Origin of the sequence: Arthrobacter sp. N1 (genome assembly GCF_048288285.1) — a bacterium.
In the GTDB taxonomy this organism is placed as follows: domain Bacteria; phylum Actinomycetota; class Actinomycetes; order Actinomycetales; family Micrococcaceae; genus Arthrobacter_D.
Map to the genome: position 1 here is coordinate 2,386,145 of NZ_CP102608.1, position 114,714 is coordinate 2,500,858.

The window sequence follows — 114,714 nt, forward strand, 5'->3', positions numbered from 1 at the left end:
CCAGCGCCGCTGCCACCGCACTGCCTAGGAGGCGATGCCCGCGAAGGCCGGCGACCACACGGCGATGAGGGGAATCCGCGAATGCATCAAGGAGCTGCGCTACTACCGCGAGATGGGCCTGACTGCCGCGTAGCCCTCCCCGATCAGAAGCCCGCCCCGGTGTCGCCGCGGCGGGCTTCGTCGTGTCCGGCAGGTATCAGGTGCCAAGCTTTCCGATGTGCTCGGGGCAGTAGGCTCCGACACCCGCACCGTGGATCGAGACGAGTTCGGGGAGCGTGTTCTCGAAACCGGCGCCCTGGAGGATGAGGTCACTGACGTCGCTCGAGCTGCCGCCGTTATCGTAGATCTGGCAGAAGGACTTCCCGATGACGATCACGCCGGCGGAGTCCTTCAGCCCGAGGGTCGGTTCTGATCCGACGAGCTGGTCGATGAACACCGCGTCGATTTCTGGACTCGAGGCGCCGAAGAGCTCATCACTCGACGGTGTCGTGGACACCGCTTCCGGCGTGGGCGAGGGCATCGGTGTGCGCGTCGGCGTCCTCGTGGGGGTCGGTCTTGAGTGGATGTCGACCCCGACCGTGATCGTCCTGATCGGCCCTTCTACCGCTGTCGTGATTGCTGTTGTCGTCATTCCTGCTCCTAACGGTTACGCACGAGCGGAAGGCGACCACAGTTGACCGGGCCGGGCGGACAAAGCATTGAACAGCGAAGGCGTACGTTTCTATCAAGTCACAACCCCGTCCGGCCCGGTCGCCCACGGTAAGCGGCAGGAGAGGGAACACCGACAGATCTCCCCGTAGACTGAACCAGCATCTGCTGGCCGTCAGCTGGCGTCCAAGTCAGGAATCTCATCCCCTGCTATGGCTTCATTCTCCTCAGTGCTGGGCGGCGGAGGCCGCCGCCCGCGCACCTACGGAACCCCTTCGTCCGTGCTTCCCCGCTGTCAGCTTGTTCCTTTGAGCGGGGGAATCAGCCAGTGATGAGTGGGGGTGCGGTCTTGCAGGGATTAGCTTTCGCCTTCTTCGGGTCGCTATTCCTGTTCTTCGGATTGGGAACTGCCGTCTTTCGATCTCCCATCTCCAAGGGCCACCAGGCGTGGATGGAGCTGTTCGCTGGCAGGCGAGGTCGCGAAGCGGCCGAAGCAATGGGCGAAGGGACATGGCTGGCGTGCGGAGTGATGCTTGGGCTTCTCGGTCTTGGGCTCCTGTTCGGCGGTCTGAACCTTCTCCTGCGCCATTGAAATAGCGTCCACACGCGCCACCGTTCTACCTCGTCTCTCGCCACAGGGTTCCTGCCGTGGTCAACTTAGGCTCCGCTGCTCCGACCTGTTTGGATGCCTCCTCGCAGGTTGGCGCAGTGATGTGGGACCGTCCATGCCTGCTCAGGCCCGGTGAGCGTCTTGGGGACAGTAGTAGCGGCCGACGTCGACGGTGATCGTCCTATCCAGCCAGCCCTCGGGCAGGGGCCTTCCCTCGTCCTGGAGTTTGGTCATCGCGCGACAGATGCAGCACTGTGCCAGGCTGGAGTTCTCATCAGGTCATGCCTCTTGTTTCAGCTAGGTGGGGAGGGCTCTCACCCAGTAGAACTATCACTGAGGGCCCCGGTCGTCTGTGTGTTTATCCCCCATCCACGCAGCCCCGGGGCCTTCCTCTATTCGTCCTCGAACGAACCGGTGGGCGGCGATTTGGGCTCGCCAGCGAGCTTGTCGAGCTCGCCCTTCTTGTAGATCCTGATGACGTCCTGCCAGCCCTCGGGCATCCGCGGCCGGTGCAGTGGGCAGAAAGTCAGTCCCGCATCCGCGATATACGCCCAATCCTTCGGCGTCCCGTCCCCGGTGAGCGTCAGCGGGGCGGTCCTGCTACATTCCGCGCATTCGGCCACTTGGTCATTGTCGGGGCGGGTCGCAGGCATCTGCTCAGTCTGTCAGCACCCGCCAACCCACGCTGGGGAGAGTGTCAGCGTCGTGTTCTACGCTCTGTAGTGGAGTCCTGTCCGGGGTGTCCGTCGTACTCGACCTACCGTGCACCCTGGGCAGGACTTCCTGCTCCCCTCGAGCACTGCCCTCAGGTACTGCCTGACTGGGTGCCGGTGTGCAGCGCAGCAGCGGGTCAGATGATGTTGGCGTTGGGCCAGTCGTAGAGCCGGGCGAGGCGGACGATGGACGTCGGGGTACCGTCCTCGGTGAACTCGAACCCTGAGTGTTCGTGGCTGCCGCCGGCGTGCGCGATCGCGGCGAGTACGAGGGCCAGCACATCACGGTCCAGTCCCGGGATGACGTCGCCGAGGTCGACCAGCGCTCCCCCGTCGCCAAGAGATGCAACCAGCAGCATGAACCGGCGTTCGCCGCCGGAAAGTCCTTCGAGGTTGTCCTCGATCGCTTCGAAGTCGACGTAGGGCCAGCGGCTGCCCCTACCGATCCACGGCTGTCCCGACCTGACAAAGCGGCCTTCGTGGGCGCGGATCAGCAGCTCGGTTGCTGCCTCGATCGTGTAGGTGCCTTTCGCCCATGACCTCAGCCCGCAGTGATGCTCGTTCGTGAGCGCTTGTACCTCGGGGTTGCTGGTCACGGGCTTCTCTTTCCTACTAGGCGGCTCATGCGGCTTATTGCTGGTCGTCAATGTGGAAGTACGTAGGGTCAGGGTAAGACGGCCCACTGACGCCACGCTCACCGCCCGGAGGTTGACGGGCTGTTGCCGCCGGGCCGCGTCGCGTTGCTCGCGCGTTGCATGGTACCCACGCTAGTGGGCATGGCACCGCGAGTGAGCCGTCTCCTAGCCGCAATCAGGTAGCAGGACGCTCACTGGAAGTGCGGCCCTTTTTGTCTAGCAGTGGGCAGGGGACGCTCAGGGACGGTAGCGACACTGCGCAACGCTGGTGCCCTACCGGCCCGCCTCAAGCGGAGCCCTCAACGCGACTGAGACTTATGCCTTCGGTGTTCTTAGTCGCTGCGGGATCCTACTTGGGGCAGCCATCCAGGCAGTGCGGCATCGAGGCGCCGTCGACGATCGAACCTCAGGCGCCCTTTCCGCGCCCACGTTCTCTGACGTCCGAGCCATACCGCGAGCAGGCGCTCCTCCGGCCGGCCTATCGGGTCGTACATCGGCAGCCGTCCATAGGTGTCCTGGAACAGGCACAGCTCCGTGAGGCGTCGGGTCCAGTGCTCATCAGGTCGACCACGTCGTCGGCCTTCCCATGAGCCGAGCTGGTCGAGGGCGTCGAGTTTGTCCCGGGTAAGGTTGCCCGCATCGTTCTGCCGGCGCTGGGCCTCGATCCACCGGTACAGGACGCGGGCGTGATTGCCGTGGTTCTGCGAAGGCAGGATCCCATGCTCGGTGATGTGCGCGGCGACGTCGTTGTAGTGCTTCCACCACAACCCTTCCCGGGTCGGCCGATTGAACTTCTCCCGGCGGTCGGCGGGCTGGTCATGGATCCGTAGGCACTGGTCGAACCAGCTGGGACTGTGCCGGACCTGCTTATCGACTGTGCGGCGCACCCGCGCCGGCGCAACTCTGCACCAGGACGCAATCTCGTCGGACGGTACACCGCTGAAGTACATGAGAAGCCATTCCCGCCGGCTCTCACAGGGACCCGAGGGGTAGTCGTCCTCAGACATCAGCAGGTCATCTAACCTCATGGAACCTACTCAACCACCGGCACACCGGCGATGCTCTGCCTATCCACAGGCACTACGACACTTGGCCGTCCAACAGGAAGCCCGAGCAGGGCGGATTGGTCGCCCTCCATTGTCAAAAGAGGGTCGGCGCTTCGGGGTCGATGCCGGTGAGCAGAGGACGGATGATCGTCTCGTTCCATCCGTGCGTGAGGAGGGCTGTGCGCAGCTCGACGGACTGGGCGCGGAACTGGGCGCGACCGACGCCGCGCCACCGGAAGGTCGAGGCGTTCGCGTGTCGGCCCTTCTGGGATCGGTCGAGCATGTTCAGCGCCTGGGTACCGGGTAGCAGGTGGGTGTCCGTCCCGGTACTGGCGTGGACGCACAGGGGTACATCGCAGACGTGCATGAGCGCGGTGCCGGGGTGCAGGGTATCTCCGGTGAGGTGTTCGTAGGCGTAGCGTTGCGGCCGCAGGGCGCGTTGCTCGCCGTCTCTGGTGACCCAGAACCGCCCGTAGCCGTCGGCGACGGCTCCGGTCCAGATCCAGCAGTATATGGCCGCGGGCCTTTGATGAATTTCTCCCAGAACCGATCAGCCTCTCCCCTGCGCGTTCTCATCCCCAACTACCTTCACCAAGACGGCATCGGACGCGCGCCGGCCGCCGGACGATTGGCCGGCGACCCTCCATCCGCACCACACCTGTGACGATGAGGGCTGCTGCAGCAGCGATCATGAGCTGTCCCCACGATGGCGCGCCGGCTGCTGTGGCAACGAATCACGTTGAGAAGAACCAGAGGCCGACAACCAACGCACCCGCAACCTGGTTGCGGACCCGCGGAGAGATGGGCAGCAACAGCAGGGGAAGTCGGATGAGCGCGGACGAACCGGTAGCTGTACCGGATGCTCAAGGTGAGCAACCAGCGGATGATTCTGATCATCATGTTCTCCTGGTCGCCGGCGGGTCTTGTCGTGCTGATGTCGTTGCTTCCGGGATCACAGCGACGACCTCTCCCCCAGCTGCCTTCACTCTTGGTCTGCGGCCCTTGGCTGGAGTTGCGTCATCGCGTCTCAGTGTCCGGTAGATGGTGGTTCTGCTGACACCGAGGATCTGACCAATCTGTTCAACCGTCATGTCCTGCTGCTCATACATGCGTTTAGCGGCGGTGGCCTGCTGAGAACTGAGTCGAGGTGGGCGTCCACCGGTGCGGCCTCGAGCGCGCGCTGCCGCAAGACCGGCATTGGTGCGCTCTCTAATGAGGTCTCGTTCGAACTCGGCGAGGGCGGCGAAGACGTGGAAGACCAAGCGTCCGCCAGGTGAGGTGGTGTCGATCGTTTCCTGAAGGGACTTGAATCCGATGCCCTTGTCCTGCAGCGCGGTGAGCTGGTCGATGAGGTGACGGATGGAGCGGCCGAGCCGGTCGAGCCGCCATACGACGAGGGTGTCCCCCGGTCTGAGCTGATCCAGCAGCTTGGTGAGCTCCGGCCTCTGGTCTAGGGATCCCGAAATGGTGTCGACGAACACCCGATAGCAGCCGGCAGCGTTCAGCGCGTCAACCTGCAGCGAGGCGTCTTGGTCAGTTGTCGACACTCGCGCATAACCCAGAAGGTGTCCCATACCTTCCAATGTAGCGAAACTCACCGCACACGCATCGAATCGATACAGAGATACTGGCACTAAGTATTGCTACACGAACAGGGGCTCAAGAGCTGCTTCGAGGGCTCAGCTCGGGAATGTAGCAAATACCTTCGTTTTAGGCAGCCGAACCTTCCTGCTTCACGACGTCGCCTGGTTCATGACTTCCGGCGGGTGCTGGTGCCCGGGACAGCTTTGGCGGCGATCGCTGCGAGGTCACGGGCCGGCCCGGGAGGCGGTGAGGTGCCGGTCTGCCAGATGGCCGTCAGTGTGCGGCGTAGGGGCAGCCCGCGGATAGGAACGGCGACGAGCCGGTGCAGTGCGAGGTCGTCGCGGACGGCCAGTGCGCTGAGTACTCCGGGGGCCGTGCCGGCTGCGATGGCGGAGCGGACGGCCGCCGTCGTAGAGAGTTCCACCATCGGTTCTACCAGGGGCGGGGCCCCTGCGGTGGTGAGCAGGTGCTCGAGGGCGTCCCGGGTGCCGCTGCCCTGTTCCCTGGTGACCAGCGCGGTTGCTGCCAGTTCGGCTGCTGTGACGGGTGTCCGGCGCCGGGCCCAGGGATGCTCCGGTGCGACGACCAGGACCATGTCATCCTCCTGCACCGCCGCTGCACTCAAGTCCGGGGGAAGGTGCGGGCTTTCGATGAAGCCGATGGCTGCCTGTCCGGATCGGACCCGAGCTACGGTGGCTTCACTGTTGTTCACCGCCAGCTCCACGACGGTGGGGACGAGTTCGAGGCTCTCCTGCTGGCGGCGCAGCGCGACCAGCCAGAGCGGCAGCAGGTGTTCGGCGATGGTCTGGCTGGCCGCGACCTTCAACTGCCGAGCGGTGTCGGATCGGAGCGAGGCGATCCCGGCATCGAGCCGTTCCCCGGCTGCGAGGACCTCTGCGGCCCACTCTGCGACCAGTTCACCTGATTCTGTCAGGGTGGACCCCCGCGGGGTCCGGGTCAGCAGGACGAACCCGATCTGGGACTCCAGGGAACGCATCCGGGAGGAGACAGCCTGCTGGGACAGACCCAAGTGTTTCCCGGCGGCGGAGAGGGAACCCAGATCATGGACCGCGGCGAGCATTTCCAGGGCGGAGAGCTCCGGTATCCGAGGGCTGAGCATAAGGGAATCTCCTTCAGACACGGTGCATCAGATACAAGTCCAGCTTGTATCCTGGCAAGTGTATGCCCCCTACTGCGGCAGGTCCGGGACCGGGAGCATGGAAGGTATGGGAACACTGCTGTCGACCGCTGACAAAGACCACACCACACCACCGGCACAGACCCCGGATAGCGGTACCGGGGGCCGGCGCGTCCTGCGCCGTCTGGAGAAGCCCTCGGAGCTGTTCGCGAACCTGACCCCGAACTGGTTCGCCTCCATCATGGGTACCGGGATCGTCGCGACCGCCGCCGCGACGCTGCCCTTGCAGTTCCCCGGGCTGCGCACCGGCGCCACCATCGTCTGGGCCCTGGCGTCCCTGCTGTTGATCCTGCTGAGCGCCGCCACCGGGGTGCACTGGATCCGGTACCGGGAAACCGCTCAAAGCCACCACAGCCATCCGGTGATGGCACACTTCTACGGCGCACCTCCCATGGCCCTTCTCACCGTCGGCGCCGGAACCCTGCTGCTGGGAAAAGACATCCTCGGCGAACAGCTGGCACTGAGCATCGATGCGGTGCTCTGGACTACCGGGACCCTGCTGGGGCTGGCCAGCGCCGTCGCCGTCCCGTATCTGCAGTTCACCCGGCACCAAGTCACACCGGACAGTGCGTTCGGCGGCTGGCTGATGCCTGTCGTCCCGCCTATGGTTTCGGCCTCCACCGGGGCGCTACTGCTGCCCTACGTCCCGGCCGGGCAGGCACGCCTGACCCTGCTGATGGGCTGCTACGCGATGTTCGGACTGAGCCTGCTGGCCTCCATCATCATCACCACCCTGATCTGGAACCGCCTCGCCGGGCACAAGATCGGGGCCGCGGCGGCCGTTCCCACCTTGTGGATCGTGCTGGGCCCGCTGGGCCAGTCCATCACCGCCGCGAACCTCCTGGGCGGAAACGCCCACCTCGCCGTGTCCGGGACCCTGGCCCGGGCGATGGAAGCCTTCGGGGTCCTGTACGGGGTACCGGTCCTGGGTTTCGCGCTCATGTGGGCCGGCCTCGCAACCGCCATCACCATCCGCACCGCACGCCAGGGCCTGCCGTTCTCCCTGACCTGGTGGTCCTTCACCTTCCCCATCGGAACCTGCGTCACGGGACTGACAGGCCTCGGCGCCCACACCCACCTCGCCGTGTTCGACGCGATGGCCGTTGCCGGCTACACCCTGCTGGTCGCCGCGTGGATCATCGTCGCCGCCCGGACCTTCCACGGCAGCATCCTCGAAGGCACCCTCTTCCAGAAACCCGCAACGACCGCACCGTAGGCGGGCCGCAGCGGACCAGCAGCCCCTCACGGAAACAAGCAACCGTTCACAGCACCCGAAGGCGGCCTCATGAAACCCCGGACAACACCCAGCTCACAGCAACACTCACCCACCAACACAAAAGGGCCAAATCGCCCGCCCAATTGCAGCCGCCGCTGATCGCCGTCGGCGTACCACTCTTCCTCGCAGCCGGCGCGCTCACCTACGGACTCGCCATAAACGGCAGCGGTCAACACCAATTCCGGCAGCAACGAAGGGACCCAACCATGATCGAAGAAGTCATCAGCTATGCCCGCCTGAGCAGGAACCACGTCCAGACCGCGGTGACCTCTCCGAAACGTCCCGGCGTCGGCGGAGACCACTCACCGATATGGACGAACTGCGGAGCCTACGACCGGCCCGTACAGAAAACCCGGGGCAGTGCACTCCCCTGAACACGGTGCCGTCTGGATCAGCTACCAACCCGGGCTTCCAGCCGATGACGTCGCCAAACTCGCCGTCTTGCAATCAACCAGAGCCACGTGTTGGTCAGTCCCTTCCGGCCAGGGATCCCCCATCGAAGCAACCGCCTAGGGAGAACGACTAAGCGTCACAGACCCAGCAGATCCGCGGCTGTTCGCATTCATCAAAGCCTTTCAGCAAGGTCCGCAGACACCCGAACCCGGCGAGACCTGCAGCGGCGGAGTCAACGCATGAATCAGGAGAAATACTGCCGCTCGGCCGATCAGTCATCCAACGCCCGCCATCCCATGAACTGCCGATCACCCGTTGATGGCTCCCCGGACGGGACGACAAACCGCCGATCTAGACTGCGATTTAACCGCCATCTCCAACTAGAAGTCACAACTATTCTCGCTGTCGGAGACTGTGGCGTTGGGGTGTACCCCAACGCCACACCTCGCACATCTGGTGAGCTCGTTTCGAACCCAGTCAGACGTCGTGACTGTCGGTAAGGTCGAAACATCACCAGAACTTAGGGGGACAGCTTGTACCCAAGCATCGAAAGCAGCGTCAGTGACATCTTGAGAGCACCGTGGGCGATCACCGATGGACGCGTCGTGCCAACGACGGAAGACATTGTGATGAAGAACGGCGGCAGGCGCGTTGATGCGACCTACTTGTACGCCGATCTCGCGGGATCATCGAAGATGGCAAACACGTTGCACGACGAAGCGGCAGCCAAAATCATCCGCGCCTATATAAACACGGCCTCGCGTATTCTTCGCAACTTTGGCGGTGAGATCAGGAGTTTCGACGGTGACCGAGTTATGGCAATTTTTATGAGCGCTGATAAGGAGACCAAGGCCGTTCGTGCTGCTCTTGCAATCAACTGGGCAGTGTTCGAGGTATTACGCCCAATGATCAAGGAGAATTGGAGCGACGGTGGAAATTTCGCAAACATAACTCACGGCATCGGTATCGATACAGGTCAAGCCCTGATAGTTCGCGGTGGTGTACGCGACCATAACGATCTAATCTCTGTAGGTAGAGCCCCGAACCGTGCTGCCAAGCTTAGTGAAATCCGTGACGCCTATCAATTGACCGTTACTTCAGAGGTCTATGAGGCCATGGACAACGAAGTCGCCTTCACAGAAGACGGAAGAAGATTGTGGACGCCGGCTTACAACCGGACCGACAGCGGCATAAGCGAACGAGTCTTCCGATCACACGCCTCCTGGGGCATCTAAGTGTTCGATCGTGAGACTGATGAGGAAATCGCACAGGCAGAGCATGAAAAGGCCATCGAGACGGCTTGGCGCATCCACGGTGCACTCGGCGACTGGACCGGGAAAGTAGATGCTAAGGCTACCTTCGCTTTCACCCTAGAGTCAGCCGGTGTTGCGACAGCCATTGCTTTAGCCGACGAGAACCGCGTGTTTGACACCCTCGAAGGCCCGGTGCAGGAAATCCTTTACTTTGGTGGTCTTATAGCGTTGAGTATTGCTGCAGCCTTCTCAGTATGGGTAGTCATCCCGAGACTGCGTTATTTCAAGGTCAAGAAAGAATCGCCGAACAACTTTATTTATTTTGGCCACCTAAAATATTGGGACTACGAGATGCTACCAGGAGCAATCAAGGAAAAGGACCTCCTGCCCGTCCTTACGCACCAGATGGTGAAAATGAGCCAAATTTGTTGGCAGAAACATGTCGCCGTGATGATCTCGATGATTTTGGCAGTGCTAGGCGGCGCTGCGCTCGTGGCCTGCACCTTCATGGTGCAGTTCAACTGGACGCCCTGACCAAGTCCTAGGACGGACTCAAATGCATGTTCTTAGTGATTCTTGTAATAAAAAGGGCCTTCGGAGACATTCCGGATGTCGCAGTTGATCGGTAGAATCAAAGGTATTCTACCGAAGGAGCGAGCATGACTTTACGCAGCGATCTCGATGTCGACATTGCTAAAACAATCAAAACTTCATTGAGTACGACAGAGCGCAACGATGGAACCATCACGACCGTGCCCGATCCAGGAACGATGGGCTATTCCGACGGTATCTATCTTCCTTCCACTTACCTATATGCAGACATGGCAGACTCGTCAGGCTTAGTAGCAGTTGCACCTGCAACGACGGTGGCACAAGCGATGAAAAGCTACCTCAGTGTCTGCACCCGCATCATTCGTGCACACGATGGCCACATCAGAAGCTTCGATGGCGATCGCGTGATGGGTATCTACGCTGGGCCCAATCGAGCAGACCGAGCCGTTAAGTCAGCCATGCAAATCAAATGGGCCATAGCTAATCTTGTGCAGCCCTCATTGGAAAAACAATTTAAATCGATCAGGGAAACTAGCTGGAAAATGGGGCATGCTTGCGGTATCGCTAGCGGTAAGGCTTTACTCGTTCGCGCTGGTTTCCGAGGTAACGATGATCTGGTGTCTATCGGGACTCCTCCAAACCTTGCAGCCAAGCTCAGCGACAAAAGAGAGGATCGATTCAAAACCTTCATCGGGGGTGGAACTTATAAAATATTGTCAGACAGCGGAAGATTGTCATCCGGTAAGAATATGTGGACCGGCCCCTATGACTTCAACATGGGTGGGAAGACCTACGAATACTACAAGTCCTCGTACCACTGGTCCGTTTAGTGGGACCCGTCTCACGAACTGAAAATGTCGCAAAGAAATCGTTCAACGCGCTCAGGACTACTTGCTGGTCGTCCATGTGTGGGTCGGTGGAGCCCGAAGGGTGGAACTTAAAGCCGTCCACAGGTGGGTGAGCGACCAGGTCTTGTATGGAGCTTTAGTTCCGAGGCGAAGCGGTTAAGTCCGGCTTCCGGACAGGTGCCCTGCGGTATCCGAAGCCGGTGAACCCGCGTGGTTTGTAGATTGATAAGCCCAGGGCGAGAGCCAGGGCGAGTAGTGCCGCGGCTGAGGCGGCAACCGCCAGCATCGTCTCGCAGGTACCACCCGCAGTCGTTGCGCGCATCCTCGGCGTGAGCCTTGCTACGGCCGCTAGCTGGCAACGCCTCACTGCCAGTAACACCGCCTACCGGTGAGTGCCACCCTGTTCCGGGTAGTTCCCGACCACCGCAGTGAAAGAAGCCCTCGAGGTAGCTCCTCGCCGGGACTCCCTTACTTTTGCTCAGCTGGGCGTGGATTATCGGCGTGCAGCATGGGGTTGTGGGTGGTCGCCCAGTTGCCGAGGAGCTGCAGCCCCTCGTATGAGGCTGAGGCGGGTTCGGCGGAGAACACGAGCATCTGCAGACCATGGTCGGATGCGAGGTCCAGCCCAAGGTAGCTCAGGTCGAGGTTTCCCACGATGGGGTGATGGATGCTCTTGGTGCCGGTGCGGTGCTCGCGGACGTCGTGTGCGCCCCACAGCTTCCGGAAGAGGTCGCTGCGGGTGGAGAGTTCCCCGATGAGGTCGCTGAGCTGGCGGTCGTACGGTGAGCGGCCGGCTTCGACGCGAAGCAGGGCGACGATCTGACGGGTGTTGGATTCCCAGTCCTGGAAGAACGTCTGCGCCCTCGGGTCGAGGAACACGAAACGTGCGGCGTTCACCGGCTGTGACGGGTCGAGGAACATCTCGGAGAACAGGGCACGGCCCAGCGTGTTGGTGGCGACGGCGTCGAGGCGTCCGTTCTGCACGAACACCGGGACCGTGGTCATGGCATCGATCGTCTGCTGCAGGGTCGGGGTGATCTGCGTCTTTCGGGTGGGGCGCCGTCGCTGCAGGTGGGCTCCGGCGTTCGCTGCGCGGATGAGGTCATAGAGGTGGGAGTGCTCGGCCTCATCGAGCTGCAGGGCGCGGCTGATCCCGTCGATTACTGCTTCGGACACTCCCTTGGCGTTACCTCGTTCGAGGCGCTTGTAGTACTCGGAGCTCATACCGGCCAGAAGGGCTACTTCCTCTCGTCGCAGGCCGGGAACCCGGCGCCGCCCACCGAAGTCGGGCAGGCCCGCCTGCTGCAGATCGAGCTTGGCTCGACGCGAGATGAGGAACGCGCTGAGGTCGTCCTGATTGTTCATGGAATCGACGGTACGCCCCTCCAAACCGGGTAGGGGGTCCCTGCCGGGGCACCTCTAGGTAGGGACTCGCTAGCTTCCGCACCGGGTTATTGACTTGAGACATCAACCGGCGCAGAAGGGTCGGCAGGACTTGAGAAAGGCATCATCATGACCAACGTATGGTTCATCACCGGAGCTGCCCGCGGCATGGGCATCGAGCTTGCCAAGGCCGCCCTCGACGCCGGGCACAGTGTCGTCGGTACCGCCCGGAACGCCGAGAAAGTCACCGCAGCCCTCGGAGAGCACGAGAACCTGCTGGCTCTGTCCCTGGACATCACCGATCCGGCAGCATCAGTTGCCGCCGTGGAAGTTGCCGTCGGGCGTTTCGGGAGCATTGACGTGCTCGTCAATAACGCCGGGAACTTCTACGCCGGCTACTTCGAGGAAATCAGCGACGAACAGTTCCGGGCGCAGATGGAAACGAACTTCTTTGGACCCCTGAACGTCACCCGCGCGATCCTCCCGGTCATGCGCACCCAGCGCAGCGGCCACATCATCACGATCAGCTCGGCCGCCGGCATCATCGGCCAGGAGTTCTGCGCCGCGTACGCCGCCTCGAAGTTCGCCCTCGAGGGCTGGATGGAGTCCCTGCGCTATGACGTGGAGCCGTACGGTATTCACACCACCATCGTGGAGCCGGGGTTCTTCCGCACCGAACTCCTAGTCGAGGGCGCGTCATCGATCTGGCCCGAATTGTCCATCGAGGACTATGCCGAGCGGACCAGCCAGACCATCAAGGCGTGGAAGGGCATGAACGGCCAGCAGGGTGGGGATCCGGCCAAGCTCGGCGCCGCCCTGGTCACGATCGCAGCCCTGGACACCCCGCCCCTGCGCTTCGTCGCCGGCGCGGACGTCGTCGCCGGCGTCGAGCAAAAGGCTCGGCTGCTCCTGGACCAGGTCGACGCCCATCGCGACCTGTCCTCCTCCATGGCCCTCGACAACGCCTAGGACTCCATGAAAAAGCCCTTGCCCCTTATCGCCCTGGTCTCCATCGCCGCAATCGCCTTTACAGCGTGTTCAGCACCCGCAACCGAGGAAACGCCGGCGTCAGACCCATCTATAGCAGCCCCCTCGATCGACGCCCCGTCGACTGGTCCGTCTGCGACCGTTGAAGCTTCCGCGACCAATGGGGCAGCGGAGGGGACGGCGATCATCATCACCGCAGGTGACGTGGTCATGACCGGCACCCTCAACGACACGCAGGTCGCTCAGGACTTCGCCGCGACCCTCCCGGTGACACTGCCCTGGTTCCGTAATGCCGGCATCGAGTACATCACCGAGCTACCCGCACCCCTGACGGAGACCGGCCCGTTCTACACGGACGTGCAGCCAGGCGACATCGTCTACTACAACCCCCTCGACAGCATCACCATCATCTACGAGGAGACCAGTTCCGTACCGACCCTGACGGAGATGGGCGAGATCACCTCTGACCTCAGCGTCTTCGAGGACCTTCCCGAGGACGTGGACATGCTCGTCGAGCTCGGTTGACCCATCGCTTCATCCGCTGCAGACCAACGTCATCACCGCCAGGCTGCAGCGCCTCCCCTCCAAACGTTTCTTCAGCTCATCGAAAGAGGACATCCATCGTGGAACTCAACCTCACTGGGTGGGCTCCGACATTCGCTGCGCGGATGAGGTCGTAGAGGTGGGAGTGCTCGGCCTCATCGAGCTGCAGGGCGTGGCTGATCCCGTCGATGCTTCCGAAACGCCCGACGGCAGCTTCCACGGTGGTTGTTGACGCTGCCGAATCGGTGATGTCCAGGGACAGGGCCAGGAGATTCTCGTATTCACCGAGAGCCTCCGTGACCTTATCGACGTTGCGGGCGAGCCAAGTGCCAGGTTGGCCGCTGGGACCGCGGCGCGGACTCCACTCCAGCACCTGTTCCTGCTGCTGCTGCTGCTGCTGCTGCTGCTGAACATGCCACCACTCCCCCCGCTCTGGAGACCGCCGATGCTGGGGAATTCCGCACAATCGAATCGCGCACCATACCGATCCATTACGCCAAACTGATGGACGACCGGATCGAGGAGTTCGTCATGCGCGAAGAGCTGATCATGCTCACCGCAGCCGAGCTCGACCTCGAGAACTACCGTCCCACCGATTTCCCGGAACCTCGGCGCGTGTACGCCTGGATCCGCTACCCCTCCAAAGCCATCCGGGTTCAAGCACACGCGATCGCGTACACGCGCACAGCGGTCAAGATTCGCTTCCTCGAACCACTCATCAAAATTCACCGCGAAGGGTGGGTGTGGCTGAGTGCCGTCACACCAGCACCTGACGGAGAGGACGAGCGTCCGCCATAGGAGTGTGCGTCTCCTCGAGAATCTTGATTGTCTGGGAAGCCCTCACCCGGGGTACAAACATAGAGAGATCTCGGAGGTCTACCTGCGTTCCCCCATTCAGATAGCACTCCGGGATCTCCTCTTTAGCCGGCGGTCGTGCTCCTACAGACGGGGCAAACCAGCTGCTGGTTGGCGCTGCAGCGTGACTCTGGGCGGAGCGTCGCGCAGCCGGATTGCTCGCCCGGAGAGTTTGATGGTCGGGAGCCGATCCCGCAGCTACCCTGATAGCCACATCACTTACTGGGGGACCCCTTGAACGCTCGCTTCGCCGCCATCCCGCTTGCCCTGATCCTCCTCGCCGGGTGTGCCGCACCCGAGGCCGAGTCGCAGCCGGCGGAGAGCACGAGTTCCACACCGACACCGACTCCGACACCGTCGGCCACGGTTGAAGAAACCGAGCCGGCCTTCCAGGTGTCCGTGGAGTCGACCTGCACACAACTGCTCGGTGAGAACGAGGACGGTCCGTTCTACGAGACGCTCGACTTCGTCGTTGAGTTCGAGGACATCTCGCCCGCCACCATCACGAAGGCTCGCGGCCACAAGGACGAGATCGACGGCCTCGCCCTGCATGCGCAGGACAACATGGTCCCCTACCTCGAGGGCTTCGCCAGCCCGATGACCGAGATGATCGAGATCACCGAAGACGGCGGCACGAACTACCAATTCGACGCCACCGACTTCAAGGCAGCAGGCACGGAGCTGATCAACATCTGCACCCCCTACTTCCCGGCCGCCAGTGGCGTTGCTGAGGAATCACAGGCTCTCCCCCAGCCCGTGCCGATCAGCGGCGTGTACGAGGAAGACCTAGCTGCACTTGGCTTCTTCCCCGATGACATCTCGGACTACGCCCCGTTCATGAAGTCGAAAATGTGCGAGGGAGACACAGCTGACCAGACGGGCTCCTTCCGCAGGAACGTGCGCCAGCTTCATGACGGCGACCCGGCATTGGGGAGCGGGGCTGAGATCCTCCGACTTACCGTCGCGTACTTCTGTCCTGAAAGGGCAGGCGTCCTGAATGAGGCCATCGAGGAAGCGATAACCAATTTCGGCTGACCAACCACGCTAATAGCCCTGAGCGGTGAGCGACACTGTCTCGCCCGCACACATGGCGCCCATGCGCAGATTGAAGTCCCTCGACGTCGACACCAGTGACGTCCGTTTCGTCCCCTGGCCGGCCAAGCTGGGTCGACTCCTCAGAGTGAGCCACTACCGCTACCTTGCCGGGCTGCTGCTCGCCGTCGCTGCGTCGCTCGCCATGGCGGGCCTCGGCGTTCCCGTGAGTCCGAGCACCCTCCTACTGCTCGGCATCGGTATCGGGATGGCGATGCGGGCGACCGCACGGATGAAGGGCCGCGGCGGCGCCCGCCGGCACTAGACCTGCTTCCGCTCCGGCCGGAAGTCGGGGTGGCCCGCGCGCGGTTCGGCGAGGATCTCCAGGATCGTCCGCATGTAGTCGGCCTCGCCGGCCGGTTCGTAGTCCCAATCGATGCGCTGGACGTGCGCGACGAGCTCGCGCCTCGTACGACATGACGCGCGCTGCTGGTCGACCATCCACTCTTCCGGATACGCACCGGCGGTGACGGCGGCCTCCTCGTCGTCCAGGCGCGCCAGGATGAAGGCTGCGATCTCGTCCATGCCGCTGAGCCTAGTCGGGACAATCGGCTGCATCGGGGAGCACTCCACGATCGGCACCGAGCTCCTGACCGACGACAAGATGTAGTGGTTTCCCTGCCACCCTGCGCGCCTCCTTCTGGCCCGGCCCGATGCCGTCGGCCTCAGGGGCCGGGTCATCCTTGTCGATGAGTAGCACGATGGGCTGCACCAATGACCCGGTCGACTCGGAGCCGGCAGGTATAGGGGAGGAGTCGGTCATGGGCGTTCCTTCGATGAGGCTGCACGAAAGCACCATGTGTACGGCAGGGCGTACTGCCCTCGCCAACTACGAGAACTGGGCGTAGGTTCCCGGGGCTACCGAGGACTGCTTCAGGAAGCGGGCCGCGCGGGCTTCGTCCCAGTCCTCGCCGCTGATGATCTTGTACGCACGGTTCGCCCATTCGACGCCGGACACAGCGAGGAACTGGTCGTCGTAGCCGACGAAGAGCCGGCGCCGGTGCATGGCCCAGCGCAGCGCGGTGACGACGGTACGGAAGAGGGCCTCGGCGTCGGGGCCTTCGAGAGCCGCGTCGGGGATGAGGTTCGCGCGCATCCAGTTCAGGGTGGTGCTCCAGCCTCCGCCGGCCACCGCAAGGAGCTCGGCCGTGCGCGCGTCAAGGCGCTGCTCGAGCGCGGCCAGTCCGAGGTCCGAACGGATGTCCTCGGTCTGGGCATGCACGAGGTCGGTGGAGTCCACGTAGGAGCCGAAGGGGCTGCCGTCGGGGTGCTGCGCCTGACCGTTGACCACGGTGATCTTACGCCACGGGTCGTCAGGATCGAGGGTCCGGACGATGTCCGAGACCAGTCCGGAGGACCAGGCGGCGAACCAGTGGGGGTCGCGTCCGGCGAGGCTCAGGACGGCCTGCTCCGTCTCGACGCGGGCGTCGACGGCGATCAAGGGGTCGCTCAGGGCGACGGCAAAGCGGGCAACCCAAACCTTTTCAGGCTGTCTCATGTGCTTGTCCTTGCTCGAATGTCGGTTCCACTGGATAGCTTGCGCATTGATACAGCCACCTATGAACCCTCAGGCAGCGTGTGCCCGAGAAGACGCGGAAGTTCGGTGGGATCGATGCCCGACTGCGTCTCGCGCAGCGCCGGCAAGAGGACGTAGTGAGCAGCGTGGCATGGCCGGAGGCCGCGATGGTGGAGGCGAAAGTTGCCGCCCGCTGACTGAAGGTCGTGGGGTTGGTTTCGATGCCGCCGGTACGCGCGAAGTGGTAGATGACGTGTCCCATGCAATCAAACATGCGTAGATCAGGGCCCTACCCCTGTGCGACCCGAGGCCGGGGATTAGGGCGATCCACCCGTCGGAGATCCTGTGGGGCCCAGCCCGGAATCGCCCACCGCGGGTATCCAAACCGTGCCCGGACTACGGTATGAATTCGATGGTGTCTTCGACACGGGGCGTAGCCCTGGCATCTCAGTGGTGCTTGTGCGGTTTGGGGGACCCATTCTGCGACGCTTCCTGTCAACCTTCCTGTGTGCGGCTCTTCGTCCCGGGCGATCGAAATCCTCGAAGGTTTTCTCCCCCGCGGTGCGTGGGAGGCGCTCTGCACTTCGTGCGGCGCGCGTGCGGGGAGACATCGGTCCTTGTCAGACGGACATTGCGCCTGCAGCGGGCTTTCACAGACGGCTGGGTGTTCGAGGGAAGCAGACTGGGATGCATACGGGGATGCGCTGCGCGCGGCAGTGGGTGGGACGAGTGGTACATCGTCGGCTGAATCATGGTGGCACTCGTGAAGGGCAGCGCTGCGCGCGGCGGGAAGAGCCTCACGGGTAAGCAGGATGCTCACCGGATCGTCGTCGGACCGTGCATCATGACGGGTCCCTTCGCTGACTGCTCCGCGCAGCGGGATCGATCCTCGGCCGGACAGACCAGGGTGAGCGAAGCGTCCTGCGGCGCAGCCGCTGATACACATGATGCGCATCACACGGGGAAGCATTCCGGGATGCAGGAAGACGACGGCGCAGCCGGAGACCGGGAAGCACCTCGAGCACCACCACGCTCGACGAGTTGACCCCCATGACGCATCACGAGATCACTCCGCCGCCCGCAGGGCATCACCGGACAAGAGTCAATACACCGACGGATGAACCACGGTCCCGCGGCGCAGCCGCTGATTGTTGTGACGACAGCGCTCCGCGCGTCGAAGAGGGAAACGAGACGGCGGCGAAGCCGCCAGACGGGGGAGAGGTAGGAACCACGGCAGACGTGGATGCGGTGGCCGGAAGAGAGCGAAGCGAACGAGAGGACACGCAGCCGCGGCGGGAGAAGAGCAGCGGGCGCGCAGCGCCCTGGGAAACATAATGGTCACCAAAGAGGAAGGCCAAGCGCGCAGCGCGGCGGCCGCAGGCCGCCACGCGTGAGCAACGGATGAGGAGAAGCCCGCAGGGCGCGCAGCGCCCAAGAGGCAGGACAGCAGGAAGATTTTCACAACGGGAGACGAAGACACATCGAGAACCATGACGGTCCCCACATCGGGATCCATCAAGGACGAGGGCCGCCAGGCCCGAGTCTTCTTAATATGCCCCTCCACCGGCCGCTACACTCGCACACCCCACAACCGATCCCACTCAGCTCGACCTCAACGCCGACCGCGGCTATCGCCGGACCATCACACAGCCGACCCGACGAGCGGGCCGGAACGGACAGCGGGGATTGGTGCTCGGCGGAGTGCGGCGACCGCCGGCCGATGACGCCAACGTCAGGACGGTGGTCCCGAGGGATAGCCCGGTCCCTGAAGATCCTTGCGCTCCTGCCGCGCTGCACGAGCCAGGGGAATCAGAACGGCGCACGTCAGCAGGGCGACCAGGAGAACGGTGAGCCAGAATCCCAGCAGCGGTCGAAGCGCCGTCGCGGCGAGGACCGAGCCGACGAAGAGCAGCAGGCTCGTGCGCGCGAAGCGCTTCATCTTCGGCGGGAGGTTCCGGTACTCCTCGGGGTTACTCATGCGGGACGTCATGGCCGCGTCAGTCCAAAGACCCCGAAAGAGAGAAGCATTCCGCCAAGCAGGAGGAACAGGACGACCATGCGCTTCACCTTCGCCTCATCCGTCGGATCTGCAGAGGATGCCTTCCTCGCGATCACGATTGCGACAATCAGGAGGCCCACGCCCCCGGAGGCCTGAACCGCGGAGACGACGTCGAAGCCGTCCATCAACTGTTGCTGTCCGGGTCGTCGCCGGCAGCGGGCTTGTCGTTCTTCGGGCCGTCGCCGCGCTTGATGTCTGCGGCGGCACGGGCGTAGGCGGCAGCGATGAACTCCTCCAGCTTCACGCGCTCGATGCGCCATTGGCCTCGGCCCCCGACTTGGATTGCGGGTAGTTCACCGGAGCGGATGAGGCCGCGGATCACGGGCTCGCCGGTGTTGAGCTCGTCGGCGACCTGGCGCAGGGTGAGGAACCGCAGGGGCTTGCTGCTCGCCGGTAGCTCAGTCGTATCGAGCTCGGGTGATTCGGTCATGGGCCCATCTTGCCCGATGCGTGCAGAGTCGACCGCGCACTGGGAGACATGGCCATCGTGTGTGCGGCAGTATCAGGCTCCCTGCTCGGGCTCGGGCAGCGAGGTCGCGCCCGTCCGTGAACTCGACCCCGACGACGTAGTCGGCCGTTGGCTTCCGCATGCTCGGCGAGAGCTACTGCCCGCTTGATGATTTCCGGCGGAGATTGCACGGAGACGACCTGCCGAAACTGGTTGAGGCGCTGTCTTGTAGTAGACACTTGAGCCTCCCCTTGTCAGTGGTGCCTCCGCGACATCCAAATCGCTCGAGGTGCACGCCGCCGAGGTCTCCGGAAAACATCAACGACCATATCTTCACCGTCACCACCCGACAGGAACCAGGCGAAACCGCACCAGCGCCACGAAGCACCCGGCTACGCACCTACGAAGAGGACGAATGATGAGCCAGGCATTCATGGTCACCAAGGAACACCGACGGTTCATAGAGTTCGCGAACGCCGTCCGAGAAGAGAAAACCGTCGGGATCTGTTACGGCAACGCAGGTGTGGGGAAAACCCAATCCGCCCGCCGCTACGCCAACTGGGACGCACTCGAGCCCTACATCACCGCGTGGGGGCCACGGAGCGACCAGGACGCTCCCCACTACGCCCTCGCAACCGATCCCGCACCGTTCTCTACACCCCGAGGTACTACCCCGGCCTGAAGAGCTCATCCGCGAGATCAACCACTGGAAAGACAAGCTGGACATCTGCATCGACGAGCACCAACGAATTATCGGCGCAGTGACCGGCTCGCACGGCCGCACAACCCCATCCGGGGAACTACTCGTCATCGACGAAGCCGAACGACTCACCCCCATGGCCCTGGAACTACTCCGCGACCAACACGACCGCACACACCTGGCCATCATCCTCATCGGCATGCCCGGAATCGACAAACGCTTCAGGCACTACCCCCAGCTCTACAGCCGGCTCGGCTTCTCCCACCACTACCGTGCACTCGGCCGCGACGAACTCCTCTTCGTCTTCGACAGACACTGGAAACGACCCGGCCGCACCCTCGACCCAGAAGACTTCACCGACGCCCAAGCGATCGCCGCCGTCGAACGCATCACCCGAGGCAACTTCCGACTACTCGAGCGACTCTTCCCCCGAGTAACCCGTGTACTGAAGATCAACCAACTCGAAACCATCACAGACGATGTCATCGAAGCAGCCGCCAGCATCCTCGTCATCGGAAACTAGCGACACCGAGCGATCACAAAACCCTGCCACGAAGCGCCAAGATCCACTCGATTTCAGGGCCGATGCGCTGTTGCGTTGGGGTGTACCTCATAGCAACAGTCTGGTCGGGGGTCTGGGGACCTGCGACTGTCCTTGGCGTCTGGAAGACTTCACCTATGGCACTCAAGAACCCGGTATACCTCGATCTGGAAACCCTGCTCGCTCAGGCTGAGTACAACGGTGTCCAGGTGCCAGTCCAAACCGACATTGTGGAAAAAACGGTGAAGCAGCGTTCCGGGAACGCAAAGTTGGGCTACGGAGCCCTTGGTGCCGGCGGGTCATCGGGATCAGAAGTCGAGTTTCAGACCAGCTACGCAATGACGCCCACCCAGAAGGCGACCGTTAGCAAGATCATTGACGGGCTGGTTCGTGCCGAGGTGGTGTCTACGGCTGCCGAGACGAAGGCCTTGGTCAAGGATGAGCTCTTCGAGCTTGAAGGAACTGCACGCATCACCGCCGCAAGCCTCGCGGGGAAGCTGTTCAACCTCCTGTTTCAGTACCTCAAGGAAAGCGACAGGGACATCATCGGTGTCGATTTCGCCGAGATCGCACCGGACATCAAACAGCTGATGCAGAAGGTCTACCTGGGCAATGAGTTGGTCCCCATTCCGCTTCTGGTCGAGTTGGAGAACGCCGGCCTCGAGCAAAAGGTCTTCATCAACCTGCGGCCGAGCTTCTTTATCGAGAGCGCATCCCTAGACCGCATCGAGGGTGATATGCGCGTGCTCGGAACCATCCGTAATCTCGTCGCCGGCGGCAACGAGGGATACCTCAGCTCCGAGGAGTGGCTTCTCCATGGTTGGGAATACCTGGTGAAGCGGATGATGATGGCGAACCTGAACAAGCAGGTCGAAAGCCTTACTTCGGCCCTGAAGCTCGACCTTCCGGCCGATGATGTTCACGCCTGGATCAAAGGCCCAGCCATCGTCATCGACGCCATCGCGATCTATTAGCTATAAATCGTTACGTACTTGGCGCGATGAGTTGAGGCTCGTTATTACGTACTGATCCGACCTCTCTCCCGACGACCCGCGGGATGAGGTTGCGTTCGGGGATGGTGTCGATGAACCGTTGCACCTGATCCCGCTCGGTCATCGTCTGGTCCAGCCGCTGATCCTGCTGGTCACCCGGGATGATGACCGGCGTCCGGTCGTGGAAGTGCCCGAGCGCGTCGTGGGCGGCCCGGGTGAGGATCGTGGCGGTGACCAGCCACTTGTCGTCTGCGCCCTCGTCCTTGGGGAGGTCAGGCCAGAACTCGTACAGGCCGGCGAAGCCCAGCAACTGCTCGTCGTCCTCGCCGTGGAGGTAGTGCCGGGTCTTCGTCCCGTCTTCGTTCTTCTGCCACTCGTAGTACCCGTTCGCGAGGATCAGTGCTCGCCGGTTGTCGGCCGCAGGGCGAAACGACGGCTTCTCGGTGACCGTCCCGCTGCGGGCACTGATCATGCGTGGGAACTGCACCAACTCGCGCTGCTGCCCCCAGTGCCATGAGGCAAAGCTACCGGTTGTGCTGGGGTTGGGTTGATGGCAATTTGACACAGTGGATTTGTCCCAGTGAGAGTTACTAGCACCTCCTTATAGGCGTGCCGCTTCATAGACGAGGGCTACCCTTCGGCTCGGAAAACGATATATTGCGTAGATACGTAGCCTGCCACATGGTTCAAGTAGCTACCTCGGGAGTTAGGAGCCTTCGATGGGCAGAGTAAAAGCACATGCGCAGTTCATCGAGGATCGTGGCTTCGACTACCTTGACGGGTCGCTCTGCCTAAATCACATCAAGGATAAGCGGCTGATGATCGAACTTGAAGAAGAGGATGATGTTGATGCTTGTCGCATTTGTGGTGACACATCTACCTCGAGAACGTCGCTCGACTCGGTCCTCTCGGTCGTGATGGAAGCGGTTAATAGCCTATTCATTCCTACCTATGACGACCCATATGAGTTCGATCAGCGCACGACGGATCGATGGGGCATTCTTGAATTCGTCTGCGACGAAGCATTTGACTCAACTTCTGATGATTTACTGCAGCTATTTGTAGAGTGCGTCCAGCAGGAGGACTGGGCCGACAATCCAGGCTCGCTTGAGGACACAGTGCTGGGTTGGGACCAGTTCGTGGACGATGTGAAATCCGCATCGCGGTTCGTCTTCGTAGCAGAGACTCGGCTATCTAGTTCGTATGGAAGTCCAGGGCAGCGCTCGGCTGGGTTTCTCAACTCACTCCTTCCGTACATCGAGAACGAGTCCCTCCGGTTGCTCACTGTGTTATCCAGTGGGTTTGCTTGCTACCGTGGTCGTTTAGTCAGCCGACAGAATGATCCGATGTCTCTGTCTAAAGATCTCGGTCCTGCGCCTCCCTCGATCGCGAGATCCAACCGAATGAGCCCCACGGGCATCCCCATGTTTTACGCCTCCGGTTCACCCGCAACTGCTTGTAGAGAGTTGGCTGCTCACGGCCCGGAGCGCTACGCCCGTATCGGCAAGTTTGTTAGCCTGCGGGAATTAAAAGTTCTCGATCTCACTCGCCTACCAAAGCTGCCGAGTCCTTTCGACCGAGAAAGACGACATCATCACGGAATTCTGGCCTTCTTCACACGCTTCGCTGAAACCATCGCAGCTCCACTAGAACCAGGATCGGTTGAGGAGCTTGAGTACGTTCCAACTCAGGTGGTAACCGAGTTCTTCCGGTGGGTTCCAAAAAATAAGATCGACGGAATCAAGCTGAAGAGCGCTCAAGACGGTAAACCTACCTACGTCTTCTTCTTCACTGCGAGCGATTTCACTGACGGGGCAGACATCAACGACACATTCAACGACGGATGGCGGATTGGCGCCAACCCCGCTTTCAAGCTCGAGTCGTCCGACGTGCACACCTTCGAGATCAAGCGATCGATTACAGCGCAGCAGCTACCGGACAAGCGAGAGAGGCGCCAAATGTAATGATGATGCCGTTAGCGACCGGAACGATGAGAAGCCCCCAGAATCTCAATGTTCAAGCTGCTCCACTTTCTCTTCTGGACACGCAGAAGGTGCCATAGAACATTTCCGTTGATCCACACTGTGGCATGGAACTCCTGTGATCGGTCCGCGGCCGCAGGGCCTCGATGATAATGGCATCCTCGACCATATACGCGCCCTTCGCTCCGATGAAGTCGTGGGCGCGATTAGCAAGGTACTGGAAGCTGATCGGTCCCGGAGCGCTTTCAGTCTTCTGCAACGAAGGCAAGGAGCAGGTCGATTCGCTCTCGGGGTCGTTCCGGATGTTCATCGAGCAGATTTTCAGCCATGCCTGCTCCACTGTATTGGCCGTCGTCCTTCAACTAGGCCGTGCCTGCCCACAGCGCAGGTCCAAGGGTGTCGCCCGACTAAGGAAGCCCATTGCTGGGTGCATCCGTAGCGAGGCGATACCTGCGGGGGTGCCGATGACGAGAAGACCCGATTGAGTGTCTTCTCGGATGCGGTGCTGGTGCGCAGCGCAAATGGTAATCACTAATTGGTTCAGCGGTACCTCCACATCCCGAACTATTAGGAACCCTTGACGACGCGAGAGTACACGCTGGAAGGCCGCACTGTCGGGCGTCAGCTGCCTGGCTGACACTTCGTCCACCGGCCCAATTTCGGCCTCCGCATCGGCGTTGATGAGCTTCCGCGCTGTCTCACAGAGCAGTCCGGCCGCGGCCTCGTTATACGCTATTGCAAGCGTGAGCAGTGTTGGTGCGCCTGGGCCGTTCCGAAGGTCATACTCGAAGTCCTCGGACCACTCCGCTAATTCATCCACGAGCCCTCCAAATGATGCCAGTATGGCTGCGTTCACCACCCGCGTGAAGGTCTAGGCTTCACCATAAGATTAAGCGTCAAATGTCCGAATGCGACCACCCGAGGAATTCGGCTTAGTTCCAAGCGATATTCAGGAAGACTGACGTAAGGGCAGTCCTGTGGGAGACTCCGCCTCGCCTCTCCGCTTTCGAGCAAGTGAAAGCTGCAAAGGCTGTAAACAACGTGCACATTCGATGGTTTCGTGACAACGAACGCCGATGCTGGCATCCCTCTCACTGACTTCGTCGGGAGTCAGTGACTCGACCCAGCGTCGTCCAGGATGGGCTGGCACAGCTAGCGAGGCGCAACCCTTTCTCGCAACAGCACATAGGTTTATCACATGAACCTGACTCATGCTCCCTTGGCCGTCTTCGGCGATTGGCACGGGCACCTTGGCTGGGGTCTCGGTGCCATCGACGCCGCTGAGCGCGCGGGAGTGAGGACTCTGCTGCACGTGGGCGACTTTGGTCTCGACTTCCCCGGTCCCCAGCGTGGTCGCTACGAGAGCAAGCTCGGCCAGCGGCTGGCAGGCCGCAACATGCGCGTTATTGTCTCCCCCGGTAACCATGACAACTGGAGCACGATCGAAAAACTGCCTGTCGACGAAGACGGTACCGCGAAGTTTACGGAGCAGATCCTGGTACTTCCCCGCGGTGGGCGCACCACTGTCGATGGTCTAGTCATCGGCGGGCTAGGCGGTGCCTACAGCGTCGACCAACACCGGCGCAAAGCAGGAAAAGACTGGTGGCCCACCGAGGAGCCCACATGGCAGGAAGCCGAGCGTCTGGTCGCTGGTGGGGCCGTCGATGTCCTGCTCACCCACGACGTTCCGGCCTCCGTTCCAATGAGAAGTGAGTTGGACCTACTGCCGCACATTGCGGAGCGAGCCGGAGAAACAAGGCGGTTGCTGGACTCGGTCATCGACCGCCTCCAGCCACCTATGGTGCTTTGCGGGCATTGGCATCAACGCCGACAACATCGGCTGGAACGAGCGGATGGCACCAAAACGCAAGTGCATGTACTTGGCAAAGAGCTGAACCGGGAGGGAAATGCCGTGCTCTTGAAATTGACCAACACTGGATCCTTGGCGGTCGAACCATTAGTCGTCGCAGGTCGGTGAGTAGTCGCGATTTGTAGCTCATACAGAAGAGACCGGCAATGAGCGCTGACTTGAGACTCAATCAGGTTAAACGAAAAGGGGCCTCTACCCCGCGATCTATGGCGACCATACCGGGCTAGTCATTCGCACCGTCGCAGAGTGGTCCTAGCGGACCTGCACACAGAACGCTGTGGCTGTGTGAACTTCGAAGAGCACTCCTGATAGCAGCGAGATCGGTGGACCGCTTCTTGCAAACCGGATGGAGCGAAAAGCGCCCCTCCCCCGTTGTCGACGCAGCAACTTGTGGCTTCTAATTCCAGCCTGAGGAGGTAACTAATCTCAAGTCGCGGATGTCCTTGCGCAGGTGAACGGGGGTCGCAGAGTCCGGAAGAGTCACTTCTAGGAGCTCCTCATGCCCTGATTCCTCATCGAGGTACCTCAAGTCGTCATCCACACTCCTTTGACTCGGTGAGGCACGCGAATCTTCGTAGATTACGCACCGGTACACGATCGCCCAAGCCGATGACGACGTGCGGTCCCACACCTCGCCTGTATCGAAACGGGATGCGAACGTGAGGCCCTCGTGCGCCGCCTTCTCGAACGCGACGCGGGCAGCGTCTCGGCGGCGAACTGGATGAGCAGCTCCTCCATGTCCTGCTGCGGGTACTGCTCCTGGCTCTCGGCGGAATAGCGCACGGGTCTCCTCGGGGTCGTTTCCCCTCATGTGTGCGGAGGACCCGCCGGCGCTCTTCGGGCAAAGAGAAAGCCCGCCGGAGCGGGCTTCCTTCGCACGGTCCTCAGCGGTGGAGCGCAGGCTCCTTTGCTGCTTTGCGTGCGGCAAGGATCGCCAGCGGACTCAGGATGATGAGCGGCAGCATGAACACTGCAGTGACGAACGCGAACTGCACCCCGGTGTATCCGATCGCGCCCGAGATCGCGGTCAGAGCAACAGAGATGACAGCCGTGGCCAGGAGAGATGTGAGGAGCTTCACGCCGCGTTTCCGGTTGAGAACGATCGCCAAGATGCTGAGCACGAACATCAGGACAGCGATCACCATGAGCGCCCCTCCGATGACGCCGGCCCCGTCGTACGGAGCCCCGCCTCCGTACTTAATGCCACTCTGGGCGTATGCGAGCAAGCTGATTGCGACCGGGGCGAGCAGGAGGCTGCTGAGGATGCCGAGAATGCCCGCTGTGATCCCGAGCCCGAAGAATGTCGGGCGGGGCGGTGGAGCAGCCGCGTAGCCGAAGTTCGGGTGGAACTGGTGCTGGTGTTGGGACAAGGTCGCTCCGATCAGGCGGGATGGTGCCCCTCATCCTGCCAGCACTCGGCTCACAGACCGAGGGTTGCTCCGACCAGAGCAGCGATCCTGATCAATCCCGCGGTGCAGACTGATTCGCCGTCCGGCGTGCTGCCAGAGCGGCCAGCAGGGACAGGATGATCAGCGGCAGCATAATCACGGTGGTGAGGACCGAGAAATGGGTGCCGGCATAACCGAGGGCGCCGGCAATGACGGCGACGACGACGGAAGCGACAGCAACTACGAGGAGGGTCGCAAGGAGCTTCACGCCGCGCATCCGGTTCTTCACGATTGCAAGGATGCCGAGCACGAACATCACGACGGCGAAGGCGGACAGAACCGCGCCCAAAATCCCTGAGATGACAAAGAGGCGCCCTCCCCCGTACTCAACCCAACTCTGGGCGTACACCAGCAACCCGATCCCGAGGAGAGCCAGCCAGAGGCTGCTGAGAATCGCGAGAATTCCAGTGGTGATGCCCAGTCCGAACACGGAGCCGTAGCGCGGCTGGACGTAGGCAGGATTCGGGATGAACTGGGGCTGTGACATGAGGCTCCTGTCGGAGTGCGGACTGATTCGGTTCTCATCCTGCCAGCACGTCGGTCAGGCGCTGAGGATTGCCTCGAGCACGTCGGTGGTTTCCTCACGCTGGGCATCGCAGCCGGAAGCCGGCCAGCCGATCGCGGCGAACACCTGGGCGACGTCGTGGCTGGCATCCCATTCGGGTCGGTCCTTCGCGTCCAGGCGCAGGACGGTGAAGTTCAGAGTTCTGCCCTGCTCCATCCGTCGCTCAGCGAGTCTGACCAGACCTGCTGCTGTCTTACGGCGCGAGGAGAAGAACTGACCCGCGGCGTCGCCGATCTTGACCTCCCACATTGTCTCAGTCTCGACAGGGGCCGTGTGCTAGAGGGCTTCTGTGCTCATACCCTCATGTGTGCGGCACGTCACGTTCGTATCGACGCCTGACCCTGGGTGAAAAAAGAAAGGGCTGGTCTCCGGCGGCACTTGAGAGTACCGTTGGAGCCAGCCCTTCCAGCGAGGCGAGCAGTGCCAACTAGGTTGTCACTTCCGCCAACTAGCTTGGCAAATGGGCGACTAAAAGTCCCAGTCGGCGTCCTCGGTGTTGACCGCTTTCCCGATGACGTAGCTGCTCCCCGACCCGCTGAAGAAGTCGTGGTTCTCGTCCGCGTTGGGCGACAGTGCCGACAGGATCGCCGGGTTCACGTCGGTGACGGACGACGGGAACATCGCCTCGTAGCCGAGGTTCATCAAGGCCTTGTTGGCGTTGTAGTGCAGGAACTTCTTGACGTCCTCGGCCAGGCCCACGCCGTCGTACAGGTCGTGGGTGTACTGGACCTCGTTCTCGTACAGCTCGAAGAGCAGCTCGAACGCGTAGTCCTTGATCTCCTGGCGGCGCTCGGCCGTCGCGCCCTCGAGCCCGCGCTGGAACTTGTAGCCGATGTAGTAGCCGTGCACGGCCTCGTCACGGATGATCAGGCGCACCAGGTCGGCCGTGTTCGTGAGCTTCGCGCGCGAGGACCAGTACATGGGCAGGTAGAAGCCGGAGTAGAACAGGAAACTCTCGAGCAGCGTGGAGGCGACCTTGCGCTTGAGGGGGTCGTCGCCGGCGTAGTAGCGGCCGACGATCTCGGCCTTCTTCTGCAGGAACTCGTTCTCCGTCGACCAGCGGAAGGCCTCGTCGATCTCCTTGGTCGAGCAGAGCGTCGAGAAGATGGACGAGTAGCTCTTGGCGTGCACCGACTCCATGAACGCGATGTTCGTGAGAACGGCCTCCTCGTGCGGCGTGATGGCGTCAGGGAGAAGGCTCACGGCACCCACGGTGGCCTGCACCGTGTCCAGCAGGGTGAGCCCCGTGAAGACGCGCATGGTGAGCGTCTGCTCCTCCGGCGTCAGGGTGGCCCAGGACTGGATGTCGTTGGACAGCGGGACCTTCTCGGGCAGCCAGAAGTTGTTCACCAGGCGGTTCCAGACCTCGACGTCCTTGTCATCCTGGATGCGGTTCCAGTTGATGGCCTGAACGGAGCTGGCGAGGAGTGTGGGGGATACAGGATTCCTTCGATCTGATGGGTTGGTTCTGATCACTATGCGGCCCGAGCTCCGACGGCCGACACCGACCTGTCCGCGTCCTACATGCGCCCGAGCATTTCCGCCTTCTTCGCCTCGAACTCGGCGTCCGTGACGAAACCTGCGTCCCGCAGCCGGCCGAGCTTCTCCAGCTGGGCGAAGACGTCGTCAGGGGCCGGTGCCTGCTGAGGCGCCAGTGCTGCCTGCGGCCGGTGCAGCGCGCGTTGGGCCGCCTCCACGGCGTCCCGTATGGCGATAAAGGCGGCGTCCTCGCCCATGCCGAAGGTGACCGAGTTCTCGTCCTTCACAGCGCTCATCGTCTGGTGGCCGAAAGCGCTGACCTTCTCGTTGCCGCCTGCGATCGAGAACTGGATGAAGCCGGACATGACGATCCCGGAGGGCTTGATCTGGACGCTTGAGATCGCGGTGATCGGCACACGCTTCACGCCCTTGCCGATCGTCAAGCGACCCAGGCCGATGTGCTGGATGGTGACGAAGTGCCCATCGAATGCGACGTACCCGGCACCCAGGGCGCGCGCGAGGAGGGCATCAGCTGGGATCTTGTACTTGGTCCGGAATTTCTCGTCGCTTACTGGGGCTGCGCCGTCGGCAGCTACCGGGCCGGGCCCCTGTCCCGGCGGAGCCTGCTGAACCGCCGCGGCCGCTGGGCGCTGCGCCTGGATGCCAGAAGCCCTGTCGTTCTCGATCATGTGCTGCAGCTGCGCGAAGGCCGACTCGTCCTGCGGCCCGAAGATGATGTCCTGGCGGTCGCCAAACTTGTCCGTCGGGCGCCGGAACCGGATGCTGCCTTGCGTCAGGGTGCCGGCGGGCTTGAAGTCGACTCCTGTCAGGTCCTGGACGGGGATGACCACCATGGGCGTCAGAGTCATCATCACGGACAGAATGCCCTCGCCGTATGCGGCCCACCCCTGCTGGCCGATCCATACCGGGATGTGGCCCGGTATCGCGTACTTCTGGCGGATCCGTTGAGCCTTCGCCCCGTTCCTGTCCCCCATGCCGCACCCTTCCCCAGTGCCGATTCCCTCACCAGAGCATAGGGCGGTCCGGGGACGCTCGACGGCTAGGCTTTCCGGAGTCGACAGGAAGGGCACCATGCCGCACGGACGCACCGACGATGCTTGGCAATCGATGATGGAGGCTGCGCGCAGCCTCATGGTCCACACAGCCCGCCGTCAGGAGCTGATCACCTACTCTGAGCTCAACCGCCAGGTGGCCGAGGACGCCGGCACGGTGCCCTTCGACTTCTCGCAGGATGCCGAACGGAATGCCCTCGGCACGCTGCTGGCCGACGTGGTGAAGGACGATCTGCTGCACAGCCGCTTCATGCTGTCCTCGGTGGCAGCCCTCGCCGAGCTCGAGCGCGGCCCGGGCAGCGGCTTCTACGCCCTGGCCGAGCACCTTGGACATCTGGAGGCCGGCGCCTCGAAGGAGCGGCGCTACGAGTTTTGGGCGGAGCAGCTGAAGCTGACCCACGACCACTACAAGCGCCGGATCTAGAACATGGGAAAGCCTCGGCAGACCTGGTCCGCCGGGGCTCACCTGCTGCTTCAGGCCGTCACAGCTGGCAGGAAACGCAGCCCTCCACCTCGGTTCCCTCCAGCGCCATCCGGGCAGGCGGATGTAGTAGATGGTCTTGATGCGCTTGCGCCAAGCGTAGATCTGCGCCTTGTTGGTCTCGCGCGTCGTCGCGGTGTCCTTGAAGAACAGCGTCAGGGACAGGCCCTGGTCCACGTGCTGCGTGGCCGCGGCATACGGGTCGATGACCTTCTCATAGCCGATCTCGTAGGCGTCCTGATAGCACTCCTGGTTGTCGTCCGTGAGGAAGGGCGCCGGGTAGTGCACGCGCCCGAGCTTGCCCTCCTTGCGGATCTCGATCTTCGACGCGATTGGGTGGATCGTCGCCGTTGAGTTATTGATGGCCTCCGGTTCAGCGCCGGAACGAACGGCACCGAAACTTCATGAGGCCGAACCGGCAACAGTAGTCAGCGCGATGAAATGCGGCCAAGCTAATGCGGTCGACTCAGCACAGCCAGGCAGGCTCAAACCCCTATTGGTGGCGGACAAAATACTGGCGAGCCTGTATTGGCGTAGGTCGCTACCTGGAAACTCTTCTAAAACTGAGCTGTCCCAGAAGTAACCTTCGATGATGGAAGCCGGGTCCCAGGAAGCGTGCAACTTGGTTTACACGCGACTGAGTGGTAGCTGGGCGTGACTTCCCCGTCTTTCAGCAGTGGTTCGAAGCACATACTCAGCTTCTCTCCTATTTCAACAGCATCTCTCCTCGAACCACCTCGTGGGATAGCCTCTACGTCAAGAGCGGCAATTCATAAGTAAGGAGTCTCAATGGCACAGCGCATAACGATTCAGTTGGAAGACGATCTTGACGGTTCGGAGGCCGCGGAGACAGTCCGTTTTGGCCTCGACGGTAAAGAATGTGAAGTCGACTTGAACGAGGGGCTCGCTGAAGAACTTCGCTCAGCTCTGGGACGATTCGTGCACGCAAGCCGGGGCGCCGCCGGTCGGGGGCAGGACAAGGCCCCGCAGGGCAACTCGAAGCGACGTGCCTCTACTGCGAAAGAGATCCGAGCGTGGGCGAAGGAGACGGAGATCGCTGTCAACAGTCGAGGCCGGATCAACGAAGACGTCGTCCACCAGTACAACGTAGCTCAGTAGCAGGGGGAAGAATGGGCTTCAAGGTCCGGAAGTCGTTCAAGATCGCGCCCGGGGTGCGGATGACGGTGACGAACAAGAGCCTCGGCCTCAGCGCCGGGGTGAAGGGTGCACGCGTCTCGGCCAACACCTCTGGCCGCGTGTCCCGCACCCTGTCCGTGCCCGGCACCGGCATCTCGCACACGAAGAGCGTCTCGACCAGGGGCCCGGCCCGGCGTCCGGCCGCCGCACCCCAACGCGCGGCTTCCCCTGCGCCGGCACCCAAGCCGGTAGCTCCCCCGACGCCGGGCATGTTCGCCCCGAAGTGGGAGAAGGAGCTCCACCGCGCGCTGGTCGCCAAGCCTGATGTCAACGCGCTGCCGGGGATCGCCGCCGCCCACGAGCCGGCCCGGCACATCGCCGCGCTCTACGAGACCCTCCGCGGGTCGCTCCCCCGCGATGACCTCCAGCGGTCCCTGCAGCTGATCTCCTGGCTGTACTCCACCGGGTACAGCCCGTCGAAGGACGAGTTCCTGCAGAAGTACCTGCCTGAGGATCTCCACCGCCTCGAGATCGCGCCCGGGATCGACGTCGAGGTGACCCTGTCCAGGACGTTCGTCGGCCTCCTGCTGGCCGAGCTCCTGCAGCGCAACGGTGAGCTGGCGAAGGCCATCGATGTCGTCGAAGGGCTGAACCCGAGCACGATCGCCGCGGTGTCCCTGGCCGACCTCTACGAAGCCGACGGGCGCTGGGCCGACGTCGTGGACCTGACCGAGGGCCTGCGCAACGAGGACGAGGCGTCCACCTACCTGCTCATCCAGCGCGGCATCGCCCTGCGTGAGCAGGGTTACCCGGAGGCCTCCCGCGAGTCCTTCAAGGAGGCGCTGCGGATCCGGAGCCGCCCGACGGCCCTCCGCCACCGGGCAATGGTGGAGCGCGCGATCACCTACGTCTCCGAGGGCAAGCGGGCCCTGGCCCGGAAGGACTTCGAGAAGGTCCTCGCCGAGGACAGCCGGTATCCGGGGCTCATGGAGCACCTCGAGCAGTTCCAGGAGTGATGCTGACCACCGGCCGCCGCGGGCTGGTATGGACGTGGGCTCTGATGGCAGCGGCCCTGGTCATCACGCTGGTACTGCCTGACTGGTCCGACGACGGCGTCCGGCGTCCCCTGTTGCTCCTGTGCCTCCCTGCGGTCCTCGGACTCGCCGGCGCCTTTCTTGCGCTCCGGGCCGGCAGCCTGTGGTGGGCACTGAGCGCTGCCGTCCTGGGCCTGCTCCTCGTCCCGCTCCTGATGGTGACACTGGTACTCGTCAGCGGGCCCTGACTCATTCCGCGCCGGCGATGAACCGGCGTGGTCCACCTGGTCCTCAGGGTGGTCCTTCTGGGTGGTCCATGAGGTGGTCCACCCCGCGGTCCAGGGTGGTCCGTGAAGTGGTCCACGCAGAATGTGGGAAGTGGTCCATAGACTGCCCCTCCGGTGGTCCAAGCCGGCGACACACGACGCAGAAGGAGCAGCCCCGAGGATGCGCATCGAAGCTGACGGCCCGGTTTTCACGCGACTGGCGATGGTACTGGTCGCCATCCTGGCGGTCGCCAGCTTCTCCCTGTCGTTCCTCGGAATGATCCAGGCCGCGGCGTGGGCGGGCATCCCCGAGTACCTCCGGTGGCTGGTTCCGGTTGTCGTGGATTCGACCATCCTCGTGTACGCGGCAGCGGCCACCGTTCAGCGCGCAAGAGGCGAAAGTACGCGGATTTCGTGGATCGCCGTCGGCTTTTTCACGGCAGTATCCGTAGCAGCCAACGCTGCCCACGTCATCGCTCCGGACGGCGTCGCGCAGGTGATCTCACCCAGCGTCGCCTTCGGTGCGTTCCTCGCCGGCATCATGCCTGTCAGCCTCTTCTTCGCCACGCACACCACCGTCCAGCTCGCTGTCGCACCGGTGCACGGATCGGTCGCCTCGCGGCAGCGTCGGGCCGCGAAGAAGATGGTCCAGGACCACGGGATGGACCAGTCGAAGGACCGCTCAAGGACCGCGGCAAGGACCACTCGTGGACCAGGGGTGGACCACCGCATGGACCAGGGGGTGGACCACCCGAAGGACCACCTCGGACCAGGGCGCCGCGGACCGGTCACGACGGACCCCGCGGAGGTGCTGCGACTGAACGCCGAGGGGCTCAGCCAGAGGGTGGTTGCCCAGCAGCTCGGGATCTCCAAGACGACTGTTGCGCGCATCCTCGATGACCCCGAGAAGGCACTGGCCGCATGGAAGCCGGTCGCGGTCGCCCGCTAGGTTCAGCCGAAGGGGTCTTCCTCGTCGACGAAGACGAGAACCTCGGAGTCATCGTCGAAGTCTTCGGCGTGGTCGTAGCTGCCCTCGGCCGCCGCGCTGCAGCCGGTGCAGGCCACGTCTAAGAGGTGTAAGTTCTTCCGAATGGCTGCCCTCAAAAGCGCTGCTGGTGGAACCCACGGGAAGAACGCGCGGAATCGCCCCGTTACCGGAAGGTGAGCTTGCGCCTCGCAACGCGGTGACGAACTGTGATTCAGGGACATGAGAAATGTGTCCAGTCATTCTCTTGGTTGATCTCTCGGGAATCGTCTGATCGTTTTGCCACCTTCGCACGCGTCAGCCCTTGGAGACGTAGATACTGCACTCTCGGGCCATCAGAGAGCTGCAAGGTCTGCCTGATGGGCTCCTTAGTACTGTGACTCTCTCGGCCCGGATCGAGGGACACCGACCGTCTCGAAAGCCCTAGACCTTCCGATGCGTCATGGGGGATACTCCCGCCCATGGATGTCTTGAATCAACTGGAGGAGAGCCTTGGGTGCAAACCCACTGTCCTTGTGAGTCGCGCGCGGTTGGCGGACTTCTCCGACTTGCGGCGACTAATCGGCTTGCGTGATAGCGCCAGTGAGAAGAACAACCTCAGACCACCACCGCCTGGGATCTGGCCACTTATCAGTCACCATCACTTCAATACCCACAATTTCTTCGGACTAACACCAAAAGGAAATCTGAAAAAGAGAACACTTATGCTTCTGCTGGCTCACCATGGAGTGGTTGCCTCTGATCCGCTGATCGAGGTGGTACAGCTTTGGAGTGCGGACCGCCGAGCAAAGGCGCTTGCACTCTTGAACAAAGTGATCTACCAGATCGCAGAGGTCGAGTCCTTAATCCTGAAGGGTTTGATGAGATTCGAATCCCACCGACCCAGCTTCACCGACCTCGCGCGCCAAGAGGTCCTAGCCGCATTCAACGTAGATACTAATTTTCGCCAGTTCACCTATCTCATCGAGGCGTATGAAGCAGCACAAAATGAGGGGGGCCAGTTTGCGATTGCGTACGCTCAGGACGTCTACGAGCTTTACGAGAACTGCGGGCAGGATTGCCCATCCCTCCGTAATGCTTCGGATGCCTTCACTGCAACTATGAACCTTGGGCAGGCCTTGATTCAGCTCTCATGGCAGTTCGGGGTCGTATCAGTGAACGGCTACTGCGACATCACGGTGACGAACGGCTTGGAGAAGAGAATGTTCAAGTCACTGATGGATAAATGGAAGGACCGTCCAATTTCTCTTACAATGGAAAAGGGACAACAGAACACTCGCCATTTTGAACGACTCCTCCTCGGGACATTGCCGAATATCGATGCGATGAGCCTCTCTGTGAGTGACGCCGTCGCTCTTCGTAAGCACCGAGTGTTCGAAGAGTTTAGGAGCACTGTAACCGACGCCTTGGACCTTTACGAAAGGCTTCTGCCAGATGAAGGAGTTGGCGTTGCGGCGGCAAGATTTGCTGAAAAAATGCAGGCAGAGTCTCATCGCATGCAGAGTGTTAATCACCGATCAGAGTTGAGAACCATGGGCTCCCTCGGAATTCCCGTCGCCTTAACTGCAGCGGCGACAAGCCTGCCCGTCGAGTTCATGGATAACGGCGCGGCTACAATCGGGGTCGGAGTGGCGGGAATGATCGGCGCATGGTTAGCACAAACCACCAGAGCGAAAGGCGAACGGGTGGCCATCCGATACTGTGTTGAACTCGGACGGTAAATTTGCCCCGTCTATCCTTACGCGGGAATAGCCTCCCTTCGGTTCTCAATTCCAACCGCCGCAGCATCTACCTGAGCGAGTTGACGACAGCAGTTCTTCAAAAGGCGACGAACCGCAGGTACGAGCCGTAGCGCTCCGCGTGGGCCGCCACGCAAGTGATACGCAGTGCGTAGAGGGAATTGGCACGCTGTCGTTGGTACTCCAAGCGAGGGCTGCGGTTTGTTACCGGGCCTCTCCTTTGTGAGCCCGCGCGACCAACCTCGCGCCGGTCGTGCAGCGGCGCTCAGCATCCCGGGGCCGGACAGATGCGAGCCGGGATCCCGCGAGAACACTCCATCGGTGCAGGCTGCTGAGCCCCGAATCCGAGGAGGGCCGCGCCGGGACCAGTCGGCTTCTGGCCATGGTTGCTGAACGAGACTGGGAGGACGGAACCGGGTACTTGCTGACGTCCATGGTGAATCCTAGCGGGGAAAACTACCCCGGGAGGAGTTTCTTCACCCCTCGCCGCCCAAGCCGGCCTGTACGACGGCGCGGAGCCGGAGATGAATCCCTGGGCCCGGCACATCGGGTTGGCCCCCTCCGCGCACAAGCGGGTCCGCCCGGCCGGGTCTAGGGGAGGGCAGCCAGCTCCCGGCGCGGATTTCGCCGTGGTCCCAGACGGCCATTTGAACGCATTAAGGAGCCGGATTCTTGGCATCTCGGCTGGCCGACCGATCAAGCTGTGCCCTTGCGGAGTACCGACGGCTACGTCCCTAAGGTACACGCCTTTTGCGAAGTTTCCCGTCATGAGCGCTGTTGGCGTGCACACTGCACATCCCGGGGAGGCCGCTGTTCAGGGCGATCAGCATGTCGAGGCACTCGGCCTCCCTCACCTCGCCGACGATCAGGCGGTCGGGCCGCATGCGCAGAGCCTCCTTCACCAGCCGGCGGAGCGGGATCTCGCCATGGCCCTCCAGGTTCGGCTGGCGGCACTGCAGGCCGACGACGTCCCGCAGGGGTAGCTGGAGCTCGAAGATCTCCTCCACCGTGATCACCCGCTCGCGCGGCCCGATGGACGCGCCAAGGCAGTTGAGCATCGTCGTCTTGCCGGCCTGGGTCGCCCCGGAGACGAGGATGTTCAAGCCGCTCGCGACCGCGACCCCGAGGAAGCGCGCTGCCTGGGGCGACAGCGTCCCGAGCTCCACCAGGTGCTCCAGTCTCGACGCCCGGGCGATGAACTTCCTGATGTTGACGGACCAGTGCTGCCGCGTGACGTCGGGGATCACGACGTGAAGGCGTGATCCGTCGGGGAGCGAGGCATCGACGAACGGGGAAGAGAGGTCGAGGCGCCGTCCAGAAGACTTCAGCATCTTCTCCACGAGGTCCCGGACCTGCTTCTCGGTCAGGGAGAGGTCTGTCAGTTCCGATTCGCCGTCGCGGGCCACATAGACCTCGGAGGGGGCATTGATCCAGACCTCCTCGACCGTAGGGTCGTCGAGGAACGGCTGTAGGGCGCCGAAGCCGGCAACGGCGTCGTATACCTGCTTGCGCGCCACATCGAGTCGTCCGAGCGCGGGAAGGGTCCCCAGCCTCGACCTTTCGTCATAGTCGGCAACGGCATCATCGACCAGAACCTGCACCTGGGAGGCCTGCCGTGACGGATCGAGGCCACGACGGCGGATGAGTTCCCGAACTTCCCCCTCGACGAGCCGCACACCGTCCATCCGAAACTCCCATTGTCATGGTTCCGCATAGCCCCGGGCCGCTCCACACCGACGCGTCCGACCTTCACCCTACTGAAGCCCACGCAGGGCGACCAGAGTCACCTGCAGATGTGGACATCCCGCGTACACGGCGTCTTTCCTGCGGAATGGACGTGCGCCTCCCGACACGCCGAACCAAATACGACGACAGGCGCAGGTTTTACCTAAGATTCTTCCTTCACTTCCGAAACTCGGGTCCCACTAGTAACAGGGCTGTACTCTTTCGAGCAATCACTCAGCTGGCTGACGCCCGGATTCTGCTGGAGAAACCCGTGACCTTGCCCTCCCCCGCCCGGCTTCTGTGCGCCGCCCTCCTGTCCTTCGGACTTCTGGGCAGCGCGGTGCCCGCCATGGCGAACGACGCCGTGCCGGCGGCGCCGCCGTCGACCGCCCCGGCGCCGCCGTCGACCGCCCCGACGTCGCCGGCCACGGTCGCCCCCCGGCAGGCGCTGGAGTCCGCGACACTTCCGGCCACAGCGCCCGAAGCGCCGGTCCCGGCCGAGACCGTTCCCGCGACCGAGAAACGCGCGGCGGCCGCGGAACCGTCGACGGTGAAGCCGTCCGAGGCCGCCGCAGGAGCATCGCCGCCCGCGGCGTCGCCCGCACCGAACGAGGTGACCTCGTTCGTTCCGGACCTGAACTGGAACCCGCTCAATGATCCTGGATCGAATGCCCGGTACGGCGAGCACTTCGCCCAACCGGTCACACCGCTGAAGACGGCGTCGCCACTGGGCCTCGACGACGCAGGCGGCAGCGCCGCCATCGCGCCGCGCTCGGGCACTTTCAACGTCACGCTGGTGACGGTGCAACTGTCGGGGAAGACAGTTGCGGACACCGACGCGATCAACATGACTGCGGCGCGCAACTCGATCACCGGTGCGAACGCCTACTGGAACTCGGCGTCAGCGGGTCGTCTCTCCATCACCAAGGTGAACGAGCTACGCCACAAGTCGGCAGCGAAGATCACCGACTCCTACGGCACCATCATGGCGACCGTGACCAAGGAGCTGAACTGGCAGTACCGCTCCTACGAGTCGCTGGTCATCTTCGTCCCCCACGCGGACCTCAACTACAACGGGTCCTGGGGCATCCTCGGTGGCGGGTTCACCGACAGCGCGACCAGTGGACGCGTGATCATGCCGTACCCGTCGGCACTCACGAACAACGTCGTGACGCACGAATTCGGCCACGTCCTCGGCCTGCACCACGCCAACTCGCTGGCATGCTCCAACGGAAGGGTCGACGCGGAACGGACCGGATCCTCCTGGGGCAACTCGGGCTGCTGGTCGTCCGAGTACAGCGATATGTCCGATCTGATGGGCTACGCCCAGGTCAGCTCGCCGATGATCAACGCCTTCCTGTGGGAATACGGTGGCTTCGGCTCAGGCGACGAGATCCGGAACATCGGAACGCCCTCGAACAAGCAGCAATACACCCTCAGGCCATGGGGCGGCACCGACAGGCAACGGGCACTGAAGTTCACCGATCCGGTCAGCAAGGAGGTCTACTACCTCGAACTGCGCGCGCCGGTCGGCTTCGACAGGACGGCTGCTGTGGGCGGTAACCAGGGCGTGAAGATCACGAAGCAGGACATCCTCGGCTGGAGCGGCAACGCGTCCGTCGTCCTCACTCCCAACAGCAGCCTGTCCGGCTACTCGAACCGTGCCCTCACATGGAAGGCGGGACAGTCGTTCGTCACGCACTCGGGGACACGCGTGGAGATCACGTCGACCACCTTCCCGACGAACCAGGCGGATGCTGCCAGTGCGGTCGTGACCATCACCCCACCCACCATGACGCCTGCTGCTGCGATGTCGGCGATCTCGTCGGTTGTCGCTGGTTCTCCGCAGCTCGGGGGTGCGAAGTCGGAGGTGCAGTGCGGTCTGGTCGGAGGGGGTTGCTACCAGAATTTCGTCAATGGTGCGGTCATCTGGTCCAGCGCTTCGGGCGCCGCCGTGTCCCTGAACGGACAGATCCGCAGCGCCTGGCTGGCGTCCGGCGCCCAGAACGGCGCGCTGGGCTACCCCAAGGCCGCGCAGGTCTGTGGAATACGGGACAACGGCTGCTACCAGTCCTTCCAGAACGGCGAGGTGTTCTGGTCCACGGCCTCGGGAGCAGCGATCTCCAAGGCAGGCGTGATCCGCACGGCCTACCGTGGTGCCGGCGCTGAGAACGGGGCGCTGGGGTTCCCCATCGGCCCGGAGACCTGCGGCTTGAAAGCCGACGGATGCTTCCAGGCCTTCCAGCAGGGAGAGATCATCTGGTCCTCGACCTCCGGAGCACGGATCTCCAAGGCAGGCCCGATCCGTACCGCCTACCGCGCCTCCGGCGCCGAGAACGGTGCCCTCGGCTATCCCACCAGCTCGGAAATCTGCGGACTGAGGCTCTCCGGCTGCTACCAGGCCTTCCAGCGAGGAGAAATCCTCTACACGACGAACACCGGCGCGCAGATCAGCAGGGCTGGATTGATCCGCACCGCCTACCGCGCCTCCGGCGCCGAGAACGGAGTGCTGGGCTACCCCACCGGCAAGGAGACCTGCGGCCTCAAGGACGGCGGCTGCTACCAGTCCTTCCAGAAGGGCGAGATGGCCTGGTCGCCGGCCACCGGCGCCCAGATCATCTACACCAGCCCCATCCGCACCGCCTACCGCGCAGCGAACGCAGAGAACGGACGACTGGGCTACCCCCTCACATCCCAGGCCTGCGGGCTCCGCGACAGCGGCTGCACCCAGACCTTCCAGGGCGGCGAGATCTACTGGTCGAGCGCAACCGGAGCGATCATCAGCCGGAAGGGCCGTATCCGCGACCTCTACCTGTCCAGCGGAGCCCAGGACGGAAGACTGAGCTACCCCATCACCGCCGAGATCTGCGGGCTGCGTGACGGCGGCTGCTACCAGGGCTTCCAACGCGGCGAGATCTACTGGAGCCCCACGACCGGAGCCAGGACCAGCACGACAGGTTCCATCCGCACCGCCTACCGCAACGCCAAATCAGAGAACGGGATCCTCGGATACCCCCTCACCCACGAGATCTGCGGACTGCGCGACGCAGGCTGCTACCAGTCCTACCAGAACGGCGAAATCATGTGGAGCCCCAAGACCGGAGCCAAGATCACCGCAACCGGACCCATCCGCACCGCCTACCGGAAAGCCGGCGCCGAGAACGGCACCCTCGGCTACCCCACCACCAACCAAACCTGCCCCACCACCACCCGCCGCACCCAGACCTTCCAACGCGGAACACTCACCTGGACCTCAACCACCGGCGTCAAACGAACCTGACCCCCCACCCACCCCACACCCATCAACAGCACGATAATCCAGAGCATCTCCTCCTCCCGAGGTGGCTCCGAGCACATAGGTGATCTCACTGTGATAACCAAGCGAACCTCCCGACTGGCCGGCATCTCGCTACTGATGGCAGCGCTACTTGTCAGTCCCGTGACGCCGTCGTCGATGTCACCTGTCCAGGCACTCGAGAACACGGCGACCGCACCACCGGTCACCCCTCTCCCGGCGGACGTAGTTCCGGCGACCGCTAGTGCAACGCCGCCCGCACCGAAGCCGACTTCGGTGCCTGCTCCGCAGCAGAGTGCTGTCCCCGCTCCGAAGCCGAGTTCGGCGCCCGCTGCGACGAAGAGCAAGCCGCAAGAGGGTACCGCCATGGCGCCGGAGGTCAGGAATGCCTCGATGGGGCAGGGGCTCGCACGGATAGCGGAGACCGGCGATCCTCAGGTACCGAGCGCGGCCGAGGCACTGGAGGGTGCCGGAGATCAGGGTGAGGTCCAGGGCCGCTCGGATGCGGGTGCCGCTGCGACCAGTTACTGGAACCCCGGTGGGGTCCTGGGAGTGGACGTGAGCAGCCATCAGGGACAGTTCGTGGACTGGTCATCCGCGTCACGGTACGGTGCACGTTTCGCCTACGTGAAGGCGACGGAGAACGACGACTATGCCAACCCGTACTTCGCGGATCAGTTCGCAGGGGCTGCTGCGTCCGGCATGTACCGGGGGGCGTACCATTTCGCCCTGCCCAGCCTGTCCTCGGGCACGACACAGGCCACCTTCTTCGTCCGGAACGGTGGGGGGTGGAGTGCGGATGGGAAGACCCTGCCGCCACTGCTCGACGTCGAATACAACCCGTACACGTCGCTGGGCAATACCTGCTACAACATGTCGCCCTCCCAGATGGTCGCCTGGATCTCCGACTTCTCCCGGCAGATGCAGGTCCTGACCGGCAGGAAGCCGATGATCTACACGACGGCGAACTGGTGGGATCAGTGCACGGGAAACACGACGGCGTTCGGCGACCACGCACTGCACCTGGCGCGCTACGGAGCGACGACGCCCGGCGCCATGCCCAGCGGGTGGGCCAAGCAGAACGTGTGGCAGTACACCGACAGCGGGCCGGTCGTCGGCGACTGGAACCAGTGGAACGGGGACCTCGCAAGCCTGAAGGCCTTCGCCCTCAACACCACCATGACGCCTGCTGCTGCGATGTCGGCGATCTCGTCGGTTGTCGCTGGTTCTCCGCAGCTCGGGGGTGCGAAGTCGGAGGTGCAGTGCGGTCTGGTCGGAGGGGGTTGCTACCAGAATTTCGTCAATGGTGCGGTCATCTGGTCCAGCGCTTCGGGCGCCGCCGTGTCCCTGAACGGACAGATCCGCAGCGCCTGGCTGGCGTCCGGCGCCCAGAACGGCGCGCTGGGCTACCCCAAGGCCGCGCAGGTCTGTGGAATACGGGACAACGGCTGCTACCAGTCCTTCCAGAACGGCGAGGTGTTCTGGTCCACGGCCTCGGGAGCAGCGATCTCCAAGGCAGGCGTGATCCGCACGGCCTACCGTGGTGCCGGCGCTGAGAACGGGGCGCTGGGGTTCCCCATCGGCCCGGAGACCTGCGGCTTGAAAGCCGACGGATGCTTCCAGGCCTTCCAGCAGGGAGAGATCATCTGGTCCTCGACCTCCGGAGCACGGATCTCCAAGGCAGGCCCGATCCGTACCGCCTACCGCGCCTCCGGCGCCGAGAACGGTGCCCTCGGCTATCCCACCAGCTCGGAAATCTGCGGACTGAGGCTCTCCGGGCGCTACCAGGCCTTCCAGCGAGGAGAAATCCTCTACACGACGAACACCGGCGCGCAGATCAGCAGGGCTGGATTGATCCGCACCGCCTACCGCGCCTCCGGCGCCGAGAACGGAGTGCTGGGCTACCCCACCGGCAAGGAGACCTGCGGCCTCAAGGACGGCGGCTGCTACCAGTCCTTCCAGAAGGGCGAGATGGCCTGGTCGCCGGCCACCGGCGCCCAGATCATCTACACCAGCCCCATCCGCACCGCCTACCGCGCAGCGAACGCAGAGAACGGACGACTGGGCTACCCCCTCACATCCCAGGCCTGCGGGCTCCGCGACAGCGGCTGCACCCAGACCTTCCAGGGCGGCGAGATCTACTGGTCGAGCGCAACCGGAGCGATCATCAGCCGGAAGGGCCGTATCCGCGACCTCTACCTGTCCAGCGGAGCCCAGGACGGAAGACTGAGCTACCCCATCACCGCCGAGATCTGCGGGTCAGTGACGGCGGTCGCTACCAGGGCTTCCAACGCGGCGAGATCTACTGGAGCCCCACGACCGGAGCCAGGACCAGCACGACAGGTTCCATCCGCACCGCCTACCGCAACGCCAAATCAGAGAACGGGATCCTCGGATACCCCCTCACCCACGAGATCTGCGGACTGCGCGACGCAGGCTGCTACCAGTCCTACCAGAACGGCGAAATCATGTGGAGCCCCAAGACCGGAGCCAAGATCACCGCAACCGGACCCATCCGCACCGCCTACCGGAAAGCCGGCGCCGAGAACGGCACCCTCGGCTACCCCACCACCAACCAAACCTGCCCCACCACCACCCGCTGCACCCAGACCTTCCAACGCGGAACACTCACCTGGACCTCAACCACCGGCGTCAAACGAACCTGACCCCCCACCCACCCCACACCCATCAACAGCACGCCCTCCCACCGAGGCGGCTATCATTGGATCGCACACGTCCCTCCCAGCTCGCGGACGATGATCTCGAGTGCTAGGAGAATGAGTGATAGACCAGACCGCCTCGGTGGGGTCGCCACGACGTCAAGGGACCGGCTCCCCACAGCGACGGGACATCCAGGCGCTCCGGGCGCTGGCTGTGTCGCTCGTCGTGGCGAATCACCTCTGGCCGGATCTCCTCAGCGGCGGTTACGTGGGAGTCGATGTCTTCTTCGTCATCTCCGGGTATCTCATCACGAAGCACCTGCTCGGTGAGCTGCAGCGATCGAAGCGGATCAGGCTGGGTCAGTTCTACGCCCGACGGGCGAAACGGCTCCTGCCGGCTGCACTGCTCGTCGCCCTGGCATCCCTCCTGACGGCTGCGATCTACCTTCCGGCGGACAGACTTCTCGCTATCGGCAGGGAGACGATGGCCGCCACCCTCTATGTGGAGAACTGGTCGCTTGCCGCACAGGCCGTCGACTACTCCGCGCAGAACAACCAGGCCTCCACGGTGCAGCACTACTGGTCCCTCTCGGTCGAGGAGCAGTTCTATCTGGTCTGGCCCCTCCTGCTCCTCGGGGTCTATCTCCTGGCGGGCAGGCTGCGTTCCCCGCGGAAAGTCCTGCTGGCAGCACTCGCCGCCGTCGGCGCGGCGTCGTTCGTGTTCTCGGTCTTCCTGACCTACACCAGTAGGAGCGAGGCCTATTTCGTGACGCCCACCCGGGTGTGGGAGTTCGCCGTCGGCGGTCTCATCGCCGCTGCGGCATCCGTGTGGTTCGCTGACGACCGCTTCCCCGGCCGCCTCCGGCTCGCGGGCCTCGCGCAGTGGACGGGCCTGGGCCTCGTCGTCGCCTCAGCACTGGTGTTCGACGAATCGACCTCCTTCCCGGGCTACATGGCTGCTGTTCCCGTGCTGGGCACGGCACTCGTCATCATGTCGGGGCCGCAGTCCCCCTCCTGGTCGCCCAACGCGCTCCTGGCCGTCTCCCCCGTCCAGACGCTCGGCAACATCTCCTACTCGCTCTATCTCTGGCACTGGCCGGTCATCATCCTGCTGCCGTCGATCATGGGTCGCACTCTGGGTGCGGTCGATCTTCTCGGGGCCCTCCTGCTGTCGGTCGTGCTGGCGGGACTGACGAAGAAGTACGTCGAAGACCCGGGCCGCTCCCGGCTGCTCCCGGGAGCGACACCGAGAAGGGTGCTGGGCATGACCGCCGTGGCTACTGTCCTCGTCCTCGTGGCGTGCGCGGGTGCTGTAGCGGCTGCGACCCTCGCCCAGGCAGAGGAGGCGCAGCGTCTCGACGCGCTCTCGGGCGACGAGTGCTTCGGCGCCAAGAGCCTGTCGTCCTCCGCCTGCGCGGATCCGTTCGGACCGCCCGCGGTGACGAACGTCGGCGAAGGCGAGGCGCCCTGGTTCGACGCGGAGGGATGTGCCACCCATCCCGATCCCATCATGCTGGGCGACCAGAAGCTCCTGACGCTGTGCGACTTCTCCGAGGGACAGGACGACAGCGAGACGGTCTGGCTGATCGGCGATTCCCACGCGGAGCAGTGGAAGGCGGCAATCCTGCCGCTCGCACGCGAGAACAACTGGACACTCAACGTCAGTCTCGTGGGAGGCTGCCCGTATGTCGACGTGAAGCGATCGGCATTCATGGGGGCGGCCACCGGTGGGACGGTGCAGAAGAAATGCCTCGACTGGAGCGCCGACGTCTCCGATCGCGTCCTCGCCGACGCACCGGACCTGGTCTTCCTCTCCTCCTTCTCGGTCGGCGAGGAGATCGACGACGGGACCGGACGGTCCCAGGCCGAGCAGTACAGGACCGCGTTCTCGGATCGGGTAGGCCCCTGGGCCGACCAGGGGACGGAGGTCTTCGTCATCAGGGACACACCGCTGACCCTGGAACGTTCGACGCCCGAGTGCATGGCCCGCAACGAGGAATCACCGCTCGACTGCGCGAATGCGAAGAGCCAGGCGCTCCCGGCAGACCCTGCCGCCGAGGCGGCACGGTCGCTCGAGCGACCGGACATCCGGGTCATCGATCTGTCCGACCGCTTCTGCCCGGACGATACCTGCTACGCCGCGATCGGTGGACTCCACGTCTATTTCGACAAGGACCATGTGGCGAGGAGCTACGTCCGCTCACTCATCCCCGACTTCGCGCAGAGGTTCGCGGCCGCCGGCTCCTGAGCCCGCAGCTCAGGAACTCGACGTCGCTCTGTCTGCGGTGCGTCGGGACCGTGCGAGGAACAGCGCCCCCGCCAGGAGTGCGGCGACGACTGCCGCCTGGACCATGCCGGCCACAACGCCGAACGGCACCAGACCGAGCAGGAGGACGACGACCACGTGGACCCCGAAGGCACCGCCGAAGGAGGGGAGCGGAAGACTCCGGCCCGCGTCGGACCTGCGGACGAGCGCGTACGTCAGCAGTCCGAGGGCCACGAACCCGAGCACCTGCACCATCGCGACGACCACGACCTCCGATCGTGACGCGGGCCAGAGGGCCAGCAGGGCGATCGCCACCAGGACGCCGGGTGTCACGAGGGCGAGGCGCCTGGTGCGGTCGTCGATGTACAGGAGGTTCGAGGTCACGAGGAACAATGCGTACCCGATGGACACCAACGGGAGGGCAGCAGCGATCGGCCGGACGATCTCGGGTTCGGTGGACAGGATGGTGGACCCGACCACCGCCCCGGAGGAGGCGAGCAGTCCGACTCCCGTCGACCAGGCGATGGCTTCGACGGACACGCGTCGCGTGGCTGCCACCAGCTCGCCGCGCGCCGCGGACATCATGCGCGTCGACCAGGCATTGTTCAGCGCGTTCAGGATCGTGATCGGCCCCAGCGCGAAGATGAGGACGGCTCCGAACCTGCCGGCGTCCTCGACGGTCGCGGCATAGGCGAGGATCAGGACGGACCCTTGGGTGAGCAGCATGAGCGCGCCCGTGTGCGGGAGCAGCGGGCCGGCGATCCTGATCGACTCTCTACTGGAACCGGCAACCCTCCAGGGCAGGCGCGGCCGGGCGAGGACGAGTGCCGCGGCACCCGTGAGGACGACGGCGAGGGTGTAGGCGCCCAGGTAGACCTCAGCGGTGGGCGCGACGAGGATCAGGCCCACCAGGCCCAGCAGGTTCGCCAGAACGGACGAGCCGATGCTCAGGAGCACGAAGCGCCCGGGCCTGTTCTGCGCCCTCAGGACGGCCTGCGCACCCAGGACGGACCCGAGCACCCCGACGCTGATCACCGCGAGCACCGTGCTCGGGGCCGGTCCACCCGACCCGAAAGCACCGAGGAGGAGGAGGCACAGGACGACGACGACTGCCAGGGCGGCCGAGGCGAGGACCATGAATCCGTACATGGCACGCGACCGATCCTGTCCGCGCTCCCGCGCGAACCAGATGTTCGTGATCGCCAGCGGCAGGCCGGCCGAGATGAGTACCACCAGCACCTGGATCGTGACGACCGAGGTGGACACGATTCCCCACTGCCGGTCGTCGAGGATACGGATCGCGAAGGGCTGGATGAGCAGCAGGCCCAGCCCCTGCAGGAGCGACCCGACGAGGTACCAGGTACCGGAAACGGTCGGGCGGGCCTGCTCGGGCTGCGGTGCTGCGGACCCGCTGGACACCGCTATCTGGTGAGGGCGTGGGCGGTCAGCTTACGCAGGCCACCCCACATCCGGCGCCGGGCCACCTGAGGCAGGAGGGTCAGCGCGTGGAGCCGCGACGACGCGTGACGGCTCGCAGCCGTCGCTGCACGGTTCCAGCCGAGCCGCTGGAAGTCCCTCACGCACTCGTCGAAGAAAGCGCGCTCCTCGGCGAAGCGCCGACCGTCGAGCGCACGCACGGAGGAATCCGACTCACGGTGGCGCCTGTACTGGAAGCAGGTCTCCGCCAGGACGAGCATCTTCCCGCCCGACATGATGATGTCGGTGGCAAGTGCAAGGTCCTGCACCACGTCGTACTGCTCCCTGAAACTGTGCCGCGTGATGGCCGTCGAGCGCCACGCAAGGGAAGGGAAGTACAGCCAGTCACCCGTGAGAAGGCTGGCGGCCAGCGGTTCCCCTGCTACGACAGCGCTCGCGCTCTCCCCCACGAGCCGGCGCCGGAGGTAGCTCTTCACGCGGTCGCCGACCGGCTGGTAGATGGTCCCGTTCTCGTCGATGACGTCCACGCCCGGCTGGATGATGTCCACGGATTGGCGCGAGAAACCCTCGTGCACCACCGAGAGGTAATTGGGGAGCATCAGGTCGTCCGCGCCCATGATCACGACGTAGTCGTGCTCGATGAGCGACAGGCACTTCCGGTAGTTCGCATTCGCACCGAGGTTCACCTCGTTCCTGAAGTACCGGACGCGTTCGTCCGTGTCCGTCAGGTCCTTGAAGTAGGCCGGCAGCGAATCGTCGGGAAATCCGTCATCCACGATGGTGAGCACGAAGTCCCGGTGGTCCTGGTCCAGGACGGACCGGACGGCCGCCTTCATCATCGCCACGTCCCCGTAGTAGGGGAACATCACGTCTATAGTCATCAATCTTTCCTCTGCTGGTCAAAGTTCATCGGGTTGTCGGCCCCGTGCCCGGGGACAGGGGTGGCTTTGGGGTCGTTCAGCCGCTCTACTGCCGCCCGGAGGATCGACACTTCTTCGGCGAGGATCCGTGTTTCGTCCTCGAGGATCGTCAGCTCGCGTGACACGTGCAGGGAGACTCCCACGAGCAGGAGGATGGACAGTGCGAAGAGCAGGTTGGACGGCACGATCACGCCCACCGCGTCAGCAGCGAATTCCAGGAGGCTGGGGAACAGCGCCAGGACGATCGTGAGGGAGCCGATGACGAGCCAGAGGATCGCATACTTCTCACGGAGTTTGCCGTTGCGCAGCATCATGAGGACGACGGCGACGATGAGGATCGATGAGAAGAGTGAGAATGCCACGCTCATGCTGGTACGGGTCCTTCTCCTGCTATGTCCCCGGTCGAGGGAGCTTGGTAGTCACGCATGGTTCTCCTGCGGGCGAGGGCGAAGCAGAGGACCAGGCCCGAGCGCGCAAGGTAGATCGAGGCCTTCCACGGGCTCTGGCTGGGAGTACCGGCCTGGCGCACCCTCATCTCGACGGGCACCTGGGTCACGGTACAGCCCGACTTCAGGGCGACGACGAGGGAATCGATCGTGTCTCCCAGGTACTCCGCCGGGAAGTGCTCGATGTACTGGTGCAGCCCCCGCCGATTCACAGCGCGGAAACCCGAGGTGACATCGGTCAGCCTGGTACCGGCCACGCGGGAGATGACCCGGGCCAGCAGGGACATCGCCCAGCGCCGCGGTCCCTTGGCCTGGTACTCCCCCTTGCCCGCGAACCTCGCTCCGATCGAGATGTCGGCCGACTCCAGCCCCTGCAGCACCTTCGCGATGTCCTCCGGCATGTGCTGGCCGTCCGAATCGACCTGGATCACACCCGAGTAGCCGTTGCGCAGCGCGTACTTGAAACCGGTGCGCATGGCGCCGCCGACTCCGAGATTGAAGGGAAGCCTCAGCACCACGGCTCCGGCGTCTTCTGCGATCCTCGCCGTGTCGTCCCGTGATCCGTCATCGACCACGAGGATGTCCATATCGGGTTCCACCCGCTTGATGTCCCTGATGGTGTCGCCGATCGCCTCTGCTTCATTCCAGGCAGGCATGACGATCAGGATGCCGGAAGGCGGTCTGTTACCCATGATGTGCAATCATAGCAATAGGCGTTGCGACCCCGGTGCTGACCCCGCGGGAGCCGCCGATCATGGTCTGGTGCACCTCGAGCAAGCCACCGGATGTCCCGGCTCGGAAGGGCCACGGAGGGCGATGACACCGTCGCAGGACCGGCGCTGAATCCTCCGGCCGCGGCCCGCCGAACCACGACGAGGAGAATGACCATATGAGCTGGTGGGCCACTGCCCCTGCCTTCGCGAGCACGCTGCTCGTCTTCTTCGGGCCGGGACTCCTCGTCCTGGCGGCAGCCGGCGTCAGGAGGCTCAGTCTGGCCGCCCTGTCCGCTCCGATATCGATGTCCATCGGCTCATGCCTCGCCGTCGTGCTGCCGTTCATCGGCGTGGCCTACAACCCTGTGTCCTACCTGGTCTTCTCGGTGTGCCTGGCCGCAGCGGTGCTGCTGGCGCGCAGAATCCTGCTCACGAAGGGCGCCGCCGGCTTCGCATCGGTCCGCCGCTACGGGGACGTGGCCCTCGTCGACAACCAGCCGTTGCCGAGGGAGAGCCTCCCGGCCTGGGTCGTGCGGATGCTCGTCCCGGTCGCCATCGCCTTCCCCGCAGCCATCATCGGCACCAGATACATCGCAGCGTTCGACGCACCCGGGAACTTCTCGCAGACGTTCGACAACGTGTACCACCTGAATGCGATCCGGCACATCGCAGAAACCCAGAACGGCTCAGCGCTGACTCTCGGGAACCTGACCGAGGGATCGCAGGCCTTCTACCCCGCCGCCATGCACGATCTCATGGCACTCGTGGTCATGATGACCGGTACGGCTGTCCCTGTCGCCGTCAATGTGGGCACCATCGCCCTGGGAGCCCTGGTCTGGCCCCTCTCCTGCGTATTCCTGATCAGCCGGATCGTGGGCTACCGGCCCATCCCCCTGCTCGCTGCAGGCGTCCTCTGCGCCGGCATGAGCGGTTTTCCCTACATGATGGTCGCGTTCGGTGTCCTCTACCCGAACCACGCCGCGATCGCCGTGCTGCCGGTCGCCCTGGGACTGGCCGTCGAGGCTCTCGGCATGACCCCCGCCCGCCGCCGCTCGCTGTCGATCTCGGCCGGCCTGCTCGCCGCCGCAGTCCTCCCGGGCCTTGCCCTCGCCCATCCCAGCACGCTGATCGCCCTTCTGGCGTTCGCGGGACCGGTCGTCGCAGGACGGGCGGTCAGGGAGATCCAGGACGCGAAGAGCGAGGGATCACGCCCGGTGCTCTGGGGGGTCCTGTTCGTCGTGTATGCGGGCATCACGCTCGTGGCATGGCTGAAGGTCCGGCCGTCGTTGGCCTTCGCCCCCTGGACACCTTTCCAGTCCAACGCCCGGGCGATCGGCGAGGTGCTCGGAAGTGCACCGATGGGCGCGACCACCGCATGGGTACTCCTGATCCTCACAGTTGCCGGGATCTATGTCGCAGCCCGCCAGTTCCGCACCATGTGGTGGATCCTCATGATGTTCGTCGTCGGGGGCGTGCTCTACATGGTCGTGTCCAGTTGGAGCCTGGGCTGGTTCCGGACCTTCCTGACCGGCGTCTGGTACAACGACAGCTTCCGCCTCGCGGCGCTGCTGCCCGTCGTGACACTCCCCCTGAGTGTGCTCGGTGCGGAGTGGTTGACGGGTCTCCTGCGGCGGACACGGAAGGCGCAGGCGGTCGAGGGTGAGGGCGCGATCCGCAGTGCGAACCCGTCGATCGCCCGAAAGGTGCGGGGAGCGGTGCCCACGGTGACGGGCAGTCCACTCGCAGCTGTGGCGGTCCTCCTCGTCCTCGGACTGGGGACCCAGGGCGGGACCCTGGCCGGCGTCCAGGACAGGATGGAGGAGGTGTTCGCACTCGAGGAGGACTCCCCACTCCTCACGACCGACGAGCTGGCGCTGCTGCAGCGCGTCCCCGACCTCGTGCCGCCCGGGGACGTGATCGTCGGCAACCCCCGGACCGGCGCCTCCCTCGTGTATGCCTTCGCCGATCGACGCACCATCGCGCCCCATATCTTCGGTGAGCGCACCGACGCCGAGCAGGCGCTCCTCGATCACTGGGACGAAGCAGGCTTCAATGTGGCGGTCTGTGATGCCATCGAGAGCGAGCGAGCGTACTGGGCCCTCGACTTCGGCGACCAGGAGATCGTTCCGGGCGACGAACCCTACATCGGCTTCCGGGCCCTGGAGGACCAGAGTGCCCCCGGCATCTCGCTCGTGGCTGAAGAGGGCGACGCCCGTCTCTACCGTGTGGACGCCTGCACCGGATCGTGACGGGGCGCTCGCCTGCCGGTGGAATCACCCCGGCGGTGCGCGCTCCCGCCCTCGCCGATCCCAGCCGGATGGCGGGGCGTGGATGATCGCCCGGGCGAGCGGATCCGGCCGATGGCCTCGGGCCGGAACCGGTCGGATGGTGCTGCCGGAACAGCCTGATCGTCAACTACCGGCGACACCGTCGCGCACTAATCGGACCACCGAGGTGCCGGTACCGTCGAAGCGCTCCCCCGCGCGGTAGCCGAGTGTCTCCTCGGACGAGCGGCGCCCCTCGTTCCCGATCCGCCGTCCGATGGCGACCATCAGCTCCGCGGCCAGGCCGACGGCGATCAGCCTCGGCACACGGAGCGCGAACTCGGAGAGGCCGAACGGCGGCGCCCACGCGCGCAGGACGAGGTCGTAGAAGCCGTGGACGACACCGACGTTTCCCAGTATGCGCACAAGGTCGGGAAGGCTGAGATCGATGGCACTGATCGTCGCCGCTTCGTCCACCCAGAAGCTGGGGGCGTCCTCGAACCGGAGGAGACGATGGACAGCGCGCGACGACGACAGCTGGTGCTGCCGACCTCCGCAGCTGACCGGTTCACCTCCCACCGCTGACACGCCGACGACGGGGGTTCCGGCGGCCGACGCCCTCCCGGACGCCGGACTACTGGCGCGCGTCGAACGCTGCCTCTGCAAGCACGGGAACGAAGTTCCGCGCCAGCCAGTCGATACTGAGCGGCGACGCCATGATCATCGCAGCGCCCATCTCGTCCTTCGGGGCGGGGACGACCTGCACGGCCGGGTCGAGATCCCCCGCCAGTTCGTCCGCCAACTCCTGGGCCCGCCGTCGTTCCGCGACCAGGACGAGGACGTCCGCCCGGAGTCCCTCCGCCCGGGTGCGGGGCAACCGAACCTGACCGACCCGCCCGAAGACGTCGTCCACCAACTCCTCGGCTTCCTCCAGGCCCGCCGGCAACGGGGCAGCGCTGATACCGAACTCCTCGAGGATGCCGACCGGTCCGCTTGCGCCGTCGTAGACCCCGAGGTCCGCTCCTGCCGCCGTGAACGCCTCGACCGCGAGGAAGGTGGTCCCGGGCAGATCCGGATAGTCGGAGGTCGACTCCCGGATGCGCTGCTCGGTGTCCCGGATCAGCTCGGTGCCCCTCCCGGAGCGACCGATGGTCCGTGCGACCTGGTCGACGGTCTCACGCCAGGAGGGTTTTCCCTCGCCGGGCCCGTGGACGACCGGCGCGATGTCGGACAGCCTGCTGTACTCGTCACGCGTGATGTCGGCGCCGAGGGTGAAGATCAGATCCGGCTCGAGATCCTCGATCGCCGCGAGCGCCAGGTCGAGCTCGTCGGGGTAGAGCACCGGCGTCATCGCCTCCTCGGCGACGCGCCCCAGGTTGTACCAGGGGGTGGAGTTCGATCCCGGCATGCCGAGGGGCGCGATCCCGAGCAAGAGGCAGACGTCCGCCGCAGCGACACCGAACGTCGCGATCCGGACCGGCCGGTCGGCGATGGTCGTCACGCCGAAATGGTGGCGCACCTCGATCGGGAAGACGGCGTCCTGGGCGTCGGTCTCCTCCGTGGGGCTGCTGGTGCACGCCGCGGCGATGAACGGCAACCCGAGTAACCCCAGGACGACGGCCCGTCTGCTCGTCACCGGAGCCGTGCCGGCGATCTCGTCTCTCACTATTCTTCCCTCTCCTGAAATGCTTGCATTCGGAGCCTGCCCCGTCTCCGGTGGCCCCCGGCCTTCGCTTGTGCTCGCTCGTGCTTCCTAGTGCTCGCGCGCGCGCTGCCTCAGCTCCGCGACGACGGAGGCGACGTCGCCGTCCTTCACGAGCCGTCCGTTCTCGAGGAGGATCCCGCGCTCGCAGACACTGGACACCAGGTCGAGATCGTGGCTCACGACGATGAGCGTCTTCCCCGCCGCCGCGAGCTCCCTGATCTTCGCCAGGCACTTGCGCTGGAAGGGTTCGTCTCCGACGGCGAGGATCTCGTCGACGAGGAAGATGTCCGGATCGGTGTGGACCGCGATCGAGAAGGCGAGGCGGAGGTACATCCCGGACGAGTAGAACTTCACCTCGGTGTCGATGAACTCGCCGATCTCGGCGAAGTCGATGATGGAGTCGAACCGCTCCTCGATGTCCTGCTGGGACATGCCCAGGATGGCGCCGTTCAGGTAGACGTTCTCCCTCCCGCTGAGATCGTGGTGGAAGCCCGCCCCGACCTCGATGAGCCCGGCGAGATGGCCTCGGGTACGGATGACTCCTGCATCAGGCTGAAGCACCCCGGAGATCAGTTTGAGAAGCGTCGACTTGCCGGATCCGTTGAGGCCCAGGAGGGCGACCGTCTCGCCCGTGCGCACCGTGAAGCCGACGTCGTCCAGTGCATTGAACTTCTGCACGAGCTCGCCCCTCCTCCCGCGGACGAACCAGACGAAGGCCTCCTTCAGCGATCGCGTATGGCGGAGGACGAACCGTTTCCGCAGGCCGGTGGCGACGATCGCGTCGGTGGACATCTCTACAGCTCCTGCGCGAAGTTGGCCGACAGTCGCCGGAAGACGAACTGGCCGAGGACGAGGACCAGCAGCGAGACGGCCCCGGCCACGGGTACCCACAGACCGAGGAGACCTGGCATCGAGGCGGAACCCGCCGCCCCGTCTCCGAGGGTGGGTACCCAGAACCCGACGTGGAAGAGTTCGACCGCCACGGTCATCGGATTGAGCTGGTACAGGAAGAACCACCTGCCGAGAGCGTCACTGACGAGGACCCAGCTGTACAGGACGGGAGACGCCCATGTCACGACCATGAGAATCATGTCGACCAGGTTCTCCGCGTCCCGGAAGTACACGTTCACCGCCCCGAAGAGGAGACCGAGCCCACTGGCGAGACAGGCGACGATCAGGAAGCCGACGAGGACCAGGAACAGCTGGAGGATGTCGGGACGCCATCCCACCACGAGACAGGCGCCCGCGAGGACGAGGACCTGCGGGACGAAGTGCACCGCCGAGACCCAGACGGCCGAGATGGGGAACAGCTCACGAGGAAGGTAGATCTTCTTGATCAGGTCCCGGTTCTCCACGATGGATCGGGTCGCGTTACCGAAGGCCTCGGTGAAGAAGTTGATGAGGACGATCCCTGAGAACAGGTAGATCGCGTAGTTCTCGGTCGTGCCCTGCAGGTTGAGGAAGATTCCCAGCGCGACGTAGTAGACGGAGAACTGCAGGAGCGGCTTGAGGTAGGACCAGAGGAGTCCGAGCACCGACCCGCGGTAGCGGACCCGTATCTCCTTCCGCACCAGAAGCCGCAGGAGGAATCTGTTCCTGAGGACGGCTGCGAGTCCGCCGCCAGCACCAGGTGTCTGCATGGCGCCCGGGAGGTCCGCCGCGGAACCCCGCACCCCGTTGCTCAATCTGCCGTGTCTCCCTCGATCTCCCCGGAGTACCGGCGGAACGTCCTGGTCCAGGCCTGGCGACCGGTGAAGTCGGGCAGGGCGTCGCTGTACCGTCCCTGCAGTTCCGACCAGTTGCTCACGAGCTTCCAGTGCCGCGAGAGCGTCTTGCCGAGGAGGGAGAAGAACATCGAACGGTCCCGCCTGTACCAGGACACGCCTGTCCCGTCGGAGGCGGTGACCAACGCCGAATCGAAGCGCGCCAGTCGCCACCAGCGCGCATCCATCGCCGGGATCTCCGCTGCGGGTCGCTCTGCCGCGTCGGCGTGCACCGGCCGCGATTGGGAGATCAGCGCAAGGGCCGCGCGGACGAGGGACTCCAGGACCGTCGCGGGCTCCTGGATGTGCTGCTGGTTCTTCCGTTCCCGCACCGCGGGGAAGTCGGACCGGTTCGGCATGACCCGAGCGTCCGTGAACTCGCGCCGGGTCGTCCTGACCCACTGGAGACGTTCCCCCAGGGTCGCATGGAGGTGCGCGGGTCCCTCGAGGACGTCGTCGAGGGCCTGGATGCGGACGGCGACGGCGGAGTACTGCATCGACAGGAGATGCCGGACGTCGAGTGCGAGGCTCTCGAAGGGCATCCTGCCCCCGCGGTCGAAGGGCGAGTGGCTGAGCGCGGCGACCCACCGGTTGCGCTGGTGGTAGTACGCCTGCCAGTCGATCGTGTCGTCCTTCTCCGTCCAGGGCATGTGCCACACCGCGGCGCCGGGGAGCGTGACGGTGGTGAAGCCCGCCTTCTGCGCGCGCACCCCGTACTCCGCATCGTCCCATTTGATGAAGACCGGTAGGGCGAGCCCGATCTCACGGACGATGTGCAGAGGGATCAGACACATCCACCATCCGTTGTAGTCGACATCGACCCGGCGATGTATCCATGGAGTCATCCGGAGATTGCGCTCGGAGAAGTCGTGGCCCTCGAGACTCTTCGCCGCCGGCCCCCAGAAGAAACGCCGGCGATCCACCTGTTCGCCGAATGTGTGGAGGACCGCGCGCTCGTAGAGGTTGAACATGTGGCCGCCCACGATCGTGGGATCGGTCGTGTAGTTCGCGAAGTGCAGGGCGCGGATTACGCCTTCGGTCTCGATGCTCACGTCGTCGTCGAGCAGCAGGACGTAGTCGCTGTCCTCGTCGCGCAGGGCCTCTTCCATCCCTCGCGCGAACCCACCCGAACCTCCGAGATTCGCCTGCTCCACGAGGCGGAACCGATCACCGAGACGCTCCGCGGCCGCTGGGTAGGCGCCTTGCTTCGCGACCCTGTCGTCGCCCTGGTCGATGATGATCAGGCGGTCCAGGACCTCGAGCAGATCCGGGTCACTGGCAAGGGTGTGCATGTGCCGCACCGCGTATTCGGGGCGGTTGAAGGTCGTCACCGCGATGGAGAGGGACCCCTGGCTGCGCGCCGACGCTGCGGGCACGGACCAGTCGGCCCGGGACAGGGTGACTTCCTCGTCGTGCGCGACGAGGTCGAACCAGTACCAGCCGCCGTCGACGAACGAGGCCAGCGGCAGATCGAAGACGAGTTCACCACTCGCCGTCGTCGTCGCACTCTCCACCCTGTTGGACGTGCCGCGTGGACTCGAGCGGTAGACGATGACCGATGCCTCGCTGCCCGCCCCGAGATCCACCTCGACGCGCAGTCGAACGGTGCGTACGGGGGTGTGACGGCGCCAGTAGCTGGCCGGGAAGGCGTTGAAATACGTGCCGAGGGACACCCTCCGGTGCGCTGGCAGCTTCAGGCTCGTACGTCCGGCGATGAAGTCGGACCTCTGGTGGCTCAGTACGGGGAACGCCGGCGTCGTCTTGGGTGCCCCGAGACGGATCGCACGTCGTGACGGGTCGACCACGCGTCTCGCCGGATTGAAGTCCACATAGAGGGGCAGGACATCGGTGTCCCCTTCGACCGGGAGCACGATCTTATGGACGACCTGGTATGCGGTCGTCCCCGCTCCGGCCGTGCTCCCGACGTCCTCCGACGCTTTGCTGGTCATGCGTCGACTCCGCCGCTCTCGAATCTCTGTCCGCTCGTGAAATGGGGCGTGACCTTGTTGTCGAACATCGAGAGCGCGGAACCGATCGCCATGTGCATGTCGAGGTACTTGTAGGTCCCCAGGCGGCCGCCGAACAGCACGGACTTCTCACCCTTCGCCAGGTCGCGGTACGCAAGCAGCTTCGCGCGGTCCTCCGACGTGTTGATCGGGTAGTACGGCTCGTCGTTCTTCTCGGCGAATCGCGAGTACTCGCGCATGATGACGGTCGCGTCCTTGGTGTAGTCACGCTCCGGATGGAAGTGGCGGAACTCGTGGATGCGCGTGAACGGAGACTCCTCGTCGGGGTAGTTCATCACCGAACATCCCTGGAAGTCCTCGACGGGGAGTACCTCCTCCTCGAGGTCGATGGTCCGCCAGGAGAGGTCTCCCTCGGCGAAGTCGAAGTACCTGTCGACGGGACCGGTGTAGATGACCGGAACCTGGCCGAGCGTCGTCGACCGCGAGTACTCGTGACCCTCGTCGAAGAAGTCCGTGTTGAGGTGCACATCGATATTGGGATGATCCGCCATCCGCTCGATCCACGCGGTGTAGCCGTTGACCGGCAATCCCTCGTACTTGTCGTTGAAGTACCGGTTGTCGTAGGTGTAGCGCACCGGCAGCCGCGAGATGATCTCCGCCGGGAGGTCCTTCGGGTCGGTCTGCCACTGCTTGCCCGTGTAGTGCTTGATGAAGGCTTCGTAGAGCGGCCGCCCGATGAGCTGGATACCCTTGTCGTTCAGGTTCTGGGGATCCGTACCCGCCAGTTCGCCTGCCTGCTCCTGGATCAGTGCCCGCGCTTCCGCCGGGCCGAGAGCCGTGCGGAAGAACTGGTTGATCGTCCCGAGATTGATCGGCATGGGGAAGACCTCACCCCGGTGCCGGGTGTAGACCTTGTGGACGTACGTGGTGAACTCGGTGAAGTTGTGGACATAGTCCCAGACACGCTCGTTCGACGTGTGGAACAGGTGCGCCCCGTAGCGGTGGACCTCGATACCGGTGTGGGCCTCGTTCTCGCTGTACGCGTTGCCGCCGATGTGGTGCCGACGGTCGAGCACAGCCACCTTGAGGCCCAACTGGGTGGCCGCTCTTTCCGCAATGGTCAGGCCGAAAAAGCCCGACCCGACGACAACGAGGTCAACGTTCACAAGTGCTCCTGAATTGATTCTGACGACGGACATGCCCGCTCAAGGCTACCCGACGGAAGCTGAGCGCCCCCCAACCGGAGGGGCGGCAGGACCGGGGAGCCCGGCGCGGCTGCCCTACAGGCGGACCGCCTCGTCGAACCGCTGGGTGAAGATCGGCAGCATGGATCTGAGGTACGTGGCGCTGACGTGGTTGTCGTCGATATATACGAAGACGTTGCCCACGACGGCTGGACAGTCATCCTCCCGGCAGAGATAGTCGGTGAAGTCCAGAAAGGCGACGTTCGGGGCCTGTGCGAGCAGCTCGTCGACCGGGGGCTGGTCGGTGAGGGTCGTCGAACGGGGAGGGTTGCATGCAGGACTGTCCACACCCTGCGTCTCGACGCAGAGCACCCTGTTCGAGGTGAAGCGCGGATTGTCCCGGACGGCTGCCACCTTGATACCGCGCTCGTCGAACATCCGCGCGGTCGCGGGGAACCCGGCGGGCAGGACATCCTGCGGATCGTCGCTCCTGGCGACCGTACCGACCGTGTAGACGAGGTCGGGCGCCTGGGCCAGCACGTAGTCGGTCACCGCCGCGTTCCACTGCTCGCACTGCGGCGTGCGTCCTTCGGGGCCGGACCCGAACTTGCATCCTCCCAGTAGGACGAAGGTCATCTTCCAGCCCCGCTCCTGCGCCATCTCGGCCAGGGGGGTCGACCACTGCTGGGAGTGGGAGTCGCCGACAACGATGATCTCCCGCACAGGCTCCGACGGCGGCACTATGACATAGCACTCGCCCCGGAGCAGTTCGTCGTCGGGTTCGTCCGCTCCTTCGCAGACCCGATCGAGCGGGAAGTACTCCTTGCTCAGCTCGGTGGTCGCAGGGATCGGCGGCACGTTCTCGGGGGCGGACAGGTCGAGGAGCGGATCAAGCACCAGCGCACCGGGATTGTTCGTGTCGGCATGCGCGGCGCTCTCCCGGACCTGCTGCGTGATCGCCTGCTGCCAGAGGGTCAGCGGTGCTGCGACGAGCGCCGTGCTGACGGCCACCACCAGCAGCGCGCGGCGACGGCGCTTGTCCGCCCAGACCAGGGCTCGCAGCGGCCGCTCGACGAAGCGCATGGTGAGGTAGGCGAGGACGAGCGACACGGCGATCACCAGCACGCCGCCCAGGACCCCCGGCGACGGCTGACCGCGCCAGATCAGGAACAGCACCAGGACCGGCCAGTGCCAGAGGTAGAGGGCATACGAGAGGTCGCCCATGCGCACCAGCGGCCTCGATGACAGCAGACGGTCAGCTCCGACAGCACTACCGGTCTGGCCCGCGACGATCACCAGAGCGGCCGCCAGGAGCGGCCAGAGGGCCACGTAGCCGGGGAACTGGCCCTGCACATCGAGCAGGAATCCTCCACTGAGCATCGCGCCGACACCGACCCAGCCCGCCATGATCCGCAGGGCCCCGAGCAGCCGGAGGAAAGGCAGGGCAAGCGCAAGGAGCGTACCGAGAGCGAACTCCCACAGGCGGGCGCGCGTGTCGAAGTAGGCGTAGGCCTGGTTCGTGGCGGTCTCCCAGACCGAGAAACCGAGCGACGCCAGGAACAGCGCACCGAACACGAGGAGGACGACGCCGCGGAACCGCAGGCGGAAGCGCCGAGCCACCAGTGCGCTGAGGACGAACAGCAGAGGCCACAGGATGAACACCTGGCCCTGGACCGAGAGCGACCAGAAGTGCTGCAGCGGACTCGCGAGGCTGTGGTCCTCGGCGTAGTAGTCCACGGCATTGGAGGCGAGGACCCAGTTCTGGACATAGAACAACGAGGCCCAGGCCTGCTCGAGGATGTCGGGCCAGCGTGACCTCGGTACGAGGAGATAGGTGGCACCGAGCGTGCCGAGGATCACCACGACGACGGCGGGCAGGAGGCGCTTGAACTGGTGCAGCCAGTGGCGGCCGAGATCGAGCGGCCTCCCGGATTCGACCTTGCGCAGGAACGACAGCGCCAGCAGGAACGCGGAGATGAGAAGGAATACGTCGACCCCACCGGATACCCGGCCGAACCAGACGTGGTAGGTGACGACCATCAGGACGGCGAGCGCACGCAGACCCTGCACCTCGGCCCTGAAGCCACGGTCGGCGGCCCTACCGCCACCCCGCGGGGCGACAGTTCGGCTTGATTCAACGACCGTCATCAGAGGCCTTCAGAGTAGACACGTTCACCGAGTGTACCGGCGGGTGCCGGGACGACCCTGTGAGCCCGGCACCCGTGCCCCGACGGAGGTGTCGCCCGGCGGGGTCGCACGCACGTTGTCCACATCATTGCTCTTCGCCACCCGCTCTCGGGCCGTGCGGCCTAGCCTCGGACCAGACGACGACGGGAGGCACGGTGGATCTGCACGTCACGCTGGTTGCCGCACCGCCGCACGGCTTCGCGACGGAGGAGATCGTCGTCGACACAGCTCGCCTTCCCACCGGGTCGGCCCTTGCCGAGCGGCTGCTCGAAGCGGGCTACCCCGGGCCCTTCAGTGTCGACGGGAGGCCTCTGGGCTCCCTGAACCTGGCACCGCCGGAGGAGGTCCCACCCGGTTCCGTGATCGTCGCCGGTCGGCCACCCGAGAGGAGCAGTGCGGCCCTCCCGCCTCTGGCATTCGTGGTGCACTCGGGCCCCGACGCGGGTCAGGTCTTCCCCCTGGTCCGTGGCAGCTACACGATCGGGCGTGCCCGGACAGCGATCACCGTGGCGGATCCGGGACTGTCCAGGAATCATGCCCTGCTCACGATCGGAGAGCACTCCATCGTCATCGAGGACCTGGGGTCGGCCAACGGCACGTGGGTGGACGGGATCGCCGTGACGAAGGCGGGGATCGATGTCTCGTCGGAACTCCGCTTCGGGTCGAGCCGCTGCAGCATCGACCTCGTGGATGGACAGGGCTGGGCGCCAACGACGGACCCGTGCATCCTGGATCCCCTACCTGTCGGTCACCGGGTACCGAAGCGGCCGTCGAAGGTCCTCGTGCTCACCGCGCTGCTTCCGCTGGTGCTGGGCGTGGTGCTGGCCCTGACCACCGGCATGTGGTTCTTCCTCGCCTTCAGTGCACTGTCCGCCGTCACGGGGCTCGTGCCGCTTGCTGCCTACCGCCGGAGCGCCGCCCATTTCGCTTCCGCACTCCAGGACGCAGCTGATCGCGACCGGCGGCGCCGTGTCGTGGCAGTCTCCGATCCCGGGCGATCGGCCCTGGACGCCCTGCGGCCGGCGGGCAGCGAGATGTCGACATCGCCGCCACGGCAGCGGACATCCGCCGTCGTCCTCCTACGCCTCGGGACAGCGCATCAGCCTGCCCATGTGTCCTCGGACGGGTCCGACACACCGTTCGTCCCGCCCATGCTCCACGACGTCCCCTTCCTCCTGCCGTGCGGGCGAGAGAACGGAGGGACAACGAGGTTCACCGTCACCGGTGCCGCAGAGGCGGTCCGCGGCCTGCGGCGAGCGCTGCTGCTCCAGACGGCTCATCCACGGGCGGCTCGCACGGTGGTGGTGATCTGGGCTGCTCCGCAGGACCTGGCCCGGCACGCCCGGTTCCTCCCGCACGTCGTCCTGACCCGCGACCCGGCCGTCCTCGCCCACCTCACCCGCGCGCCGGGTGTGCTCGTCGTGCTCCACGACGCCGAGGACGTGCCGGTCACTCCCGGCGCAGCGACAGTCGTGATCCTCCGCTTCCTCGCGGACCCTCGCAGTTCCCGCCCCGGTGCTGCCACGGAGGTCGCCGCCGGCGATCGGTGCGTCCTGCTGAGCGCCGACGACGGCGTCGTCCATCTCGACGGTGAGCAGGTGAAGATCGTCCCGGACGGGGTGTCGGAGCACAGCTTCGAACGGGCGGCACGGGCCCTGGCGCGCTCGGAAGCCGCTGACCGGCGGGCCGGAGGCGGTGACCAGGAGGAACCCGGGACCCTGCTCGGTGCGCCACCGACGTCGGCGTCGCTCTGGTCGGAGGTACCGGGTCCGCTGTCCGTCCGCGACACCGTGGCCGGACAGTGGCAGGTGTCCGATCCGGACCATCCGACGGCGCTCATCGGTCGATCGTCCTCCGGTCCGCTTCTGCTCGACCTCGTCAGGGACGGACCGCATCTGCTGGTGGCCGGGACCACCGGCTCGGGGAAATCGGAGCTCCTGCGCACGCTGGTGATCGGACTTGCCCTGCACCAGCCACCGGAGCACCTGAATCTGCTCCTGATCGACTACAAGGGCGGTTCGGGACTCGGGGCGCTCGCCGCTCTCCCGCACTGCGTCGGGAGCATGACGGACCTGTCCTCCGAATCCACGGCCCGCGCACTCGCGTCCTTGCGCGCAGAACTGCGCCGGCGGGAAGCACTGTGCGCCGACCAGGGCGTGCCCGATACGGACGCGCTCCGGCGAACGTCTCCCGCGACGTGTCCGCCGCGACTGGTCGTCGTGATCGACGAGTTCCGCATGCTCAGCGACGACGTCCCGACGGCGGTCGCGGATCTCATGAAGATCGCCGCGCTGGGACGATCGCTCGGGGTACACCTGGTCCTCGCCACGCAGCGCGCTCAGGGTGCCATCACGCCCGACCTGCGCGCGAACATCACGTCATCGATCCTCCTGCGCGTCCAGACCGCGACGGAATCACAGGATCTTCTCGGCTCCGGTGCTGCCGCGGAGATCCCCGTCGATCTTCCCGGCCGTGCATTCCTCCGACGCGGTGCGGAAGAGCCCCTCTCCTTCCAGGTGGCATCATCGTCCACCCCGCCGAGGAGGGCCGAGTCACCCGACTGGCAGTACCTGACTCGATTCCTCGACGAACGGGACATGGGGCAGCCCGACCGGCACCGGATTCATGGTGCGCCCGCGGAGCCACCGCCTGCGTCCGCGTCGGTCCTCGCGGATGCCGTCGAAGCCGTCGTCGACGCGGCGGGTGGTCCTGGCCGGCGTCGACCGCCCGGACCCGTGCTACCGCCTCTCCCGGCCTTCCTGACGCCGGCTCACTGCCGTGCACATCCCCCGGCCGCCGATCGGCACGGGATGGCGGACGCCTCGGAGCGTGGCCAGGACCAGCGCGAAGATCACGGCAGAGACCACGGCGCCCACCCCGATGCGGCCATGCGCTCGGGAGTCGCCCGCAGCGGGCAGGTCGCGCTCGGCCTCATCGACCTGCCGGAACGCCAGGAACAGCGCGCCCTCCTGTGGAGACCGGAGGACCACTCGCACCTTGCGCTGATCGGACTGCCCGCGAGCGGCCTGGAGGACGCAGTCGCCGCCGTCGTCGCCGGACTCCCCCAGGCCGACCACGAGGTCCACCTGTACCTGCTGGACGGTGACGGTTCCCTCGCGAGCCCGGCGGACAGCCGCCACACCGGGGCATACGTCGGGGCAGCGGAACCCGCCAGAGCGGCCCGCGTCCTGGAACGGCTTGCCGCGCTCACCACGGACGGGACCCGTCCCGGGTCCCCGGTCGTGCTGGCCGTCACCGGTTGGGGCCGCTGGAGCACGCTGTTCCGCCAGGGACGTCGGGCGCGCGCGGAGGATGATCTCCACGCCCTCGTGCGCGACGGCGCGGCCTGCGGCGTCTCCGTCCTGATCACCGGTGACCGCGAACTCACGACGGCGCGCTTCTTCGCGCTGGTGCCGAACCGCGTCTATCTCCCGCTGGGCGCGCACCAGGAAACGACGATGACGTGGCCGAGGATCCCGCCGATCGACGCCCTCAGGGGACGTGGGCTCGTGCAGGGCCGGATCGCCGGGGCAACGGGAGACGCCGTGTGCCAACTGGTGCTGGCAGCCGAGATGCCGCAGGAGCAGCCGCCGGCTCCCACCCGGGCACCGTTCCCGGTCCACGCCCTCCCGAAGGCGGTGACCCTCGAGGAGCTCCACGAAGCGACGCTCGCCACCGGGGCTTCCGACCAGACCGGGACCGCGCTGGCTCTCGGCCTGCAGGGCGACGACCTCCGGCCGTACCGGCTCCAGCTGCGCGGCGGGGAGGCCGTCCTCGTCCTCGGACATGCCGCCTCTGGACGGTCCAACACGCTCCGGGTCCTCGAGGCATCATCGAGGCTCCTGCAGGCACCGCTCCAGGTGCTCAGGCCGCGACCGGGAGCTACAGCGGGTGGCGCGGCCGCGTACTGGCGCGGCGTGGCAGGCACCAGCGGCTCGAGCTGCGAGGGCTCCCTCCTCCTCGTCGACGACGCCGACCAGCTACAGGCCGACGTGCAGCAGGCACTCTCGTCGCTCGTCACCCGGGGAGCCGCCGCGGTGCTGACCGCCGCTCCGAGCCCGGCCCTGATGGCCCGGGTCCCCCTGTCACTGCCGGCCCGCGCCTCGGGGCAGGGCATCGTCCTGTCGCCGCGGAATCCTTCGGACGGCGACTTCCTCGGGGTCCGGATCGACTCGAGTGGGCCGTCGGTCCTCGGTCGAGGTTTCGCCTGCGGCCTCTCCGGCGTGCAGGAGCTGCAGATCGCTCACGCCCCTGGACCATCGGAGTCCGGCGCACGAAGCGACGTCACCGGTCGGGGGCCGGCACCTACAGCGTTCGTTCGGGGGTCGTCGTTCGGACGGTGAAATCCAGGACACGGCGGGAGAACAGCAGCACGATCACGACGGCGGCGGGCACCATGAGCAGGAATCCCACGAGCGGACTCCCGGAGGAGAAGTAGGGGAAGGAGAGAATCACCAGGAAGAGCTGCACGACCAGTGCCGGCGACCGCGGCCACCGGAAACCTCCCGTGAGCCTGACGGCGAGGATGGAGAGGCCACCCGCCACCATCAGCAGCAGGACGGCCATGAAGGCCGATCCACCGACGGAGAGAGGGGCTGCCGTGAAGATGGTCAGGATCGAGACCACGGCCAGGACCCCGAGTGCGACACCCTCGAGCAGGAGGATCCCTGCGATGACGAGGACGCTGCCCGGCCTCGCGGGCTGCTGGACGGCGGGATCGGTGGACATCCTCGCACCCTACCCGACCGGTGCGGGCGCGCCACATGTCGGCGACGTCGCCCCTGCTGTGACATACCCCTCACCCGCGCCACCAATTAGAACTGTAAAACCCTTGTTTACCGATTGGTAACGTGACAGCCTTAAAAGCAGAGCAAATCAGGGGGCCGATGTCGGCCCCTTTACTATGAGCCCCCTCGTGAATCTTTTCACAAGACCCATGTGTGCGTGGCTGAAGGAGAATGTGATCAACATGGATTGGCGTAGTCGCGCAGCCTGTCTGGACAAGGACCCGGAGCTGTTCTTCCCGGTCGGCAACACCGGACCGGCGCTTCTTCAGATCGAAGAGGCGAAGAGCGTCTGCCGCCGCTGCCAGGTGCAGGACACCTGCCTGCAGTGGGCCATCGAATCCGGGCAGGATGCCGGAGTGTGGGGCGGATTGAGCGAGGACGAGCGCCGGGCGTTGAAGCGCCGGGCAGCCCGGGCACGGCGCGCGTCCTGACGGACGCGATGCACCCGGGCCTTCGGGTTTCGGATGAGTGAGGAAGGGCCGCCCGATGGGCGGCCCTTCCTCGTTCCGGCGATGACCCGGTTCACATACCCTGGTTCAGCCGGAGCCCGAGTTCGAGGGTGACCGATGTCCCCCCACCCGGTCGCGTGCTCCACTCGATCGTGCCGCCGAGTTCACTCGTGACGAGGGTCCGGACGATCTGCAGGCCCAGCCCTTCGGCGTGACCACCCGCAGGCAGCCCGACCCCGTCGTCCGCGATCGTCACCCTGAGCGTGTCCTCGCCGTCGGCCTCGGTCTGCCGGTCCGCCATCAGCCACACCGTCCCGGTTCGTCCGGACAAGCCGTGCTCCACCGCGTTGGTGACGAGTTCGTTGATCACGAGGGCCAGCGGGGTCGCCAGGTCGCTCGGCAGTTCCCCGAAGTCCCCGCTCCTCTCCGTGCGGACCGCCTGCGACGGCGAGGCGACCTCGGCGGACAGGCGGAACTGGCGCGAGATGAGTTCGTCGAAGTCCACGCTCTGCGCCAGCCCCTGGGACAGGGTCTCGTGCACGAGCGCGATGGTCGACACCCGCCGCATCGCCTGCTCGAGACCGAGCTTCCCCTCCTCGCTCACCATCCTGCGCGACTGCATCCGCAGCAGCGCCGCCACGGTCTGGAGGTTGTTCTTCACCCGGTGATGGATCTCACGGATGGTCGCGTCCTTGGAGACGAGCTCCATCTCCCTGCGCCTCAGCTCGGAGACGTCCCTGCAGAGCACAAGAGCACCGAACCGCTCCTTCTCGTCCCGCAGGGGGATGGCGCGCAGCGAGAGACTGACTCCTCGGGAGCCGATCTCGGTGCGCCAGGGCATGCGCCCGGTGACGACCAGCGGCAGTGTCTCGTCCACCATCCGCCGGTCCTTGAGCAGCGCCGTGGTGATCTCTGCCAATGGACGGCCCTCCAGCGTCTCGACGTCGCCGAGCCGACGGAAGGCGGAGACACCGTTCGGGCTGGCGTACTGCACGATGCCGTCGACGTCGAGCCGGATGAGGCCGTCGCCGACTCGGGGGGCGCCCCGTCGCGATCCTGTGGGGGTGGCGAAATCGGGCCAGAGTCCGAGCGTCCCCATGCGGAGCAGATCGTACGCGCACTGGCGGTACGTCAGCTCGAGCCGCGACGGCATGCGCGAACTCGAGAGATCCATGTGCGTCGTCACGACGGCGAGGGTCCGGCCGTTGCGCACCATCGGCACGGCCTCCACGCGCATCGCCATCTCGGTGGTCCAGTTCGTCTCCCCGGACCGCTCGATCTTCTGCGATTCCCACGCGACGTCGACGAGCGGCTGGAGATCCGCGCGGATCCGCTCGCCGACGAAGTCGCTGTGGAAGACCGTGTGCGACGTCGAGGGCCGGGCGTGGGCGAGGGCGACATAGCCGCCGCCGTCCAGCGGGAACCAGAGCGCGAGGTCGGCGAACGCGAGGTCCGCGACCATCTGCCAGTCCCCGACGAGCAGGTGCAGCCACTCGGCGTCGCCGGGCTCGAATCCAGCGTATTCGCGGATCGGGTCAGTGAAGATGGCCATGAAGTCCTTCGTCGTTCGGCGTGGCGGTCCGGGTCCGGCTGCGCCGCCCGACCGCTCCGACCGTTGCTCCCACGGTCGGGTCTTCAGTCTGTCACCCCCGGTCGGCTGCTGCCGACCGGGGGTGGGGCCCTCCCGCTACCGGACGATGGACCGCAGCAGTCGAAGCGCGACGGACAGGGACGAGATGTCGTCCTGCTCCAGCCGGTTGACCTCCGCGAACATGTTGCTCGCCCGCTGCAGCTGGTCGGCGTTCTGCTCCTGCCAGGCCTGCAGCCGGTCGGCCGCGTCGCGCCGGCGCATGTCCTGCGAGGCGCGCATGACGGCGACGGCGATGTCCGCGACGGTCGAGTAGAGATCGTCACGGAGGGCCGCCCGGGCGAGCGCCTGCCACCGGTCGCTCCGCGGTAGTTTCGTGATCCGCTCGAGCAGGTTGTCGACCTCGAACCTGTCGTACACGGCGTAGTACACCTGCGCGATGTTCTCCACCGGTTCGTCCACGCGTCGCGTGCTGTAGGCGATATCGAGAAGCGCGAACGACTCGAACTGCTCGGCCCAGTGCCGCCCGAGCTCCTCCGGCAGGTTCCACGCCGTCGCCGTCTCGACCCCGACGCGTGCCCGCTCGAGGTCGCCTCCGCGCAGGTAGCCGGACAGGCGTGCCATGAACGGCGCGATGAGCGGCTTGAAGGCGTCGATGTCGGCCTGGACGGGCGTCCCCTGCTCCACGTGGTTCACGAACCAGCGGACGGCGCGGTCGAGCAGCCGGCGCAGGTCCAGGTGCACCGTGGTCCAGTGCTCCGTGGGGAAGTCCGCCGGCAGCGCGGCGAGGGCGTCGACCGTCTCGTCGAAGGAGTAGATCTCACGCAGCGCCACGAAGGCCCGGGCGATCACCGGTTCCGGCACCGACGTCTCCTCCATCACCCGGAATGCGAAGGTGATGCCGCCCAGGTTGATGATGTCGTTGGCGATGACGGTCGAGATGATCTGGCGACGCAGCGGGTGGGTGTCCAGCAGGTCGTCGAAGCGCTCGACGAGCTGGCGGGGGAAGTAGCGCCTCAGCGTCTCACTGAAATAGGGATCATCGGCGAGGGTGCTGGCCGACAGGACCTTCGTCAGCTCGATCTTCGCGTAGGCCGCGAGCACGCTGAGTTCCGGAGAGGTGAGTCCCTGACCGGCATCGATGCGTCGCCGCAGCACCGCGGTCGTCGGGAGCGCCTCCAGATCACGGTCGAGATCGGCCTTCTGCTCGAGCCAGTCCATCATGCGCTCGTAGCTCGGGCTCCATTCGACGACCCGCTGCCGGTCGTTGAGCAGCAGCACATTCTGGTCGATGTTGTCCTGCAGCACCAGGCGCGCGACCTCGTCGGTCATGGAGTGCAGGAACCCGGCCCGCTCCTCGGGTTGCAGGCGACCCGCGCGCACCATCCGGTCGACGAAGATCTTGATGTTGACCTCATGGTCGGAGCAGTCGACGCCCGCACTGTTGTCGATCGCGTCGGTGTTCAGGATGACTCCCGACAGCGCTGCCTCGATCCGGCCGCGCTGGGTCATGCCCAGGTTGCCGCCCTCGCCGACCACCCGGGCACGCAGTTCGTCGCCGTTGACCCGGATGGCATCATTGGCGCGGTCCCCGACCTCGGCGTGGGTCTCGTCCGAGGCCTTGACGTAGGTCCCGATACCCCCGTTGTACAGGAGGTCGGCCGGAGCCCTGAGGATCGCCTTCAGCAGCTCGGGCGGGCTGATCCGCGTGACACCGTCATCCAGTCCGAGTGCGTGGCGGACCTGCGGCGACACGGGAACGGACTTCGCCTGCCGAGGGAACACACCGCCGCCCTCACTGATGAGGCTGCTGTCGTAGTCCTCCCAGCTCGACCGGGGAAGCTCGAACAACCTCCGCCGCTCCGCGAAGGAGGCAGCGGCGTCGGGGTCGGGATCGAGGAAGATGTGGCGGTGGTCGAAGGCCGCGAGGAGGCGGATGTGCTCCGAGAGCAGCATGCCGTTGCCGAAGACGTCTCCGCTCATGTCACCGACACCGACCACGGTGAAGTCGTCGGTCTGGGTATCGACGTCGAGCTCGCTGAAGTGCCGCTTGACCGACTCCCAGGCACCACGGGCGGTGATGCCCATGGCCTTGTGGTCGTACCCCACCGACCCCCCGGACGCGAACGCGTCACCGAGCCAGAAGTCGTACTCGGCCGACAACTCGTTGGCGATGTCCGAGAAGGAGGCCGTCCCCTTGTCCGCCGCGACCACCAGATAGGTGTCGTCGTCGTCGTGCCGTACGACGCGGGACGGCGGCACCATCGTCTCGGTGGTCCCGTTCGTGATCACGTTGTCCGTGATGTCGAGCAATCCCCGGATGAAGGTGCGGTAGCTCGCCTGTCCCTCTGCCAGCCAGGCCTGCCGATCCACGGACGGATCGGGGAGCTGCTTGGCGAAGAACCCGCCCTTGGCACCGGTCGGCACGATCACCGCATTCTTGACGGTCTGCGCCTTGACCAGGCCGAGCACCTCCGTGCGGAAGTCCTCGCGGCGGTCCGACCAGCGCAGCCCCCCGCGCGCTACCTTGCCGAACCGGAGGTGCACACCCTCCACCTGCGGGGAGTAGACCCAGATCTCGAATTTGGGCCGCGGGAACGGTGCACCGTCGATCCGCGCCGTGTCGAACTTGAGACTGACGTACCGCTTGTCCTGGAAGTAGTTGGTCCGCAGCGTCGCCTCGATGAGATTGGCGAAGGTCCGCAGGACGCGGTCGGCATCGAGCGTCGGAACCCCTTCGAGACCTTCATCCAGTGCGGCTCGGGCCGCTGTCGAGGCGGCGTCCCGGTCACCCTCCAGGTCGGGATCGAAGCGGGCGGTGAACAGTGCGACGAGCGCGCGGGTCACCACCGGATTCCGCAGCAGCGTGTCCGCGACGAAGCCGTAGGAGTTCGTGTTGCCCATCTGGCGCATGTACTTGGCATAGGACCGCAGGATCACCACCTGGCGCCAGCCGAGCTCCTCGCTCAGCACGAGGCGGTCGAAGGCGTCCGACTCACTGCTGCCGGACACCGCGGCGGAGAACGCGTCCTGGAGCAGGGACGCCGTACCGAGGGCGGAGATACCGGCCGGGTACCTCAGCCCGAGGTCGTACAGGAAGAACGACCGCCCATCGGCCCGCGTGATCTCGAACGGCCGCTCGTCCAGCACCTCCAGGCCGAGGTTGTGGAAGTAGGGGAGGATCTGCGTCAGGCTCTTCGCCTCGGTGAGGTAGAGCTTCAGCCGCGCATCCTCCGGCCCGTCATGCTCCGGGACATACACGTGCAGCTGCGGCACCCCCGCGCCCGAGTCTGCGAGCCTCTCGAAGCGGGCGATGTCCTCGAGAGCGTCCTCCACCTCGTAGTCCACCCGGTAGCTGGGCGGGAACGACTCGGCCCAGTAGGTCGCCAGGCTCTGCGCGGAGTCCTGGTCGAACCGCTCCTGCGCGACCTCCACGATCCCTTCCGACCAGGACCGTGCTGCCCGGACGAGCCTCTCCTCGAGCTGCGCGGCGTCGATCTCGGGGATCTCCGCTCCCCGCTGCAACCGGATGCGGAAGAAGAGCCGAGCCAGCGCGGATTCACTCATCCGCGCTTCGAAGTCGATTGAGTCGGCGTCCAGAGCGGCTCGCAGCTCGCCCTCGATCCGCAGCCGGACACTGGTGGTGTAGCGATCGCGCGGGAGGTAGACGAGCGCGGACATGAAGCGCCCGTAGACGTCCGGCCGGAGGAACAGGCGCGTGCGGCGTCGCTCCTGGAGGCGCAGGATCCCGAGCGCGGTGGTGACGAGGTCCGTCACGCCGATCTGGAAGAGCTCGTCACGCGGGTACGTTTCGAGGATGGACAGGAGGTCCTTGCCGGAGTGTGAGTCCGACGGGAACCCGCAGCGGCGCAGCACCTCCGAGACCTTGTCCCGGACCAGCGGGACATTGCGCACAGAGCCCGTGTAGGCGCTGGTCGCGAACAGCCCGATGAAGCGGCGCTCGCCGCTGACATTGCCCTGGGCATCGAAGCTCTTGATCCCGATGTAGTCCAGGTAGGCCGCGCGGTGCACGGTGGAGCGCGAGTTCGCCTTCGTGATGACGAGGGCGCGTCGCTCCCGGGCCTTCGCACGCCCTGCTGCCGTGAGCTGTTGGAGATGTCCGCCGGCACTGCCGAGCCGCAGCAGACCCAGTCCGCTGCCCTCGCGCACGCGCAGGGCGTCGTCGCCGTCGTCATCCGTGACGAGGTCGTACTCCTTGTACCCGAGGAAGGTGAAATTCCCGCTGTCGAGCCATTGCAGGAGTTCCTGCGCCTGCCGCAGGTCCGGGATGTCCGCTGCGCCCGTGATGGAATCCAGGGAAGCCTCGATCGAGCGCACGGCGCTCCGCATGGCGGGCCAGTCCTCGACGGCGGACCGGACGTCCCCGAGGACCCGGTGCAGGCCGTCGATGATGGACTCCTTCGCTGCGGCGTCGGCCAGCCGGGTGACCTCCACCGACATCCAGGACTCGATGTGCGTCGTCCGACCCTCGAGGCCGACGAGCTCGCCGATGTTGGGCAGCGCGGCAGTGTCCCCGCTGGACGCACCGGCGGTCGAGGGCACACGTCGCAGCCCCGTGAGCGCGTGCGACCGGTCCTCCCGCACGGCGAGGAAGGTGGGGTGCACCACGAGGTGGATCGCCGCGTTCTGCCGGACGAGTTCGGCGGTGACCGAATCGACGAGGAAGGGCATGTCGTCGGTGACGATCAGGACGACGCTGGAGGTGCCCTGGTCCATGATGCCGATCGCCGCGGCCCCGGGCTCGCGCGTCTGGGCGAGGTCACGGTGCGCGAGAGCCCGCTGGCGGAGGTCGCTCGGCGCATAACCGGCGGCGTCCTCGTCCGCGAGGTGCTCGAAGTAATGCTCTACGAATTCCTCCCCTGACGTGTCCGAGCTTGACTGATCCGTTGTCCTGGATCCAGACGACATGGAAAGGGCCTCCGTCACGAAATGAAAGGCCGCTCCATTGCGACCTCTTACCGTTGAACCCTATCGGGGTTCACCTCAAACTTCACGTCGCGTCCGCGGGACACACGCCCACCGCGGCGCCGCCCTTCGGCGGCCGGGACACCGGCGAGTCCTGCGATGGCGAGGCGGAGCGGCGATGCCGGTGACGTCTCGAGCAGTGCCGTGCCGGCGAGCAGTGCCTGGTCCGCAGCGGAGGCATCCGCCGGCAGGAAGGCCTCGATGGCAGAGGCCGGACCGAAGCGCTCCCAGGCCTCCCTCAGCTGCGTCTCCGGCCCACGGCCCACGGCAGCGGCACGGACCCGGTTGAAGACGATGTGCGGTATGGCCGCCGGGATCATGTCGGCGAGTTCGGCGAGCGCCTTGACCAGGCGGGGCACGCCGATGGCGTCCGCCGACCCCACCGCTATCACCGTGTCCGCGACCTCGAGGCAGCGCAGCGTTGCACCGTTGCGGCGGGGTGCGAGGGTATCGAAGCTCAGCTCCTCGTCCGCCTCGAGGCAGAATCCACAGTCGACCACCGTGACCGCCGCCAGCGCGCGGGCGGCGGAGAACACCTGGCTGAGCGCGGCGGGACGCAGCTCGGGCCAGCGATCAGGTCTCGTGATGCCGGTCAGGACCCGCAGCCGACCGCCCTTGATGGCGACACTGACCGAGATCCGCCCGAGAGCGGTTCCGTTGAAGCCACCCTGATCTGCGATCCGGCAGGCCTGCGCGAGGCCGGCGGACTCGTCGAGGAGCCCGAGGGACGCACCGATGCTCGCGCCGTAGGAATCGGCATCGACCAGCAGGACGGGGACGCCGGTCGCTGCAAGCTCGGCCGCCATGTTGATCGCCACGGTCGTGCGACCGGGCGCGCCGGTGGGACCCCAGACCGCGATGATGCGCCCCTCCCCCGGCGGCTCGGCGAGCTCGACCTCCGGAGTGACGGGATCTGCGGAGAAATTCATCGGGTCCGCATACGCATGGGACGTTCGCCGGACCGACGAGGTGGCGTCGAACCGCTCGACAGCCCTGGTCACCGCGTCGGCGAGTGCCGAGGGCGCGATCGACGACTGCACGTAGTCGACCCCGTCCACCACTGCCGCGGCCGGGTCCGGCAATCCGTCGTACAGCGAGACCACCACCACTCCGGAGAAGGCCAGGCGGTCGACGAGGCTCACTGTCAGGTCGGCGGCACCGGGGGCGATGACGACCGCACGCGCGAGGCCCGTCTGGCAGGCCGCGATCAGTTCCGGCAGGTCCTCGCACCGTCGGACGACCGTGACCGGGCCGCGCAGCTGTTCGAGGCCCGGTACGTAGGCGCTTGCCGTCGCGCCCAGCGTGATGATCGGGATGCTCACGAACCGGCGCCAGGATCCAGCACGACGGCTATGCGGGCGTCGTTGGACAGGGCGTTGAGCAACTCGGGCATGGCATCGTCCTCGACGAGGACCTGCACGAGGGTCGAGGAGCTCGAGCCGAGGGCCGACTCGCCGACCGTCAGTTCGGCGATCTCGGCCGCTTCGAGCAGGAGTCGCGGTTCGTCGTACGTATTCGTGTCGGTCCGGAGGGAGATCCAGACGTCCACCCGGTCGCCGGCGTCCGCTCCGGTGGGCAGAGGATCCTCGACCGTGAGGCCGACGGGCTTCCGGTCGAGCTCGTCCGCGGTCCCGAGGGCAGCGGACGGCACCAGTTCGCCGCGTGCGACGAGCCGTGTCGCGACCATGCCCTCCGGGATCCCCTCCGAGACCGGTAGATAGGATCCCGCCGCGTCGCCGAGGCGCACGGGGATCGCGACGAGATACTCCGCCGTCAGGGTCGCTCCGACGGGAAGATCCATGCGCGCGGAGTAGACCTGCGTCGTCATGTCCTGGCTCTGGAGCAGGGCGATCACCCCCGTCGTGGACGCGAGCACGAGCAGCAGCCCGACGAGGAGCCGGGGATCCTTCCAGGAGGGCTTTCTCAGCCGCGGTGCCTCGGCCGGCGATGGCGTGGTGCGCGCGTCGATGCTCACTCGGGTCTCCCCCCACAGGGCGTACTCCGCGTCGGACCACGCTTGGACAGCCAGTCTCGTGCACGGACGATCCGAAGGGAACCGAAGAGCGCCAAATCGGGTCAAACTGTGGAAAGTCGGCCTGACCGCGCTGGTGCGATGGCAGACTGTTCAAGGACGACACCCGACCAGGAAAGGCGGACCCGTGGCCGAACGACGTTTCCTCACGCTCGCGGACGTCGGCGAGGTGCTGAACATCAGTTCCTCCCAGACCTACGCCCTCGTCCGTTCGGGCGAGCTCCCCGCGATCCAGGTCGGCGGCCGCGGCCAGTGGCGGGTGGAGACGCGCGTTCTCGAGGAGTACATCGCACAGGCCTACGAGAGGACCGCCTCGGCGCTCAGGGCCGAGAGCGAAGTGCCGCAGGTCCGCTGAGCTTCACGGGTCGCCCGGGGAGGGCGACCACCCAGGTTCCCCTGCAGCGCTCATGCCCCCGAGTGTGCGGCGTCGACCGTGTCGATCGAGGTGAACGGGATGGTCAGGCCTTCCCTGCCCTGCGACGACCTGCGATCCTGGCCCGCACTCGAGAGTCCGAGTTCGAGGAAGTCCGCGCCCACGCGCTCGATCACGCCGATGACCTGCGCGGCCGGACTCCCCAGCCAGAGCGCGACGACGGACCGGTCGCGGGACAGCTCGCGGAGCACCGACCCGAAGCCGAGTCTCGCCTCGACCCCGGTGAGCGGCTGACCGGCCACCCGGTCGAGCTCGCGTAGGACCTGCACTGCGGTGAACGGGACGACCACCGACCTGCCCTCGACGACCAGGGAGACCCACGCGGAGCCGACGTTGGTCACGAGTCCGGAGACCGTCCTGCCGCCCCGCGTCGAGACGGACAGGTGCCGACCGATCTGGGCGATGAGCCTCTGCGACATCGTCACCCGGGACTGTTCCGTCCGCGTCCTGTCCCTGATCTCGCCCTCCCGGTGCGCGACCGATGCGGAGTGCAGCTGTGCTTCCAGATCGGTGAACAGGGCATCCCATCGCATGCGTTCACGCTAGGCCCGAACTCGGGCATCGTCAACGAGCAACAAACCGGTTCGAAAGAATCAAACGTAGACAAACTGCATCAAATAAGCTCAAACTGAAAGCGGAGGTCATCATGAGCGGAACGGACGCACTTTCAGCAGGGTTGATCCTCGTGTGCGGCGGCGTAGCGGCGCTTGCGGGACGGGCTCTCGCAGCGATGTCCACCACTCCCGGTCGGACGTCCGTCGACGGGTTCATCGGCGTGGCGATATCGGTCGTGGGCGTCGTCGCCGTCGTCTGGTGGGTTCTCACGCTCCTCGTCGCCATCGCCACCGACCTGGTCCTGCGCCGCGGTCCGTCGACGGCAGCCCGGCTGGCGCAGCGGTGCACGCCTGCACTCATGCGGCGTCTCGCCGCCGCCCTCGTCGGCATCAACCTGGTGACCGTGCCTGCCGTCGCCCATTCCGCCCAGACGAACCCGTCCTCGATGGTACGGACGTCCACGGCCGTCCCTCTCCAGGACGCGCAGGCGGGACCACCACCTTCGGGGGGCGTCGGGTCCTTCCTCCCGGCGGATCCGGCACCGAAGATCGCCATATCCCCCTCCTGGTCATCCGTACCCGTCGCCGCCGCAGCATCGGCGACAGGGCCGGACGATCGGAGTCCCGTCTCGCCCGGATGGAAACCGGCCCCGATGCCGACAGCGGGAGGCCCGCTCGTCCGGACACCGACGCGCTCCGATCCTGAACGCGTGGCCGTGGTGGTGGCGCCCGGGGACTCTCTCTGGTCCATCGTCGAGCATCACCTCGGCCCCCTCTGTACCGCTGCCGATGTCGCCGAGGCGTGGCCCGCGTGGTACGACACGAATCGAACCATCATCGGGGACGACCCGTCCTTCCTCCTGCCCGGTCAGGTCCTCCGCGCGCCACAGATCTGAGCACGCGCACCATCCCGGAAGAGCACCACCACCCCGCCGTCCTTCAGCGCGCCCGGCTCCGGGCGGACGCGATCCTCCACAGGGTCGCAGCGACGCCGATCGGACGACATCACCCGATCACCATGCCCAGCCCACGAGAGGAACACCATGCCCGCCGTCACGCAGCTCCATCGAACCGCTGACCACCACCTCGCCGAGGTCAGCGGTGCTCCGCGCCCCCTAGTGGCGAGGCCCCCTGGGCCTCCGGCCTCCGGCGGCGCGACCGTCCTGCCGTTCACCCCGACGGACGGCGCCGGGGCCGACCGTGCTGCCGACCCGGCGCGTCCCGCGCCGGCCGGCCGGGCCCTTCCGGTTCCCGCGATCACGGACGCGGACGCGGACCGGGAGATCGTGCAGCGCATCTCGGGGATTGCCCGGTCCGTGGCGCAGGGCGCTCTCGAGGTCCTCATCGGCGTCCGGCCGCTGCAGCAGATGTCACGCTGGCTCGACCCGGAGAACTACGAACGCCTACACCTGAGAGCGAATCTCGTCCGCTGTATCGGTGCCGCGTCGGGGAGCAGCGGCTCCCCCACCGGGACCGGTGTCCGCCAGGTCGTGGTCCGGTCGGCACGGGTCTGCCCGATCAGCCCAGGGGTCTACGAAGCCTCGGTCGTCGCCTTCGACCGGACACGCGTCCGCGCCGTCGCTCTTCGCATAGAGCAACGGCGCGGGGTGTGGCGGGTGACCGCCCTGGAGATCGGCTGACTACTTCTTCCGGGCCTTCTTGCCTGTGGCCTTGCCGGTGGCGGGAGCGGCCTGGGGCTTGTTCCGCTCGACATGCATCTCCGCTTCGCCCTGCGCGTTCGGCGCCGTGAAGTTCAGGGTTGCGGGCTTCGCGGGAGCTTCGAGCCCCGCCGCCTTGATGGTCGGGGCCTGGACGATGCCCCTGGCGTCGGTCACCCCGGGCAGCCCGGTCTGGGCCGGCGCGGCGACCTCGACCTCGAGGTTGAACAGGTAGCCGATGCTCTCCTCGCGGATCGACTCCATCATCGCCTGGAAGAGGATGAACCCCTCACGCTGGTACTCGACCAGCGGGTCCCTCTGGGCCATGGCACGCAGGCCGATTCCCTCCTTGAGGTAGTCCATCTCATAGAGGTGCTCCTGCCACTTCCTGCCGATGACCGACAGGACCACGCGCCGCTCGAGCTCGCGCATGGTCTGCTCACCGAGCGCTTCCTCCCGTGCCTGGTAGGCCAGCTTGGCGTCCGAGAGGATCTCGTCGTGCAGGAAATCGCGCGTGAGCTTCGACGCGCCGCCCGCCTCGTCGATGACCTCGTCGGCGGTCAGCGTGATCGGGTACAGCGTCTTGAGGTTCGTCCACAGCAGCTCGTAGTCCCAGTCGTCCCCGTGACCCTGCGCCGTGGTCTCGTCGACCATCGCCGTGATGACGTCCTCCAGGAAGAACTGCACCTTCTCCTTGAGATCGCCGCCCTCGAGGATCCGACGGCGGTCCCCGTAGATGGCTTCGCGCTGCCGGTTCAGGACGTCGTCGTACTTGAGGACGTTCTTGCGCTGCTCCGCGTTGCGGCCCTCGACCTGTCCCTGCGCGTTCTCGATCGCCTTCGAGACGAGCGTGGACTCGAGGGCGACGTCGTCGGGCATGGTGGCGCTGTTCATGATGCGCTCGGCACCGCCCGAGTTGAAGAGGCGCATGAGGTCGTCGGTGAGCGAGAGGTAGAAACGGGAGCGGCCGGGATCGCCCTGGCGTCCGGACCGGCCACGGAGCTGGTTGTCGATGCGCCGTGACTCGTGGCGTTCGGTGCCGAGCACATAGAGGCCGCCGAGCTCGCGGACCTCGTCCTGCTCCGACTTCACGGCCTCCTTGGCTGCTTCCAGGGCCTCGGGCCACTTGGCCTCGTACTCCTCCGCGTTGTCCGCGGGGTCGAGCCCGAGCTTCTCGAGGGCGGCGACGGCGTTGAACTCCGCGTTGCCACCGAGCATGATGTCGGTCCCTCGTCCGGCCATGTTCGTGGCGACGGTGACGGCACTCCTGCGCCCGGCCTGCGCGATGATCGCGGCTTCCCGCGCGTGGTTCTTCGCGTTCAGGACCTCGTGGCGCACACCGGCCTTTGCCAGCTGCTTCGAGAGGTACTCGCTCTTCTCCACGCTGGTGGTGCCGACGAGCACGGGCTGGCCGGTCTCGTGGCGTTCGACGATGTCCTTGACGACGGCGTCGAACTTGGCGACCTCGTTCTTGTAGATGAGGTCCGAGAGATCCTTGCGGGCCATCTCCCTGTTCGTCGGGATGGGTACCACGCCGAGCTTGTACGTGGACATGAATTCGGCGGCCTCGGTCTCGGCCGTGCCGGTCATGCCGGAGAGCTTCTCGTAGAGGCGGAAGTAGTTCTGCAGGGTCACGGTGGCGAGCGTCTGGTTCTCGGCCTTGATCTCCACACCCTCCTTCGCCTCGATCGCCTGGTGCATGCCCTCGTTGTAGCGGCGACCCGCCAGGATGCGTCCCGTGTGCTCGTCGACGATCATGACCTCGCCGTTGAGGACCACGTAGTCCTTGTCCCGCTTGAACAGTTCCTTGGCCTTGATCGCGTTGTTGAGGAATCCGATCAGCGGGGTGTTGGCCGACTCGTACAGGTTGTGGATGCCGAGGTAGTCCTCGACCTTCTCGATCCCGTCCTCGAGCACGCCGACCGTGCGCTTCTTCTCGTCCACCTCGTAGTCGGCCTCGACGGTGAGCTTCTGCACGACCTTCGCGAACTCGTTGTACCAGCGGTTGACGTCGCCGGAGGCCTGCCCGCTGATGATCAGCGGCGTCCGCGCCTCGTCGATGAGGATCGAGTCCACCTCGTCGACGACGGCGAAGTTGTGGCCACGCTGCACCAGCTCCGCCGCACTCCACGCCATGTTGTCGCGCAGGTAGTCGAACCCGAACTCGTTGTTGGTCCCGTAGGTGATGTCGGCCGCGTACTGCTCACGGCGCGTCGCGGGATCCTGCTTGGAGAGGATGCAGCCGCTGGTCAGGCCGAGGAAGCGGTAGACGCGACCCATGAGGTCCGACTGGTACTCGGCGAGGTAGTCGTTGACGGTGACGACGTGGACGCCCTTGCCGCTCAGGGCGTTGAGGTAGGCGGGTGCCGTGGCCACGAGGGTCTTGCCCTCGCCGGTCTTCATCTCCGCGATGTTGCCGAGGTGCAGGGCGGCGCCGCCCATCAGCTGGACGTCGAAGTGGCGCAGTCCGAGCGTCCGGCTCGATGCCTCGCGAACTGCGGCGAAGGCTTCGGGCAGAAGGTCGTCGAGGGAGGCGCCGTCCGCATGGCGCTGCTTCAGCCGGTCGGTCTCGCCGCGCAGCTCCGCGTCGGACATCTCACGGAATTCGTCTTCCAGCACGTTGATCGCGTCAGCGTAGTTCCGGAGTCGCTTCAGTGTCTTCTTATCGCCGGTGCGGAGTACTCGTTCAAGAAGTGATGGCACTGGTATCTGCTCCCAATCTGATGCTGCCCAAAGATGGCGTCTCTAGTCTACGGGAGGGACGTTCCGCCCCTCCGTTCCGGGGCCCGTGCGGCGCGCTACGGCGACCGGGCCTGCGTCTTCCGCTCAGGGTATCCTGCCGACCTGACCGGCGAGCGCGAGGGCGAGGTCGCCACGGTCCTCGACGACGACGTCGTCCAGCCCGAGCCAGCCCGCGAGCAGGTGAAGCTCCGCAGCGAGTTCGTGCGCGGTGTCCGCGGGCGCCTCTTTCTCCGCATAGCTGCCGCGCACGAGCAGCGTGCGGCCGGGCCGATCCGCCTTGAGGTCCACCCGCGCGGCGATGCCGTCCCGGAGGAGGAACGGGAGGACGTAGTAGCCGTGCACCCTGCGTTCCTCCGGGGTGTAGATCTCGATGCGGTAGTGGCAGCCGAACAGCCGCAGCAGCCTGTCGCGCTCGAAGACGAGGGAGTCGAAGGGACTGAGGAGGGCCCGGCCCTGCGCCTTGCGCGGAATGGTTTCGGCGGTGGGGTGCAGGTACCAGGGGTCAGCCTCCCCACGCACGGCGATGCTCCGGACCGACCCGGCCCCGACGAGCGACTCCAGGACCGCGCGGGTCTGCCGGACCGGCGTCCTGAAGTAGTCGGCGACCGAGCGGGCCGACGCCACGCCGAGCGCACCGAGGGCCCGGTCCGCCAGGACGGCGAGCGCTTCCGTGGCGTCCACCTCCTGGCCGGCGAGCCGCGGATCCGGCAGCACGGCCGTCAGGGGCGCGTAGAGACGTTCGAACTGTGCGTTGCGTCCGGCGGAGCCGATCCTCCCCCGGGCGAACAGATCCTCCAGCACGCGTTTCGCGGCGGTCCACCGCCAGCCCCAGCCTTCGGCCGGACGGGACGGGTCCCCGCCCACCTCCCGCTGGACGGCGGATGCCGTCAGGGGGACTCCCCGGGCGAGCAGCCCGAGGATGGTCGACTCGAGAAGGGCTCGCTGCTCCGCAGGGACGCTGGACGCACCCATCCAGGTGCGCCGCTGATGCGCCACGAGATGCGGGTACAGCTCGGGTGGCACGAGGCTCGCCTCGTGGGCCCAGTACTCGACCAGGGAGCGCGGCGCGACGGAGGACATGGCGTCCAGGTGGGCGCGGTCGTAGGACCCGACCCGGGAGAAGAGGGGGAGGTAGTGGGATCGCACGAGGACGTTGACGGAGTCGATCTGCAGGACCTGCAGGCGGAGGGCTGCGGCACGCAGAGCCCGGAGCGACGTCGGTGCTTCGAGCCTGGGGCGGTGCAGGCCCTGTGCGGCCAGGGCGATGCGTCGTGCCTGCGCGATGGTGAGTGTCTGCATCGTCCGGTGAGGTCTCCCGCACGGAACTGCCCCCGCGCCGGGCGCGGAGGCAGTTCCTCGTCGTCGTGGTGGGGCGGCGTGCCGACCCCTGGATGGGCTAGGCGGTGGCGGCTTCACGCGCCCGGTAGGCCAGCAGTTCCTCGTGGGGTTCCTCGGTACCTTCCGCGCACTTGGAGTCGAGGGTGATCACGCCGTAGGTCCAGCCCTGCCGCCGGTAGACGACGGAGGGAGCACCGGTGGCGGAATCCACGAAGAGATAGAAGTCGTGACCCACGAGTTCCATGTTGTCGACGGCGTCGTCGAGGGTCATGGGCGTCCCGGAGAACACCTTGCGGCGGATCAGCACCGGCGAGTCCCCGGCGGGCACGTCGTCCGGCGACGAATAGGTATCGACGTCCTCGGTCTCCGCGACCGGTTCGTGGGAGGTCGGCTCGATGACCGGCGTCTCGAGGTAGATGGGCTGCACCGGGTCGGCGGGCTCGAGGTCGGCCGTCGCGACGCGCACCGCGAGCGGGGTGTGCCGACCGTGGTGGACCTTCCGCCGGTCGCGCGCCCGGCGGAGGCGCTCGAGGAGCTTGGCGTAGGCGAGATCGAAGGCGGCGAACTTGTCGCCCGCCGAGGCCTCGGCCCGGACGACAGGGCCCCTGCAGAGCACCGTCAGCTCGACCGTGAGCGAGGTGTCCGCCATGCGTGCGCTGGGTTCCTTGGTGATCTTGGCGTCGACGCGCTGTACCTTGTCGCCGAGCTGCTCTATCTTGTCGATCTTCTCCGTCGCGTACTCACGGAAACGGTCCGATACCGCCAGGTTACGACCATTGATCACAAATTCCATGGTGCCCTCCACATCGCTAGGTGACACGACGGCGGCCGTGGCGTTGAGCAGAGCCGCCGCCGACGGGTACGTGTCGTCACTGTGTGGTACCCGTACTTCACGGTAGTTCACAGCTGTCCTTTATTCACCCCTCCACGCTGCAAAACTTCCGGTAGCTTGCTGGGTGTCCCCGGGACCGGCCCCGGCGCCACCGTGGTGCTGCTGCCCGGTGTCCGACCAGGCCCGCCGGACGGGCGGACAGGGGCGGTACCGGCGGGGCTCGTGCCGCCGGGAGCAGGACTGGCGGGAGCGGTACCGGCGGGCGAGGAGGTCGCGGCGACCACGACCGCCCCCTGGACACGGGCTCCTCCGGCGTGCAGCACCCGGTGCATCTCGTTGATGGTCGCGCCCGTCGTCAGGACGTCGTCGACGATGATGCAGGAGCTGCCCGGTACACGGTGACGTGCCCGTCCGGCGAGGAGCATCGTCCCCAGGACGTTCGACCTTCGTCGCCGCCGCCCCAGACCCTTTTGCCCGCCCTGCGGTCCGGCACGCAGCGCTGCCACGGTGGACCGCACGAGCGCGCCGGCCCGACGCCCGCGCCGGCCCATCCACCAGCGCGAGAGAAGGGACCGTTGCCGGACCGCCGGGACGACAGCGGTCCCCGCCGGGAGGCTCCCCGTCCGCTCGAGCCTCGTGAGCAGGATCATCAGCGGTTCGTACCCGCGACGGCGCGACGACGAGGATCGGCTCGGCACCGGTACCAGCAGGACGGGTGACGCGGCGCCCATCCCTGGCGCGCTGAGCCCTCGGACCGCCTCGTGCAGTGCACCGGCGAGCGCCGCGGCGACCGGAGGGGCCAGATCGACGTGCCCATGATTCTTGAAGGCGAGCAGCACCCCCGACACCGCGCGACCGTAGCGACCGGCGGCGACCACCGGCAGCGGCCCGACCTCGACGAGCGCTGGAACCGCCTCCGCCACCCGTCCGCCTCCCTGCCACGGGCCCCGGCCGGCGTCGCGGGCGGCGATCCCGACGGGGACGTCGGGCAGGGATTCCGCGTCGGCCTCGGCGCGGTACGGCCGGGACGTCGCGCGCCGGAAGACGGTGAGGCAGTCGGGACAGAGTGAGGTGTCCCACCGGCCGCAGAGAACGCAGGACGACGGCAGGACGAGGGCGACGAACGCCGTGACGGCAGCCGCGACGCGGACGGAGAAGCGGGCGAAGACGAGTCGGTCCAGGAAGTCACCGGGGTGCATGCCCAGAGCCCATCACGGGGCTGTCCCCGGGTCACCGGCGGATGGCCCTAAGTGGACATCCTCACCCCGGGAACGCGGGGTCGCTGACCGCCAGGTCCTCGTTCACCCAGCTCGTCACGATGCGCCGGTAGAGGGATCCGTCGGCCTGCGCATAGAAGGTGTCCTCGGCGTCCGACCCGGCACTGATGCCCTCCACGCCCTCGAGTGGGGCCATCGTCTCCACGGCGCCGTCGAGGTGCAGCACCACCGGGACGGCCTCCTCGTCGATACCGATCGACGAGGCGACGATCGTGCTCTGTCCCGCCCACCTGGCCGTGTCGACCTGGCCGGGGACAGGCATGCTCACCGGTGTGGTGAGCCCCAGCGGGGCTCCCTGCGCCGACCGGGTGATACCCGCGAGCAGGATCTCGCCCGCACCCTCACGCTCCGCGACGACCAGGGCACGGGAACCGTCACGCGAGATGCGCAGGTCCTTGACGATCCGGCCCCCGAGCCATCCCGCGGCGAGGACGACCGCGTTCTCCTCCGTGCCGCCCGGGGGAAGGGCGAGGACCTCGCTGCCCGCCCCGACGGAACGCGCGGTCCACAGCCAGTTCTCGGGGTCGAACGAGGGCTGGGTCAGTCCGGTGCCCGACAGGACCTCGCGGACCTGGCTGCCCGGAGCGGTCACGAAGAGGGCGGACCTGTCAGCGTTCACGAAGGAATAGGCGCTGCCGGACACGGACGTCGCCGGGTCGACCGGGTCGTACTCGGCGACCGAGGGTAGGCCGTCGATGGCGACGATACCTCCGTTCCGCACCCGCACGAGGTCGTTGTCGGCGATGGCCACCTGCTCGCCCCCGACATCGGGCGTACGTTCAGGGGTCACCAGGTCGGGAGCGCGATCCCCGAGCTGGATCGGCTGTCCACTGGTCATCTCGACGGACGTCACGTCGTTCAGTCCGACGAGGTTGGCCTCCAGTTGCTGGTTCATCTGCTGCAGCTTCAGATCGGTCGCGTCCTCGAGGATCTCCGGGGACAGTTCGACCGAGGCCCGCCCCGAGGTGATGGGGATCGAATCACGGGCGAGGGTGACGCCCTCCGGGAAGGCACTGGTGACTGCTCCCTGCAGATAGGGCGCAGGTCCGGCGAGCATGGCCTGGACGATCCGCGCCGTCACGCCCGTCCGCCGCACGAACCAGCGGGCGTCGGGCACCCAGTAGCGGTAGTTGCTGCTGTAGAAGGCGAGGCTGTGTGATGTCAGCAGATCCGTCGCGCTGCTCTGCGCGATCATGATGCCGTCCGGGATCTCGTCGATGCGCCACTCGCCGTCGACCTCGACCATGCGGACCCCGAGGGTCTCCGTGGACGGTCCGGCGCTGTTGGTCCGGACGCCCCGCGCGTCGACGGTCCCCGTGGTCTCGAGTTGGATCTGGTAGACGCCCTCGGTCTCGCGCTTCTCGACCCGGGGATCACCGCGGAACAGGACGATCCGTTCCTCGGGCTGCCAGGCCTCCGCCAGTTCCGCGGTCAGGAACTGGCGAGCCACGCTGTAGCCCTCACCCGCTCCGGTGCCGGCCCTGATGAAATCCTGCAGGATGCGCTCGGGTGTGGCTCCACTGGACGGCCCCTGCGGGTCGAAGACGGGCGCCACGACGTCGGGCTCGCCGTCCGACGCGGAGATCACGCCGACGGGGCCCGACGTCGGGATCGCCGAACACCCGGTGACCAGCAGGACGAGAGCCAGGAGGGCCGAGAGGGCTGGCCCGGCCCGGTGCGGCCTCCGCGCGTGTGCGGCGCCGCGGTCCCGCCGACGATCAGTGTCCACTGCCTCGCCCTTCGTCGTCGTTCCGTGGTCGCGGCGCCGGAGCGTCCGCGCGGGTGCCGGCTCCCTGCGCCGCGTGCTGCGAGGCGGGCACGGGAGCGGAGGAGGGCGGCAGCGCGAGGGGCGAGCACGCGAGGTCGGTGCCCTGGTGGCGTGGCAGGGTCAGGCGGAAGCAGGCTCCCGCGGCGGGCTCCCCCCAGGCCTCGAGCCAGGCGCTGTGCAGCCGCGCGTCCTCCATGGCGATCGAGAGCCCGAGTCCGCTGCCGCCCGTGGTGCGGGCGCGGGCGGGATCGGCGCGCCAGAACCGGTCGAAGGCGCGGGAGGCCTGCAGCGGAGTCATGCCGATGCCGTGGTCCCGCACCGCGACGGCGACGGCTTCCGGGTTGCAGGCGATGTGGACCTCGACGGGCCTGCCCTCGCCGTGCTCGAGCGCGTTGACGATCAGGTTGCGGAGGATGCGGTCGATCCTCCTCGCATCGGCGTCGACGATGCACATCGACTCCCCGGACACGATGACGAGGTCGGAGCCGAGCCGCTCTGCGAGGGGTCGCGCACCGTCCATGGCGTGCTGCGCCAACTGGACGATATCGACCGATTCGGCCTCGAGCACCGCCGCGCCGGCGTCGAAGCGGGAGATCTCCAGGAGGTCCGCGAGGAGCGCCTGGAACCGCTCCACCTGGTCGAAGAGGATCTCGGCGGAGCGCTTGTTGATCGGGTTGAATTCCTCACGCGCATCGTGGAGGACCTCGGCTGCCATCCTGACCGTCGTCAGCGGCGTCCTCAGCTCGTGCGAGACGTCCGAGACGAAGCGCTGCTGCATCTGCGACAACTGCGCGAGCTGCGTGATCTGGTCCTGCAGGCTGCCCGCCATGTGGTTGAAGGAGGCGCCGAGCCGCGCGACCTCGTCCTCACCGGACACCTCCATGCGCTCCTGGAGTTCGCCCGCGGCGAGCTTCTCCGAGACGGAGGCCGCGTAGCTGACCGGCCGCACGACGCTTCGGGTCACGTACCAGGCGATCGCACTGATCACGATCAAGAGCACGACGCCGGCGAGCCACAGCACACGGTGGATGTCGTCGAGCGTCGACTGCATGGTCGAGAGGTCGTAGTAGACGTAGAGCGCAACGGGGTTCTGCTCGGGAGGCAGCGTCACCTGGGTGCCGAAGGCGAGGCCCGGCGCGTTGGTCGCCCCGCTTCCCGTCACCGGGATCACCATCGGCGCCCAGTAGATCTCCTCGCCGTCCGCGACGGCAGCCTGCAGATCGGGTGGGAGCATGCGCGCCGTGGCCCCCGCCTGGCTGGTCGTCGTCGAGACGACGGAGCCGTTGTCGGTCGGCAGCGGCACCAGGATGGACTGGCGCGGCGCATCGGAATCGGTGCCCACCAGCTGGGTCACGGAGTCGAGGACCAGGCGGTTGATGGTGTCCGTGTCGGTCGCGGACGAGTTGCGGAACACCGCCTTCTCGTCGTCGAGCGCGTCCGAGGCCTCGGCGCTGAACTGGTCGAACCGCTGATCGTAGAGGGCGTTGGTGATCTGGTTGGACAGGAACCCGCCCACGGCCACGAAGGACACGGAGGTCAGCAGCATCGTCGCGACGACGGTACGGAACTGGAGGGAGCGCCGCCAGTGGCGGGACACTGAGCGGTACACGGTGCGGACGCCCCCCAGCACCCCCTGCGCGGGGCCGGACGCGCGCCTGTCGCTCGACGGAGAGGTCGCTGCCGGAGCGGTGGCCCCGACCTCGTCGACGAGCTCCTCGACGGCGGTGGACGTGCCCACGGGTCCAGGAGCAGTCCTGCCGGAGTCACCGACGGAGCGGTCGACGGTGGCACCGGTCACCCGGGGGGCGGGTGTCGGTGTCTCGTCGACGGAGGACTCGGAGGGGACGTCGGCTCGAATGCCATGCCCTCCCGCGTCAGCCCTGCCCGGCCTTGTAACCGACACCACGCACCGTGAGGACGATCTCGGGCGCCTCGGGATCGCGCTCGATCTTAGAACGCAGCCGCTGCACGTGGACGTTCACCAGCCGGGTGTCCGCGGCATGGCGGTAGCCCCAGACCTGCTCGAGCAGCAGTTCGCGGGTGAAGACCTGCCACGGCTTGCGCGCCAGGGCGACCAGCAGGTCGAATTCGAGGGGAGTCAGCGAGACGCGCGTCCCGGCCCGCGTCACCTCATGCCCGGCGACGTCGATGCTGACGTCGCCGATCTTCAGTGTCTCGGGCGCCTTCGACTCGGCGGGCCGGAGCCTGGCGCGCACGCGGGCCACGAGCTCGGCGGGCTTGAAGGGCTTGGGGACGTAGTCGTCCGCTCCGGATTCGAGTCCACGCACGACGTCGGAGGTGTCCGACTTCGCGGTCAGCATCACGATCGGGAGGTCCGACTCGGCGCGGATCTGCCGGCACACCTCGATCCCGTCGATGCCGGGGAGCATGAGGTCGAGCAGGACCAGATCGGGGCGGGACGATCGGAAGACACCGAGCGCCGCGGACCCGTCGGCACAGAACACCGGGTCGAACCCGTCGTTCCGGAGGACGATGCCGATCATCTCGGACAGGGCCTCGTCGTCATCGATGACCAGTATGCGAGCCTTCATCCCCCAATACTGTCCCATCATGGCCACAAAGTCCCACCAGCCCCACCGGAAGGGAGGCGGGTCGTGTCCCCGTCCAGCGGAGCGGGCCGCTCGCCGGCCGCTCCCGCGCGGCGCGCTCCTGCGCATCCGTGTCACCGCTCACTATGATGCAGGTGGGGATGCTGAGTCCATGCCTCCCGGCAGCGCCGTTCGAGGGGATGCGATGAGTGATCAGGTAGACGGTCGGCAGGACGACGGGGGCGACCCCGGGCGCGAGGAGCGCAGCCACGACGCAGGCGCCCGGGATTCTGCGGCCCGGGCGGCCGAAGGATCCATCGACACCCCGCCGTCGCCGTGGCAGTCACCCGGCGGCCAGGGCCGTTCCCCGGCACAGACCGCAGGTCCGTCCTACCGTCCGGATCCTGAGCACCAGGGACCGTACGGGCATGCACCGACCAGCCAGGGACCCTACGGACAGGCACCGACCAGCCAGGGATCCTACGGTCAGGCACCGGCGGGCCAGGGACCGTACGGACAGCATCCCGCGTGGTCCGGACCCTCGACGCCGCCCGTGGACGGACGTCCTCATGGCGCACCGACGGCGGGCCCGGCGTCAGCCGGACCCGGTCCGGTCTCCGCTGCGCCGCGTGGATGGGGCAACCCGTACCAGGGACCGGGGCCCGGCCAGGGTGGTGGACCGTACGGCGGACCCGTCTACCATCCGGGCCAGTACCAGGCGCCGCCCAAACCGGGCGTCATCCCTCTGCGTCCGCTCGGGCTCGGCGAGATCCTCGACGGCGCTTTCCAGGCCTGCCGCAAGAATCCCGTGGCCACCTTCGGGATCGCGATCCTCCTCCAGGCCGTCGTGGCCCTGGTGACGGTACTGCTGCTCGGCAACCTCTTCTCCTCGATCGAGGTGCTCGACCAGCCGAACCCGTCCACGGACACGATCATCGGCGCCGTCGCCGGCCTGGGGGTCTTCGCCTCGATCGCCGGCGTGGTGTCGGGCGTGGCGCTGCTCGTGCTGCAGGGGATCCTCGTCATCCCGATCGCCCGCACGGTCATCAACCAGAAGACCACCTTCGGCCAGGCCTGGCGGCTCGCCCGGGGCCGGCTCCTCCCTCTCCTGGGCTTCGGCCTGCTGTCCTTCGCGGCGGGCCTGGTCGGCCTGCTGCTGCTCGTCGGGATCTCGGTCCTCGCGATCGCAGGGCTCGAGGAGTACTCGGCGCTGGTGATCATCCCGCTGGTGCTCGTGGCCGTCGCCGTGCTGATCTGGGTCAGCATCAAGCTCGTCGTCGCCCCGGCGGCCCTCATGCTCGAGGGCACCGGTCCCTGGACCTCGATCAGGCGCTCGTGGCAGCTGACGCGCGGCAACTGGTGGCGGACCTTCGGGATCGTGATCCTGACGAGCATCATCGTGTCGATCATCGCGTCGGTCATCTCGACGCCGCTCACCTTCGCGGTGTCGCTCTTCCTCGGCTTCAGCGCCAGTTCCTCCGCGACGCCCGACGCCCTCGACTCCCTGCCGGTCCTTGCCGCAACGCAGGCCATCACCGCACTGTTCACCGCCATCGGTTACGCCTTCCAGGCCGGCGTCACGTCGCTCCTCTACGTCGACCTGCGGATCCGGCGCGAGGGGTTCGATGTCGTCCTCATGCGCGAGCACGAGCAGGCCGGCATCGCGCCCTCGGACGCGCTCCCCGGTGGGACGACCGCCTTCGGCCACCAGCCGGGCGGACGTCCCTGATGCGGTCGGCGAGGGACGCGTGACGACGCCGCGGAGCAGCACGTGATCCCACCCGTCCTGCCGTCCCTTGGCCTTGCCCCGGACGCCGACGAGGCGCGAGGCCTGCTCGAGGACGAACTCGCGAAGACCGTGTACGTGGAGGCCCAGCCCTCGATCTTCGAGCGGATCCTCACCGACCTCCTCCGCGGGATCGCCCGCCTGTTCGACGGCATCGGCAGCCTCGGCGCGGGACCCGGCACGCTCGTCCTCGCGATCGGGGCCGCGCTCGTGATCGTGGTCGCGGTCGTGCTCATCAAGCCCCGGCTCAATGCCCGGGGGCGTACGCCGGAGGCCGCGGTCTTCGACGACGACACACACCTCACCGCGGCACAGTACCGGGACCGGGCATCGGCCCACGCGGCCGGCGGGGACTGGAACAGGGCGGTCGCGGACGTGCTGCGGGCCGTCATCCGTGCGTCCGAGGAGCGGGTGGTGATCGCTGAACAGCCGGGCAGGACGGCGACCGAAGCCGCCGTCCAGCTCGGCCGGGTCCACCCCGCGCTCTCCCCGGACATCGCCTGGCTCGCCGACCTCTTCAACGAGACGCACTACGGCAAGGGCACGGCGACGGGTGAGCAGTACCGGCGTGCGTCCTTGCTCGACGCGAGCTTCTCCTCAGCACGCCCGGCAGGGTCGCCGGATCACGGCGCCGACGTCCTGGCGGCCCCGCGGTGACGCCCCCGGCAGGAGCCGGATCCGGTGAGGTCGCCGCTGGACCCCGCTCCCGTCCGGCTGCGCCCTCCGCAGGGACCGTGCCCTCCGCAGGGACCGTGCCCTCCGCAGGGACCGTGCCCTCCGCAGGGACCGTGCCACCCGGACGGCGGACGGCTCCCGGCCCGGACGGCGAGATCATGGGCGACGGAGGCAGCGCCCTGCGCACGGCGCGCACCCGCGCCCGCCGGGTTCTCCCCCTGCTCGTCGGCGCCCTCGTCCTGGCGCTCGTCCTCCTCGTCAATCTCATCCCCGGCCCGGAGGAGGACGACCGCCCCCTGTCCCCCGGGAATCCCGGCCCCGCAGGTGCCATGGCCGTCACCGAGGTCCTGTCCGCCGAGGGCATCGACGTCGTTCGGGCGACGTCGTCCGAGGACGCTCTCGACGCGCTGTCGGCCGGTCCCGCAACCCTGTTCCTGAACGATCCACGGCAGTACCTCAGTGCGGATCAGGTGGCCGAGCTGGCATCCGCCTCCGATCGCGCCGTCCTGGCCGCGCCAGGCGACCGCCAGCTGTCGGAACTGGCGGACGGGTTCGCCGTCGTCGGACCGGCACCCGTCGGTCTCGCCGGGGACGCCCCGACCGTGGCGGCGCAGTGCGCCGACCCGGACGCGACGGCGGCGGGCCGCATCACCGTAGCGGGGACGGCCTACGCGGGCAGCACGGAATGCTTCGCCGTCGAACTCCCGGCCGCTGCGGACGGACCGGCGGGAGGCGACACCGACCAGGACACCGACCAGGACGATGCCAGGACCGGTGGCCTGTACGTCACCGGCAGCAGCGGGCGGGTCTCCGTACTCGGCGCGCCGGAGCTCCTGTCCAACGCCTCGATCACCGAGGAGGGCCACGCCGCGCTGGCGCTGCGCGCCCTCGGATCCTCCCCGACACTGGTCTGGTACGAACCCACCGGGGCGGACATCGTCTCGGTCGGTGAGGGCATCGATCCGCTGACCCTCCTCCCGCCGTGGGTGAATCCCCTGCTGCTCTGGCTTCTCGCCTGTGCGGTACTGGCGATGCTCTGGCGCGGCAGGCGCCTCGGTCCGCTCGCCGCCGAACCGCTCCCCGTCGTCGTCCGCGCGGCGGAGACAGCGGAGGGACGTGCGCGCCTCTATCAGGACGCACGCTCGGTGGACCATGCGGCCCGGAACCTCCGCGCCGCGACGCTGGCCCGCATGGCCCGTCGACTGCGCGTCGACCGCTCGGCGTCACCGCTGGAGGTGGTGGACGCAGCGGCCCGCCACACGGGCCGGCCCCGGGTCGAGCTGGAACAGCGACTGCTCCACCACACCCCGACCTCGCACCGCGACCTCGTGCACTGGGCACAGGAGATCCTCGACCTCGAGAAGGAGATCACGTCATCATGACCGACACACCCGGCGGGCAGGACGCGTCCCGGAACTATCCGACAGCCGGCTCCGGAGGGTCCCACCCGGCGACCCGCGTGGCCGACCGCCCGGACGTCGCCCAGGGCGGCGAGACCGAGGACAGCCGGTCCGCGCGCGCGGCGCTGCTCCGGGTCCGCAGCGAGGTGGGCAAGTCCATCGTCGGACAGGACGCCGCCGTGACCGGTCTGCTGATCGGCCTCCTCGCCGACGGCCACGTCCTGCTCGAGGGTGTTCCCGGCGTCGCCAAGACCCTGCTCGTGCGGACGCTCGCAACTGCCCTCGACCTGGACACGAAGCGGGTCCAGTTCACCCCGGACCTCATGCCGGGTGACATCACCGGATCGCTCATCTACGAGTCCGCGACCTCGGAGTTCACGTTCCGCGAGGGCCCCGTCTTCACGAACATCCTGCTCGCCGACGAGATCAACCGGACGCCGCCCAAGACCCAGGCCTCACTCCTGGAGGCCATGGAGGAGCGCCAGGTATCGGTCGACGGCGTCTCCCGGGCACTGCCGACGCCGTTCATCGTCGCTGCCACCCAGAACCCGGTCGAGTACGAGGGCACCTATCCGCTGCCGGAGGCGCAGCTGGACCGGTTCCTGCTCAAGCTCACGCTGCCGCTGCCCGGCCGGGAGGACGAGATCGAGGTGATCCGCCGGCACAGCGTCGGCTTCGACCCCCGCAACCTCGGTGCCGCCGGGATCCGTGCCGTCGCGGATGCCGGTGACGTCGACCGCGCCCGGGCTGCGGTGGACGCCGTGTCGATCGCTCCCGAGGTCCTCGCCTACATCGTGGACCTCGTCCGTGCCACGCGCAGCTCGCCGTCGTTCCAGTGGGGCGTGTCACCGCGCGGTGCCACCGCCCTGCTCAACACCTCGCGCGCCTGGGCCTGGCTCTCGGGCCGGACCTTCGTGACGCCCGACGACGTCAAGGCCCTCACCCTGCCCGCGCTGCGGCACCGCGTGGCCCTCCGGCCGGAGGCGCAGATGGACGGGGTGGAGGTCGACCACGTCCTCGGCAGCATCCTCGGTACCGTCCCCGTCCCCCGGTAGACCGACCCACCCGAAGGGCCGCCGCACGGACCGTGCGGGGCCCGAGAGGAGTTCACCGTGGTCATCACCGGCCGCTTCGTCCTGCTGGCGCTGCTCGGCGTCGTGCCCGTCATCCTGTTCCCGGGCGCGACGCCGATCCTGCTGTGGGCCACCCTGCTCGCCGTCCTCGCGGCGGTGGATGCAGCGCTCGCCGCGTCGCCGAGGCGCGTGGGCATCGTCCGGACCCTGCCGGACAGCGTGCGGCTCGGCGAGGAGTGCACCAGCGCGCTCGTGCTGCGCAACGACACGGCGCGGAGGCTTCGTGCCACCGTGCGGGAGGCCTGGCAACCGTCTGCCGGCGCACGCGATCCGGAGCAGCGCGTCGTGATACCGCCGGGCGAATCACGGCGGATGTCCGTGCTCCTGCAGCCGTCCAGGCGCGGGATCCTGCGGGTCGGCACCGTCACCATCCGCAGTTCCGGCCCGCTGGGGATGGCGGCACGCCAGCTGGCCGTCCCCGCTCCCGGCGTCCTGCGGGTCCTGCCCCCGTTCAACTCCAAGCGCCACCTGCCCTCGAAGCTGCGCCGGCTGCGGGAGCTCGACGGGCAGTCCGCCGTGCAGATCCGGGGTGCCGGGACGGAGTTCGACTCCCTGCGGGACTACGTGCGGGGCGACGACGTCCGTTCGATCGACTGGCGCGCCACCGCACGCCGACGCGACACGGTCGTGCGGACGTGGCGCCCGGAGCGGGACCGTCGCGTCGTCGTCGTGCTGGACACCTCGCGCACGTCCGCTGCGCGGGTGCTGGACGAACCCCGGCTGGACACCGGGATCGAGGCGGCACTGCTGCTGTCCGTGCTCGCCGAGCGGGGCGGTGACAAGGTGCACTTCCTGGCGTTCGACCGCCGGCTGCGCGCGCGCGTCGACTCGACCGCGAAGGGCAACCTCCTCAGCTCCCTCGTGACGGCGATGGCGCCCCTGGAGGCGGAGCTGATCGAGGCGGACTGGTCCCGGGTCCCGGCGCAGGTGCGCGCGGCGTCGGCGCACCGTTCGCTCGTGGTCCTGCTGACGTCCCTCGACGCGGGCGCGGTGGAGGAGGGCCTGCTGCCGGCCCTGCCCGGCCTCACCGAACGCCATGTGGTCCTGGTGGCGTCGGTCCGCGACCCGCGGCTCGAGGAGATGCGGGGCGACCGGACGACGGCGGCGGCGACGTTCCGTGCGGCCGCCGCCGAGCGCGCCCTGCTCGACCGCGCCGCCGTGGCGCAGCAGATCCGGTTGCTGGGCGCGGAGGTCGTGGACGCCGTGCCGTCCGAGCTGCCGCCGCAGCTGGCCGACGCGTACATCCGGCTCAAGGCCGCCGGCCGGCTGTGACGGGCTTCCCTGGCCGTCGGATCGCCCGGGGTATGCCTCGCTCTCCGCGTGCGGTACGCGACCTCCTGGAGGACGCGTTCGGACGTGGGACCGAGGTCCCGCGCAGCCCCGGCTGCGCACGCACGGCGGGTTCACGGCGAGCAGCATGGTTGACTGGTTGTCCGAGCGACGGAAGTGGGCAGCATGACCTCGATCTACCAGCAGGCGATGGGCACCGGGTTCGGACGCCTCCAGCCCGAGCTGCGCGAGTATTTCGGCCTGCATGCCGGCAGCGGCCTCGCCGGCCACGGGCGGGGCGTGTTCGACGTCGCCGGTTCCCCGGCGTGGTTCGCGCGGCCTGCCTTCCGGCTGACGGCGCTCGAGAACGCGTTCTTCCCGGAGTACAACACCGACGTCCCGTTCACGATCGACAACTACCCGCACACCGATCCGTTCGGACGCCCGGCACTCACGGCGCGCCGCGAACTGGACTTCGGCACCGCGGTGCGGGTCTTCGAGGACACCACCTCGCTGCAGGACGGCATCCTCACGGACTACGTGGGACGGCACCGCCGGATGGCCACGCTCCTGACCTGCACCGCCTCGGAGCAGGGCCGGATGCGCATGGTCTCCTCGCAGACGCGCGTGTTCGCGGGGCTCCGGCTCCCCCTGCCCGACGTCCTCGGCGCACTCGCCTACGTGGAGCAGTGGTGGGACGACGACCTCGGCGCCTTCCGCATCACGACGAATGTCATCCACCGGCAACTGGGCACCCTGCTCGTGTATGCGGGGGTGTTCGAGTACGCCACCCATCCGTTCGACGGCGCCCTGCCCGCCGCCGCGCAGCCGAGCCGCTGGGAACAGCGCGTCTGACGGTCGCCGCCGTCAGCCCTCCGCGCGTACCTGGTCGAGGGCGTCCGCGGCCTGGGCCAGTCGCGTCAGGGCCCGCACCGCATCCGCGGGCGATCGCATCGCGAGGCCCGACGGCGTCGTGACCGTCACGGCCGAGAGAGCCCGCGGCGGGAGTCCGACGCGACGCCAGGCGGCGAGGACCGGCTCCACGAGCGCGCTGACCTGTGGAGTACCGGCCCGCGGATCGAGGATCGCCAACCAGAGCGCCCGGCCTGCCTCGACGCCCTCGGCGAGCGCCTCCCACTGGCGGTCGGAGATGGCGGGCAGCTGCAGGGCCAGCGCCGTGCCGTCGACCTCCCGGGCCGCTTCCAGCGCGGTGTCCGTGGTGCCGGGGGCGAGCACGGTACCGGCCGCTCCTGCGGCCAGGACCGACGACGCCACGAGGCCCCAGGCTTCCGTCGCCTCGCGCCGGTCGATCGCGCGGAGGGTACGGTAGCCGCTGGCGGTCGGCACCCGGCCACTGAGGATCCTGTCCGCGTCGGGTTCGTCGAACTGGATGACGAGGTCCGCGCCGCGCGCCACGGAGGACACGCGCCGGACGACGTCTGCCGCGCCCGCGGCCAACGATGCATAGAGCTCCCGCCGGGCTCCGTGGTCGATCAGGACGCGTTCGCCGCTGTGCAGGTGCAGGCCGGCGGCCAGCGACAGCGGACCGTGCAGGTGCAGCTTCAGTGCGGCAGCAGGACGGTCCTCGGCGCCCGCGACGTCGCCGAGCGCGTTCAGGTCGGAGGACAGGGCGGATTCGGCGCGGCGCTGGTCGGCGCCAGGGCGCTGGACGAGGCGCCACCCGTGCGGCTGCAGGTCGAACGGCAGCTCGACGAGCATCCCCAGGGTGCGGCCGACGTCGTCACTCCCGGGTCCGCGCGCGGGCAGGGCCGGGAGGAAAGGGAGGTTCGCACCGCCGAGCTCGCCGCGCACCGCGCGGTCGGCCTCGAGGGGGTCGGTCCCGGGCCAGTCCCCCGCCGCCGTCGCCCCGACGGTCGCGGACCCGGTCTCAGGCACGGGGCCCACCGGTCGCGTCCGGACGGCGGTTCTCCGAGATGGCCTGATGGTGCCGGATGACCTCGGAGATGATGAAGTTCAGGAACTTCTCGGCGAACGCGGGGTCCAGCTGCGCCTCCTCGGCGAGCATCCGGAGCCGGGCGATCTGCGCGGCCTCGCGCTGCGGGTCCCCGGCGGGCAGATCGTGCTCGGCCTTGAGGTGGCCCACGCGCTGCGTCGCCTTGAAGCGTTCGGCCAGCAGATAGACGAGCGTCGCGTCGATGTTGTCGATCGAGCTCCTCACGGAGAGCAGTTCGGCCATCACCTCGGGGGCGACGCCCCCTGCGAGCGAGCTGGCAGACGGGTCGAAACCACTGCGGGGATGCGTCATGACTCCAGTCAAGCAGACCCTGGAGGGGGTCTGTGAACTGCGACTAGCCCTCGGCCGCCGCGAGGTCCGGTCGGAGCGCGGAGCGCGCGGCATCGATGGTCGCCTGCCCGAGGACACGCGTGCCCTGGTAGAGCACCACGGTCTGGCCCGGGGCGACGCCGCGCATGGGCTCGACCAGCCGGACCACGAGCGTCGGGGCACCCTCGCCTGCGTGGACGCGTGCCCGGGCGGCGACGGGATCGCCGTGGGCGCGCACCTGCGCCATGCAGTCGAACTCCTCGCCCGTGGCGACCTCGCCGATCGGGAGGCCGGCCCAGGACACCTTGATGCCGGTCATCTCGTCGATCGCGAGCAGGTGCTCGGGACCGACGACGACCTCGTTCTGCTTGGGCCGGATCTCGAGGACGAAGCGGGGCTTGCCGTCCGCGGCGGGCGTGCCGAGCTTGAGGCCGCGACGCTGACCGACCGTGAACGCATTGGCGCCGGGGTGGCTTCCGAGCCGCTGACCGTCGACGTCGAGGATGTCCCCTTCGGTCATCTCGATCCGCTCCTCGAGCCAGCCGCGCGTGTCGCCGTCCGGGATGAAGCAGATGTCGTGGCTGTCGGGCTTGTTCGCCACCGAAAGTCCCCTGCGCTCGGCCTCGGCGCGGACCTCGGCCTTGGACGGCGTCTCGGCGAGCGGGAACATCGAGTGCCGGAGCTGCTCGTGCGTCAGGACCCCGAGCACGTAGGACTGGTCCTTCGCCCAGTCGGCGGCTCGGTGCAGCTCCGGGTTGCCGTCGGCGTCCTCGACGACCCGGGCGTAGTGGCCGGTGCAGACGGCGTCGAACCCCAGGGCCAGGGCCTTCTCGAGGAGTGCGGCGAACTTGATGCGCTCGTTGCAGCGCATGCAGGGGTTCGGGGTGCGCCCGGCGGCGTACTCTGCCACGAAGTCGTCCACGACGTCCGCCTTGAACCGCTCGGAGAAGTCCCAGACGTAGTAGGGGATCCCGAGGATGTCGCAGGCGCGCCAGGCATCCCTCGAGTCCTCGATGGTGCAGCAGCCCCGGCTGCCGGTCCGGAGCGTCCCGGGCATCCGGGAGAGCGCGAGGTGGACGCCGACGACGTCGTGTCCCGCCTCGACCGCCCGTGCCGCCGCCACCGCGGAATCGACGCCGCCGCTCATCGCTGCCAGTACCCTCATGCCGAAAAACCCGTCCCTGCCGTCTGGATGGTCGATGCGTGTCCTGCCATGCCCGCCGTACGGGCACGCCCGTAGGCTTCGCCGATGGCCTCCACCACGGCGTCAACGTCGTCGTCCGTGGATGTATGCCCGAGGCTGAAACGCTGCGCGCCGCGGGCTTCGTCCTCGCTCAGGCCCATGGCGAGGAGGACGTGCGAGGGACGCGGGACGCCGGCGGTGCAGGCCGAGCCGGTCGATGACTCGATGCCCGCCAGGTCGAGGAGGAACAGGAGCGAATCCCCCTCGCAGCCGGGGAAGGTGAAGTGGACGTTGCCGGGCAGGCGTGCGCCCTCGGGCGCGGGGTGCGGTATCCCGCGCAGGACGGCGTCGGGCACCTGGCGCGCGATGCCCTCGATCAGGCGGTCCCTGAGCCGCGCGAGCCGCAGCGCCTCGACGGGCAGGTGCGCGACGGCGTCGTCCGCGGCGGCCGCGAAGGCCGCGATACCCGCGCCGTCGAGCGTGCCCGACCGGATGTCCCGCTCCTGTCCGCCGCCGTGCTGCACGGGCGTCAGGGTGACGTCACGGCGGACGAGGAGCGCGCCGACCCCCACCGGTCCGCCGATCTTGTGTGCGCTGACGGCCATGGTGGCGAGTCCGGAGGCGGCGAAGGAGACGGGCAAGGAGCCGAAGGCCTGGACCGCGTCACTGTGGACCGGGATGCCGTGCCGGGCGGCTTCCGCGACGACGGCCTCGACGGGCTGCACCGTCCCGACCTCGTTGTTGGCCCACATGACCGTGACGAGGGCAGTACACTCCGGCGCGTCCGCGAGCGAGGCTCTGAGGGCGTCGAGCGAGACGACACCGGCGGCGTCGACGGGCAGCCACACGACCTCGGCCCCCTCGTGCCGCTCGAGCCACTCGACCGTGTCCTGCACGGCGTGGTGTTCCACGGCACTGCAGAGGATGCGGGTGCGCGCGGCATCGGCGGACCTCCGCGCCCAGTAGAGGCCCTTGATGGCGAGGTTGTCCGCCTCGGTGCCGCCCGAGGTGAAGACGACCTCCGAGGCGTGCGCCCCGGCAGCAGCAGCGAGCGTCTCGCGGGATTCCTCGACCGACCGGCGGGCGCGACGACCCGAGCCGTGCAGCGAGGAGGGGTTGCCGCTGCGGCTGAGTTCGAGGGTGAGTGCGGCGAGCGCCGGCGCCGAGATGGGCGTGGTCGCCGCGTGATCGACATACACGGGCATGCTCCGATTCTACGGGCGCCACGCCGCGCAGCCCATTCCGGTGGCATCGGTCACCGCGGGCGGTGCCACCCCGGACGTGCAGCGGGACGCGCAGGGTGCAGTGGTATGAATGCAGGGTGGACAGTCACGCAGCGGCTCCTTCCTCGCCCGGCACCTACCTGCCCGGCTTCCGGCACGCGGTGCACACCTTCGGCACGCGCACCGTCGACTTCGACCGCAAGGTCGCCCTGATGGCCGTCGTCAACCGGACCCCGGACTCCTTCTACGACGGCGGGGCGACCTTCGCGCTCCAAGCCGCGGTGGATGCCTCCCTCAAGGCCGTGGACGACGGCGCGGACTGGGTGGACATCGGCGGCGCGCCGTTCTCCCCCGGCGATCCCGTCCCCGCCGCCGAGGAAGCCAATCGGATCGTCCCGGTCATCAGTGCCGTGCGCGCGGTCTCGGACGTGATCATCTCCGCGGACACGTTCCTCCCCGAGGTGGCGCGCCAGGCGCTCGCGGCCGGCGCGAACGTCGTCAACGACACCACCGGCCTGCGGGACCCGGACATGGCCGCCGTCGTCGCCGAGGCCGGCGCGCACCTCGTCATCACGCACAGCCTCGCGGCTCCCCGCACGGTCTACCCGCGCCCCACCTACGACGACGTCGTCCGCGAGGTCGCTGACTTCCTTCTCCGCAGGGTCGACGACGCCGTCCGGCTCGGCATCCGCGAGGACCGCATCCTCATCGACCCCGGACACGACCTCAACAAGAACACGGTTCACTCGCTGGAGATCACACGACGGTTCGCGGAGATCGCCGGCCTCGGCTTCCCGACGCTCGCCGCCGTCTCCAACAAGGACTTCATCGGCGAGACGCTCGACCGCCCGAAGCGCGAGCGGGTGGAGGGGTCGCTCGCGGCGGCCGTGATCTGCATCCTCGGCGGTGCCAGGGTGCTCCGCATGCACAACGTCGCGGCATCCCGCGCGGCGATCGATCTGACCGAGGCAGTCCTCGGCTGGCGCGAACCCCTGTACCTCCGCCACAACATGGGCGACTACAACGAACCGGCGGCCTCATGATCACGTCCCTCCTCCCCCCGACCGGCACCTCGACCGGCACCTCGACCGGCACCTCGACCGGCACCTCCGCCGGCATCGACGACGAGGCCCTCCACCGCATCTACGCCTACCCCGCCGTGGACCGGCCCTACGTCCGCTTCAACTTCGTGGCGGCGGCCGACGGCGCGGCGACGAGCGGTGGCTTCTCCGCCGGCCTCGGCAATGACGGCGACCAGCGGATCTTCACGGTGCTGCGCCGGCTCGCCGACGTCGTCCTCGTCGGCGCGGGCACCATCCGTGCCGAGGGCTACGAGGGGGAACTCGTCGACGACGACGCGCGCGCCTGGAGAGCACAGCGCGGGCTCGCCGCGCACCCGGCCATCGCGGTGATCTCCGGCAGCCTGGACCTCGACCCGGAGAGCGGCTTCTTCACGAGGGCGCCCGTGCGCCCGGTCATCCTCACGGCGGGCACCGCCGACGCCGGCAAGCGGGCCGCCCTGTCGGCCGTGGCCGACGTCGTCGACTGCGGTACCGGGACCGTCGAGACGTCCGCGGTCCTCGCCGAGCTCGGCCGGCGTGGACTGCTGAGGGTCCTGTGCGAGGGCGGACCCGCCGTGCTGGGAGATTTCATCCGCTCGCACACCGTGGACGAGCTGGCCCTGTCCATCAGTCCGCTCCTCGTCGGCGGCGAGGGGCCGCGCATCTCGACCGGCGACAGTCCGGAGGACGCCGTCCCGATGCATCTCGCCTCCCTCCTCACGGAGGAGTCCGCCCTCTACACGCTGTACCGGCGGGGCGCCTGACCGTCGGTGCGCTGCGTCCGCGGCCGGGTGGGTCCCGTCACTCCCGAGAACTTACCGACGGGCTGCGCCGTTGTACCAGGGTCGGTACGGACAGCCGTTCCGCCCGGATTTTTGTGCGGCCACCGGCGGGCCTCTAGTCTCGTGTGGTACCGGACGGCTCAGCGGGCGCCACCGGACCACCGCGGACACCTGAACGGTCGACGCGAACATCCCCTGGAAGGGCCATCGATGGCAGAGGCAGCACGGACGTCCTACTACGATGTCCTCGGCGTGCCGCCCGAAGCCGACGCGAAGGCCATCAAGGAGGCCTACCGCCGCGCGGCCCGGGCAGCCCATCCGGATCTCGGCGGGAGCGCGACACGGTTCCACGACGTCACCGTGGCCTACGAGACACTCGGAGATCCGCTCCGACGCGAACGGTACGACGCCGAGACGGGTCGACGCCGGCCCGCAGCCCCGCCCGCCCCCGGAGCCGCAGCCGGCCGCCCGGACGCAGCCCGGTCGCCGCAGCCCGGCCGCACGCGGCTCGAGGACGAAGAAGCAGCCAGAGCTCCGGCCACGTACCTGCCACCCTTCTCGCCGTCGTCCCCACCTGCCGTACCGCTCATCCTCGCAGGGAAGCAGCTGCACGGTGCGCCCCGGCAACCGGGCATGTTCGGCAGGCTCAACGCGGGGGTCCGGGCGCGCATCGACGGGGAACTGCGGACGGCCGCCCTGCTCGAGCGCGCACTGCTGCCCACCTACCCGGCGGCGCGGCTCGTCAACGGGCTCGAGTTCGACGACCGGGACGACACCGAGGCCGGGCATGTGCTGCTGGCCGGCTACCGCATGGCGGTCATCGACTCCTTCACCGCTCCCCCGGGCACGTTCTCCTGGGACGGACGTGTCCTCCGGCAGCAGGGTCGCCCGGTCAACTACCGCATGGGTGCGAGTGTGCGGACCGTGCAGGAGTTGTTCCCCGAGTGCAATGTGACCGGGTGGGTACTCATCCACGGCGCTCCCGACAACCCCTTCGCCCCGGTGATCGACGTTCCCCCGGGATTCGACCGGTCGGCGCCAGGCCTCGTCCAGGTGGTCAACGCCGGCACCGCGGTCCGGACCATCCGTTCCTTCCTCGCCTCCGGGCCGTCACCGAGCGTGGTGCAGCTGCCGGTCCTCGCGCGTCTGCTCGCCGGCGCGGAAAGTTAGGATGGGATCGTGTTCCGCATCCTCTTCCACACTCCTGAAATCCCCGGCAACACGGGAGCCGCCATTCGACTCGCCGCCGTTGCCGGCGCGGAGCTGCACCTCGTCGAACCCCTGGGCTTCAGCCTCGAGGACTCCAAACTGAAGCGCGCCGGCCTGGACTACCACGACCTCACGGTGCTGCACGTGCACCGTGACCTCGAGGCGGCATGGACCGCGCTGCAGCCCCGACGGGTCTTCGCGTACACCTCCGACGGCGACGTCTCCTACACGGACATCGCCTACGAGCCCTCGGACGTCCTCATGTTCGGACGGGAGTCCGACGGACTCCCGTCCGAGGTCAAGGAGGACGCTCGCGTCACCGCCCGCGTCCGGGTCCCCATGCTCCCCTCGCGCCGATCGCTCAACCTCGCCAACACCGCATCCATCGTGCTCTACGAAGCCTGGCGCCAGCAGGACTTCGCAGGTGCCCAGCGATGAACCCCGCCTAGGAGCCCCCATGCCCGTTCGCCATGCCGCAACCCTGCCCGACGGCGGCGCGGAGGACTTCGACCGCCTCGCGCCCGCCGTGTGGAACCCGGTGAGCAATGCCGTCGTCGCCGCGGCCGACATCCTCGTGGGCGAGCGGGTCCTCGATCTGTTCGCCGGTACGGGCAGCGGAACGGTGCCCGCCGCACAGCTGGCGGGTCCCGCCGGCCGGGTGGACGCGATCGACCGCTCCGCGGCCATGCTCGACCTCGCGACGGCGAAGACCGAGGCGCTCGGACTCGGCAACGTCTCGTTCCACCGCGTCGAGCCTGCCGACTGGGTCCCGGAAGAGCAGTACGACGCCGTCATCAGCTGCTACGGGATCTTCCTCCTCGACGACATGGACGCCGGCATGGACCGGATCGTGCAGCTGCTGCGTCCCGGCGGCCGGGTGGCCATGAGTGCCTGGGACGAAGGCGCCCTCGAGCCCTTCGGCGAGCTGCTGCTGGAGGTCCTGCGTGGTGTCGACACGGAACGCCGAGGACCCGAGGGGACGGATGGGGAGGACTCCGACCCTCGCGCTGCCCCCGTCTTCGTCGAGAACTGCCGGCGCCTCGCCTCCGCGGATCTCCTGCGGGCGTGGCTGGCCGCGCGCGGCCTCGCCGACATCACGGTCGAGAAGCTGGGCCTGGCCGTCCCCCTCGAAGCCGACTACGCCTGGTCGCTGGCCCTCGGCAGCGGCTACCGCGGACTCCTCCCGGATGATGCCGAGGCCCTCGCCCGGGTCCGCGACACCTTCATGGACCGGCTCGGTGACGACTTCGTCCTGAACGCCGACTCACTCATCGCCGTCGCCTCCCGGCCCGAGCAGTAGCTGCACCACCGAGCCATCCGGCGCTGCACCTGCTGCGAATGATGGGTGACGGGGCAGAGCCCCGAACCGATCGGAGGAATGGATGGTGCTATTGCAGCAGGGACGCGTTCGTCCCCCGCAGCACGACCCTCCCGATGCTGTTCGGTTTGAGGGATCCGGCGCTTTATGCTGGAGCCCTATGGAAACGCCACGAGTAAGCCGGGTCAGTCCCATCTCACCCGCAGCGGACGAGGTGGCCGTTGATCCCAGCGCCGGTCCCACCCTCACCGATCTGCTGTTGCGGACCGCGCAGCAGGACCGCACGGCCTTCGCCCTGTTCTACGAGCAGACGTCGAAGCGGGTCTACGGACTCGCCCGGCGGGTCCTCATCGATCCGGAGCTGAGCGAGGACGCGACCCAGGAGGTCTACCTCCAGGTCTGGAACACCGCGGATCGCTTCAACCCGGCGCTCGGCAGTCCGATGGCCTGGCTCATGACGCTGGCCCATCGGCGGGCCGTGGACAAGGTGCGCTCGGAGCAGAGTGCCACGGACCGCGAGGCCCGCTACGGGGCAGCGACGCAGACCATCGATCATGACGACGTCGTCGACACCGTCACGCAGCGCCTCGAGGCCGAGAGCGTGGTGAGGTGTCTCGACACGCTCACCGCGACGCAGCAGGAATCAGTGAAGATGGCCTACTACGGTGGGCTCACCTATCGCGAGGTGGCCGAGAAACTCGGCGTCGCGGTGCCGACCATCAAATCAAGAATCCGGGATGGATTACTCCGACTCAAGACATGCTTGGGGGTGAACTGAGATGCAGGACAAGGATATGAACAGACAATTCGCAGATGACCTCGACACCGACCTGGCCCGTGGCCACGTGCTCGAGTGGGCGGAACTCTACGCGCTCGACGCCATCAGCGCCGAGGAACGCCGGGTCATCGAAGCGTTCCTGGAGGACGTCGATCCGGCCGTGGCCGCCACCTTCGCAGACCGTGTCCGCACGTGCCGCGAGACGGTCGCCTCCGCCTACGCCACGGATCAGATCGACCCTCCCGCAGACCTCTTCGAGCGAATCGTGGCGCAGCTCTCCGGCGCCCGCACCGACGGCTCCGAGGCCCCGACAACCACCACGGCCGGCGGCGGGCCCTCCCTGTCCACCGCACCCCAGGGCTCCGACGTCACCGGCGTCCCCGACGAACTGGCCGGCCGCAGGGCTGCCAAGGCGTCGATGTCCTCCCGGGCAGCCCGCTGGGTCGTCGCCGCTGCAGCAGCGGTGGTCCTGGCCGTGGGTGGCGTGACCATCGCCCAGAACCTGCAGCAGACGAGCCTCGAGCAGCAGGTACTGCAGGCCTCCGACGTCCGCACGGAGGAGCTCACGCTCCAGTCCGGAGGCACTGCCGAACTCGCAGTCTCCGGCGAGCAGGACGCCGCCGTCGTGACGCTGACCGGGGTCCCCGCTCCTGCCGACGGCTTCGTCTACCAGATGTGGCGTGTCCCCGCCGATGGCACGGCCCCGGTCTCGGTCAGCACCATGACCGGGGAGGATGTCGCGGGAGGCAAGGTGACCGAGGTGTCCGACATCAGCGGCTTCAGTGCCCTGGCCATCACGGTCGAGCCGGAGGGCGGCTCCGAGGTACCGACGCTTCCCATCGTCGCCCAGATCCCGCTCGGAGCGTGACCACGGCCGCTGACAGCACGCCGAACATCTGAGAGAGCCCCGCCGGATCACCGGCGGGGCTCTTTTCATCCTGCGCAGAGTCTCTCCACCCTGCCTGCAGGGGGCAGCCAGCCCGCTCGTGACGAAGGAGAACCGGATCGCGCGGGAGGAACGACCCGTGGTGAGTTCCTGACCGAACGGACTAGAAGCCGGCGATGGTCTCATCGGTGTTGACGCCGACCACGTGGAAGGCCTCGGCACTGCTGCCCGCGGGCAGGCCGCCCCGCCGCGCATTGTCCTGGAGGAAGGCACGGACCCGGGTCTGCATCCGGTCCACGTCCGGGTGCTGGCTCCGGTGCGCGGTGATCGCCGCGACCTTCTGGTCCTCCCTGCCCGTGACGTCGACGAAGCGGTTCTCGTGGTGGGTCGGCGACCCGTAGAACCACAGCCAGGGCACGCGGTAGCTGTGCAGCCCGGCGGCCTCCAGTTCCGGGTAGGCGAAGGGATTCTCGACGGCCGGGTAGACGGCCCGCGTCACCGCCTCGCCGCACGCCAGATGGTCGGGGTGGCTCTTCTGGATCCTGTCCCAGCTCCGCTCCGGGTGCATGGAGAGCACCACCTCCGGGCGGACCTCGCGCATGCGCCGGACGATCTCCCGGATGACGGCATCCGAGGGTTCGAGGTAGCCGTCCGGCTCGCCGAGGAAGGTCACCTCCTGCACGCCCACGAGTGCCGCCGCGGCACGCTGCTCCTCCCGCCGGAGTGCGGCGATGCCCGGGCGGTCCTCGTCGCTGAACCCGCCGGCGTCACCGTCCGTCAGGACGCAGTACTCGACCGATGCGCCACCGGCCGTCCACGACGCGATCGTCGCCGAGGCGCCGAAGTCGATGTCGTCGGGATGGGCGGCGAACACCAGGACCCGGCGGGGCGCGGCGGGCTGCACGTCCTCGGTCATGCCCTACAGCCCGCGCTTCCGGATTTCCTCGGTGGCCTGGGGCAGGACGGTGAAGAGGTCGCCCACGATCCCGAAGTCCGCGATCTCGAACACGGGAGAATCAGCATCCTTGTTGATCGCGACGATGACCTTCGAGGTCTGCATCCCGGCCTTCTGCTGGATCGCCCCGGAGATGCCGGCAGAGATGTAGAGCTGCGGGGACACGGTCTTGCCCGTCTGCCCGATCTGTGCGGAGTGCTCGATCCACCCGGCATCGGTCGCCGCGCGCGACGCACCGACCGCACCGCCGAGGGCGTCGGCGAGGTCCTCCAGCGGACCGAAGTTCCCGTCCACCCCCCGCCCGCCGGCGACGATCACACGGGCTTCCGCGAGTTCGGGACGCCCGCTCACCGGCTTGTCCGTCCGCCCGGTGATCCTGGCGACCGCCTCGGGGACCTCGACGGGGATCCGCACCTCGCGGGGCGGGGACGGGAGCCCGGCCTCGGTCGCCTCGACGCTGTTGGGCTTGATGGTGAGCACGGCGATTCCGGTGGTCACCCGGCAGTCGACGGAATAGGACCCGGCGAAATCGGCCTTGGTCGCCGTCAGGTCCCCTGCGAGGGCGACGACGTCCGTGATGACGCCGGACTCGAGCCGGACGCCCACCCGAGCGGCGATCTCCTTCATCTCGTAGGAGTTCCCGAGCAGCAGGATCTCCGCGCCCGAGGCGCGGACCGCCTCCGTGAGGAAGACGGCCTTGCCCGCGACGAGGACGTCGGACGCCTCGGCGGAGTCCGGGCGGTAGACCTCCCCGACCCCGTAGGAGCCGATGCCGTCGAGGTAGGCCTGCTCGGCCTCCCCCGCGAGGGCGACGACGGCGTCGCCCAGCGTGGCACCGAGGGAGAGGAGCTCGCGCTCGCTCTTGGCGAGGCTCGCTCCGGCGTGGTCGAGGAAGACGAGGACTGTGGTCATGGGCGGACTCCGGGAAGGAAGGCGAGCATCGGACTAGAGGAGCTTCTGGCCGGCGAGGAAATCGACGAGCCGGATGCCGGCGTCGCCCTCGTCCGTGATCAGGACACCCTGGGTGCGCGGCGGCCGCGGCGCGGCGGCCTCGACCCTGGTCCACGATCCCTCGAGCCCGACCTCGTCCGGCTCGAGGCCGATATCGGTCAGGGACAGGACCTGGATCTGCTTCTTCTTGGCCGCCATGATGCCCTTGAAGTTGGGGTAGCGGGGATCGTTGATCTGATCCGTCACCGAGACCAGGGCGGGAAGCGGGGCCTCGATCGTCTCTGCGAAGGTGTCGTTGTCGCGACGTGCCGCCAGCTTCCAGCCGTCGTCGCCGGGAGTGAGGTCGAGTGAGGCGGCGAAGGTGACCTGGGGCAGGGCGAGGCGCTCCGCGAGCTGCGCCGGCACGAGGGAGGTCTCCCCGTCCGTGGAGGCCATGCCGGTGAGGATCAGGTCGAAGGGGCCGACGTGTCGCAGGAGGGCTGCGAGGGCCTTCGAGGTGGCGGAGGCATCGGAGCCGCCGAGGGCTTCGTCGGTCAGGTGCACGCCGTCGTCGGCGCCGATCTGGAGGGACTTCTTGACGGCGGCGACGGCGCCTGCCGGCCCCATCGTGATCGCGGTGACGCGATGGCCGGATGCTGGTCCCCCGTGCGTCTCGACCAGCTCGAGCGCCGCCTCGAGGGCGTACTCGTCGAGCTCCGACAGGATGCTCTCCGAACGGACCGTCGTCAGGTCGTCACCGCTGATGTGCCGGTCGAACTGGGCGTCGGGAACATGCTTCACGAGGACCGCGATGTGCAGTCCGTTTGCTGGGGCCTCGTCCATTGATGACCTTCCTCGTTCGGGGATCTTCCCACCGCCTAGCTAACCACAGCGCGGTGACGCCTGCGCCCGGGCGCGGGCCGGATCCGCCGTCGGCACTGCGCCCGCACCGGTCCGACGAACAGAAGGCGGACCCTGATCCGGGTCCGCCTTCTGTTCTCGGTGCTCCTGGGGTGCTGCAGGAAGCCGTCAGCGGCGTGCAGCGGGACCACCGACCGGTTCGACGACGGTCGGGCGTCGGCCGAACCGCCCCGGAGTCGGGTCAGGGCGTGGGAGCCTGCGCGAGCGTGACCTCGATGGTGCGGCTCTCACCCCCGCGGATGATCTCGACCGGTACCTGCTGGCCGACGGTCTGGATCCGGACGGCCGCGGTGAGCGACTGGGGATCGGAGATCGTGAAGGTGCCGACCTTCGTGATGACGTCGCCGACCTCGAGGGAGGCACCCTCCGCCGGGGATCCCGGCTCGACCGACTCGACGAGCGCGCCCGACGAGAAGGACGAGTCCGACTGCGAGCCGTCGCCGGCCGCAGCCGTGACACTGACACCGAGGAACCCGTGGGTGGCTTCGCCGTCGGCGATGATCTCCTGGGCGATCCGGTCCGCGTAGTTGATCGGGATGGAGAAGCCGACGCCGATGTTGCCGGTCGACTCGCCGGATCCCGCCGAGGCGATCGCCACATTCACCCCGATGATCCGGCCGTCGGCGTCGACCAGCGCGCCGCCCGAGTTGCCCTGGTTGATGGCGGCGTCCGTCTGGATGACGTTCAGGTAGATGGAACCCTGGGACTGGGCCTGCTGACCACCGGACCCGCCCGGCGGCAGGAAGTTGAAGCCCTCACCGTCCTCGGAGCCGCTGCTGTCGGGCTGCTCCTCAGGAACCGCGGAGGACGCCACGCTGATGGTCCGGTTGAGCGTCGAGACGATCCCGTCGGTGACGGTCCCACTGAGTCCGAGCGGAGCACCGATGGCGATCGCTGTGTCACCGACGTTCAGTTCGTCGGAGTTGCCGAGGGTCGCTGCCTTCAGGTCGGGGGCGTCGACCTTGATGACGGCGAGGTCGCTGAGCGGATCGGTGCCGACCACCGTGGCGGGGAAGACACGTCCGTCGTTCAGCTTGACCTCCACCGAGGGATCGGACACCTGCCCGCCGAGAGTCACGACGTGCGTGTTGGTGAGGATGTGCCCGTCGGTGTCGAGGATGATGCCCGATCCGGATCCGCTGGCGCTCCCTCCGCTCACCGCGATCGTGACGACACTCGGAGACGCGGTGACGGCCGCGCCCGTGATGGTGTTCACGTCATCCGTGTTGTTGACGACGACCGACTCGGGCGCCGACTGGTTCGTTGCCGCCGTCGTGCCTCCGTCCAGCGCATTCACGCCCGCGGTGGCCACCCCACCGCCGATGAGCCCCGCGACGAGGACGCCCGCGGCGAACGTGGCGAGGCCGACGCGCTTGCGCTCCTTGACGGTGCCCCGCCCGTTCGAGGGCTGACCGGCCCGGCCGTACCCGCTCTGCTCGCCGTAGAAGGGCTGGTGGCCCGCGTAGGCCGGGTGGGGCGCGGCCTGAGCCTGCTGGAAGGCCTGCTGCCGCGGATCGGCTGCCTGCGGGGGAAGCGGTGCCGCCGGGTGCTGGGCCGTGCGCGGGTTCGATGCCTGATGCGTGGCCGTCTCAGGGTAGGCCTCGTCGGTGTGCCCTGCTCCGTGCGCCGGCGGGTTCTGCGGCTCGGGCCGAGCGTCCGGCGCGGCCCCGCCTCCGTCTGCGCCCTGATGGTTCGAACTCTCCCCCCGGTTCCAGCCCGTCCCCCACGACGGCGGGGTCTGCGGCTGAGGAGGGAGGGGGCGTTCCGGGTTGCCCTGGGAGCCTGGCTGCTCGTTCACTGGGAGTCCTTTCGTTGCTGTTGACCACATCATGGCAACGGCTGCTGAGCGTCACGCTGACGTTCACTGTGCGGTGTCTGGGAGGTGGCTGGAACCTCTCGCCTGCCCGGATACCTGAACCGGCACGTCCGCACCCAGTATCCTCCGCTTTCGGGGGCGCGATCTTCGGACGGTCCACGGTGGGGCCGTCGTGCGTACCGGGCGGACGTGGACGACGAGGGGATGCACAGCGGGGAGACGGTGTCGGCAGGAGGGCGATCCGGTTGCTCCCCGGCCGGCACCCGCCCGGTCTGTGCTTCGCGGCAGGCCGCCGCGCTTTCGCTAGGGGCGCAGGAGTCATGGTGGACGCTCCCCTACCCCAACCATAGAATCGGAAGGACAGGGAGCCTCCGGCATCCGCCGACCCCAGTCCTGGGATCGGGTGCGGCCCGGGGGACGTGCTGAAGGGTCGAAAATGCGAATGTCGAGCAGGCGCATCTGCGTCTCTGCTGTCGTGGGAGCCGTCGTGGCCGTCCCACTGTTCACGAGCGCGGCGGCTTTCGCCGACGAGCCGCTCACCTTCTCCGCGGGCGACTACGTCGTCGACGCCGCGGGTGCCCTCTCGGACAGCGAAGAGGCCGACCTGGAGGCCGCGATCGAGGAGCTCCGCTCGCAGGAGGGCTTCACGGTGCGGGTCGCCTATGTCGACACCTTCGAGAATCCGTCGGATCCTCGCGACTGGGCGAGGGCAGTTGCCGAACGGAATGCTGATTCGGCGGATGAAGCTGTGCTGGCGGTAGCCGTGGGCGCGAGGGACGCCGGATTCGTCGCAGGGCAGCGGTCTGCCGTCTACACATCGACAACGGACATCTACGACAACGAGATTGTCCCCGAACTGAGCGAGAACGCCTGGAGCGAAGCCGGCCTCGCTGCAGTCCAGGGCACAGCCGAGGCCCTGTCGGGATCGGGCGGCACCGGGGGTGGCACCACCGATGGAGGCACCGGCGGTTCGTCATCGGGCACCGACGGCTCCTCCGGTGGCGGAGCCGCCGGCGGCCTCGTCCTCGTGGGCGGGCTCGTCGCCGTCGCCGGCGCAGGCGGCTACCTGCTGCTGAAGAACCGCAGCGGGAACAGCGCGCAGCGCAAGCGCGAGGAGTACGGCTACGGGCCGGTCCCGTCGGCGAGCGGTGAGCTCGTCGATCCCCTGGCCGGACTGAGCGTCGAGGACCTGCGGACCCGCGCGGGCAGCCTGCTCGTCGCGGCGGACGACGCCATCAAGTCGAGCGAGCAGGAGCTCGGTTTCGCGGAGGCCCAATACGGCGCCGAGGCGATCACCACCTTCTCGCAGGACATCGCGGCCGCGAAGCGCCATATGAGCGAATCCTTCAAGCTCCAGCAGCAGCTGGACGACCACATCCCCGACACCGAGCAGCAGCAGCGCGAGTGGCTCGGCGAGATCATCCGCCGCTGTGAGGACGTCAACTCCTCCCTGCAGGCGCACAAGGCCGATTTCGACGCCCTGCGCGAGCTCGAACGGAACGCGCCCGAGGCCCTGGCCGGCGCGGAATCCGCCGCAGAGCAGGCCCGCCGTCGCTTCAGCGCCGCGGAACAGAGTCTCAGGTCGCTGCAGGAGCGTTATCTTGACACCGCCACGAGCCAGGTGGCGGACAACATCGAGCAGGCCCGGGAGCGCCTCTCCTTCGTGGACAGCGCGGCGACCGAGGCGCAGTCGCGCATGGCGGCGGGTGACACCGGCCGCGCCGTCGTCGCCGTCCGTGCCGCCGAGGAGGCCGTCCACCAGAGCACCGTCCTGCTCGACGCGATCGACAAGCGGTCCGAGGAACTGGCCGCAGCCGAGCGCGAGCTCGAACGTGCCCTCCCCGAGACGGAGCAGGACCTCGCGCAGGCCCAGGCCATGGACCGGACGGGGCAGTACCGGGACCTCGCCGGGCCGATCGCCGCCGTGCAGTCCGCCGTCACCACCGTGCGGCAGGAGCGCCAGAGCGCGCGGAGCAATCCCCTGGCCCTGCTGCAGCGGCTCGAGGCGGCGCACGCGCAGCTCGACGCCGCTCTCGGTGGCGTCCGTGACCAGGCGGAGAATGCCCGGCGTGCGCAGGACTCGCTCCAGCACGCGATCATCGCTGCGCAGTCCAGCATCTCCGGTACCGCCGATTACATCCGGGCCCGACGCGGCGGCGTCGGCAGCGAGGCACGAACGCGCCTGGCCGAGGCGGAGCGGAACCTCGACCACGCCCTCGATCTGGAGCGGTCCGATCCCGTGACGGCCCTGTCCCACGCCCAGCAGGCCGCCACCCTCGCCGACCACGCGGCCCAGCTCGCCGAGCAGGACGTGGAGGGCTTCGGGCGCGGCGGCATGGGCATGAGTGGTATGCACGGCGGCCGTGGCGGGGACGGCATGGGCGGCGCGCTGCTCGGCGGCATCCTCCTCGGTTCCCTCCTCAACGGAGGGGGCTTCGGTGGAGGAGGATTCGGGGGCGGCGGCTTCGGCGGAGGCGACGGCGACGGCGGTGGCGGGTTCGACGGCGGCGGCGGCAGCTTCGGTGGAGGAGGGTTCGGCGGATTCGACGGCGGCGGCGGCGGTTTCGGCGACTTCGGCGGTGGAGGAGGGGACTTCTAGCCGCTCCCCCGCCTGCAGGGCATAGACCATCATGAAGAATCGAAAGGGAAAATCAATGGTAAAGCAGTCAATTTTCGGCAGGATCGCCCAGCTCACGCGAGCCAACATCAACTCGTTGCTCGATCAGGCGGAGGATCCGCAGAAGATGCTCGACCAGATGGTCCGTGACTACACCAACAGCATCGCCGAGGCCGAGAGCGCCGTCGCGCAGACGATCGGCAATCTCCGCATGATGCAGGACGACTACAACGAGGACGTCGAGAACGCGCGGAGCTGGGGCAACAAGGCCCTTGCCGCCTCACGCAAGGCGGACGAGTACCGCGGGACGGGCGACACCACCGACGCCCAGAAGTTCGACAATCTCGCCAAGGTCGCGATCCAGCGCCAGATGGCCGCCGAGAATGAGGCGAAGGGTGCCGAGCCGACCATCGCGTCCCAGACCGAGATCGTCGACAAGCTCAAGGACGGCCTCAACCAGATGAAGGGCAAGCTCGGTGAGCTGACCGTCAAGCGCGACCAGCTCATCGCGCGGGCCCGGACCGCCCAGGCGCAGCAGCAGGTGCACGACGCCGTGAAGAGCATCGACTTCATGGACCCCACCAGCGAGGTAGGCCGTTTCGAGGAGAAGATCCGGCGCGAGGAGGCCAAGGTCCGTGGACAGCAGGAGCTTACGTCGTCGAGCCTGGATGCGCAGTTCGAGAGCCTGGAGGACCTCGGCGAGCAGACGGAGATCGAGGCACGCCTGGCGGCATTGAAGTCAGGCTCGGGATCGCAGTCGGCGATCGGTCAGGGCACCGGCAGCGGTGCAGCCGACGGGACGCCGTCGACGACGGGCGAGACCACCTACTGATCGGTAGGAGCGCCGTGGCGACCGCGTAGCACAGGGGGATCATGGCCACGTGGCCATGATCCCCCTGTCGTCCGCCCTGTCCGGCGCGTCGGTGGCACGGTCTAGATTGAGGCCATGGCTGTGACACTGGTGTGGTTCCGCGACGATCTTCGTATTTCCGACAATCCCGCGCTGGTCGCGGCCGCGGACAGCGGGGACGACGTCGTCGCCTGCTACGTGCTCGACGAGGAGTCGGAGGGCATTCGTCCCCTCGGCGGTGCCTCCAGATGGTGGCTCCACCACTCCCTCTCGGCGCTGGGCGACTCCCTCGAACAGCTCGGTATCCCGCTGGTCCTCCGTCGCGGCGCCGCAGGTGACGTGATCCGCCGACTCGTGGAGGACAGCGGCGCCGACGCGGTGGTGTGGAACCGGCGGTACGGCCTGGCGGAGCGCACGGTCGACTCAGCCCTCAAGACGTCCCTGACCGACGATGGCGTCGACGCCACGAGCTACCAGGCGAACCTGATGTACGAACCGTGGGAGGTCACCTCGGGGTCGGGCCAGGCATACAAGGTCTTCACGCCCTTCTGGCGCGCCTGCCTCACCTTCAGGACCCCCCGCACACCGCTGGCAGCGCCCGATTCGCTCTCGTCGCCCGACGGACCCGGCCTGGACTCCGACGAGCTCCCCGCGTGGGGCCTCCTTCCCACCGGACCCGACTGGGCCCAGGGGCTCCGGGACACATGGACCCCCGGTGAGGCCGGCGCGCACGAGCGGCTCGACGACTTCCTCGACGGCGCTGCCCGTGGCTACAAGAACAGCCGGAACCTCCCGGCCGTCCACGGCACGAGCATGCTCTCCCCGCATCTGCGCTTCGGCGAAATCAGCCCCTTCGAGGTCTGGCACGCCGCCCAGGACCACAAGGACAGCTCAACGGCCGAGGACATCCGCGTCTTCGGATCGGAGCTCGGGTGGCGGGAATTCAGCTGGCAACTGCTGTACTTCAATCCCGAGCTCGCCACGGTGAACTACCGCCCCGAATTCGACGCCTTCACCTGGGAGAGCTCGACGCAGGCGGAGCTCGAGGCGTGGCAGCAGGGACGTACGGGGTACCCCCTGATCGATGCCGGAATGCGTCAGCTGTGGGAGATCGGCTGGATGCACAACCGTGTCCGCATGGCGACGGCATCGTTCCTCATCAAGAATCTGATGATCGACTGGCGGGTCGGCGAGAAGTTCTTCTGGGACTGCCTCGTCGACGCCGATGCTGCCAGCAACGCCGCGAGTTGGCAGTGGGTGGCCGGCTCCGGCGCCGACGCCAGCCCGTACTTCCGCATCTTCAACCCGGTGCTGCAGAGCAAGAAGTTCGACCCGAAGGGCGCCTACCTGGTGCGTTTCGTGCCGGAGCTTGCGGACGCCGACAACGTGCACGAACCATGGAAGGGCTCCGCGCCGGGATATCCCGCGCCGGTCGTGGACCTCAAGGAGAGCCGTGAACGCGCTCTCAGCGCGTACAAGGCGCTGTCGGACTCCTGAGGGCGGCGCAGGGCCACACAGGGCGGGGTGAGGGCGGCGCAGGGCGGGTGAGGACGCGCAGGGCGGCGCAGAGCCACCCAGGTCAGGGCGAGGACGCGCAGCACGCTGCCGGCACCATTCCGGGTCTGTCGGCGATGCGATGATCGAGGCCGACGATGCGACTGCGGCAGGCGGCCCAGGCGCCCCGACGCAAGCGCCGGTCGGCCGCTACCGCCTGACGTCTTCCCTGCACAGCAAGAAGTCCGGTCCACCCTCAGGTGGACCGGACTTCTTTTTCGTTGCGGGGACAGGATTTGAACCTGTGACCTCTGGGTTATGAGCCCAGCGAGCTACCGAACTGCTCCACCCCGCGGCGTGTAACTAACGTTACCGGCCGCGGGGCCAGGAGGCAAATCGAGCGGCTGCCCGGGCTCCTGAGGACTACTCGCCGGAGCCCGAAACCTGCGCTTCGGCATCGAGCGCGCGCTGCAGGGCATCCTGCAGACGGTCCTGGGCCTCACCGTAGGCGGCGAAGTCGCCGGATGCCAGTGCTGCGTTACCGTCCTGGATGGCCGTGTTCGCATCGTCGAGCGCCGTGCGGAGGTCCGCGGCCGGATCGCCGCTCGTCGCCGGCGGGGTGGCACCCGAGGTTGCTCCCGGCGTAGGAGCAGGGGTTGCACCCTCGTCCCCGCCTTCAGCGGGCGTC

The 114,714-nt window shown here is 67.0% G+C and carries 103 protein-coding genes, 1 tRNA gene and 4 pseudogenes (2 of these 108 only partly in view); 47 read left to right on the forward strand and 61 right to left on the reverse strand.

The window, feature by feature from the left end:
* Window positions 1–28 carry the end of a hypothetical protein gene (locus tag NVV32_RS11060; protein ID WP_422390188.1) on the forward strand. 110 nt of this gene lie to the left of the window's left edge, so 28 of the gene's 138 nt are visible here — the last part of the coding sequence; the start codon falls outside the window, past its left edge; the stop codon is at window positions 26–28.
* A 168-nt stretch (window positions 29–196) separates the two neighbouring features.
* Here the strand turns inward: NVV32_RS11060 and NVV32_RS11065 are convergent, their stop codons facing one another.
* From NVV32_RS11065 to NVV32_RS11100, 8 genes are all read right to left on the reverse strand, one after another.
* Entirely contained in the window at window positions 197–631 is a 435-nt protein-coding gene (locus NVV32_RS11065; protein WP_422390189.1) for a DUF732 domain-containing protein, read from the reverse strand.
* Window positions 632–1,030: 399 nt separating this feature from the next.
* Window positions 1,031–1,237 carry a hypothetical protein gene (locus NVV32_RS11070; protein ID WP_422390190.1) on the reverse strand — a complete coding sequence of 69 codons (207 nt, stop codon included), beginning with the start codon at window positions 1,235–1,237 and terminating at the stop codon, window positions 1,031–1,033.
* Between the two features lie 413 nt (window positions 1,238–1,650).
* Entirely contained in the window at window positions 1,651–1,911 is a 261-nt protein-coding gene (locus NVV32_RS11075; RefSeq protein WP_422390191.1) for a hypothetical protein, read from the reverse strand.
* 197 nt (window positions 1,912–2,108) lie between these two features.
* Complete coding sequence (locus tag NVV32_RS11080) at window positions 2,109–2,567, reverse strand: hypothetical protein (RefSeq protein WP_422390192.1); 459 nt, start codon at window positions 2,565–2,567, stop codon at window positions 2,109–2,111.
* Window positions 2,568–2,938: 371 nt separating this feature from the next.
* Window positions 2,939–3,493, reverse strand: coding sequence for a helicase associated domain-containing protein (locus tag NVV32_RS11085; protein ID WP_422390193.1), 555 nt, complete (start codon window positions 3,491–3,493; stop codon window positions 2,939–2,941).
* 253 nt (window positions 3,494–3,746) lie between these two features.
* Window positions 3,747–3,935 (reverse strand): hypothetical protein, encoded by a 189-nt coding sequence (locus NVV32_RS11090; RefSeq protein ID WP_422390194.1) that lies wholly within the window; start codon window positions 3,933–3,935, stop codon window positions 3,747–3,749.
* Between the two features lie 613 nt (window positions 3,936–4,548).
* Window positions 4,549–5,226 carry a recombinase family protein gene (locus NVV32_RS11095; protein ID WP_422390195.1) on the reverse strand — a complete coding sequence of 226 codons (678 nt, stop codon included), beginning with the start codon at window positions 5,224–5,226 and terminating at the stop codon, window positions 4,549–4,551.
* A 176-nt stretch (window positions 5,227–5,402) separates the two neighbouring features.
* On the reverse strand, window positions 5,403–6,356 hold the full coding sequence (locus tag NVV32_RS11100; RefSeq protein ID WP_104119152.1) for a LysR family transcriptional regulator: 954 nt from the start codon (window positions 6,354–6,356) through the stop codon (window positions 5,403–5,405).
* A gap of 106 nt (window positions 6,357–6,462) precedes the next feature.
* Between NVV32_RS11100 and NVV32_RS11105 the strand changes: the two genes are divergently transcribed.
* The 5 genes from NVV32_RS11105 to NVV32_RS11125 all read left to right on the forward strand — a co-directional run bounded on the left by NVV32_RS11105 (window position 6,463) and on the right by NVV32_RS11125 (window position 10,738).
* The gene (locus tag NVV32_RS11105; protein ID WP_422390196.1) at window positions 6,463–7,650 is read left to right on the forward strand and encodes a TDT family transporter; all 1,188 of its coding nucleotides are present in this window, start codon (window positions 6,463–6,465) and stop codon (window positions 7,648–7,650) included.
* 420 nt (window positions 7,651–8,070) lie between these two features.
* The gene (locus tag NVV32_RS11110; protein WP_422390197.1) at window positions 8,071–8,223 is read left to right on the forward strand and encodes a DUF3105 domain-containing protein; all 153 of its coding nucleotides are present in this window, start codon (window positions 8,071–8,073) and stop codon (window positions 8,221–8,223) included.
* 413 nt (window positions 8,224–8,636) lie between these two features.
* Complete coding sequence (locus NVV32_RS11115; protein ID WP_422390198.1) at window positions 8,637–9,338, forward strand: adenylate/guanylate cyclase domain-containing protein; 702 nt, start codon at window positions 8,637–8,639, stop codon at window positions 9,336–9,338.
* Window positions 9,339–9,890, forward strand: a complete 552-nt coding sequence (locus NVV32_RS11120; RefSeq protein ID WP_422390199.1) for a Pycsar system effector family protein — start codon at window positions 9,339–9,341, stop codon at window positions 9,888–9,890.
* 125 nt (window positions 9,891–10,015) lie between these two features.
* Window positions 10,016–10,738, forward strand: a complete 723-nt coding sequence (locus NVV32_RS11125) for an adenylate/guanylate cyclase domain-containing protein (RefSeq protein WP_422390200.1) — start codon at window positions 10,016–10,018, stop codon at window positions 10,736–10,738.
* Window positions 10,739–11,224: 486 nt separating this feature from the next.
* On the opposite strand, the gene NVV32_RS11130 is transcribed toward NVV32_RS11125, so the two are convergent.
* Window positions 11,225–12,121 carry a helix-turn-helix transcriptional regulator gene (locus NVV32_RS11130; RefSeq protein ID WP_422390201.1) on the reverse strand — a complete coding sequence of 299 codons (897 nt, stop codon included), beginning with the start codon at window positions 12,119–12,121 and terminating at the stop codon, window positions 11,225–11,227.
* A gap of 147 nt (window positions 12,122–12,268) precedes the next feature.
* Here NVV32_RS11130 and NVV32_RS11135 point away from each other — a divergent pair, with 147 nt between their 5' ends.
* Entirely contained in the window at window positions 12,269–13,108 is an 840-nt protein-coding gene (locus NVV32_RS11135) for an SDR family oxidoreductase (protein ID WP_422390202.1), read from the forward strand.
* Here the strand turns inward: NVV32_RS11135 and NVV32_RS11140 are convergent.
* Window positions 13,105–13,338, reverse strand: coding sequence for a hypothetical protein (locus NVV32_RS11140; protein WP_422390203.1), 234 nt, complete (start codon window positions 13,336–13,338; stop codon window positions 13,105–13,107). The genes NVV32_RS11135 and NVV32_RS11140 overlap by 4 nt on opposite strands.
* Here NVV32_RS11140 and NVV32_RS11145 point away from each other — a divergent pair.
* A complete protein-coding gene (locus tag NVV32_RS11145; RefSeq protein WP_422390204.1) occupies window positions 13,337–13,651 on the forward strand; it encodes a cyclophilin-like fold protein in 315 nt (104 codons plus the stop codon). The two genes, NVV32_RS11140 and NVV32_RS11145, sit on opposite strands and share 2 nt — an antisense overlap.
* Before the next feature lie 76 nt (window positions 13,652–13,727).
* Here the strand turns inward: NVV32_RS11145 and NVV32_RS11150 are convergent, their stop codons facing one another.
* Window positions 13,728–14,042 carry a hypothetical protein gene (locus NVV32_RS11150; protein ID WP_422390205.1) on the reverse strand — a complete coding sequence of 105 codons (315 nt, stop codon included), beginning with the start codon at window positions 14,040–14,042 and terminating at the stop codon, window positions 13,728–13,730.
* A 131-nt stretch (window positions 14,043–14,173) separates the two neighbouring features.
* Between NVV32_RS11150 and NVV32_RS11155 the strand changes: the two genes are divergently transcribed.
* From NVV32_RS11155 to NVV32_RS11165, 3 genes are all read left to right on the forward strand, one after another.
* Window positions 14,174–14,467 carry a hypothetical protein gene (locus tag NVV32_RS11155; protein WP_422390206.1) on the forward strand — a complete coding sequence of 98 codons (294 nt, stop codon included), beginning with the start codon at window positions 14,174–14,176 and terminating at the stop codon, window positions 14,465–14,467.
* A gap of 456 nt (window positions 14,468–14,923) precedes the next feature.
* Window positions 14,924–15,559: a hypothetical protein gene (locus NVV32_RS11160; protein WP_422390207.1), complete on the forward strand. Its 636-nt coding sequence runs from the start codon at window positions 14,924–14,926 to the stop codon at window positions 15,557–15,559.
* Window positions 15,560–15,620: 61 nt separating this feature from the next.
* Window positions 15,621–15,881: a hypothetical protein gene (locus NVV32_RS11165; protein ID WP_422390208.1), complete on the forward strand. Its 261-nt coding sequence runs from the start codon at window positions 15,621–15,623 to the stop codon at window positions 15,879–15,881.
* Here the strand turns inward: NVV32_RS11165 and NVV32_RS11170 are convergent.
* The 6 genes from NVV32_RS11170 to NVV32_RS11195 form a co-directional block, all read right to left on the reverse strand.
* On the reverse strand, window positions 15,878–16,141 hold the full coding sequence (locus NVV32_RS11170; protein WP_422390209.1) for a hypothetical protein: 264 nt from the start codon (window positions 16,139–16,141) through the stop codon (window positions 15,878–15,880). The genes NVV32_RS11165 and NVV32_RS11170 overlap by 4 nt on opposite strands.
* Window positions 16,142–16,151: 10 nt before the next feature.
* Window positions 16,152–16,379, reverse strand: a complete 228-nt coding sequence (locus NVV32_RS11175) for a hypothetical protein (RefSeq protein WP_422390210.1) — start codon at window positions 16,377–16,379, stop codon at window positions 16,152–16,154.
* Window positions 16,380–16,445: 66 nt separating this feature from the next.
* On the reverse strand, window positions 16,446–17,114 hold the full coding sequence (locus NVV32_RS11180; RefSeq protein WP_422390211.1) for a hypothetical protein: 669 nt from the start codon (window positions 17,112–17,114) through the stop codon (window positions 16,446–16,448).
* A gap of 1,750 nt (window positions 17,115–18,864) precedes the next feature.
* Window positions 18,865–19,110, reverse strand: coding sequence for a hypothetical protein (locus NVV32_RS11185; protein WP_422390212.1), 246 nt, complete (start codon window positions 19,108–19,110; stop codon window positions 18,865–18,867).
* A gap of 8 nt (window positions 19,111–19,118) precedes the next feature.
* On the reverse strand, window positions 19,119–19,316 hold the full coding sequence (locus NVV32_RS11190; RefSeq protein ID WP_422390213.1) for a hypothetical protein: 198 nt from the start codon (window positions 19,314–19,316) through the stop codon (window positions 19,119–19,121).
* Window positions 19,316–19,621, reverse strand: a complete 306-nt coding sequence (locus tag NVV32_RS11195; protein WP_422390214.1) for a helix-turn-helix domain-containing protein — start codon at window positions 19,619–19,621, stop codon at window positions 19,316–19,318. The genes NVV32_RS11190 and NVV32_RS11195 overlap by 1 nt, the downstream gene beginning before the upstream one ends.
* A 436-nt stretch (window positions 19,622–20,057) precedes the next feature.
* Between NVV32_RS11195 and NVV32_RS11200 the strand changes: the two are divergent.
* Window positions 20,058–20,862: pseudogene (locus tag NVV32_RS11200) on the forward strand (AAA family ATPase).
* A gap of 155 nt (window positions 20,863–21,017) precedes the next feature.
* Window positions 21,018–21,854, forward strand: a complete 837-nt coding sequence (locus NVV32_RS11205) for a DUF6414 family protein (RefSeq protein WP_422390215.1) — start codon at window positions 21,018–21,020, stop codon at window positions 21,852–21,854.
* Between the two features lie 10 nt (window positions 21,855–21,864).
* Here NVV32_RS11205 and NVV32_RS11210 read toward each other — a convergent pair whose 3' ends face one another.
* On the reverse strand, window positions 21,865–22,344 hold the full coding sequence (locus NVV32_RS11210) for an SOS response-associated peptidase (protein ID WP_422390216.1): 480 nt from the start codon (window positions 22,342–22,344) through the stop codon (window positions 21,865–21,867).
* A gap of 247 nt (window positions 22,345–22,591) precedes the next feature.
* Here NVV32_RS11210 and NVV32_RS11215 point away from each other — a divergent pair, with 247 nt between their 5' ends.
* Entirely contained in the window at window positions 22,592–23,836 is a 1,245-nt protein-coding gene (locus NVV32_RS11215; RefSeq protein WP_422390217.1) for an RES domain-containing protein, read from the forward strand.
* A gap of 52 nt (window positions 23,837–23,888) precedes the next feature.
* Here the strand turns inward: NVV32_RS11215 and NVV32_RS11220 are convergent, their stop codons facing one another.
* The gene (locus NVV32_RS11220) at window positions 23,889–24,164 is read right to left on the reverse strand and encodes a hypothetical protein (protein ID WP_422390218.1); all 276 of its coding nucleotides are present in this window, start codon (window positions 24,162–24,164) and stop codon (window positions 23,889–23,891) included.
* Between the two features lie 888 nt (window positions 24,165–25,052).
* On the opposite strand from NVV32_RS11220, the gene NVV32_RS11225 reads away from it, so the two are divergent.
* On the forward strand, window positions 25,053–25,832 hold the full coding sequence (locus NVV32_RS11225) for a metallophosphoesterase family protein (protein ID WP_422390219.1): 780 nt from the start codon (window positions 25,053–25,055) through the stop codon (window positions 25,830–25,832).
* A gap of 776 nt (window positions 25,833–26,608) precedes the next feature.
* On the opposite strand, the gene NVV32_RS11230 is transcribed toward NVV32_RS11225, so the two are convergent.
* The 5 genes from NVV32_RS11230 to NVV32_RS11250 all read right to left on the reverse strand — a co-directional run bounded on the left by NVV32_RS11230 (window position 26,609) and on the right by NVV32_RS11250 (window position 30,070).
* Window positions 26,609–27,094, reverse strand: coding sequence for a hypothetical protein (locus NVV32_RS11230; protein ID WP_422390220.1), 486 nt, complete (start codon window positions 27,092–27,094; stop codon window positions 26,609–26,611).
* A gap of 91 nt (window positions 27,095–27,185) precedes the next feature.
* Window positions 27,186–27,659 carry a hypothetical protein gene (locus tag NVV32_RS11235; protein WP_422390221.1) on the reverse strand — a complete coding sequence of 158 codons (474 nt, stop codon included), beginning with the start codon at window positions 27,657–27,659 and terminating at the stop codon, window positions 27,186–27,188.
* A 54-nt stretch (window positions 27,660–27,713) separates the two neighbouring features.
* Entirely contained in the window at window positions 27,714–27,986 is a 273-nt protein-coding gene (locus tag NVV32_RS11240; RefSeq protein WP_422390222.1) for a hypothetical protein, read from the reverse strand.
* 219 nt (window positions 27,987–28,205) lie between these two features.
* Entirely contained in the window at window positions 28,206–29,210 is a 1,005-nt protein-coding gene (gene nrdF, locus NVV32_RS11245; RefSeq protein ID WP_422392036.1) for a class 1b ribonucleoside-diphosphate reductase subunit beta, read from the reverse strand.
* Between the two features lie 47 nt (window positions 29,211–29,257).
* The gene (locus NVV32_RS11250; protein ID WP_422390223.1) at window positions 29,258–30,070 is read right to left on the reverse strand and encodes a DUF4429 domain-containing protein; all 813 of its coding nucleotides are present in this window, start codon (window positions 30,068–30,070) and stop codon (window positions 29,258–29,260) included.
* A gap of 238 nt (window positions 30,071–30,308) precedes the next feature.
* Here NVV32_RS11250 and NVV32_RS11255 point away from each other — a divergent pair, with 238 nt between their 5' ends.
* Window positions 30,309–30,713, forward strand: a complete 405-nt coding sequence (locus NVV32_RS11255; protein WP_422390224.1) for a hypothetical protein — start codon at window positions 30,309–30,311, stop codon at window positions 30,711–30,713.
* 58 nt (window positions 30,714–30,771) lie between these two features.
* Here the strand turns inward: NVV32_RS11255 and NVV32_RS11260 are convergent.
* Window positions 30,772–31,133: pseudogene (locus NVV32_RS11260) on the reverse strand (ribonucleotide-diphosphate reductase subunit alpha); the annotation flags it as partial.
* A 426-nt stretch (window positions 31,134–31,559) separates the two neighbouring features.
* Between NVV32_RS11260 and NVV32_RS11265 the strand changes: the two are divergent.
* The 4 genes from NVV32_RS11265 to NVV32_RS11280 all read left to right on the forward strand — a co-directional run bounded on the left by NVV32_RS11265 (window position 31,560) and on the right by NVV32_RS11280 (window position 34,156).
* Window positions 31,560–31,889 carry a histone-like nucleoid-structuring protein Lsr2 gene (locus NVV32_RS11265; protein WP_422390225.1) on the forward strand — a complete coding sequence of 110 codons (330 nt, stop codon included), beginning with the start codon at window positions 31,560–31,562 and terminating at the stop codon, window positions 31,887–31,889.
* A gap of 11 nt (window positions 31,890–31,900) precedes the next feature.
* Complete coding sequence (locus NVV32_RS11270; RefSeq protein ID WP_422390226.1) at window positions 31,901–32,923, forward strand: DUF4236 domain-containing protein; 1,023 nt, start codon at window positions 31,901–31,903, stop codon at window positions 32,921–32,923.
* The gene (locus NVV32_RS11275; protein WP_422390227.1) at window positions 32,923–33,189 is read left to right on the forward strand and encodes a hypothetical protein; all 267 of its coding nucleotides are present in this window, start codon (window positions 32,923–32,925) and stop codon (window positions 33,187–33,189) included. The genes NVV32_RS11270 and NVV32_RS11275 overlap by 1 nt, the downstream gene beginning before the upstream one ends.
* A gap of 199 nt (window positions 33,190–33,388) precedes the next feature.
* Entirely contained in the window at window positions 33,389–34,156 is a 768-nt protein-coding gene (locus NVV32_RS11280; protein WP_422390228.1) for a DUF2637 domain-containing protein, read from the forward strand.
* Window positions 34,157–34,158: 2 nt separating this feature from the next.
* Here the strand turns inward: NVV32_RS11280 and NVV32_RS11285 are convergent, their stop codons facing one another.
* Entirely contained in the window at window positions 34,159–34,416 is a 258-nt protein-coding gene (locus tag NVV32_RS11285; RefSeq protein WP_422390229.1) for a hypothetical protein, read from the reverse strand.
* Window positions 34,417–34,653: 237 nt separating this feature from the next.
* Between NVV32_RS11285 and NVV32_RS11290 the strand changes: the two genes are divergently transcribed.
* Entirely contained in the window at window positions 34,654–35,913 is a 1,260-nt protein-coding gene (locus NVV32_RS11290; protein ID WP_422390230.1) for a hypothetical protein, read from the forward strand.
* 782 nt (window positions 35,914–36,695) lie between these two features.
* Here NVV32_RS11290 and NVV32_RS11295 read toward each other — a convergent pair.
* Window positions 36,696–37,616 (reverse strand): annotated as a pseudogene (locus NVV32_RS11295) (CpaF family protein); the annotation flags it as partial.
* A gap of 311 nt (window positions 37,617–37,927) precedes the next feature.
* Between NVV32_RS11295 and NVV32_RS11300 the strand changes: the two are divergent.
* The 4 genes and pseudogenes from NVV32_RS11300 to NVV32_RS11315 all read left to right on the forward strand — a co-directional run bounded on the left by NVV32_RS11300 (window position 37,928) and on the right by NVV32_RS11315 (window position 45,859).
* The gene (locus NVV32_RS11300; RefSeq protein ID WP_422390231.1) at window positions 37,928–40,936 is read left to right on the forward strand and encodes a hypothetical protein; all 3,009 of its coding nucleotides are present in this window, start codon (window positions 37,928–37,930) and stop codon (window positions 40,934–40,936) included.
* A gap of 408 nt (window positions 40,937–41,344) precedes the next feature.
* Window positions 41,345–43,114: pseudogene (locus tag NVV32_RS11305) on the forward strand (GH25 family lysozyme); the annotation flags it as partial.
* A 137-nt stretch (window positions 43,115–43,251) separates the two neighbouring features.
* Window positions 43,252–43,617 (forward strand): LGFP repeat-containing protein, encoded by a 366-nt coding sequence (locus tag NVV32_RS11310; protein WP_422392037.1) that lies wholly within the window; start codon window positions 43,252–43,254, stop codon window positions 43,615–43,617.
* Between the two features lie 115 nt (window positions 43,618–43,732).
* The gene (locus NVV32_RS11315) at window positions 43,733–45,859 is read left to right on the forward strand and encodes an acyltransferase family protein (protein ID WP_422390232.1); all 2,127 of its coding nucleotides are present in this window, start codon (window positions 43,733–43,735) and stop codon (window positions 45,857–45,859) included.
* A 9-nt stretch (window positions 45,860–45,868) separates the two neighbouring features.
* Here NVV32_RS11315 and NVV32_RS11320 read toward each other — a convergent pair whose 3' ends face one another.
* Genes NVV32_RS11320 through NVV32_RS11335 form a run of 4 tightly spaced genes read right to left on the reverse strand, consistent with a single transcriptional unit; the run spans window position 45,869 to window position 49,372 of the window.
* Entirely contained in the window at window positions 45,869–47,296 is a 1,428-nt protein-coding gene (locus NVV32_RS11320; protein WP_422390233.1) for a lipopolysaccharide biosynthesis protein, read from the reverse strand.
* Between the two features lie 2 nt (window positions 47,297–47,298).
* Entirely contained in the window at window positions 47,299–48,195 is an 897-nt protein-coding gene (locus tag NVV32_RS11325) for a glycosyltransferase family 2 protein (RefSeq protein WP_055768780.1), read from the reverse strand.
* Window positions 48,195–48,602: a DUF2304 domain-containing protein gene (locus tag NVV32_RS11330; protein WP_055768777.1), complete on the reverse strand. Its 408-nt coding sequence runs from the start codon at window positions 48,600–48,602 to the stop codon at window positions 48,195–48,197. Before NVV32_RS11330 ends, NVV32_RS11325 begins: the two co-directional genes overlap by 1 nt.
* A complete protein-coding gene (locus tag NVV32_RS11335; protein WP_055768775.1) occupies window positions 48,599–49,372 on the reverse strand; it encodes a glycosyltransferase family 2 protein in 774 nt (257 codons plus the stop codon). The genes NVV32_RS11330 and NVV32_RS11335 overlap by 4 nt, the downstream gene beginning before the upstream one ends.
* Window positions 49,373–49,569: 197 nt before the next feature.
* On the opposite strand from NVV32_RS11335, the gene NVV32_RS11340 reads away from it, so the two are divergent.
* Entirely contained in the window at window positions 49,570–51,642 is a 2,073-nt protein-coding gene (locus NVV32_RS11340; protein ID WP_422390234.1) for a DUF6541 family protein, read from the forward strand.
* 162 nt (window positions 51,643–51,804) lie between these two features.
* On the opposite strand, the gene NVV32_RS11345 is transcribed toward NVV32_RS11340, so the two are convergent.
* The 7 genes from NVV32_RS11345 to NVV32_RS11375 form a co-directional block, all read right to left on the reverse strand.
* Window positions 51,805–52,083 carry a hypothetical protein gene (locus tag NVV32_RS11345; protein WP_055768769.1) on the reverse strand — a complete coding sequence of 93 codons (279 nt, stop codon included), beginning with the start codon at window positions 52,081–52,083 and terminating at the stop codon, window positions 51,805–51,807.
* Window positions 52,084–52,291: 208 nt separating this feature from the next.
* Complete coding sequence (locus NVV32_RS11350; protein ID WP_055768765.1) at window positions 52,292–53,323, reverse strand: ABC transporter substrate-binding protein; 1,032 nt, start codon at window positions 53,321–53,323, stop codon at window positions 52,292–52,294.
* A gap of 87 nt (window positions 53,324–53,410) precedes the next feature.
* The gene (locus NVV32_RS11355; protein WP_055768763.1) at window positions 53,411–54,154 is read right to left on the reverse strand and encodes an ABC transporter ATP-binding protein; all 744 of its coding nucleotides are present in this window, start codon (window positions 54,152–54,154) and stop codon (window positions 53,411–53,413) included.
* A gap of 2 nt (window positions 54,155–54,156) precedes the next feature.
* The gene (locus NVV32_RS11360; RefSeq protein WP_055769357.1) at window positions 54,157–55,002 is read right to left on the reverse strand and encodes an ABC transporter permease; all 846 of its coding nucleotides are present in this window, start codon (window positions 55,000–55,002) and stop codon (window positions 54,157–54,159) included.
* A gap of 41 nt (window positions 55,003–55,043) precedes the next feature.
* Window positions 55,044–57,074, reverse strand: a complete 2,031-nt coding sequence (locus NVV32_RS11365) for a glycosyltransferase (RefSeq protein WP_055768760.1) — start codon at window positions 57,072–57,074, stop codon at window positions 55,044–55,046.
* Window positions 57,071–58,258: a UDP-galactopyranose mutase gene (gene glf, locus NVV32_RS11370; RefSeq protein WP_055768758.1), complete on the reverse strand. Its 1,188-nt coding sequence runs from the start codon at window positions 58,256–58,258 to the stop codon at window positions 57,071–57,073. The genes NVV32_RS11365 and glf overlap by 4 nt, the downstream gene beginning before the upstream one ends.
* A gap of 114 nt (window positions 58,259–58,372) precedes the next feature.
* Window positions 58,373–60,424: an acyltransferase family protein gene (locus NVV32_RS11375; protein WP_422390235.1), complete on the reverse strand. Its 2,052-nt coding sequence runs from the start codon at window positions 60,422–60,424 to the stop codon at window positions 58,373–58,375.
* Window positions 60,425–60,618: 194 nt separating this feature from the next.
* Here NVV32_RS11375 and NVV32_RS11380 point away from each other — a divergent pair, with 194 nt between their 5' ends.
* Window positions 60,619–64,806 (forward strand): FtsK/SpoIIIE domain-containing protein, encoded by a 4,188-nt coding sequence (locus NVV32_RS11380; protein WP_422390236.1) that lies wholly within the window; start codon window positions 60,619–60,621, stop codon window positions 64,804–64,806.
* On the opposite strand, the gene NVV32_RS11385 is transcribed toward NVV32_RS11380, so the two are convergent.
* Window positions 64,769–65,191: a hypothetical protein gene (locus tag NVV32_RS11385; protein ID WP_055768749.1), complete on the reverse strand. Its 423-nt coding sequence runs from the start codon at window positions 65,189–65,191 to the stop codon at window positions 64,769–64,771. The two genes, NVV32_RS11380 and NVV32_RS11385, sit on opposite strands and share 38 nt — an antisense overlap.
* 241 nt (window positions 65,192–65,432) lie before the next feature.
* Here NVV32_RS11385 and NVV32_RS11390 point away from each other — a divergent pair, with 241 nt between their 5' ends.
* A complete protein-coding gene (locus NVV32_RS11390) occupies window positions 65,433–65,681 on the forward strand; it encodes a WhiB family transcriptional regulator (RefSeq protein WP_055769355.1) in 249 nt (82 codons plus the stop codon).
* Window positions 65,682–65,772: 91 nt separating this feature from the next.
* On the opposite strand, the gene NVV32_RS11395 is transcribed toward NVV32_RS11390, so the two are convergent.
* The 4 genes from NVV32_RS11395 to NVV32_RS11410 form a co-directional block, all read right to left on the reverse strand.
* Window positions 65,773–67,251 carry a sensor histidine kinase gene (locus NVV32_RS11395; RefSeq protein ID WP_055768745.1) on the reverse strand — a complete coding sequence of 493 codons (1,479 nt, stop codon included), beginning with the start codon at window positions 67,249–67,251 and terminating at the stop codon, window positions 65,773–65,775.
* Window positions 67,252–67,386: 135 nt separating this feature from the next.
* On the reverse strand, window positions 67,387–72,216 hold the full coding sequence (locus tag NVV32_RS11400) for an NAD-glutamate dehydrogenase (RefSeq protein WP_422390237.1): 4,830 nt from the start codon (window positions 72,214–72,216) through the stop codon (window positions 67,387–67,389).
* A 47-nt stretch (window positions 72,217–72,263) separates the two neighbouring features.
* Window positions 72,264–73,595 (reverse strand): AAA family ATPase, encoded by a 1,332-nt coding sequence (locus tag NVV32_RS11405; RefSeq protein ID WP_422390238.1) that lies wholly within the window; start codon window positions 73,593–73,595, stop codon window positions 72,264–72,266.
* Complete coding sequence (locus NVV32_RS11410; protein WP_422390239.1) at window positions 73,592–74,248, reverse strand: hypothetical protein; 657 nt, start codon at window positions 74,246–74,248, stop codon at window positions 73,592–73,594. The genes NVV32_RS11405 and NVV32_RS11410 overlap by 4 nt, the downstream gene beginning before the upstream one ends.
* Before the next feature lie 184 nt (window positions 74,249–74,432).
* On the opposite strand from NVV32_RS11410, the gene NVV32_RS11415 reads away from it, so the two are divergent.
* A complete protein-coding gene (locus tag NVV32_RS11415; RefSeq protein ID WP_422390240.1) occupies window positions 74,433–74,660 on the forward strand; it encodes a helix-turn-helix domain-containing protein in 228 nt (75 codons plus the stop codon).
* A gap of 50 nt (window positions 74,661–74,710) precedes the next feature.
* On the opposite strand, the gene NVV32_RS11420 is transcribed toward NVV32_RS11415, so the two are convergent.
* Complete coding sequence (locus tag NVV32_RS11420; RefSeq protein ID WP_422390241.1) at window positions 74,711–75,271, reverse strand: hypothetical protein; 561 nt, start codon at window positions 75,269–75,271, stop codon at window positions 74,711–74,713.
* Between the two features lie 113 nt (window positions 75,272–75,384).
* On the opposite strand from NVV32_RS11420, the gene NVV32_RS11425 reads away from it, so the two are divergent.
* Both NVV32_RS11425 and NVV32_RS11430 read left to right on the forward strand, forming a co-directional pair.
* On the forward strand, window positions 75,385–76,188 hold the full coding sequence (locus NVV32_RS11425; protein WP_422390242.1) for a LysM peptidoglycan-binding domain-containing protein: 804 nt from the start codon (window positions 75,385–75,387) through the stop codon (window positions 76,186–76,188).
* A gap of 147 nt (window positions 76,189–76,335) precedes the next feature.
* Window positions 76,336–76,932 (forward strand): Rv3235 family protein, encoded by a 597-nt coding sequence (locus tag NVV32_RS11430; RefSeq protein ID WP_422390243.1) that lies wholly within the window; start codon window positions 76,336–76,338, stop codon window positions 76,930–76,932.
* Here the strand turns inward: NVV32_RS11430 and secA are convergent, their stop codons facing one another.
* From secA to mtrA, 7 genes are all read right to left on the reverse strand, one after another.
* Window positions 76,933–79,653 (reverse strand): preprotein translocase subunit SecA, encoded by a 2,721-nt coding sequence (gene secA / locus NVV32_RS11435; protein WP_422390244.1) that lies wholly within the window; start codon window positions 79,651–79,653, stop codon window positions 76,933–76,935. It lies immediately after the preceding gene.
* 123 nt (window positions 79,654–79,776) lie between these two features.
* A complete protein-coding gene (locus NVV32_RS11440; RefSeq protein WP_055768717.1) occupies window positions 79,777–80,991 on the reverse strand; it encodes a winged helix-turn-helix domain-containing protein in 1,215 nt (404 codons plus the stop codon).
* A 97-nt stretch (window positions 80,992–81,088) separates the two neighbouring features.
* A complete protein-coding gene (gene hpf, locus NVV32_RS11445; RefSeq protein ID WP_055769350.1) occupies window positions 81,089–81,823 on the reverse strand; it encodes a ribosome hibernation-promoting factor, HPF/YfiA family in 735 nt (244 codons plus the stop codon).
* A 107-nt stretch (window positions 81,824–81,930) separates the two neighbouring features.
* Window positions 81,931–83,061, reverse strand: coding sequence for a phosphoribosyltransferase family protein (locus tag NVV32_RS11450; protein WP_422390245.1), 1,131 nt, complete (start codon window positions 83,059–83,061; stop codon window positions 81,931–81,933).
* Between the two features lie 61 nt (window positions 83,062–83,122).
* Window positions 83,123–84,868, reverse strand: a complete 1,746-nt coding sequence (locus NVV32_RS11455) for an LpqB family beta-propeller domain-containing protein (RefSeq protein WP_055768711.1) — start codon at window positions 84,866–84,868, stop codon at window positions 83,123–83,125.
* The gene (mtrB, locus tag NVV32_RS11460) at window positions 84,858–86,645 is read right to left on the reverse strand and encodes an MtrAB system histidine kinase MtrB (protein ID WP_235498681.1); all 1,788 of its coding nucleotides are present in this window, start codon (window positions 86,643–86,645) and stop codon (window positions 84,858–84,860) included. Before mtrB ends, NVV32_RS11455 begins: the two co-directional genes overlap by 11 nt.
* Before the next feature lie 136 nt (window positions 86,646–86,781).
* The gene (mtrA, locus tag NVV32_RS11465) at window positions 86,782–87,459 is read right to left on the reverse strand and encodes an MtrAB system response regulator MtrA (RefSeq protein ID WP_422390246.1); all 678 of its coding nucleotides are present in this window, start codon (window positions 87,457–87,459) and stop codon (window positions 86,782–86,784) included.
* Window positions 87,460–87,661: 202 nt separating this feature from the next.
* Between mtrA and NVV32_RS11470 the strand changes: the two genes are divergently transcribed.
* The 6 genes from NVV32_RS11470 (at window position 87,662) to NVV32_RS11495 (ending at window position 94,574) form a co-directional block, all read left to right on the forward strand.
* Window positions 87,662–89,185 (forward strand): hypothetical protein, encoded by a 1,524-nt coding sequence (locus tag NVV32_RS11470; protein ID WP_422390247.1) that lies wholly within the window; start codon window positions 87,662–87,664, stop codon window positions 89,183–89,185.
* A gap of 42 nt (window positions 89,186–89,227) precedes the next feature.
* On the forward strand, window positions 89,228–89,899 hold the full coding sequence (locus NVV32_RS11475) for a DUF4129 domain-containing protein (protein ID WP_055768699.1): 672 nt from the start codon (window positions 89,228–89,230) through the stop codon (window positions 89,897–89,899).
* Window positions 89,900–89,976: 77 nt separating this feature from the next.
* Window positions 89,977–91,299 (forward strand): DUF4350 domain-containing protein, encoded by a 1,323-nt coding sequence (locus NVV32_RS11480; protein WP_055768695.1) that lies wholly within the window; start codon window positions 89,977–89,979, stop codon window positions 91,297–91,299.
* Window positions 91,296–92,372 carry an AAA family ATPase gene (locus tag NVV32_RS11485; RefSeq protein ID WP_082471305.1) on the forward strand — a complete coding sequence of 359 codons (1,077 nt, stop codon included), beginning with the start codon at window positions 91,296–91,298 and terminating at the stop codon, window positions 92,370–92,372. Before NVV32_RS11480 ends, NVV32_RS11485 begins: the two co-directional genes overlap by 4 nt.
* 57 nt (window positions 92,373–92,429) lie before the next feature.
* Window positions 92,430–93,722 (forward strand): DUF58 domain-containing protein, encoded by a 1,293-nt coding sequence (locus tag NVV32_RS11490; protein WP_055768692.1) that lies wholly within the window; start codon window positions 92,430–92,432, stop codon window positions 93,720–93,722.
* Window positions 93,723–93,905: 183 nt separating this feature from the next.
* The gene (locus NVV32_RS11495; protein ID WP_055768691.1) at window positions 93,906–94,574 is read left to right on the forward strand and encodes a DUF4166 domain-containing protein; all 669 of its coding nucleotides are present in this window, start codon (window positions 93,906–93,908) and stop codon (window positions 94,572–94,574) included.
* 12 nt (window positions 94,575–94,586) lie between these two features.
* On the opposite strand, the gene NVV32_RS11500 is transcribed toward NVV32_RS11495, so the two are convergent.
* The 4 genes from NVV32_RS11500 to NVV32_RS11515 are packed head-to-tail and all read right to left on the reverse strand — an operon-like array spanning window position 94,587 to window position 98,391.
* The gene (locus NVV32_RS11500; RefSeq protein WP_055769347.1) at window positions 94,587–95,615 is read right to left on the reverse strand and encodes a hypothetical protein; all 1,029 of its coding nucleotides are present in this window, start codon (window positions 95,613–95,615) and stop codon (window positions 94,587–94,589) included.
* Window positions 95,608–95,985: a chorismate mutase gene (locus NVV32_RS11505; protein WP_055768688.1), complete on the reverse strand. Its 378-nt coding sequence runs from the start codon at window positions 95,983–95,985 to the stop codon at window positions 95,608–95,610. The genes NVV32_RS11500 and NVV32_RS11505 overlap by 8 nt, the downstream gene beginning before the upstream one ends.
* 43 nt (window positions 95,986–96,028) lie before the next feature.
* The gene (gene mnmA, locus NVV32_RS11510; protein ID WP_055768685.1) at window positions 96,029–97,168 is read right to left on the reverse strand and encodes a tRNA 2-thiouridine(34) synthase MnmA; all 1,140 of its coding nucleotides are present in this window, start codon (window positions 97,166–97,168) and stop codon (window positions 96,029–96,031) included.
* A complete protein-coding gene (locus NVV32_RS11515) occupies window positions 97,165–98,391 on the reverse strand; it encodes a cysteine desulfurase family protein (RefSeq protein ID WP_422390248.1) in 1,227 nt (408 codons plus the stop codon). Before NVV32_RS11515 ends, mnmA begins: the two co-directional genes overlap by 4 nt.
* 116 nt (window positions 98,392–98,507) lie before the next feature.
* On the opposite strand from NVV32_RS11515, the gene folP reads away from it, so the two are divergent.
* The 7 genes from folP to NVV32_RS11550 all read left to right on the forward strand — a co-directional run bounded on the left by folP (window position 98,508) and on the right by NVV32_RS11550 (window position 104,425).
* Window positions 98,508–99,452 (forward strand): dihydropteroate synthase, encoded by a 945-nt coding sequence (gene folP / locus NVV32_RS11520; RefSeq protein ID WP_422390249.1) that lies wholly within the window; start codon window positions 98,508–98,510, stop codon window positions 99,450–99,452.
* Entirely contained in the window at window positions 99,449–100,234 is a 786-nt protein-coding gene (locus NVV32_RS11525) for a pyrimidine reductase family protein (RefSeq protein WP_422390250.1), read from the forward strand. Before folP ends, NVV32_RS11525 begins: the two co-directional genes overlap by 4 nt.
* Before the next feature lie 228 nt (window positions 100,235–100,462).
* On the forward strand, window positions 100,463–101,422 hold the full coding sequence (locus NVV32_RS11530; protein ID WP_422390251.1) for a J domain-containing protein: 960 nt from the start codon (window positions 100,463–100,465) through the stop codon (window positions 101,420–101,422).
* A 9-nt stretch (window positions 101,423–101,431) separates the two neighbouring features.
* On the forward strand, window positions 101,432–101,899 hold the full coding sequence (locus tag NVV32_RS11535) for a tRNA (cytidine(34)-2'-O)-methyltransferase (protein WP_055768674.1): 468 nt from the start codon (window positions 101,432–101,434) through the stop codon (window positions 101,897–101,899).
* Between the two features lie 19 nt (window positions 101,900–101,918).
* Entirely contained in the window at window positions 101,919–102,761 is an 843-nt protein-coding gene (locus NVV32_RS11540) for a class I SAM-dependent methyltransferase (RefSeq protein WP_422390252.1), read from the forward strand.
* A gap of 178 nt (window positions 102,762–102,939) precedes the next feature.
* Window positions 102,940–103,557, forward strand: coding sequence for an ECF RNA polymerase sigma factor SigK (gene sigK, locus NVV32_RS11545; protein WP_152812022.1), 618 nt, complete (start codon window positions 102,940–102,942; stop codon window positions 103,555–103,557).
* A 16-nt stretch (window positions 103,558–103,573) separates the two neighbouring features.
* Window positions 103,574–104,425 (forward strand): anti-sigma factor domain-containing protein, encoded by an 852-nt coding sequence (locus tag NVV32_RS11550; protein WP_422390253.1) that lies wholly within the window; start codon window positions 103,574–103,576, stop codon window positions 104,423–104,425.
* 181 nt (window positions 104,426–104,606) lie between these two features.
* On the opposite strand, the gene NVV32_RS11555 is transcribed toward NVV32_RS11550, so the two are convergent.
* From NVV32_RS11555 to NVV32_RS11570, 4 genes are all read right to left on the reverse strand, one after another.
* Window positions 104,607–105,359 (reverse strand): PIG-L deacetylase family protein, encoded by a 753-nt coding sequence (locus tag NVV32_RS11555; protein ID WP_422390254.1) that lies wholly within the window; start codon window positions 105,357–105,359, stop codon window positions 104,607–104,609.
* A 3-nt stretch (window positions 105,360–105,362) separates the two neighbouring features.
* A complete protein-coding gene (locus NVV32_RS11560) occupies window positions 105,363–106,310 on the reverse strand; it encodes an electron transfer flavoprotein subunit alpha/FixB family protein (protein WP_422390255.1) in 948 nt (315 codons plus the stop codon).
* 33 nt (window positions 106,311–106,343) lie between these two features.
* Window positions 106,344–107,171, reverse strand: a complete 828-nt coding sequence (locus tag NVV32_RS11565; RefSeq protein ID WP_422390256.1) for an electron transfer flavoprotein subunit beta/FixA family protein — start codon at window positions 107,169–107,171, stop codon at window positions 106,344–106,346.
* 259 nt (window positions 107,172–107,430) lie between these two features.
* Complete coding sequence (locus NVV32_RS11570) at window positions 107,431–109,047, reverse strand: S1C family serine protease (RefSeq protein WP_422390257.1); 1,617 nt, start codon at window positions 109,045–109,047, stop codon at window positions 107,431–107,433.
* Between the two features lie 505 nt (window positions 109,048–109,552).
* On the opposite strand from NVV32_RS11570, the gene NVV32_RS11575 reads away from it, so the two are divergent.
* From NVV32_RS11575 to NVV32_RS11585, 3 genes are all read left to right on the forward strand, one after another.
* Window positions 109,553–111,664, forward strand: coding sequence for a TPM domain-containing protein (locus tag NVV32_RS11575; protein ID WP_422390258.1), 2,112 nt, complete (start codon window positions 109,553–109,555; stop codon window positions 111,662–111,664).
* 55 nt (window positions 111,665–111,719) lie between these two features.
* Complete coding sequence (locus tag NVV32_RS11580) at window positions 111,720–112,514, forward strand: PspA/IM30 family protein (protein WP_055768655.1); 795 nt, start codon at window positions 111,720–111,722, stop codon at window positions 112,512–112,514.
* A gap of 114 nt (window positions 112,515–112,628) precedes the next feature.
* Window positions 112,629–114,029: a cryptochrome/photolyase family protein gene (locus NVV32_RS11585; RefSeq protein ID WP_422390259.1), complete on the forward strand. Its 1,401-nt coding sequence runs from the start codon at window positions 112,629–112,631 to the stop codon at window positions 114,027–114,029.
* A 278-nt stretch (window positions 114,030–114,307) separates the two neighbouring features.
* On the opposite strand, the gene NVV32_RS11590 is transcribed toward NVV32_RS11585, so the two are convergent.
* Both NVV32_RS11590 and NVV32_RS11595 read right to left on the reverse strand, forming a co-directional pair.
* Window positions 114,308–114,381: transfer RNA gene (locus NVV32_RS11590), tRNA-Met, on the reverse strand.
* A gap of 68 nt (window positions 114,382–114,449) precedes the next feature.
* On the reverse strand, window positions 114,450–114,714 hold the 3' end of the coding sequence (locus tag NVV32_RS11595) for a UPF0182 family protein (protein ID WP_422392038.1). It continues 2,678 nt past the right edge of the window; 265 of the gene's 2,943 nt are visible here — the last part of the coding sequence; its start codon lies off the right edge, out of view; its stop codon occupies window positions 114,450–114,452.

Coding starts and splice junctions, on each gene's coding strand:
- NVV32_RS11065 (WP_422390189.1), bottom strand. CDS start 631: ATGACGACAACAGCAATCACGACAGCGGTAGAAGGGCCGATCAGGACG.
- NVV32_RS11070 (WP_422390190.1), bottom strand. CDS start 1,237: ATGGCGCAGGAGAAGGTTCAGACCGCCGAACAGGAGCCCAAGACCGAG.
- NVV32_RS11075 (WP_422390191.1), bottom strand. CDS start 1,911: ATGCCTGCGACCCGCCCCGACAATGACCAAGTGGCCGAATGCGCGGAA.
- NVV32_RS11090 (WP_422390194.1), bottom strand. CDS start 3,935: ATGCTCGACCGATCCCAGAAGGGCCGACACGCGAACGCCTCGACCTTC.
- NVV32_RS11095 (WP_422390195.1), bottom strand. CDS start 5,226: ATGGGACACCTTCTGGGTTATGCGCGAGTGTCGACAACTGACCAAGAC.
- NVV32_RS11100 (WP_104119152.1), bottom strand. CDS start 6,356: ATGCTCAGCCCTCGGATACCGGAGCTCTCCGCCCTGGAAATGCTCGCC.
- NVV32_RS11105 (WP_422390196.1), top strand. CDS start 6,463: ATGGGAACACTGCTGTCGACCGCTGACAAAGACCACACCACACCACCG.
- NVV32_RS11125 (WP_422390200.1), top strand. CDS start 10,016: ATGACTTTACGCAGCGATCTCGATGTCGACATTGCTAAAACAATCAAA.
- NVV32_RS11130 (WP_422390201.1), bottom strand. CDS start 12,121: ATGAACAATCAGGACGACCTCAGCGCGTTCCTCATCTCGCGTCGAGCC.
- NVV32_RS11135 (WP_422390202.1), top strand. CDS start 12,269: ATGACCAACGTATGGTTCATCACCGGAGCTGCCCGCGGCATGGGCATC.
- NVV32_RS11145 (WP_422390204.1), top strand. CDS start 13,337: ATGACCGGCACCCTCAACGACACGCAGGTCGCTCAGGACTTCGCCGCG.
- NVV32_RS11140 (WP_422390203.1), bottom strand. CDS start 13,338: ATGACCACGTCACCTGCGGTGATGATGATCGCCGTCCCCTCCGCTGCC.
- NVV32_RS11155 (WP_422390206.1), top strand. CDS start 14,174: ATGGACGACCGGATCGAGGAGTTCGTCATGCGCGAAGAGCTGATCATG.
- NVV32_RS11165 (WP_422390208.1), top strand. CDS start 15,621: ATGCGCAGATTGAAGTCCCTCGACGTCGACACCAGTGACGTCCGTTTC.
- NVV32_RS11170 (WP_422390209.1), bottom strand. CDS start 16,141: ATGGACGAGATCGCAGCCTTCATCCTGGCGCGCCTGGACGACGAGGAG.
- NVV32_RS11175 (WP_422390210.1), bottom strand. CDS start 16,379: ATGACCGACTCCTCCCCTATACCTGCCGGCTCCGAGTCGACCGGGTCA.
- NVV32_RS11180 (WP_422390211.1), bottom strand. CDS start 17,114: ATGAGACAGCCTGAAAAGGTTTGGGTTGCCCGCTTTGCCGTCGCCCTG.
- NVV32_RS11185 (WP_422390212.1), bottom strand. CDS start 19,110: ATGAGTAACCCCGAGGAGTACCGGAACCTCCCGCCGAAGATGAAGCGC.
- NVV32_RS11190 (WP_422390213.1), bottom strand. CDS start 19,316: ATGGACGGCTTCGACGTCGTCTCCGCGGTTCAGGCCTCCGGGGGCGTG.
- NVV32_RS11195 (WP_422390214.1), bottom strand. CDS start 19,621: ATGACCGAATCACCCGAGCTCGATACGACTGAGCTACCGGCGAGCAGC.
- NVV32_RS11205 (WP_422390215.1), top strand. CDS start 21,018: ATGGCACTCAAGAACCCGGTATACCTCGATCTGGAAACCCTGCTCGCT.
- NVV32_RS11210 (WP_422390216.1), bottom strand. CDS start 22,344: ATGATCAGTGCCCGCAGCGGGACGGTCACCGAGAAGCCGTCGTTTCGC.
- NVV32_RS11215 (WP_422390217.1), top strand. CDS start 22,592: ATGGGCAGAGTAAAAGCACATGCGCAGTTCATCGAGGATCGTGGCTTC.
- NVV32_RS11220 (WP_422390218.1), bottom strand. CDS start 24,164: ATGAACATCCGGAACGACCCCGAGAGCGAATCGACCTGCTCCTTGCCT.
- NVV32_RS11225 (WP_422390219.1), top strand. CDS start 25,053: ATGAACCTGACTCATGCTCCCTTGGCCGTCTTCGGCGATTGGCACGGG.
- NVV32_RS11235 (WP_422390221.1), bottom strand. CDS start 27,659: ATGTCACAGCCCCAGTTCATCCCGAATCCTGCCTACGTCCAGCCGCGC.
- NVV32_RS11240 (WP_422390222.1), bottom strand. CDS start 27,986: ATGTGGGAGGTCAAGATCGGCGACGCCGCGGGTCAGTTCTTCTCCTCG.
- NVV32_RS11250 (WP_422390223.1), bottom strand. CDS start 30,070: ATGGTGGTCATCCCCGTCCAGGACCTGACAGGAGTCGACTTCAAGCCC.
- NVV32_RS11255 (WP_422390224.1), top strand. CDS start 30,309: ATGCCGCACGGACGCACCGACGATGCTTGGCAATCGATGATGGAGGCT.
- NVV32_RS11265 (WP_422390225.1), top strand. CDS start 31,560: ATGGCACAGCGCATAACGATTCAGTTGGAAGACGATCTTGACGGTTCG.
- NVV32_RS11270 (WP_422390226.1), top strand. CDS start 31,901: ATGGGCTTCAAGGTCCGGAAGTCGTTCAAGATCGCGCCCGGGGTGCGG.
- NVV32_RS11275 (WP_422390227.1), top strand. CDS start 32,923: ATGCTGACCACCGGCCGCCGCGGGCTGGTATGGACGTGGGCTCTGATG.
- NVV32_RS11280 (WP_422390228.1), top strand. CDS start 33,389: ATGCGCATCGAAGCTGACGGCCCGGTTTTCACGCGACTGGCGATGGTA.
- NVV32_RS11285 (WP_422390229.1), bottom strand. CDS start 34,416: ATGTCCCTGAATCACAGTTCGTCACCGCGTTGCGAGGCGCAAGCTCAC.
- NVV32_RS11290 (WP_422390230.1), top strand. CDS start 34,654: ATGGATGTCTTGAATCAACTGGAGGAGAGCCTTGGGTGCAAACCCACT.
- NVV32_RS11325 (WP_055768780.1), bottom strand. CDS start 48,195: ATGACTATAGACGTGATGTTCCCCTACTACGGGGACGTGGCGATGATG.
- NVV32_RS11330 (WP_055768777.1), bottom strand. CDS start 48,602: ATGAGCGTGGCATTCTCACTCTTCTCATCGATCCTCATCGTCGCCGTC.
- NVV32_RS11335 (WP_055768775.1), bottom strand. CDS start 49,372: ATGGGTAACAGACCGCCTTCCGGCATCCTGATCGTCATGCCTGCCTGG.
- NVV32_RS11340 (WP_422390234.1), top strand. CDS start 49,570: ATGAGCTGGTGGGCCACTGCCCCTGCCTTCGCGAGCACGCTGCTCGTC.
- NVV32_RS11355 (WP_055768763.1), bottom strand. CDS start 54,154: ATGTCCACCGACGCGATCGTCGCCACCGGCCTGCGGAAACGGTTCGTC.
- NVV32_RS11360 (WP_055769357.1), bottom strand. CDS start 55,002: ATGCAGACACCTGGTGCTGGCGGCGGACTCGCAGCCGTCCTCAGGAAC.
- NVV32_RS11365 (WP_055768760.1), bottom strand. CDS start 57,074: ATGACCAGCAAAGCGTCGGAGGACGTCGGGAGCACGGCCGGAGCGGGG.
- NVV32_RS11375 (WP_422390235.1), bottom strand. CDS start 60,424: ATGACGGTCGTTGAATCAAGCCGAACTGTCGCCCCGCGGGGTGGCGGT.
- NVV32_RS11385 (WP_055768749.1), bottom strand. CDS start 65,191: ATGTCCACCGATCCCGCCGTCCAGCAGCCCGCGAGGCCGGGCAGCGTC.
- NVV32_RS11390 (WP_055769355.1), top strand. CDS start 65,433: ATGGATTGGCGTAGTCGCGCAGCCTGTCTGGACAAGGACCCGGAGCTG.
- NVV32_RS11395 (WP_055768745.1), bottom strand. CDS start 67,251: ATGGCCATCTTCACTGACCCGATCCGCGAATACGCTGGATTCGAGCCC.
- NVV32_RS11400 (WP_422390237.1), bottom strand. CDS start 72,216: ATGTCGTCTGGATCCAGGACAACGGATCAGTCAAGCTCGGACACGTCA.
- NVV32_RS11420 (WP_422390241.1), bottom strand. CDS start 75,271: ATGCGATGGGATGCCCTGTTCACCGATCTGGAAGCACAGCTGCACTCC.
- NVV32_RS11425 (WP_422390242.1), top strand. CDS start 75,385: ATGAGCGGAACGGACGCACTTTCAGCAGGGTTGATCCTCGTGTGCGGC.
- NVV32_RS11430 (WP_422390243.1), top strand. CDS start 76,336: ATGCCCGCCGTCACGCAGCTCCATCGAACCGCTGACCACCACCTCGCC.
- NVV32_RS11440 (WP_055768717.1), bottom strand. CDS start 80,991: ATGCAGACACTCACCATCGCGCAGGCACGACGCATCGCCCTGGCCGCA.
- hpf (WP_055769350.1), bottom strand. CDS start 81,823: ATGGAATTTGTGATCAATGGTCGTAACCTGGCGGTATCGGACCGTTTC.
- NVV32_RS11450 (WP_422390245.1), bottom strand. CDS start 83,061: ATGCACCCCGGTGACTTCCTGGACCGACTCGTCTTCGCCCGCTTCTCC.
- mtrA (WP_422390246.1), bottom strand. CDS start 87,459: ATGAAGGCTCGCATACTGGTCATCGATGACGACGAGGCCCTGTCCGAG.
- NVV32_RS11470 (WP_422390247.1), top strand. CDS start 87,662: ATGAGTGATCAGGTAGACGGTCGGCAGGACGACGGGGGCGACCCCGGG.
- NVV32_RS11485 (WP_082471305.1), top strand. CDS start 91,296: ATGACCGACACACCCGGCGGGCAGGACGCGTCCCGGAACTATCCGACA.
- NVV32_RS11495 (WP_055768691.1), top strand. CDS start 93,906: ATGACCTCGATCTACCAGCAGGCGATGGGCACCGGGTTCGGACGCCTC.
- NVV32_RS11505 (WP_055768688.1), bottom strand. CDS start 95,985: ATGACGCATCCCCGCAGTGGTTTCGACCCGTCTGCCAGCTCGCTCGCA.
- mnmA (WP_055768685.1), bottom strand. CDS start 97,168: ATGAGGGTACTGGCAGCGATGAGCGGCGGCGTCGATTCCGCGGTGGCG.
- NVV32_RS11515 (WP_422390248.1), bottom strand. CDS start 98,391: ATGCCCGTGTATGTCGATCACGCGGCGACCACGCCCATCTCGGCGCCG.
- NVV32_RS11525 (WP_422390250.1), top strand. CDS start 99,449: ATGATCACGTCCCTCCTCCCCCCGACCGGCACCTCGACCGGCACCTCG.
- NVV32_RS11530 (WP_422390251.1), top strand. CDS start 100,463: ATGGCAGAGGCAGCACGGACGTCCTACTACGATGTCCTCGGCGTGCCG.
- NVV32_RS11540 (WP_422390252.1), top strand. CDS start 101,919: ATGCCCGTTCGCCATGCCGCAACCCTGCCCGACGGCGGCGCGGAGGAC.
- sigK (WP_152812022.1), top strand. CDS start 102,940: ATGGAAACGCCACGAGTAAGCCGGGTCAGTCCCATCTCACCCGCAGCG.
- NVV32_RS11550 (WP_422390253.1), top strand. CDS start 103,574: ATGAACAGACAATTCGCAGATGACCTCGACACCGACCTGGCCCGTGGC.
- NVV32_RS11555 (WP_422390254.1), bottom strand. CDS start 105,359: ATGACCGAGGACGTGCAGCCCGCCGCGCCCCGCCGGGTCCTGGTGTTC.
- NVV32_RS11560 (WP_422390255.1), bottom strand. CDS start 106,310: ATGACCACAGTCCTCGTCTTCCTCGACCACGCCGGAGCGAGCCTCGCC.
- NVV32_RS11565 (WP_422390256.1), bottom strand. CDS start 107,171: ATGGACGAGGCCCCAGCAAACGGACTGCACATCGCGGTCCTCGTGAAG.
- NVV32_RS11580 (WP_055768655.1), top strand. CDS start 111,720: ATGGTAAAGCAGTCAATTTTCGGCAGGATCGCCCAGCTCACGCGAGCC.
- NVV32_RS11585 (WP_422390259.1), top strand. CDS start 112,629: ATGGCTGTGACACTGGTGTGGTTCCGCGACGATCTTCGTATTTCCGAC.